This window comes from Rossellomorea sp. KS-H15a (assembly GCF_024195245.1).
GTDB classification, from domain to species: Bacteria; Bacillota; Bacilli; order Bacillales; family Bacillaceae_B; genus Rossellomorea; species Rossellomorea vietnamensis.
In genome coordinates, this window is the sequence record NZ_CP096886.1 from 2,146,028 (window position 1) to 2,261,370 (window position 115,343).

The 115,343-nt window shown below is 42.5% G+C and carries 116 protein-coding genes, 1 pseudogene and 3 riboswitches (2 of these 120 running past the window's edge); of the genes and pseudogenes, 88 read left to right on the top strand and 29 right to left on the bottom strand.

What is annotated here, in order from left to right; translation table 11 throughout:
• Positions 1-184, top strand: the final stretch of a protein-coding gene (locus tag M1J35_RS11010) for a TrkH family potassium uptake protein (protein ID WP_224520401.1). 1,169 nt of this gene lie to the left of the window's left edge; 184 of the gene's 1,353 nt are visible here — the last part of the coding sequence; the start codon falls outside the window, past its left edge; it ends in the stop codon at positions 182-184.
• A 155-nt stretch (positions 185-339) separates the two neighbouring features.
• Positions 340-1,697 (top strand): IS3 family transposase gene (locus M1J35_RS11015; protein ID WP_254651394.1). Its coding sequence is split into 2 segments (ribosomal slippage): positions 340-811 and positions 811-1,697, totalling 1,359 coding nucleotides; the frame shifts between segments, so codons are not numbered across the junction.
• A gap of 448 nt (positions 1,698-2,145) precedes the next feature.
• On the opposite strand, the gene M1J35_RS11020 is transcribed toward M1J35_RS11015, so the two are convergent.
• Positions 2,146-2,670, bottom strand: coding sequence for a hypothetical protein (locus M1J35_RS11020; RefSeq protein ID WP_224520400.1), 525 nt, complete (start codon positions 2,668-2,670; stop codon positions 2,146-2,148).
• A gap of 134 nt (positions 2,671-2,804) precedes the next feature.
• On the opposite strand from M1J35_RS11020, the gene M1J35_RS11025 reads away from it, so the two are divergent.
• Entirely contained in the window at positions 2,805-2,963 is a 159-nt protein-coding gene (locus tag M1J35_RS11025) for a hypothetical protein (protein ID WP_034763624.1), read from the top strand.
• Positions 2,963-3,088 (top strand): hypothetical protein, encoded by a 126-nt coding sequence (locus tag M1J35_RS22695; RefSeq protein WP_256504075.1) that lies wholly within the window; start codon positions 2,963-2,965, stop codon positions 3,086-3,088. Before M1J35_RS11025 ends, M1J35_RS22695 begins: the two co-directional genes overlap by 1 nt.
• A gap of 29 nt (positions 3,089-3,117) precedes the next feature.
• On the opposite strand, the gene M1J35_RS11030 is transcribed toward M1J35_RS22695, so the two are convergent.
• Together M1J35_RS11030 and M1J35_RS11035 are read right to left on the bottom strand one after the other, a co-directional pair.
• A complete protein-coding gene (locus M1J35_RS11030) occupies positions 3,118-4,845 on the bottom strand; it encodes a B12-binding domain-containing radical SAM protein (RefSeq protein WP_254653629.1) in 1,728 nt (575 codons plus the stop codon).
• A 344-nt stretch (positions 4,846-5,189) separates the two neighbouring features.
• Positions 5,190-6,215, bottom strand: a complete 1,026-nt coding sequence (locus tag M1J35_RS11035) for an acyltransferase family protein (RefSeq protein ID WP_224520398.1) — start codon at positions 6,213-6,215, stop codon at positions 5,190-5,192.
• 169 nt (positions 6,216-6,384) lie between these two features.
• Between M1J35_RS11035 and M1J35_RS11040 the strand changes: the two genes are divergently transcribed.
• From M1J35_RS11040 to M1J35_RS11050, 3 genes are all read left to right on the top strand, one after another.
• On the top strand, positions 6,385-8,538 hold the full coding sequence (locus M1J35_RS11040) for a PAS domain S-box protein (protein WP_224520397.1): 2,154 nt from the start codon (positions 6,385-6,387) through the stop codon (positions 8,536-8,538).
• A 14-nt stretch (positions 8,539-8,552) separates the two neighbouring features.
• Entirely contained in the window at positions 8,553-9,008 is a 456-nt protein-coding gene (locus tag M1J35_RS11045) for a methylated-DNA--[protein]-cysteine S-methyltransferase (RefSeq protein WP_224520396.1), read from the top strand.
• A 158-nt stretch (positions 9,009-9,166) separates the two neighbouring features.
• Positions 9,167-9,760, top strand: coding sequence for a DUF2087 domain-containing protein (locus M1J35_RS11050; protein ID WP_254653630.1), 594 nt, complete (start codon positions 9,167-9,169; stop codon positions 9,758-9,760).
• Positions 9,761-9,801: 41 nt separating this feature from the next.
• Here the strand turns inward: M1J35_RS11050 and mtnA are convergent, their stop codons facing one another.
• The 3 genes from mtnA to M1J35_RS11065 all read right to left on the bottom strand — a co-directional run bounded on the left by mtnA (position 9,802) and on the right by M1J35_RS11065 (position 13,204).
• Positions 9,802-10,854: an S-methyl-5-thioribose-1-phosphate isomerase gene (mtnA, locus tag M1J35_RS11055; RefSeq protein ID WP_254653631.1), complete on the bottom strand. Its 1,053-nt coding sequence runs from the start codon at positions 10,852-10,854 to the stop codon at positions 9,802-9,804.
• 15 nt (positions 10,855-10,869) lie between these two features.
• The gene (gene mtnK, locus M1J35_RS11060) at positions 10,870-12,054 is read right to left on the bottom strand and encodes an S-methyl-5-thioribose kinase (RefSeq protein ID WP_254653632.1); all 1,185 of its coding nucleotides are present in this window, start codon (positions 12,052-12,054) and stop codon (positions 10,870-10,872) included.
• Between the two features lie 116 nt (positions 12,055-12,170).
• Positions 12,171-12,326: riboswitch (SAM riboswitch) on the bottom strand.
• A gap of 95 nt (positions 12,327-12,421) precedes the next feature.
• A complete protein-coding gene (locus M1J35_RS11065) occupies positions 12,422-13,204 on the bottom strand; it encodes a carbon-nitrogen family hydrolase (protein WP_254653633.1) in 783 nt (260 codons plus the stop codon).
• 121 nt (positions 13,205-13,325) lie between these two features.
• Here M1J35_RS11065 and M1J35_RS11070 point away from each other — a divergent pair, with 121 nt between their 5' ends.
• From M1J35_RS11070 to M1J35_RS11115, 10 genes are all read left to right on the top strand, one after another.
• Complete coding sequence (locus tag M1J35_RS11070; RefSeq protein ID WP_224520391.1) at positions 13,326-14,510, top strand: pyridoxal phosphate-dependent aminotransferase; 1,185 nt, start codon at positions 13,326-13,328, stop codon at positions 14,508-14,510.
• A 48-nt stretch (positions 14,511-14,558) separates the two neighbouring features.
• Positions 14,559-14,661, top strand: a riboswitch (SAM riboswitch).
• 106 nt (positions 14,662-14,767) lie between these two features.
• The gene (locus tag M1J35_RS11075; protein ID WP_254653634.1) at positions 14,768-15,979 is read left to right on the top strand and encodes a 2,3-diketo-5-methylthiopentyl-1-phosphate enolase; all 1,212 of its coding nucleotides are present in this window, start codon (positions 14,768-14,770) and stop codon (positions 15,977-15,979) included.
• Complete coding sequence (locus M1J35_RS11080; RefSeq protein WP_254653635.1) at positions 15,979-16,638, top strand: 2-hydroxy-3-keto-5-methylthiopentenyl-1-phosphate phosphatase; 660 nt, start codon at positions 15,979-15,981, stop codon at positions 16,636-16,638. Before M1J35_RS11075 ends, M1J35_RS11080 begins: the two co-directional genes overlap by 1 nt.
• On the top strand, positions 16,635-17,282 hold the full coding sequence (locus tag M1J35_RS11085; protein ID WP_254653636.1) for a methylthioribulose 1-phosphate dehydratase: 648 nt from the start codon (positions 16,635-16,637) through the stop codon (positions 17,280-17,282). The genes M1J35_RS11080 and M1J35_RS11085 overlap by 4 nt, the downstream gene beginning before the upstream one ends.
• Positions 17,279-17,791, top strand: a complete 513-nt coding sequence (locus M1J35_RS11090) for a 1,2-dihydroxy-3-keto-5-methylthiopentene dioxygenase (RefSeq protein ID WP_159361788.1) — start codon at positions 17,279-17,281, stop codon at positions 17,789-17,791. The genes M1J35_RS11085 and M1J35_RS11090 overlap by 4 nt, the downstream gene beginning before the upstream one ends.
• A 204-nt stretch (positions 17,792-17,995) precedes the next feature.
• Entirely contained in the window at positions 17,996-18,241 is a 246-nt protein-coding gene (locus M1J35_RS11095) for an aspartyl-phosphate phosphatase Spo0E family protein (protein ID WP_254653637.1), read from the top strand.
• Positions 18,242-18,474: 233 nt separating this feature from the next.
• A complete protein-coding gene (locus tag M1J35_RS11100) occupies positions 18,475-18,933 on the top strand; it encodes a MarR family winged helix-turn-helix transcriptional regulator (RefSeq protein WP_371928730.1) in 459 nt (152 codons plus the stop codon).
• An 849-nt stretch (positions 18,934-19,782) separates the two neighbouring features.
• On the top strand, positions 19,783-21,477 hold the full coding sequence (locus tag M1J35_RS11105; protein ID WP_254653638.1) for a M3 family oligoendopeptidase: 1,695 nt from the start codon (positions 19,783-19,785) through the stop codon (positions 21,475-21,477).
• Positions 21,478-21,601: 124 nt separating this feature from the next.
• Complete coding sequence (locus M1J35_RS11110) at positions 21,602-22,633, top strand: YkvI family membrane protein (protein ID WP_224520385.1); 1,032 nt, start codon at positions 21,602-21,604, stop codon at positions 22,631-22,633.
• A 70-nt stretch (positions 22,634-22,703) separates the two neighbouring features.
• Positions 22,704-22,823, top strand: coding sequence for a DUF6254 family protein (locus M1J35_RS11115; RefSeq protein ID WP_219169248.1), 120 nt, complete (start codon positions 22,704-22,706; stop codon positions 22,821-22,823).
• A 40-nt stretch (positions 22,824-22,863) separates the two neighbouring features.
• Here M1J35_RS11115 and M1J35_RS11120 read toward each other — a convergent pair whose 3' ends face one another.
• Positions 22,864-24,249 carry a DUF2254 domain-containing protein gene (locus M1J35_RS11120; RefSeq protein WP_254653639.1) on the bottom strand — a complete coding sequence of 462 codons (1,386 nt, stop codon included), beginning with the start codon at positions 24,247-24,249 and terminating at the stop codon, positions 22,864-22,866.
• A gap of 133 nt (positions 24,250-24,382) precedes the next feature.
• A complete protein-coding gene (locus M1J35_RS11125) occupies positions 24,383-24,562 on the bottom strand; it encodes a YkvS family protein (protein WP_034756175.1) in 180 nt (59 codons plus the stop codon).
• A gap of 166 nt (positions 24,563-24,728) precedes the next feature.
• Between M1J35_RS11125 and M1J35_RS11130 the strand changes: the two genes are divergently transcribed.
• The 13 genes from M1J35_RS11130 (at position 24,729) to M1J35_RS11190 (ending at position 35,276) form a co-directional block, all read left to right on the top strand.
• Entirely contained in the window at positions 24,729-24,923 is a 195-nt protein-coding gene (locus M1J35_RS11130) for a hypothetical protein (protein ID WP_224520383.1), read from the top strand.
• A gap of 195 nt (positions 24,924-25,118) precedes the next feature.
• Positions 25,119-25,709, top strand: coding sequence for a cell wall hydrolase (locus M1J35_RS11135; protein WP_254653640.1), 591 nt, complete (start codon positions 25,119-25,121; stop codon positions 25,707-25,709).
• A gap of 98 nt (positions 25,710-25,807) precedes the next feature.
• Positions 25,808-25,987 (top strand): aspartyl-phosphate phosphatase Spo0E family protein, encoded by a 180-nt coding sequence (locus M1J35_RS11140; RefSeq protein ID WP_034756166.1) that lies wholly within the window; start codon positions 25,808-25,810, stop codon positions 25,985-25,987.
• Between the two features lie 142 nt (positions 25,988-26,129).
• On the top strand, positions 26,130-26,867 hold the full coding sequence (locus tag M1J35_RS11145; RefSeq protein ID WP_224520380.1) for an SDR family NAD(P)-dependent oxidoreductase: 738 nt from the start codon (positions 26,130-26,132) through the stop codon (positions 26,865-26,867).
• A gap of 148 nt (positions 26,868-27,015) precedes the next feature.
• Positions 27,016-27,954, top strand: coding sequence for an AAA family ATPase (locus M1J35_RS11150; protein WP_254653641.1), 939 nt, complete (start codon positions 27,016-27,018; stop codon positions 27,952-27,954).
• Entirely contained in the window at positions 27,954-29,147 is a 1,194-nt protein-coding gene (locus tag M1J35_RS11155; RefSeq protein WP_254653642.1) for a DUF58 domain-containing protein, read from the top strand. Before M1J35_RS11150 ends, M1J35_RS11155 begins: the two co-directional genes overlap by 1 nt.
• Positions 29,117-30,373, top strand: coding sequence for a hypothetical protein (locus M1J35_RS11160; RefSeq protein ID WP_254653643.1), 1,257 nt, complete (start codon positions 29,117-29,119; stop codon positions 30,371-30,373). Before M1J35_RS11155 ends, M1J35_RS11160 begins: the two co-directional genes overlap by 31 nt.
• Positions 30,374-30,467: 94 nt before the next feature.
• Positions 30,468-31,082: an ABC transporter ATP-binding protein gene (locus M1J35_RS11165; RefSeq protein ID WP_254653644.1), complete on the top strand. Its 615-nt coding sequence runs from the start codon at positions 30,468-30,470 to the stop codon at positions 31,080-31,082.
• An 18-nt stretch (positions 31,083-31,100) separates the two neighbouring features.
• Complete coding sequence (fetB, locus tag M1J35_RS11170; protein WP_254653645.1) at positions 31,101-31,883, top strand: ABC transporter permease; 783 nt, start codon at positions 31,101-31,103, stop codon at positions 31,881-31,883.
• 72 nt (positions 31,884-31,955) lie between these two features.
• Positions 31,956-32,213 (top strand): hypothetical protein, encoded by a 258-nt coding sequence (locus tag M1J35_RS11175; protein WP_061810120.1) that lies wholly within the window; start codon positions 31,956-31,958, stop codon positions 32,211-32,213.
• A gap of 316 nt (positions 32,214-32,529) precedes the next feature.
• Complete coding sequence (locus tag M1J35_RS11180; RefSeq protein WP_034756145.1) at positions 32,530-32,796, top strand: phosphocarrier protein HPr; 267 nt, start codon at positions 32,530-32,532, stop codon at positions 32,794-32,796.
• Positions 32,796-34,517, top strand: a complete 1,722-nt coding sequence (gene ptsP, locus M1J35_RS11185; RefSeq protein ID WP_224520374.1) for a phosphoenolpyruvate--protein phosphotransferase — start codon at positions 32,796-32,798, stop codon at positions 34,515-34,517. Before M1J35_RS11180 ends, ptsP begins: the two co-directional genes overlap by 1 nt.
• A 594-nt stretch (positions 34,518-35,111) precedes the next feature.
• A complete protein-coding gene (locus tag M1J35_RS11190; RefSeq protein WP_254653646.1) occupies positions 35,112-35,276 on the top strand; it encodes a hypothetical protein in 165 nt (54 codons plus the stop codon).
• Between the two features lie 56 nt (positions 35,277-35,332).
• Here M1J35_RS11190 and M1J35_RS11195 read toward each other — a convergent pair whose 3' ends face one another.
• On the bottom strand, positions 35,333-36,484 hold the full coding sequence (locus M1J35_RS11195; protein WP_224520373.1) for an aminotransferase A: 1,152 nt from the start codon (positions 36,482-36,484) through the stop codon (positions 35,333-35,335).
• Positions 36,485-36,615: 131 nt separating this feature from the next.
• On the opposite strand from M1J35_RS11195, the gene corA reads away from it, so the two are divergent.
• From corA to queE, 4 genes are all read left to right on the top strand, one after another.
• The gene (gene corA / locus M1J35_RS11200; RefSeq protein WP_079531658.1) at positions 36,616-37,611 is read left to right on the top strand and encodes a magnesium/cobalt transporter CorA; all 996 of its coding nucleotides are present in this window, start codon (positions 36,616-36,618) and stop codon (positions 37,609-37,611) included.
• A gap of 119 nt (positions 37,612-37,730) precedes the next feature.
• Positions 37,731-37,775: riboswitch (PreQ1 riboswitch) on the top strand.
• Positions 37,776-37,898: 123 nt separating this feature from the next.
• The gene (gene queC / locus M1J35_RS11205; protein ID WP_079531656.1) at positions 37,899-38,564 is read left to right on the top strand and encodes a 7-cyano-7-deazaguanine synthase QueC; all 666 of its coding nucleotides are present in this window, start codon (positions 37,899-37,901) and stop codon (positions 38,562-38,564) included.
• Complete coding sequence (gene queD / locus M1J35_RS11210) at positions 38,561-38,995, top strand: 6-carboxytetrahydropterin synthase QueD (protein WP_254653647.1); 435 nt, start codon at positions 38,561-38,563, stop codon at positions 38,993-38,995. The genes queC and queD overlap by 4 nt, the downstream gene beginning before the upstream one ends.
• Positions 38,992-39,714 carry a 7-carboxy-7-deazaguanine synthase QueE gene (gene queE / locus M1J35_RS11215; protein ID WP_229595324.1) on the top strand — a complete coding sequence of 241 codons (723 nt, stop codon included), beginning with the start codon at positions 38,992-38,994 and terminating at the stop codon, positions 39,712-39,714. The genes queD and queE overlap by 4 nt, the downstream gene beginning before the upstream one ends.
• Before the next feature lie 57 nt (positions 39,715-39,771).
• Here queE and M1J35_RS11220 read toward each other — a convergent pair whose 3' ends face one another.
• Together M1J35_RS11220 and M1J35_RS11225 are read right to left on the bottom strand one after the other, a co-directional pair.
• Positions 39,772-39,960, bottom strand: coding sequence for a hypothetical protein (locus M1J35_RS11220; RefSeq protein ID WP_254653648.1), 189 nt, complete (start codon positions 39,958-39,960; stop codon positions 39,772-39,774).
• A 519-nt stretch (positions 39,961-40,479) separates the two neighbouring features.
• Positions 40,480-40,641 (bottom strand): hypothetical protein, encoded by a 162-nt coding sequence (locus M1J35_RS11225; protein ID WP_254653649.1) that lies wholly within the window; start codon positions 40,639-40,641, stop codon positions 40,480-40,482.
• A gap of 143 nt (positions 40,642-40,784) precedes the next feature.
• On the opposite strand from M1J35_RS11225, the gene M1J35_RS11230 reads away from it, so the two are divergent.
• A complete protein-coding gene (locus tag M1J35_RS11230) occupies positions 40,785-41,705 on the top strand; it encodes a chemotaxis protein (RefSeq protein WP_254653650.1) in 921 nt (306 codons plus the stop codon).
• Positions 41,706-41,782: 77 nt separating this feature from the next.
• On the opposite strand, the gene M1J35_RS11235 is transcribed toward M1J35_RS11230, so the two are convergent.
• On the bottom strand, positions 41,783-42,250 hold the full coding sequence (locus M1J35_RS11235; protein WP_034756123.1) for a YkyB family protein: 468 nt from the start codon (positions 42,248-42,250) through the stop codon (positions 41,783-41,785).
• 243 nt (positions 42,251-42,493) lie between these two features.
• Positions 42,494-42,715: pseudogene (locus M1J35_RS22835) on the bottom strand (hypothetical protein); the annotation flags it as partial.
• 214 nt (positions 42,716-42,929) lie between these two features.
• On the opposite strand from M1J35_RS22835, the gene M1J35_RS11240 reads away from it, so the two are divergent.
• The 6 genes from M1J35_RS11240 to M1J35_RS11265 all read left to right on the top strand — a co-directional run bounded on the left by M1J35_RS11240 (position 42,930) and on the right by M1J35_RS11265 (position 48,726).
• Entirely contained in the window at positions 42,930-45,020 is a 2,091-nt protein-coding gene (locus M1J35_RS11240; protein ID WP_254653651.1) for a sensor domain-containing protein, read from the top strand.
• Between the two features lie 170 nt (positions 45,021-45,190).
• On the top strand, positions 45,191-45,409 hold the full coding sequence (locus M1J35_RS11245; protein ID WP_098440924.1) for a hypothetical protein: 219 nt from the start codon (positions 45,191-45,193) through the stop codon (positions 45,407-45,409).
• Between the two features lie 133 nt (positions 45,410-45,542).
• Complete coding sequence (fadH, locus tag M1J35_RS11250; protein WP_254653652.1) at positions 45,543-46,310, top strand: 2,4-dienoyl-CoA reductase; 768 nt, start codon at positions 45,543-45,545, stop codon at positions 46,308-46,310.
• Between the two features lie 160 nt (positions 46,311-46,470).
• Complete coding sequence (locus M1J35_RS11255) at positions 46,471-47,694, top strand: EAL domain-containing protein (protein ID WP_254653653.1); 1,224 nt, start codon at positions 46,471-46,473, stop codon at positions 47,692-47,694.
• Between the two features lie 73 nt (positions 47,695-47,767).
• Positions 47,768-48,007 (top strand): hypothetical protein, encoded by a 240-nt coding sequence (locus M1J35_RS11260; RefSeq protein WP_224520366.1) that lies wholly within the window; start codon positions 47,768-47,770, stop codon positions 48,005-48,007.
• Positions 48,008-48,219: 212 nt separating this feature from the next.
• Entirely contained in the window at positions 48,220-48,726 is a 507-nt protein-coding gene (locus tag M1J35_RS11265; protein ID WP_224520365.1) for a DUF3993 domain-containing protein, read from the top strand.
• A gap of 66 nt (positions 48,727-48,792) precedes the next feature.
• Here the strand turns inward: M1J35_RS11265 and M1J35_RS11270 are convergent, their stop codons facing one another.
• On the bottom strand, positions 48,793-49,026 hold the full coding sequence (locus M1J35_RS11270; RefSeq protein WP_224520364.1) for a glutaredoxin family protein: 234 nt from the start codon (positions 49,024-49,026) through the stop codon (positions 48,793-48,795).
• Positions 49,023-49,931, bottom strand: coding sequence for an MBL fold metallo-hydrolase (locus tag M1J35_RS11275; RefSeq protein WP_254653654.1), 909 nt, complete (start codon positions 49,929-49,931; stop codon positions 49,023-49,025). Before M1J35_RS11275 ends, M1J35_RS11270 begins: the two co-directional genes overlap by 4 nt.
• Positions 49,932-50,131: 200 nt before the next feature.
• On the opposite strand from M1J35_RS11275, the gene M1J35_RS11280 reads away from it, so the two are divergent.
• Positions 50,132-50,377: a YkuJ family protein gene (locus M1J35_RS11280; RefSeq protein WP_034756109.1), complete on the top strand. Its 246-nt coding sequence runs from the start codon at positions 50,132-50,134 to the stop codon at positions 50,375-50,377.
• Between the two features lie 155 nt (positions 50,378-50,532).
• Positions 50,533-50,973 (top strand): cyclic-di-AMP-binding protein CbpB, encoded by a 441-nt coding sequence (gene cbpB, locus M1J35_RS11285; RefSeq protein ID WP_034756107.1) that lies wholly within the window; start codon positions 50,533-50,535, stop codon positions 50,971-50,973.
• Positions 50,974-51,103: 130 nt separating this feature from the next.
• Here cbpB and M1J35_RS11290 read toward each other — a convergent pair whose 3' ends face one another.
• On the bottom strand, positions 51,104-51,829 hold the full coding sequence (locus M1J35_RS11290; RefSeq protein WP_254653655.1) for a sulfite exporter TauE/SafE family protein: 726 nt from the start codon (positions 51,827-51,829) through the stop codon (positions 51,104-51,106).
• A gap of 110 nt (positions 51,830-51,939) precedes the next feature.
• On the opposite strand from M1J35_RS11290, the gene M1J35_RS11295 reads away from it, so the two are divergent.
• From M1J35_RS11295 to M1J35_RS11345, 11 genes are all read left to right on the top strand, one after another.
• Positions 51,940-52,818 (top strand): transcriptional regulator CcpC, encoded by an 879-nt coding sequence (locus M1J35_RS11295; RefSeq protein ID WP_034756101.1) that lies wholly within the window; start codon positions 51,940-51,942, stop codon positions 52,816-52,818.
• Positions 52,819-52,913: 95 nt separating this feature from the next.
• Positions 52,914-53,621 (top strand): 2,3,4,5-tetrahydropyridine-2,6-dicarboxylate N-acetyltransferase, encoded by a 708-nt coding sequence (gene dapD / locus M1J35_RS11300; RefSeq protein WP_034756098.1) that lies wholly within the window; start codon positions 52,914-52,916, stop codon positions 53,619-53,621.
• 114 nt (positions 53,622-53,735) lie between these two features.
• The gene (locus M1J35_RS11305; protein WP_254653656.1) at positions 53,736-54,854 is read left to right on the top strand and encodes an N-acetyldiaminopimelate deacetylase; all 1,119 of its coding nucleotides are present in this window, start codon (positions 53,736-53,738) and stop codon (positions 54,852-54,854) included.
• 282 nt (positions 54,855-55,136) lie between these two features.
• Positions 55,137-57,488, top strand: a complete 2,352-nt coding sequence (locus tag M1J35_RS11310; RefSeq protein ID WP_254653657.1) for a DUF7408 domain-containing protein — start codon at positions 55,137-55,139, stop codon at positions 57,486-57,488.
• Positions 57,485-58,420 (top strand): ABC transporter ATP-binding protein, encoded by a 936-nt coding sequence (locus M1J35_RS11315; protein WP_254653658.1) that lies wholly within the window; start codon positions 57,485-57,487, stop codon positions 58,418-58,420. Before M1J35_RS11310 ends, M1J35_RS11315 begins: the two co-directional genes overlap by 4 nt.
• Positions 58,417-59,268, top strand: coding sequence for an ABC transporter permease (locus M1J35_RS11320; RefSeq protein WP_254653659.1), 852 nt, complete (start codon positions 58,417-58,419; stop codon positions 59,266-59,268). Before M1J35_RS11315 ends, M1J35_RS11320 begins: the two co-directional genes overlap by 4 nt.
• A 4-nt stretch (positions 59,269-59,272) precedes the next feature.
• On the top strand, positions 59,273-60,760 hold the full coding sequence (locus M1J35_RS11325; protein ID WP_254651272.1) for a hypothetical protein: 1,488 nt from the start codon (positions 59,273-59,275) through the stop codon (positions 60,758-60,760).
• Positions 60,761-60,765: 5 nt separating this feature from the next.
• The gene (locus tag M1J35_RS11330; RefSeq protein WP_254651273.1) at positions 60,766-61,767 is read left to right on the top strand and encodes an AAA family ATPase; all 1,002 of its coding nucleotides are present in this window, start codon (positions 60,766-60,768) and stop codon (positions 61,765-61,767) included.
• Entirely contained in the window at positions 61,764-62,627 is an 864-nt protein-coding gene (locus tag M1J35_RS11335; protein ID WP_254651274.1) for a DUF58 domain-containing protein, read from the top strand. Before M1J35_RS11330 ends, M1J35_RS11335 begins: the two co-directional genes overlap by 4 nt.
• Before the next feature lie 69 nt (positions 62,628-62,696).
• Positions 62,697-64,397 carry a vWA domain-containing protein gene (locus tag M1J35_RS11340; protein WP_254653739.1) on the top strand — a complete coding sequence of 567 codons (1,701 nt, stop codon included), beginning with the start codon at positions 62,697-62,699 and terminating at the stop codon, positions 64,395-64,397.
• On the top strand, positions 64,381-67,155 hold the full coding sequence (locus M1J35_RS11345) for a vWA domain-containing protein (RefSeq protein WP_254651275.1): 2,775 nt from the start codon (positions 64,381-64,383) through the stop codon (positions 67,153-67,155). The genes M1J35_RS11340 and M1J35_RS11345 overlap by 17 nt, the downstream gene beginning before the upstream one ends.
• Positions 67,156-67,191: 36 nt before the next feature.
• On the opposite strand, the gene M1J35_RS11350 is transcribed toward M1J35_RS11345, so the two are convergent.
• Positions 67,192-68,058 carry a mechanosensitive ion channel family protein gene (locus M1J35_RS11350; protein ID WP_254651276.1) on the bottom strand — a complete coding sequence of 289 codons (867 nt, stop codon included), beginning with the start codon at positions 68,056-68,058 and terminating at the stop codon, positions 67,192-67,194.
• 354 nt (positions 68,059-68,412) lie between these two features.
• On the opposite strand from M1J35_RS11350, the gene M1J35_RS11355 reads away from it, so the two are divergent.
• The 7 genes from M1J35_RS11355 to M1J35_RS11385 all read left to right on the top strand — a co-directional run bounded on the left by M1J35_RS11355 (position 68,413) and on the right by M1J35_RS11385 (position 76,696).
• Positions 68,413-68,955, top strand: coding sequence for a peroxiredoxin (locus M1J35_RS11355; RefSeq protein WP_034756074.1), 543 nt, complete (start codon positions 68,413-68,415; stop codon positions 68,953-68,955).
• Positions 68,956-69,034: 79 nt separating this feature from the next.
• Positions 69,035-69,490 (top strand): TlpA family protein disulfide reductase, encoded by a 456-nt coding sequence (locus M1J35_RS11360; protein WP_254651277.1) that lies wholly within the window; start codon positions 69,035-69,037, stop codon positions 69,488-69,490.
• Positions 69,491-69,695: 205 nt separating this feature from the next.
• The gene (locus M1J35_RS11365) at positions 69,696-71,450 is read left to right on the top strand and encodes an ABC transporter ATP-binding protein (RefSeq protein WP_254651278.1); all 1,755 of its coding nucleotides are present in this window, start codon (positions 69,696-69,698) and stop codon (positions 71,448-71,450) included.
• Between the two features lie 10 nt (positions 71,451-71,460).
• Positions 71,461-73,284 (top strand): ABC transporter ATP-binding protein, encoded by a 1,824-nt coding sequence (locus M1J35_RS11370; RefSeq protein ID WP_254651279.1) that lies wholly within the window; start codon positions 71,461-71,463, stop codon positions 73,282-73,284.
• A 238-nt stretch (positions 73,285-73,522) separates the two neighbouring features.
• Positions 73,523-74,860, top strand: a complete 1,338-nt coding sequence (locus tag M1J35_RS11375; protein WP_254651280.1) for a cytochrome ubiquinol oxidase subunit I — start codon at positions 73,523-73,525, stop codon at positions 74,858-74,860.
• 60 nt (positions 74,861-74,920) lie between these two features.
• On the top strand, positions 74,921-75,934 hold the full coding sequence (locus tag M1J35_RS11380; protein ID WP_229595356.1) for a cytochrome d ubiquinol oxidase subunit II: 1,014 nt from the start codon (positions 74,921-74,923) through the stop codon (positions 75,932-75,934).
• Between the two features lie 102 nt (positions 75,935-76,036).
• Complete coding sequence (locus tag M1J35_RS11385) at positions 76,037-76,696, top strand: potassium channel family protein (RefSeq protein WP_034756057.1); 660 nt, start codon at positions 76,037-76,039, stop codon at positions 76,694-76,696.
• Positions 76,697-76,742: 46 nt separating this feature from the next.
• On the opposite strand, the gene rnjA is transcribed toward M1J35_RS11385, so the two are convergent.
• Complete coding sequence (rnjA, locus tag M1J35_RS11390; protein ID WP_079531628.1) at positions 76,743-78,410, bottom strand: ribonuclease J1; 1,668 nt, start codon at positions 78,408-78,410, stop codon at positions 76,743-76,745.
• 3 nt (positions 78,411-78,413) lie between these two features.
• The gene (locus M1J35_RS11395) at positions 78,414-78,620 is read right to left on the bottom strand and encodes a DNA-dependent RNA polymerase subunit epsilon (protein WP_034756052.1); all 207 of its coding nucleotides are present in this window, start codon (positions 78,618-78,620) and stop codon (positions 78,414-78,416) included.
• Between the two features lie 648 nt (positions 78,621-79,268).
• On the opposite strand from M1J35_RS11395, the gene M1J35_RS11400 reads away from it, so the two are divergent.
• The gene (locus M1J35_RS11400; protein ID WP_254653740.1) at positions 79,269-80,042 is read left to right on the top strand and encodes a Cof-type HAD-IIB family hydrolase; all 774 of its coding nucleotides are present in this window, start codon (positions 79,269-79,271) and stop codon (positions 80,040-80,042) included.
• A 51-nt stretch (positions 80,043-80,093) separates the two neighbouring features.
• On the opposite strand, the gene def is transcribed toward M1J35_RS11400, so the two are convergent.
• Positions 80,094-80,648 (bottom strand): peptide deformylase, encoded by a 555-nt coding sequence (def, locus tag M1J35_RS11405; RefSeq protein ID WP_034756047.1) that lies wholly within the window; start codon positions 80,646-80,648, stop codon positions 80,094-80,096.
• A gap of 325 nt (positions 80,649-80,973) precedes the next feature.
• Between def and M1J35_RS11410 the strand changes: the two genes are divergently transcribed.
• The 5 genes from M1J35_RS11410 to lpdA all read left to right on the top strand — a co-directional run bounded on the left by M1J35_RS11410 (position 80,974) and on the right by lpdA (position 87,101).
• Complete coding sequence (locus M1J35_RS11410; protein ID WP_254651281.1) at positions 80,974-81,633, top strand: YkyA family protein; 660 nt, start codon at positions 80,974-80,976, stop codon at positions 81,631-81,633.
• Between the two features lie 465 nt (positions 81,634-82,098).
• Complete coding sequence (gene pdhA, locus M1J35_RS11415; protein WP_034756042.1) at positions 82,099-83,214, top strand: pyruvate dehydrogenase (acetyl-transferring) E1 component subunit alpha; 1,116 nt, start codon at positions 82,099-82,101, stop codon at positions 83,212-83,214.
• A 3-nt stretch (positions 83,215-83,217) separates the two neighbouring features.
• Positions 83,218-84,195, top strand: a complete 978-nt coding sequence (locus tag M1J35_RS11420) for an alpha-ketoacid dehydrogenase subunit beta (protein ID WP_034756039.1) — start codon at positions 83,218-83,220, stop codon at positions 84,193-84,195.
• Between the two features lie 154 nt (positions 84,196-84,349).
• Complete coding sequence (locus M1J35_RS11425; RefSeq protein ID WP_034756037.1) at positions 84,350-85,687, top strand: dihydrolipoamide acetyltransferase family protein; 1,338 nt, start codon at positions 84,350-84,352, stop codon at positions 85,685-85,687.
• 4 nt (positions 85,688-85,691) lie between these two features.
• Positions 85,692-87,101 carry a dihydrolipoyl dehydrogenase gene (gene lpdA, locus M1J35_RS11430; protein ID WP_034756034.1) on the top strand — a complete coding sequence of 470 codons (1,410 nt, stop codon included), beginning with the start codon at positions 85,692-85,694 and terminating at the stop codon, positions 87,099-87,101.
• A 108-nt stretch (positions 87,102-87,209) separates the two neighbouring features.
• Here the strand turns inward: lpdA and M1J35_RS11435 are convergent, their stop codons facing one another.
• The gene (locus tag M1J35_RS11435; protein WP_254651282.1) at positions 87,210-87,602 is read right to left on the bottom strand and encodes a small peptidoglycan-associated lipoprotein; all 393 of its coding nucleotides are present in this window, start codon (positions 87,600-87,602) and stop codon (positions 87,210-87,212) included.
• 290 nt (positions 87,603-87,892) lie between these two features.
• Here M1J35_RS11435 and M1J35_RS11440 point away from each other — a divergent pair, with 290 nt between their 5' ends.
• From M1J35_RS11440 to M1J35_RS11450, 3 genes are all read left to right on the top strand, one after another.
• Positions 87,893-88,141: a hypothetical protein gene (locus M1J35_RS11440; protein ID WP_034756031.1), complete on the top strand. Its 249-nt coding sequence runs from the start codon at positions 87,893-87,895 to the stop codon at positions 88,139-88,141.
• Between the two features lie 65 nt (positions 88,142-88,206).
• Positions 88,207-89,046 carry a polysaccharide deacetylase family protein gene (locus M1J35_RS11445; RefSeq protein WP_224520345.1) on the top strand — a complete coding sequence of 280 codons (840 nt, stop codon included), beginning with the start codon at positions 88,207-88,209 and terminating at the stop codon, positions 89,044-89,046.
• Between the two features lie 231 nt (positions 89,047-89,277).
• Positions 89,278-89,397, top strand: coding sequence for a GapA-binding peptide SR1P (locus tag M1J35_RS11450; RefSeq protein WP_082051137.1), 120 nt, complete (start codon positions 89,278-89,280; stop codon positions 89,395-89,397).
• 100 nt (positions 89,398-89,497) lie between these two features.
• Here the strand turns inward: M1J35_RS11450 and M1J35_RS11455 are convergent, their stop codons facing one another.
• Positions 89,498-90,967, bottom strand: a complete 1,470-nt coding sequence (locus M1J35_RS11455; RefSeq protein WP_224520344.1) for an aminotransferase class I/II-fold pyridoxal phosphate-dependent enzyme — start codon at positions 90,965-90,967, stop codon at positions 89,498-89,500.
• Between the two features lie 490 nt (positions 90,968-91,457).
• Between M1J35_RS11455 and M1J35_RS11460 the strand changes: the two genes are divergently transcribed.
• Both M1J35_RS11460 and M1J35_RS11465 read left to right on the top strand, forming a co-directional pair.
• Positions 91,458-92,414, top strand: a complete 957-nt coding sequence (locus tag M1J35_RS11460) for an NAD(P)H-dependent flavin oxidoreductase (RefSeq protein WP_224520343.1) — start codon at positions 91,458-91,460, stop codon at positions 92,412-92,414.
• A gap of 29 nt (positions 92,415-92,443) precedes the next feature.
• Positions 92,444-92,716 carry a UPF0223 family protein gene (locus tag M1J35_RS11465; protein ID WP_034756022.1) on the top strand — a complete coding sequence of 91 codons (273 nt, stop codon included), beginning with the start codon at positions 92,444-92,446 and terminating at the stop codon, positions 92,714-92,716.
• 60 nt (positions 92,717-92,776) lie between these two features.
• Here M1J35_RS11465 and M1J35_RS11470 read toward each other — a convergent pair whose 3' ends face one another.
• Complete coding sequence (locus M1J35_RS11470) at positions 92,777-93,397, bottom strand: YktB family protein (RefSeq protein ID WP_254651283.1); 621 nt, start codon at positions 93,395-93,397, stop codon at positions 92,777-92,779.
• Between the two features lie 178 nt (positions 93,398-93,575).
• On the opposite strand from M1J35_RS11470, the gene M1J35_RS11475 reads away from it, so the two are divergent.
• Together M1J35_RS11475 and M1J35_RS11480 are read left to right on the top strand one after the other, a co-directional pair.
• A complete protein-coding gene (locus tag M1J35_RS11475) occupies positions 93,576-93,770 on the top strand; it encodes a hypothetical protein (RefSeq protein WP_034756016.1) in 195 nt (64 codons plus the stop codon).
• Positions 93,771-93,992: 222 nt separating this feature from the next.
• Positions 93,993-94,790, top strand: a complete 798-nt coding sequence (locus M1J35_RS11480; protein ID WP_224520341.1) for an inositol monophosphatase family protein — start codon at positions 93,993-93,995, stop codon at positions 94,788-94,790.
• 49 nt (positions 94,791-94,839) lie between these two features.
• Here M1J35_RS11480 and M1J35_RS11485 read toward each other — a convergent pair whose 3' ends face one another.
• A complete protein-coding gene (locus M1J35_RS11485) occupies positions 94,840-95,025 on the bottom strand; it encodes a YlaF family protein (RefSeq protein WP_254651284.1) in 186 nt (61 codons plus the stop codon).
• Positions 95,026-95,313: 288 nt separating this feature from the next.
• Here M1J35_RS11485 and typA point away from each other — a divergent pair, with 288 nt between their 5' ends.
• Together typA and M1J35_RS11495 are read left to right on the top strand one after the other, a co-directional pair.
• On the top strand, positions 95,314-97,152 hold the full coding sequence (gene typA, locus M1J35_RS11490; protein WP_098440889.1) for a translational GTPase TypA: 1,839 nt from the start codon (positions 95,314-95,316) through the stop codon (positions 97,150-97,152).
• 23 nt (positions 97,153-97,175) lie between these two features.
• Complete coding sequence (locus M1J35_RS11495) at positions 97,176-97,484, top strand: YlaH-like family protein (RefSeq protein WP_034755992.1); 309 nt, start codon at positions 97,176-97,178, stop codon at positions 97,482-97,484.
• A gap of 44 nt (positions 97,485-97,528) precedes the next feature.
• Here M1J35_RS11495 and M1J35_RS11500 read toward each other — a convergent pair whose 3' ends face one another.
• Together M1J35_RS11500 and M1J35_RS11505 are read right to left on the bottom strand one after the other, a co-directional pair.
• On the bottom strand, positions 97,529-97,969 hold the full coding sequence (locus M1J35_RS11500) for a hypothetical protein (protein ID WP_254651285.1): 441 nt from the start codon (positions 97,967-97,969) through the stop codon (positions 97,529-97,531).
• A complete protein-coding gene (locus M1J35_RS11505; protein ID WP_224520338.1) occupies positions 97,959-98,159 on the bottom strand; it encodes a YlaI family protein in 201 nt (66 codons plus the stop codon). The genes M1J35_RS11500 and M1J35_RS11505 overlap by 11 nt, the downstream gene beginning before the upstream one ends.
• Before the next feature lie 173 nt (positions 98,160-98,332).
• On the opposite strand from M1J35_RS11505, the gene M1J35_RS11510 reads away from it, so the two are divergent.
• Positions 98,333-98,788, top strand: a complete 456-nt coding sequence (locus M1J35_RS11510) for a pyridoxamine 5'-phosphate oxidase family protein (protein ID WP_224520337.1) — start codon at positions 98,333-98,335, stop codon at positions 98,786-98,788.
• 51 nt (positions 98,789-98,839) lie between these two features.
• Here M1J35_RS11510 and M1J35_RS11515 read toward each other — a convergent pair whose 3' ends face one another.
• Positions 98,840-99,442, bottom strand: coding sequence for a YhcN/YlaJ family sporulation lipoprotein (locus M1J35_RS11515; RefSeq protein WP_034755981.1), 603 nt, complete (start codon positions 99,440-99,442; stop codon positions 98,840-98,842).
• Positions 99,443-99,620: 178 nt separating this feature from the next.
• Here M1J35_RS11515 and M1J35_RS11520 point away from each other — a divergent pair, with 178 nt between their 5' ends.
• A complete protein-coding gene (locus M1J35_RS11520; protein WP_034755978.1) occupies positions 99,621-100,949 on the top strand; it encodes a PhoH family protein in 1,329 nt (442 codons plus the stop codon).
• 74 nt (positions 100,950-101,023) lie between these two features.
• On the opposite strand, the gene M1J35_RS11525 is transcribed toward M1J35_RS11520, so the two are convergent.
• The gene (locus M1J35_RS11525; protein ID WP_254651286.1) at positions 101,024-101,521 is read right to left on the bottom strand and encodes a peptidyl-prolyl cis-trans isomerase; all 498 of its coding nucleotides are present in this window, start codon (positions 101,519-101,521) and stop codon (positions 101,024-101,026) included.
• A 139-nt stretch (positions 101,522-101,660) separates the two neighbouring features.
• Between M1J35_RS11525 and glsA the strand changes: the two genes are divergently transcribed.
• The 4 genes from glsA (at position 101,661) to pyc (ending at position 107,971) form a co-directional block, all read left to right on the top strand.
• Positions 101,661-102,584 (top strand): glutaminase A, encoded by a 924-nt coding sequence (glsA, locus tag M1J35_RS11530; RefSeq protein ID WP_224520335.1) that lies wholly within the window; start codon positions 101,661-101,663, stop codon positions 102,582-102,584.
• A gap of 194 nt (positions 102,585-102,778) precedes the next feature.
• The gene (locus tag M1J35_RS11535) at positions 102,779-103,060 is read left to right on the top strand and encodes an Fpa/YlaN family protein (RefSeq protein ID WP_034755973.1); all 282 of its coding nucleotides are present in this window, start codon (positions 102,779-102,781) and stop codon (positions 103,058-103,060) included.
• A gap of 110 nt (positions 103,061-103,170) precedes the next feature.
• A complete protein-coding gene (locus M1J35_RS11540) occupies positions 103,171-104,388 on the top strand; it encodes an FtsW/RodA/SpoVE family cell cycle protein (RefSeq protein WP_034755970.1) in 1,218 nt (405 codons plus the stop codon).
• Between the two features lie 100 nt (positions 104,389-104,488).
• Positions 104,489-107,971, top strand: coding sequence for a pyruvate carboxylase (pyc, locus tag M1J35_RS11545; RefSeq protein WP_061811141.1), 3,483 nt, complete (start codon positions 104,489-104,491; stop codon positions 107,969-107,971).
• A 40-nt stretch (positions 107,972-108,011) separates the two neighbouring features.
• Here pyc and M1J35_RS11550 read toward each other — a convergent pair whose 3' ends face one another.
• Positions 108,012-108,872, bottom strand: coding sequence for a COX15/CtaA family protein (locus M1J35_RS11550; RefSeq protein ID WP_254653741.1), 861 nt, complete (start codon positions 108,870-108,872; stop codon positions 108,012-108,014).
• Positions 108,873-109,407: 535 nt separating this feature from the next.
• Between M1J35_RS11550 and cyoE the strand changes: the two genes are divergently transcribed.
• The 6 genes from cyoE to ctaG all read left to right on the top strand — a co-directional run.
• A complete protein-coding gene (gene cyoE / locus M1J35_RS11555; RefSeq protein WP_034755961.1) occupies positions 109,408-110,322 on the top strand; it encodes a heme o synthase in 915 nt (304 codons plus the stop codon).
• A 101-nt stretch (positions 110,323-110,423) separates the two neighbouring features.
• Positions 110,424-111,500 (top strand): cytochrome c oxidase subunit II, encoded by a 1,077-nt coding sequence (gene coxB / locus M1J35_RS11560; RefSeq protein WP_034755959.1) that lies wholly within the window; start codon positions 110,424-110,426, stop codon positions 111,498-111,500.
• A 29-nt stretch (positions 111,501-111,529) separates the two neighbouring features.
• Positions 111,530-113,398 carry a cytochrome c oxidase subunit I gene (gene ctaD, locus M1J35_RS11565; protein WP_034755956.1) on the top strand — a complete coding sequence of 623 codons (1,869 nt, stop codon included), beginning with the start codon at positions 111,530-111,532 and terminating at the stop codon, positions 113,396-113,398.
• Positions 113,398-114,027 carry a cytochrome (ubi)quinol oxidase subunit III gene (locus M1J35_RS11570; protein ID WP_061811140.1) on the top strand — a complete coding sequence of 210 codons (630 nt, stop codon included), beginning with the start codon at positions 113,398-113,400 and terminating at the stop codon, positions 114,025-114,027. Before ctaD ends, M1J35_RS11570 begins: the two co-directional genes overlap by 1 nt.
• Before the next feature lie 4 nt (positions 114,028-114,031).
• Positions 114,032-114,364, top strand: coding sequence for a cytochrome c oxidase subunit IVB (ctaF, locus tag M1J35_RS11575; protein WP_034755952.1), 333 nt, complete (start codon positions 114,032-114,034; stop codon positions 114,362-114,364).
• Positions 114,365-114,651: 287 nt separating this feature from the next.
• Positions 114,652-115,343 carry the 5' portion of a cytochrome c oxidase assembly factor CtaG gene (gene ctaG, locus M1J35_RS11580; RefSeq protein WP_229595383.1) on the top strand. Its footprint extends 217 nt past the window's final position, so only the first 692 of its 909 coding nucleotides appear in the window; it begins with the start codon at positions 114,652-114,654; its stop codon lies beyond the right edge, outside the window.

Genomic DNA, 115,343 nt, shown 5'->3' on the forward strand with positions numbered 1-115,343 from the left:
CGCATTCGGAACCACGGGATTATCCATGGGAATCACTTCTGAGCTTTCCTCAATCGGAAAATGCGTCATCATTGTGCTGATGTTCATTGGCCGGGTGGGGATCCTTTCCTTCCTCTTCATGATAGGAGGAAAAGAAAAGACAGCTAAATATCACTATCCAAAAGAGCGGGTCATTATTGGTTAATGAGGCTCTTTGAAAGAAGCTAATGTAGCGAGTAGTGGTTGATTTCCGCTCCAGGTGCTCGCTTTCCGCGGGGCTGGCGGTGAGCCTCCTCGGGCTAAATGAGTTGCCCCCCTATTGTTGGACACCCCAACCAACAATAGGAGGTGCCAGCACGTATGGCCAAGTTTACTCAAGAATCTAAACTGAAAGCTGCTAAACGTTATCTTAATGAACTCGTTAGTTATCGAGATCTTGCCAATCAAGTGGGGGTTGATCAATCTGTTCTGCGCTATTGGGTGATGTTAGTTCGTCACCACGGGGACCAAGCCTTTACCTTTCCCTATACAAACTATCCTTCTGCCTTTAAACTGAGGGTAATTCAATTTATTACGGAGAAGAATTGCTCCATTCGAGAGGCATCAGCCATTTTTCATATCCCAGACCCCTGTATGGTTCGTAGGTGGGTGAAAAAGTGGGAAAGAGCTGGAGAAGATGCCTTCGGATCATTAGAAATGAGGCCTTCTACAATGACATCTAACCATAAGAATAAGAAGATCAAAGATAACTCTTCTAACCAAACGATGGAAGATATGAAAAAAGAACTGGAATACCTACGTATGGAGAATGCGTATTTAAAAAAGCTAAATACCTTAGTTCAGGAAGAACCATCACCAACGAAATCAAAGCGAAAGTAGTATTTGAACTAAGGAACGAATTCCCGGTGACTAGAATGATAAAAGTAGCTAAGCTTCCTAAAAGTACTTACTATCACATCACAAAAAAATTAGACCAACCAGATCCTGATCGTAAATGGAAAAGAAGAATTAATTTCATCTATCATAGACACTCAGGACGTCTTGGGTACCGTCGCATTACGGACGTTCTTCAAGAAAAAGGTCACGATATTAACAAAAAGAAAGTTCTTCGGATCATGAGAGAATTGGGCCTTAAATGCATTGTGCGAATGAAAAAATATAAATCCTACAAAGGGAAAGTTGGCAAAGTGGCTCCCAACATCCTAAATCGTAATTTTAGAGCCGATAAACCTAATCAAAAATGGGTGACAGACGTAACGGAGTTCAAACTGTTCGGTCAAAAGCTCTATCTGTCCCCCATTCTAGACCTATTTAACGGAGAGATCATTACCTATACGCTCCAATCAAGGCCGACATTTGACTTGGTCGAGAAGATGTTAGAACAAGGATTAAAACATGTAAATGAAGACGATGAGCTCTTAATCCATTCAGATCAAGGGTGGCATTATCAAATGGCTCAGTACCGAAGGACACTGAAAAAACATAACATCACCCAAAGTATGTCTCGTAAAGGAAACTGTTACGACAACTCGGTAATGGAGAACTTTTTTGGGATAATGAAGTCTGAGTTCCTTTACTTACAGGAATTTGATAGTATCGAGCACTTTAAAGAAGAACTGAAAGAATACATGTATTACTACAATCACCTGAGAATCAAATCAAGGTTAAAACGAAAAAGTCCGGTAGCTTATCGAGTAAGTACTGAATTAGCTGCTTAGAAATTTAAGTGTCCAACATTATGGGGCCAGTGCAAAAGCCCTGTGGGGTCTCACCTGTCCAGCGTTTCCCGCAGGAGTCGAGCACCTTCCGCTCCAATCAACTTTCGAAGCGTAATTCTTTCACTTTAACATTGTAATGTTGAGATTTCCCTCCACATTGCATACCCTACTCTCATTGAAATAGGTAAAAGCATATTCAATGTATATAGCAGGATCTAGCTATTGATTGGAGTGCAAGACGAAGACTCCTGCGGGATAAGCGGAATAGGTGAGACCCCGGAGGAGCGTCAGCGACGAGGAGGCTCGCCTTCCGCCCGAGGAAAGCGAAGTCTTGCACGGAAATCAATAGCGGTGTAGCAAGCAATCCTAACTAATTTTATAATTGCTCGTCTTTAGAGGAATGGATATAGTATATCCAGCCTCTTTTTTTGTCCAATGAAAGGTACCTTCATTTTAAGGCAGAGTAGGGCACGTGAAAGTGGATCATAAGGATTAGGATGATGGGGATGGAGATGATCCAGCCTAGCAGCGGGTTTTTATGATGGACGATCAGTACTGTGAACATCATCAGATTAAAAAGAAGATCCCAGCCGAAATGCCATCCGTTATGATATGTCATCATGCCAATGAGGTGGGAAAGGCCTTCTGTCAAACCATAGATGCCTGTCCATAATAAGACCCAACCAACCCGTCCCCATAAGCCCGCCGGTAGTCTCCCGATAAAAATGGCAATGGTGATTGTATATTGAATCGCCATTTTGCTCAATGAAATCATGGTGTGATTCAAATGAAGAGAGTCCCCAAAGGGTGTGACAGTACGGAACTCCCACATGGAGTAATCAAATAACAGAAATTGTGAAAGTAAATCCCCGATAATGAAAAATAATAAAGTGGGATAATAGCTGTAAAAATCCTTCCAATTGCCAAACTTCCACCCTAAAAAAGCGTATGCCAATAAAAAAATAAGTATCATGTCCTATCCTCATTCGCCATTTTCCCTTAGTTTCCGGAGTAAATGTTGAATTATTCAGTTGAGTGAATACCTATTTTTAGAAGAATGGAAAAGGGTGAGGTGGGAAAAATAAGGTCAAAGGAGATGAGTTATAAATGAAACGTAAAGCACAGTATGATGCTGCTGAAAAAAATAATCAAACACCACTTAAAAATAAGCAGGAAACTGAATTTTCTGCTGAATTCTCACAAGGTGAGGATCCGGCAAAAGGGAAGAATAGAAATTCAGCAAAAGGTAAAAAAGGGAGAGGCTGATGAAAGACAAAAAACAGTCTTTCCGTGAAGAATTCGGTCAGGAATTTGGAGATGTCAATGCAGCCAAAATAATGGAAGTAACCCGAAAACAATCAAAGACAGAAGAAAAGAAGAAAAAATGTTAAGCGATTCGCTTAACATTTTTTCTTCTTTATCATTGTACAAGTTGACGGTCAAACTCGAATACGGTAGATTGACCGGATGAGGGCTCAAAGTAGGCAAGAACGTACTGATCCTGACCTTCTTTTGAACGGATCGTTTCGAGGAGTGTATGTTTATACAACTCTTTTTCATTTAATTTAAGACTGGCAAATGCATCGCCTGCAATGGTTGGCTGTGCTAAAAGGCTTTGATAAATGGCAGATCGCTCTTCCTTCGTCAGCTCATGGGTCCACCATGGTTTTCTTGGTTTGTATTTTTGATTGTCTAAATAGTCGAGCTTCATGAGACCTTCAATGACTGAAATGTGAAATCTTGTTTCATTGGATAAAAACTCATGTAGTCGTTTGAACAGATCTTCCAACTGATGGCCGATCCTGGACCATCCGCGATTTTCCCAATAGGAACCAAACTGCTGGAAGAAATCAAATGGAGTGTCAAAGCATTCAGTGACCAGATACTCAATCGTTCGATCCATGCGGTGATCGTTCCAATATTTCTCCAATACGTCTTCCACCTGCTTGATCCGAACGATATCGTCGAATGACAATACATTATTCCCCAAGATTTCATAAGGGGAGTGATCCATATACGTATACTGATGATCATTTGCACGAATTCTAAGGCCGGTCCCGCGCAGCATCTTAAGAAATCCTAATTGTAGCTCTTCAGGTCTCATTTCAAACACATCATTGAACGTTTTACGGAATGATTGGTAATCCTCTTCAGGAAGACCAGCGATCAAATCCAGATGCTGATCGATTTTTTTACCCTCTTTCACCATAGTGACGGTTCTAGTGAGCTTTTTATAGTTTTGTTTTCTCATGACCAGATCATTTGTTTCATCGTTGGTTGATTGGATGCCGATCTCAAATCGGAATAGGCCCCGTGGTGCATGTTCATTGAGGAACTCAATCACTTCGGGACGCATGATGTCTGCCGTGATTTCAAATTGAAAGACGGTACCCGGCAAGTGCTCGTCAATAAGGAATTGGAACATTTCCATTGCATAGCTTCGGCTGATATTAAAGGTCCGATCCACAAACTTAATGGTCTTCGCCCCATGTTTCATCAGGAAGCGGATATCTTCTTTTACCTTTTCACGGTCAAAGTAGCGTACACCCACTTCTATAGAAGAAAGACAGAATTGACAGCGGAAAGGGCATCCTCTGCTTGTCTCGATATAAGTCACCCTTTTGCCGAGCTCTTGCAGATCTTCCTGAAAACGGAATGGGGAAGGGACTTCCCTTAAATCAATTTTATTTTGTTGAGGCTTGATGACAGGCTTTCCGCCATCTAAATAAGCCACTCCATGTACCTTCGACCAATCTTTATCACCATCAAGCTGATCCAATAATTGCTTGAAGGATTCCTCTCCTTCGCCTATTACAATGAAATCGATGTCTTCAAGGCGCTCAAGCCAATATGGGACGTCATATGTCACTTCGGGACCTCCGAGGATGATTGTTACATCAGGCATGATTTTTCGAAGGATCTGAATGACTTTGATCGTTTCTTCGATATTCCAGATGTAGCAGCTGAATCCGATGATGTCCGGCTTTTTAGAGAATAAGTCGGTAACGATATTAAGGGTGGGATCCTTTATCGTGTACTCGGAGAGCTCAATTTCGTGTTGGGGTTCGGCATAGGCCTTTAGACAGCGAATAGCTAAATTCGTGTGAATGTATTTTGCATTTAACGTACTTAAGACGACTTTCTTCATTCATATTCTCCTTTATTCTAAGTCCGTTTGACTCTCAGTCATATGACTTTCAGTAACCAAATGAGGATCTGTTTCAAGTTGTTCGTACAACGTAATAAACCAACCTGACTATCATTTTATCTAAGCTTGCGATAAAGCTCAATGTTTGTCTTAAATGAATTTAAATTTATTGTAACTATTAGAAGGAATTTTAGGAAAAGGTGCGAATAATATAAGGTAATATACGTTTTTTGAAAATTGTGTTGAATAATGAACCAGTTGATTCTCGACCAAAAGCGAATAGTTAATCATGAAAAAGGGACTGACCCGTGAATACAATGGGGTCAGCCCTTTCTAGTGAGATTTTATCTTGTTTTCATTTCCCTTTTGGAAAACAGTTTCTGCAGCCTGGTTGATCTAAACTCGATGATAGGTTGTGTGATGCTCGTAAAGAATTTAGTTGAAAATATCATCGTCAGTACGAAGGATACCCCGAGTAACAGTAAAAGACTGGTGTTAGGGTCAATCGTGTCCTTAAGATGGCTTTCACGGAACAACCGAATGAGAAAACCGTGGAGTAAGTACACATAGAGAGTGTTTTTCCCCCACTTGGTGAAAAACTGTCTCTTTGTAGGAACAAATGTGAAAAAGCTGAAGATCATCACGACGTTTAATAAATATACAGCCGCCCTGACACCCATGCTGATGACGTTGTTCCATTCAAAATCTCCGTAAGGTTTGGAACCAAGGAGCCATTTATCTGAGAATTCAGGTACAAAATACATCCCTAAAAATACGATTACAAATAATGAACCTGCCACTAAACGGGCTTTACTCGTTTTAAAATATTCGAAGTGCTCCTTCTCCATGTAGTACCCCATCAGGAATATAGGAAAGAACACAAATGTTCGGGACAGACTTAGATAATTTGAAATAACATCGGCGAACCCTACAAGCAGTCCAAGTGAAAAAGCCACTGTCAAGCCCATTCCAGGTTTGAATTTAAACCATTTGATGAAAGCATAAAGGAGTGCGTTCCAGCAGAAAAGGCTGATAAGGAACCACAATGACCAGTGAGGATTAAGTGGATCCACCTCGAATGTTGATTTTTGATACAGAAAATGATAGTACACCGTATAGATCAGTTGAAACACAATGTAAGGAAGTATCAACTTTTTAGCAAGTTTCTGGATATATCCCTTTTTATAGAATCCTTTCGCGAAGAATCCTGCCACAAGGATGAAGGCCGGCATGTGGAAGGTGTAAATCGTTTTATACAGTGAAAGGATAAAGGGATCGCTTTCGATATAGGATCGGATGACATGTCCAAATACCACTAAAAAGATCAAAATGAATTTGGCATTGTCGAAGTAATAGTCGCGCTGTTTCATATCTTCACCATCTTTTAGAAAAGTTTAATCCTAATTCATTCTTACCCTAGGATACAATGAGCAAAACATGATTTTCATTGTTAATTATCACCAGAAGTACGGGGAGCTATGCGGATTCTGTAAGATTTAAGCCAATGGTCGTCTTTTAATTTAGTAGGGGGATGAGGAAATGACTAATAGTAGTAATGTGAAGGAAGAGCAAAATAGGGATTTATGTCATCCCGTCGATAGGGAAATTTGCTCAGCTTCACCCATGCCGATGCTTGTGATCAATAAAGAGTTGAAAATCGTTTATGCCAACCCCGAAGCATATGAAACCCTGGAGTCAAATGATGAGAATGTTGTAGGGAAGCTCTTCAGCACGTTTTTCTCTTCAGTGCCCGCGCCCATAGTTGCCCATTATAAGGAAGTAATGGAAACGGGAAAAACCTTGGAAGACGAAACCCTGATGAATGTAAATGAGAAGAAAATCATCCACGTCGAACTTTTGCTGAAAAAATCGACCATTTCACCTAATGCATATTTATATTTTAAGGATGTAACGGAACTGAAGGAGAAGGAGCGCAAAGATCATTTAAATGTACACTTACTATCGAACATTTTCCAGAATGCTTCAGAGGGGATCGTGCTATTCGATATTGATGGAAATATCAATGATGTGAATCATGCATTCAGTTTGCAAGTGGGACTCGATAAGGATGAGATCACCAAGAGGAATATCAGTTCCTTCATTCCCGAGAATGCCCATTATAAGGTTGAAAAAATCAAAGAATTGATTTCTCAAAATAAAAAAGCCCGTGGTGAAATTCCAATCAAGAAATCACAAAGTATTTCAATCGTGGAATTTACGACAAGTCCATACGTCCATCATAAACTCCACATGGCCATTCTCAGAGATGTAACGGAAAAAAGGCAGATGGAGATCCAGCTGAAGCGTAATGAGGAATTGTTCAAAGGGTTGTTTGAAGAAGCGATAGATGCCATTGTCTTATGGGATCAGGACGGAAGGGTCCTTAAAGCGAACTCTTCAGCACTGAAGATATTTGAATGCACACTTTCCGAGCTCCTCTCAAAAAAAATCAGGGATTTCGTTTATCCCTTGGAAAGCCAGAAGTTTGATTTGGTCATGGAACAATTATATAGAAGCGGGGCTGTAAGGGATGAGGTGTTGTTCCTCATGCCGAACAATCAGCTCAAACATTTGGAATTCACGTCCAAGCTTCATTCCGTGGATGGTTATAATATGACCATATTCCGTAATGTCAGTGAACGATATCAAATGGAGAAGGAACTGCGTGAGAGTGAGGAAAGGTTCCGGAAGATATTCGAAGGATCATTGGACGGACTGCTTTTGACCAATCACAATTATGTCGTCGTTGATTCGAATCCTGAAGTGAGTAACATCATTAAGTTGGATAAAGATCAGCTCATTGGTAAAGATGTACGTGAGATATTGAATATTGAGCCGGGTGAGGAAGCCTATGAGGATTATCTGCATCAATTGAAGGATGAAGGTCAGGCAACGTTTTTAAAAACGCTGACATCCTCCAAGGACAGGGTTCAATACGTTGAATTATCGTCGAAATACAATTTGCTCTCTAATCTGAATTTAACCATCATCCGGGACATCACAGATCAAATCGAGATGCAGGAACAACTGAGGAAGTCTGACACATTAAGTGTGGTAGGGGAGCTTGCGGCAGGGATCGCGCATGAAATCAGAAACCCGATGACGGCGCTTAAAGGATTCATCCAACTGCTTGAGAACAGCGTCGGAAAGGATCATGAGATGTACTTTAATGTGATCACTTCTGAATTCCAGCGTATTGAGTCAATCATCACGGAGTTTCTCGTGTTGGCCAAACCTCAGGCGATCCAATACCAGGAAACGAATTTAATCAGGATCATGAAGGATACGGTGGAATTGCTGAGTGCACAGGCTGTCATGCATAATGTTCAGTATGAGGAAAGGTATCAGGAAGACCTCCCGACCATAGTAGCTGAACCCAATCAGTTAAAACAGGTATTCATCAATGTCATTAAGAATGCAATTGAAGTCATGTCGGATGGAGGGGTGATTTCCATCAGCATCGGGGAGACCGAGGACGGGTTGATTCATATCGAAATTAAAGACCAGGGAGGCGGAATCTCAAAGGATAAAATCAAGAAGCTCGGCGAACCTTTTTATACAACAAAAGAAAGAGGGACTGGACTTGGGCTTATGGTAAGCTTTAAGATTATTAAAGAACATAAAGGCAGCGTCCAGGTTGAAAGCATCGTTGGAGAAGGAACCGTTTTCCATATCTATCTGCCTAAATCATAAAGGAGTCCTGTAATATGACCATTCATACGATTGTAATCGACAGCCCCATCGGGAATCTAAAGCTTACGGCCGATTCGACTCAATTGCTTTCTGTGCAGTTCGTGGAGGAAGAAGCGTCCATCGAAACGGATCATCCCATTTTGATTAGAGCAAAGGAACAGATACTGGAGTTTTTTAAGGGTGATAGAAGAGCATTTGATCTTCCTTTGAAAATCGAAGGGACCGAGTTCCAAAAAGAAGTATGGAATATCCTCAAGGAAATACCCTATGGCGAAACCTGGTCGTATCAGGATGTAGCACAAGCCATTCAAAGACCGAAAGCAGTCCGGGCTGTGGGGCAGGCGAATAAAGCCAACCGTTTTCCCGTCATCATCCCTTGCCACCGTGTCATTGGGAAAAATAAGACACTCACCGGTTATGCAGGAAAGCAGATAGACAAAAAAGAAACGTTACTCTCATTAGAACAATAACAGGAACAGGCATTTTCCATGTGGAGAATGCCTGTTTTTGGTTTTGGCGACACGAAACGGTCATGCAGGGGAAAATTCTGAAAATAACAGTTGATGATTTGTTCTATTTAGATTATCATCTAATTAGATGATAATCTAAATAGGTAGGAGGTGGAACGGTGCAATTAAGCAAACAGATCGCGTTTCATAAAACGATGGGGGACGCGACCCGCATCAAGATCGTTTATTTATTGGCAGAAGAGAGTTTGCACGTGGGGGCCATAGCAGGAAAGCTTGGACTTACTGCGCCAACGATCTCCCATCATTTGACGAAACTGAAAGAGTGCAACCTTGTTTATTCACGGAAAGAGAAGAACACGGTTTACTACCATTTGAATAAAAAAGTATTAAGTCATCACGGGGACGTTCTGCACAGGTTTGCTCAAGAAGAGAAAGGGGACAGGACAATGTCAGAGAAGTTAGTGAAGGAAAAACAGAAGGTGAAGAACAATTTTCTGGAGAAAAATGGACGGATCAAAAGTATTCCCGCCCAACAAAAGAAAAAACTATTCATTCTTGAACACCTCGTGGAAGGTCTGAAGGTGGGGGAAAAGTATAAGGAAAAAGAGCTGAATGAGTACATTCTACAATTCCATGAAGATTTCGCCACCTTGAGGAGAGAGTTCATCATCCATCAGTTCATGTATCGGGAAAACGGCATTTATGAGGTGAATCCGAAGGAAATGTGGGCATCTACAAAACTAGCAGAATGAAAAATGAAAGAGAAGGGTGAATTCCTTCTCTTTCAATCTATTTATGCCTGATTTATAATCCGTTGAATGCTTTCTTGAAAACGTGGATACAGCACACCTTTTTCGGTGATGATGCCGGTAATCAATTCATGGGAAGTCACATCAAAAGCGGGATTATAAACATGAATGTTTTCGGGTGCGATCATAGAGCCACCCATCATCGTGATTTCGTCTGGCCCTCTTTCTTCAATCGGGATATCGTCACCTGTTCTCGAGGTGAGATCGAATGTAGAAGAAGGAGCAGCCACGTAGAATGGTATATTGTAATGATGGCATAGGATTGCAAGCATGGACGTACCGATTTTGTTCGCGGTATCCCCGTTCGCAGAAATCCGGTCGGCTCCGACAATCACAGCTTCCACACCTTTCTCCTTTATTGTATGAGCGGCCATGCTGTCAGTAATGAGGGTCACGTCGACTCCTGATTGCTGAAGCTCCCAGGCAGTGAGTCGGGCGCCCTGAAGGACAGGGCGTGTCTCACAGGCGAATACTTGGAACCCTATTCCCCTTTCCCTGCCTAGGTGAAAGGGGGCAAGTGCCGTTCCATATTTACCCGTGGCAATGGATCCCGCATTACAGATGGTCATGATCTTCCTCTTGTCATCCAATGCATCCAATGCGTGTTCACCGATCATCCTGCATATTTCCTCATCCTCCGTATGGATCTGAATGGCAGAATGAAGCAGATTGGTCTTGGCTTCATTCACGGATTGTGCATGGGCAAGAACTTGTTCCAACCGATTCAATGCCCAGAACAGATTGACTGCCGTCGGCCTTGAATCAGCGAGGTATTCTTTATCCTTCCTGAAAAGGTGATTGAATTCTGTCAGATTGTCTGTTTCATAATGAGAAGCAGCATGTGCCAATCCATAGGCGGCTGTGATCCCGATCGCCGGGGCGCCTCGCACTTTAAGCGAAACGATGGCTTCATAATAGTCTGTAATGTCCGTTAGCGTCAAATATTCCACAGTGTTCGGCAGCTTTTGTTGATTAAGAATCAGTAAATGATCTTCATGCCACTCGAGTGAAGTTGGAATGGTCGGTGTATGTGTCATGAGTATCTCCTTTAATTATTCAGAATGTGACCGTACTAAAGTCAGAAGCTCTTCAATGGAAAGAATGTGTTTCCGATTTACAATCAATTTCTTTCCGAGGTTGAGGCATGCTCGTTTTGCCTTTAATCTTTGTTCTTTATCTTCGATGCTCTCGAGGTCTTCCACATGTGCAAGACCGATTGTCCTTCTTATACACTCGCATCCTGCAAAACCGATGCTGTCCTGAAAACTCTTCTCCAATACATACTCAAGGTACCCATTCACCTTCGTATAGGCGTCACCACTTTCCTTCCAATGTCTGGAGAAAGTAGCAGAGAAGACGTTCCAAGTATTTTCGATATGGTGGAGGATGAATTCCTTTTCACCTGGATTCGCGATCACTTGGAAAATAAGATTGGCAATAAACTGACCGATATCGAAACCGATCGGCCCATAAAAAGCAAATTCCGGGTCAATGACTTTGGTGTGTTCGTCATCCACAAAGATGCTGCCTGTATGGAGATCTCCATGAAGCAGGGCTTCCCCTTCGGTAAGGAAGCTTTTTTTAAGTTTTGCGACCTCGAGTTTTACAGTGAAATCATCCCATAATTGCTGGACATCCCCGGATAATTCCTCCTCAAACTCATTCGTTTCACTGTTGAAAAAAGGATCCGTGAATACTAGGTCCTCCGTGATTTTGCATAGCTCAGGATTAGAAAATTCTTTCACATATTCTTTTTTCTTAAATGGATGAAGGGCATAATCAGAGGTGAAGTACAGTGTATTTGCAAGAAATGTACCAATGTCGTCTGATAGCTTTGGATACTTATTCCCATTGAGCAGGCCGGTACGTGCGATGGTGAGGTTGCTTAAATCCTCCATCACTGTGACGGCAAGGGATGGATCAGAATGATACACTTCCGGTACGAGATCGCCTACAAATGACCGCTGAAGGTGTAAGGCACCCGCTTCAATCCTTGCCCTTTCGATCGTAAGTGGCCAGCTTTCACCTACAACCTTTGCATAGGGGAGGGCTTGCTTGATGATGATTCCTTTACCTGAATTCCTTTCAACTACATGAAAAACGAGATTAAGGTTCCCATCCCCGATTTCTTCACAAGTTAAAAGTGAACCGTCTTCAAATATTCCTACATTCACGGCTATAGCGATGGCCGACTGTTCCGTTAGTGGTTGGTACGTATTGAGCTTAGTGATTGCCATTTTCGTTCCTCCTTTTAGTGCACCTTATGAAAAATGGGTGTTAGGGAGGCTTTTCCGCAGCATAAGAAAAGCCTCTTTCCATGTTCGAAAGAGGCTTGAAGAGTCATCTTCTTCGCCTCTTATCTCCCAGAAAGATGATCTTTCTGTTGGAATTAGCACCGTGCCTTACTGGATTGATCATCCGGCGCATACAGCGCCCCGTTTTACAACGGTATTATGGTCGGTTGCTGGGCTTCATAGGGCCAAATCCCTCAGCCAGCTCTTGATAAGAGTTGCGTATGTCCTATTTAATTAAAATTCTGAATGTTCATTTGAATTGAATGGTACCATTGAAGTATTTTCCATGTCAACGGTTTTTTAATATCTTCTAATAAAAATTTGGTCTCCGGTCTTGAAAGATCGGAATTTGTTTACGGACCTTTTCTACTTCCTGCAAATTGATTTCAGCAGTGACCAACTGTTCACTTTGGGTTCCTTTTGCAAGGATTTCCCCCCATGGATTGATGATAAGGGAGGAGCCGCCAAATTCATTGTCAGGGTCACTCCCCACACGGTTGCATGCAATCACAAAGCATTGATTTTCAATCGCACGTGCCCTTAAGAGGGTCTCCCAGTGATCCATTCTGGCAGCCGGCCATTCAGCCACCACAAAGACAATCTTCGCTCCCATCATGACATGTTTCCTGAACCATTCAGGGAAACGGATGTCGTAACATATGAGTCCTGCCATCATCGTATCATCAAGAGAGAACGCCCCGTCTTCCTCTCCGGGAAGTAGGTAATGATGTTCATTCATTAGTTTGAATAAGTGAAGCTTTGAATACCGTTTCACCAACTCGCCATATGCATCAGCCACCAATAGTGTATTTCTAACTCCATCTGTTGATTTATTGGCAACAGAGCCTCCTATGATGTGAATGGAATATTTTTTTGACAGGGAAGTCAGGAAGGAGGAAGAATCTTCGGCTCCCTCATCTGCGATCTCATCTATCCGTGTAAGATCATAACCTGTCGTCCAGAGTTCAGGAAGAACGACGACACCGCATCCCTCCTCCTTTGCTTTTTTGACCCACTGTTCCACTCTCATCTTGTTTTCTTCAGGATTCCCAAACACAATATCCATCTGGGCGAGACCCACCTTTTGAATCATTACCTTCACCTCGGTATGTACTTTTTGTCATTTATTCCTTTACATTCTTTATGTTCCGTTATATCATTTGTGACTAGAATTTGAAAGTAATTAATTTTCAAAAAAATGAGTGGGTGAATGTATGAAACACTTTGAAAAAGCAAAACGCTTGGAATCATTACCTGAACAATTTTTCGCTTCCCTTGCAGGAACTGTGAATGCTGTTGTGAATGAGGGGCATGATGTCATTAATTTGGGACAGGGAAATCCAGATCAGCCGACCCCTCCACATATTGTGGAAAAACTAACAGAAGCGGCTCAATCTCCTTCTAACCATAAATATCCTCCATTTCGTGGTTTATCGAGCTTTAAGGAGGCGATTGCAGCTTTCTATTTGCGGGAATACGGTGTGGAGATAGATCCCGAAACCGAAGTAGCGGTTCTCTTTGGAGGAAAAGCAGGTTTGGTGGAGATCCCTCAATGTTTATTGAACCCCGGGGATGGAGTATTTGTCCCGGATCCAGGTTATCCGGATTATGTATCGGGGGTCGCATTGGCAGAAGCCAGTATGATCAAGATGCCGTTGAAAGAGGAGAATGGGTTTCTTCCGGACTATCGTGTCCATTCCCGTGAAGAATGGGAAAGGGCGAAATTAATGTTCCTCAATTACCCCAATAATCCAACGGGTGCTACCGCCACAAAATCCTTTTTCGAGGACACGGTGGAACTTGCTTCAAAGCATGATATTTGTGTGGTGCACGACTTTGCTTACGGGGCGATCGGTTTCGATGGACAGAAGCCTTTGAGCTTTCTTGAGACGGATGGTGCAAAGGATGTCGGGATTGAGATATATACATTATCGAAAACCTATAATATGGCAGGCTGGAGAGTCGGTTTTGCCGTTGGGAATAAGAGTGTCATTGAAGCGATCAATCTCCTCCAGGATCACCTTTACGTAAGCCTGTTCGGCGCGATTCAAGAAGCAGCCACTACGGCTTTACTGAGTTCCCAGGATTGCGTAACGGAACTGGTTGCCACATATGAAGAACGAAGACAACTCCTGATCTCGGGTCTACAGGGAATTGGGTGGGATGTAAAAGCCCCACAAGGTTCCTTCTTTGCCTGGCTTAAGGTGCCGGAAGGGTTCACATCTGTTGAGTTCTCAACCTATTTACTTGAAAAAATCAAAGTGGCCGTTGCTCCTGGTGTAGGATTTGGAGAATATGGAGAAGGGTATGTACGGGTCGGTCTTTTAACGACAAATGAACGGATAAAAGAGGCGATTTCCCGTATAGAAAGTTTAGAATTATTTCACAAAAGGGATTGACATATGCTGAAATTGGTGCAATAATCCAACTGAATTAATATAATGAAATTCTTATCAAGAGCAGGCGGAGGGACCAGCCCGATGAAGCCCGGCAACCGACTTATTTAAGCACGGTGCTAATTCTTGCAGCTATACAGCTGACAGATAAGAAAGAGTGCCGAATGTAAACCTCTTCTTATCTGGAAGAGGTTTTTTTGTTTGCCGGCATGATGAAATCAAGACGCGGAAAAGAGCTTTTACATAGGGAGGTAATATGAATGAGCGAAGTGATTGCAACATATCGACTAAAGGGAAAGAGTGGTTCATACGAGAAAAAGGCAGAAGGGATTGCTTTGGGACTCACGGTCGGATCATGGACGGACCTGCCGCTACTGGAACAGGAACAATTAAGAAAATACAAGGGGAGAGTCGTTTCTGTGGAAGAGAGGGAGGACGAAGGCTCCTGGGGTGAGGTGAAGATTGGGTATCCCGGTCATAATTATTCCAATGATATTCCGGCTATCCTTACAACGGTATTCGGCAAACTTTCTCTCGATGGTGAAGTGAAATTACTGGATCTGGAGTTCTCAGAAGACTTAAAAAAGTCATTTCCCGGTCCACGTTTTGGGATAGAGGGCATCAGGGAATTAACAGGGGTTCATGGTCGACCGCTGTTAATGAGCATATTCAAAGGGGTGATCGGCAGGGATCTCACGTTCCTTGAAAATCAGTTAAGAGCTCAGGCCCTCGGCGGAGTCAATGTCGTAAAAGATGATGAAATATTATTTGATAATTCCTTGACTCCATTTTTTGAAAGAGTGAGATTAGGAAAAAAAGTGTTGCACAATGTCTTTGAAGAAACGGGTAAGAGAACCTTGTATGCCATAAATCTGACAGGGAAAACCTCACAGTTACGGGACAAGGCAAGAAAAGCCAGGGAGCTTGGGGCAGATGCTCTTTTATTCAATGTATTTTCCTACGGTCTCGATGTTCTGCAGGAATTGAGGGAGGACCCTGAGATTTCATTGCCGATCATGGCTCATCCTGCCTTTGCCGGGGCTGTTGCAGCGTCTCCAGTATATGGAGTGAGCTACTCTTTATGGTTGGGTAAATTATTGCGGATGGCCGGGGCTGATTTTTCATTATTTCCATCTCCGTACGGTAGTGTGGCACTAGAGAAGGACAACGTCCTATCCATAAGCCATGAATTAACAAAGAATGACGAACATTTGAAGAGAACATTGCCAGTTCCATCAGCAGGCATACACCCGGCTCTTGTACCCCTTTTGGTAAAAGATTTCGGGACAGATTGTGTCATCAATGCCGGAGGAGGCATTCACGGTCACCCGGACGGTGCAAGTGGGGGAGGAAGGGCATTTGGCCAAGCGATCGATGCTGTTTTAGACGGAAGGTCACTCCAGGAAGCAGCCGAAACCTATGAAGAACTGAAGAAAGCCCTGTCCCTATGGGGAGGGGAGGTAAAGGTGTAATGAGTCTTCCAGTGATATTCTGTGATTTTGATGGGACGATCACAGAAACAGATAATATCATTTCTTTGATGAAAGCCTTTGCCCCACCGGAATGGGAGCCTGTAAAAGAGGACATTTTAAGCCACTCGATCTCGATCAAAGAAGGGGTAAGCAAGTTGTTCTCACTCATTCCTTCTTCAAAGAAAGACGAGATGATTCAGTATTTGATGGAAACAGCGGTTATTCGTGAAGGCTTCAAGGAATTCGTGGACTATACAAAAGTCAATGAGATTCCCCTGTATATTGTGAGTGGGGGAATAGACTTCTTCGTTCACCCGTTACTGAAAGAATTCGGGCCTTTTAAGGCTGTATATTGTAACGAAGCGATCTTTAACGATTCGAACATAACCATTCATTGGCCATATCCATGTGACGTGCACTGTGAAAACAAAGGATGTGGATGCTGTAAGCCTTCCATTCTGAGGGCATTATCCCTGGAAGATCATGAGGTGATTGTAATAGGGGACTCTGTTACAGACATTGAGATGGCGAAGCTTGGCGATACAGTACTCGCAAGGGACTATCTCGCACGTACGTGTGAAGAAAAGGAAATCCCGTATCATCCTTTTGAAACATTTCACGATTGCATAAATGTGATAGAAAAAGGAGTGACAATATGAAGTCGTATCAATCCGAATGGGAAGAGCTCGCTGATATCAAAAGAGAATTGGCGGAGAGGGACTGGTTTATGGGAACCAGTGGGAATCTGGCGATACGAGTGGAATCATCGCCTGTATCTTTCCTGGTTACAGCAAGTGGAAAGGATAAGCGAAAGCACACGAAAGAGGACTTCCTCCTTGTGAATGCACAGGGTGAGGCCTTGGAGGAAACCCAACTGCGTCCCTCAGCCGAAACCCTTCTCCACAGTCACATATTCAATGGGAGTTCAGCGGGATGCAGCTTGCATGTCCATACTGTTGCCAACAATGTGATCAGTGAACTGTATGGGGATGAAGGTGTCATCACATTCAGAAACCAGGAACTGATTAAAGCCTGGGACAAATGGGATGAACATGATTCCCTCTCGATACCCATCATCCATAATCATGCGCATATCCCAACCTTGGCGGATTCCTTCCTTCCTTTCATTAATGGAGATAAAGGGGCCGTACTCATTCGCAATCATGGAATTAGCGTTTGGGGACGTACAGGATTTGAAGCTAAGAAACTATTGGAAGCGTGTGAGTTTCTGTTCCAATATCACCTTACATTATTATCATTAACAACTTCGAAATCTATTTCCAAGGGAGGAGTAAAATTATGACAACGATACACATTCAGGGGAAAAATCAGATCATCGATCACCAGGAAGAGGTAGTAAATTATTTAAATGACCAAGGGGTGATCTACGAACATTGGAACATGGATAAACTGGACGAATCACTGAGGGACCGATTCGCTTTAACCGATGAGGATAAAGAGGCCATTCTCTCCACCTTTAAAGAGGAGATTGAAGATATTTCAGCTCGCAGAGGGTATCAGGCAAGGGATGTGATTTCCCTTTCCGAAAGCACTCCAAATCTTGAAGAGCTATTAAAGAATTTCCAACAGGAGCATCATCATACGGATGATGAAGTCCGATTTATAGTAAGTGGACATGGCGTTTTCGTCATTCAAGGGAAGGACGGGGATTTCTTTGAGGTACACCTGAATCCCGGTGACTTAATTTCCGTGCCTGAAAACATCCGCCACTATTTCACTTTAAGTGATGATAAGCAGGTAGTGGCCGTTCGCATTTTCGTCACCCAGGAAGGTTGGGTACCAATCTATTAATCATCCATCAGGATAGACAAAGAATCTTTTCTTTTGTCTATCCTTTTTTTGCACGTTTGGCGAAAAATGTCTAATTCAGCAATAATACTAGTTATTTTGTCTTGTTTTGCGAATCTATTTACTTTTCTGATAATACTTGCGATAATGCTCAAGTAATGATTTTACTTTAAATAGACTAGGAGCTAAAAAAGGAGTTTAGTAGAAATGGGTCGTTTATTAAAACAGAAGTGGCTATTATTGAAAATCAACCACAAGCGCTCGGAAATGGTATCAATGGGAGTAAACTTAGGATTATGTGCTGAGGAAACAATCAAATGCAGCCAGCAATTGGATCAGCTGTTGAACGACTATGAAAAGTGCACAAACAATGCTGGATCAGAGCCACTGCACGAATCATCAAGCGAATTAGGGCAATACATTAAGAGTTTATTGAAACGCACTGCTTCTTGACCACTCACCAGGAATTCCCTCATCATTCAGACACATGAGAGAAAGAATCTCCGTTCAATTCCACATTCACATCATACGAACAAAACTAATTTGTCGTTATTTCAAAGGTAAAGGACGGTTCGCCAAAAGCGGGCCGTCCTTTGCTTTTTCCTTCTGCAGAAAGACTCTGACAGTTGACAATGACCAGATATATTTGTATAATGTTTTGAAACTGAGATATATTCTTTAAAGGAATGAATGCCATGACCGAGAAACAAGATACAAAACAATCGTTGAAACTTTTCATTGTCCTTTCCAGAGCTTTTAAAGCGTTAAATGAAGAGATAAATAAGAACATTCAAGAAAATGGTCTGAACCCGACAGAATTTGCCGTGTTGGAGCTTCTATATCATAAGGGAGACCAGCCTTTGCAACAAATTGGAGGAAAGATCCTGCTAGCTTCAGGCAGCATCACATATGTAGTCGATAAGCTTGAAAAAAAGGGATATCTTAAACGCGTTGCCTGTCCAAAGGATCGTCGGGTCACTTACGCCCAGATTACTGAAAATGGCCGAGGGTTGATCGATGATATTTTCCCGAACCATGAGAACCGGATACACGAATTGATGTCTGCCTTGTCTCCCGACGAAAAGGAAGAAACCATTCAAATGCTGAAAAAGCTTGGACTATCCATCAAAGATCTTTCATACTAGGCCACATCAATCTGCCCTGTCTATTATAGACGGGGCTTTTATTTTTTAAGGTTGGTACATTTTCAAATTTCTTTACTTTAAAGGCGAGCAATCAAGAAATTAAGATTACTTGATACACCGCTGTTGATTTCCGTGCAAGACTTCGCTTTCCTCGGGCGGAAGGCGAGCCTCCTCGTCGCTGACGCTCCTCCGGGGTCTCACCTATTCCGCTTTTCCCGTAGGAGTCTTCGTCTTGCACTCCAATCAACAGCTAGAACATGCTATCTACTAAATATCCTTTAGCAATAATAAAAGGCCCACTTTGACAAAGTAGTTGCTATTCATACACGGACTATAATTTTCGATAGTTCGGTCAATTGTGAGGTGTCGGACAGAATGGGCCATTCAGAACAGGTAAGAAATAGTATTTACATAATTAGGTGTAATCTGTCGCCGAAACAAGTAGAGGAAGAGTAGGTGTATTCAATGGTATAGCACTCTCGACATGATGTGTTCTTGCGAAACACTTACGCTTGGAAAGTTGATTGAAGCGGAAGGTGCTCGACTCCTGCGGGAAACGCTGGACAGGTGAGACCCCGGAAGGCGAAGCCTGAGGAGGCTCACCGCCAGCCCCGCGGAAAGCGAGCACCTGAAGCGGAAATCAACCACTACTCACTACATCAAAAGCAATAGTACATAAGTAAACAGCATAATATAAATCCGAACAACTTCTATTTTAATACTCAACACTTTAGTTCCAGCTCCTTTTTTAAGGAGATATTAATGAAATCGATCCTTATATCAACAGGAGATTCGGGCTATGAAGTCGAATTATTATAATCGGGATGAATTTAAGAGGAGGAACAAGCTATGAAGTTTGAAGAATATACATATGAAAGACCGAATCTGGAAGAGATTAAGCCGGCATTCGAAAAGGTGCTTCAGAAGTTTAAAGCAGCTTCAAATGTTTCGGAACAGATGGAAGCGATCAAGGAAATCAATGAAATCCGACTGACCATCGACACCATGCAGAATATATGCTATATCAGGCATTCCATCGATACAAATGATAGGTTTTACAAAGAAGAGCAGGAGTACATCGATGATATGATGCCTGAGGTTTCCGGCATGGTGACAGAATATTATCAGGAACTGGTGAATTCCCCATATCGGAAGGAATTGGAAGAGAAGTGGGGAACACAGTTGTTTTCTCTGGCAGAGAGTGAAATCAAAACGTTTTCCCCGGAAATTATCACTCTGCTTCAAAAAGAAAATAAGTTGTCTTCACAGTATACGAAACTGATGGCTTCTGCCAAGATCCCATTTGAAGGAGAAGAGAGAACATTGGCCCAAATGGGTCCCTTTACACAATCTGTAAATCGAGGGACAAGGAAAGAGGCAGCCTTTGCCACCCTTTCTTTCTTTGAAGAAAATCAGGAAGAATTAGATCGTTTATTCGATGAGTTAGTGAAAGTCCGTCATACCATAGCGACGACTTTAGGTTATAAGAATTTTGTTGAGTTAGGATATTATCGCATGACGAGAACGGATTATACACCTGATATGGTAAAAACTTTCCGTGATCAGGTGAAGGAGCATATCGTCCCTCTTTCCACAGAGCTGAAAGAAAGACAGGGGAAGCGGATTGGTATCGACTCCATGAAGTTTTATGATGAAGGATTTAAATTCACATCCGGCAATGCATCCCCTAAAGGAGACCCTCAGTGGATCATTGACAATGGTAAGAAAATGTATGAAGAGTTATCACCTGAGACAAAGGAATTCTTTGATTTCATGATCGAACGCAACCTCATGGATTTGGAGGCGAAGAAGGGGAAAGCGGGAGGAGGATATTGCACATATATTGCTGGGCATGAAGCGCCATATATCTTCTCGAATTTCAATGGGACGTCTGGCGATATCGATGTATTGACTCATGAAGCTGGCCATGCCTTCCAAGTATATTCAAGCCGTGGATTCGATATCCCGGAATACATTTGGCCAACGTACGAAGCCTGCGAGATCCACTCCATGAGCATGGAATTCTTCACGTGGCCATGGATGAACTATTTCTTTAAGGAGGATACGGATAAGTATCAATTCTCTCATTTGAGTGAGGCGCTGCAGTTTCTCCCGTACGGTGTAGCAGTGGATGAATTCCAGCATTTTGTGTATGAGAATCCTGAAGCTACACCTGCTGAACGGAACGCAGCCTGGAGAAAGATCGAGAAAGAGTATCTTCCGCATAAAGACTATGATGGGGTGTCGTATTTGGAAAATGGCGGGTTCTGGCAGCGTCAATCCCATATTTACAATTCACCATTCTACTATATTGATTATACGTTAGCTCAAATCTGTGCTTTTCAATTTTGGAAGAAAATGAATGAGGATCGTGAAGGGGCCTGGAATGACTATGTTGCCCTTTGTAAACTGGGAGGAAGCCGTTCATTCACAGCACTGGTGGAAGCGGCCCATCTAGACTCCCCATTCCAGGAGGCAACGGTCGAAAAAGTAATCAAACCAATCAGGCAGTGGTTAAATGGAATCGATGATACAACCCTATAAATGAATTTGGGCAACAGCATTTTATGCGGTTGTTTTTTTTCGTTAATAAAAGAATTCTGTTCTTTTGCTTCTGATTTTCCATGCTTGTACATAAGGTGAAGTAGAAGGTGTCAGAGGTGATGGGATGAAAAGATTGGCTGGATCGTTTCAGATTGCAGCAGTATATGTAGGAACTGTGATAGGAGCCGGATTTGCCACGGGAAGGGAAATTGTCGAGTTTTTCACCCGGTTTGGTTTTGTCGGGTTTATTGCCATATTACTAAGTGGATATTTATTTATTACGATGGGGACCAAGATCATGCTCAAATCCCATGATATTAAAGCGAAGTCATTCGAGGAATTCAATGAATATCTATTTGGCAAATGGTTTTCAAAGATCATGAATATCGTCATGATGATCATGCTGATCGGAGTTTCAGCCGTCATGCTTTCAGGGGCAGGGGCCGTTTTTCAGGAGCAGCTCCTATTATCCAAACAGTTAGGGATTCTGTTGACCATCGCATTGGGTTTTTTAACGATGATGGTAGGGATGAAAGGCTTATTTGCTGTGAATACGTTTGTCGTTCCTCTTATGATTGTCTTCAATCTGCTCCTGATGGTGTATTCCGTTCGCCATGCGGATTTTATGGAAGCATTCCTCATGATCCCTCATGCGGAAGATGGATGGAAATCGGTCGTCGCCCCATTTTCATATGTTGCCTTCAATCTCGCCATGGCACAGGCTGTTCTCGTTCCAGTTGCAGGAGCAGTGAAAGATAGGGAAACCATTAAATATGGGGGATATCTTGGCGGTTTTTTTCTAACACTTATTTTGATCTCCAGTCATATCACCCTTGTCACGATTCCAAATGTAACCCAGTATCAGATTCCCATGGCCGTGGTGATGAAGTCATTCGTATCAGGTTTCTACTTTATCTATATCCTCATTATTTATGGTGAAATTTTCACTTCCGTCATCGGTGGTGTATTCGGCCTCGAAAAACAGCTCGGAAGCTATTGGAAAGGCTCTTCTTTATGGACTTTTACAGGGATTTTCCTGATGATTTATTCTTTGAGCTTCTTTGAGTACAGTGAACTCTTATCCTATTTGTACCCTCTTTTTGGCTATATGAGTTTGTTATTCATTATCCTTCTGTGGATGAAACCGAATAAATAATGTTCAAAAAGAGTAAAAAATGTGTCTGCAGCTCATGTTAATAGAGAGTAAATCAAAAGGAGTGATAAACATGACACAGTCCAAACATGAAAAAGAAAGACAGTGGAATGTAAGAAAAGAGGAGCAGCATCCTCACGGTAAAGTTTCTTCATTCAAAGAGCTCTCAGAAGGAAAGAAAGAAAAGCAATAAAAGGAAAACGGATGCCAAAGGGCATCCGTTTTTCTTTTGGTTATAAGTCTTTTTTATGATGATAAGAGTCATCGGTTTTGTATTGCTCGGGGAAATATTTATTTCGTACTTCATCCTTGTCCCAATTGTCTTTACCACAAGCTGCTGCCAATTCGTCCAAATGTCTCATGATGTACTGCATATCAAGGTCCTGCAGGCTGTCATAGTCGATGCCTTCAAGTATATAATTCTTGAAGGTCCAGACCAGCCGCTTCGTTTCACTGCTGTTGTTTTCACCAATCATTCTAAGGGAACGGAAGATTTCTGCAATGATGGATACATCTTGTTTACCGTAATGCCTTAATTGATAAAAGCTTTTGTATAAATAATCGACAAAGGTTGGCTGTTCTAATATGATACGCAGCTGGTTTTCATCATCTGTCAAATAAGAGCTTGGAAGCTTATGTTTAGCGAGCTTTGACAGGATGATGCCGATTTCTTCAATGCAGTTCTTAGCCGTATTAGGGTCGTTGATGGCCGGGGAAATGGCCCTTAAGGCTATTTCTACTAGCTTCCGGATCCCGAGTTCAATGTCTTCAATCGGCTCTTTATCAGGACCCAAGACTAGATGGTCCAGGTAGTCTTCTGCGTCAATGTCTTTGTTCGTTGACCAAATTGTCATCACGGGGGTCCCTTCAAGTAAGTATTCGCCAGGTGTCTTCACCATCCGTACAATACTCTTGTCCTTTTTGGCCTTTTTAATCATCCCTTCGATATCAATCTGTTGCAGATATCCGGATGCTTCACTGAACACATTGGTCGGATCCGTTTCTTTAAAGAAAGAGTCATTGAATGTAGATGGTACCTCTTGAATGGCATTTCTTCTATATAGGTAGCTGTTATCAATTTTTTTATTGGTTTTAATGGTGATATTGTGGATTAAATTACTTACTTTCACCCAGTTGGAAACATGATGTACGAAATAAACGAAGACAAATAAACAAATAACGGCCACTATGCCGGCAAAAGCCGAGGAAATATATAATTTCTGACCTGATTCATCCTGAAGGAGGACCAGCAGGGTTATGCAGTAGACCACACCGGATACAAAGATGGCAAGCACCCTCTGAGTCGGGCGGTCATTAATGAAATTCTGTAAGGTCCTCGGAGAATACTGGGATAGAAAAGTCGTGAGGACAACCATGATGGTTGAAAAGGTAATGGTCGTCATTGTCATGATGGATGAGGCAATCGTACTGATGATGGTCATGGATAAATTAAAATTAGAGAACAAAACCTTTGGAAATATCGGATAGTTATGCTGACTTAACCACCAATCAAAATAAAAGGTGACAAGAGAAAGAAGCAAAGAGATCAGCGAAAATAAAAATGGCACAAACCAAAAGCTTTTTTGTGCTTTATTCAATATATGTATATTCAGGTTCATAACAGGGTTCCACCTTACGAGACAGTATGCTATCAGAATAACCTCAAAGCTGCCGCCGTAAACCTTTCTATTTTGGTCCTACATCAAAAAAGGAGGAGGAAGTCCTCCACCTATAAGAAAAATATTTTTAGTATTATGCCTCTACGATCTTATAATTTTTATGATTCACCACTGTTTTTTCTTCTAATTCAAGTTCGCGGTAATTCTTCATATAAGTTAAGTCGACGATTACTGAATTTTCATTCACTTTTTCAACGATTCCTTTTAATCCTTCTCTAAATTCAATGACATTCCCGATTTCTGCTTTTTTCATCAAAAGCCGCTCCTTTTTGGCAAATTTCTACAAACAATTACTAATATTTTGACGCAAAGTCATGAAAAGGTAAAGAGTTTTCTAAAAATTGCATATAAAAATTATGTCTTGAGCTCAGTAGCCTTTTGAAACTACAATAGAAGCAGTGAAGATGGAGGTAGTGGATATGAGTGAAACAGAAATTCTTGAACAGCTGCAATCATTGCGTACAAGAGAAGTAGAGGAAATAATGGTATCGAAGGAAGATTTTCTTGCTTTCCGATCTGTGCTGGTAAAACAGGGAGACTTCAAACAGTTCCGTGGGATCGCTAAACAAGGTGGGAATATCCTCTTTCAATACCTTGATACACCAAGAAGTTAAACGAAGTGGAGGAGATCATCCTCTGCTTTTTTTGTTCGCAAATGGACACCGGGTTCTTGTTGTATATAAAACATTATATGAACGGGTTTCTTCATTTAGTATAGAAGCGTGCACCATTGGTGGTAACCATTACCTGCTGAAATTCTCCCCATTCATTGTTATCTTATGAGGGAACGCTATTTGGGAGGTAGAAATATGATCAAGAAGAGCTTTATGTTAGGAATTGCAGCACTTTCTTTTGTTACGTTCTCTACTCAAACATTTGCTGCAGGGGGAGAACACACTGTAGAAAAGGGTGAGTCCCTTTGGGATATCGGTAAAGAGAAATCCGTATCCGTCATTCAATTAAAGGAAGCAAATAATCTGAAATCCAATGAAATCCAACCGGGTCAAACCATCAAAATACCTGATAATAATGTGACAGCAGAAGATCGGGAGCTGCTTGCAAAGCTTGTACATGCTGAAGCAAAAGGTGAGCCATATGCAGGTAAAGTCGCAGTTGCAACCGTCGTATTGAACAGAGTGGACTCTACTGAGTTCCCTGACACTATCAAACATGTAATCTATCAGGTTTCAAATGGACATTATGCCTTTTCGCCTGTACAAAATGGACAAATCAACCAGGCGCCTTCACAGGAAGCAAGGGACGCGGTCCAGGAAGCCCTGGCATTCAGAGGCCAAGGAAAGGGATCACTCTTTTTCTATAATCCAGTGACATCTACAAGTGACTGGATCACGAGCAGGGACACCTTGCTGACAATTGGAAAACACCGTTTCGCAAAGTAAGGTTGATCGAAAATAATAAATGAGCGTTCGGATATCTTTTTTCTTTCCTCTATGTGGGATTAATAGTAAAATAGAGAAAAGAAATAGAGGTGATGTTGATGAATGGGACAATTGTTGCTCAAATTGAGTTGGTACGGTGGAAAATGATAGAGTCAGGCCTTCGTTTAGGGCTGGACAGTCCCACTACAATCCAACTTAGTAAAGAGCTGGATGCCTTGATCAATATTCATCAGCGAAATGATACAAAAAAAACAACTCAAAATAAAATGATTCAATAAATAGAAAAGGGTTAACCTTTGGTAATCTCTCTTATTTTATAAAGAGAATTCCAACCGGGTTAACCCTTTTCTATTAAAAGAGATTGAACCTTCAGGGCGAAGGGTATCCTTCTATATAAACATTTAATGGGAGATGAAGAGAATGAAGAGCAGAATTGTATGTATTACAGGGGGAGCCAGCGGTATAGGGAAAACCCTGGTTGAAGAATTTGCCAGAGAGGGCGCCATGGTTGAATTTATAGATAAGGACGTGGAAAAGGGGAGAGAACATTCCAACAGGCTTAATGCAGAGGGATATACCACGAGATTCCATGAAGCAGATGTCGGTGTCCACGATGAGGTGAAAGGCGTCTTCAATAAAATAAAAGAAGATCATGGGGTGCTGGACGTTCTGATAAATAATGCAGGCGTCTCCAGATTCATGTCCTTCTGGGATATGGAACCTGACGACTGGAACAGCATTCTATCTTCAAACTTAAGCAGCGTATTTTATTGCAGCCGGGAAGCGGCTTCATTAATGAAGAATCAGGGTGGATGCATCATAAATATGGCCTCAACAAGAGCTACTATGTCTGAACCGGATACTGAAGCCTATTCAGCGACAAAAGGAGGCATTGTCAGCCTCACCCATTCTCTGGCCATTACTTTGAGCGAAGTGGGGATCCGCGTCAATTCCATCAGTCCAGGATGGATTCAAACAGAAGATTATGACACCTTGAGAGACATCGACCATAGTCAGCACCCTTCCGGAAGGGTAGGGAAACCTGGAGATATAGCGAGGGCATGCTTATTCCTTGCCCACCCCGATAATGATTTCATCACAGGTGAAAACATCGTGATTGATGGGGGAATGACAAAGAAGATGATGTATGAACATTAACGGTAATAAAACGAACCGTTCACCTATCCTGGTGAAGTGGTTCGTTTTTTTTATGAAAAAGGGATAATTTAACAACGAGTTATGATAGAATAAAAAAAATAATATATTTAGAAAATTTAATCAATATAGTCAATGAGGGGGAAAAAGAATGAATCGATTGGATTCAATCAAGAGAGAGATGAATAAAGTGCTAGTGGGGAAGGACAAGGAAATCGACCTGTTGTTAATTGCATTACTTCAAGAAGGACACGTTCTATTGGAAAGTGTCCCGGGTACAGGAAAGACTTTGCTCGCCAAAACTTTCAGTCACTGTATCGATGGAGCGTTCAAAAGGATCCAATTCACACCGGATGTGTTACCGAGTGATGTGACTGGTATACAGTTTTTCAATCCGAAAACACAGGAATTCGAATTAAGGACAGGACCCGTGGTCACGAATGTCCTCTTGGCAGATGAGATTAACAGGGCCACTCCGAGAACACAGGCGAGTTTACTCGAAGTAATGGAAGAAAAACAAATCACCATAGACGGGGAAACCGTCCCATTAGAGCCCCCGTTTATCGTGGTCGCCACTCAGAACCCGATTGAATCCCAGCAGGGAACATTTCCACTGCCAGCTGCACAGCTGGACCGATTTTTGTTGAAGATTCCGTTTACGTATCCTGATTTTGAAGAGGAGAGAGGAATATTAAATCGCTTTAAATCATCTGAACCATTAACTACAGTCAACAAAGTGTTAAGTCTTGATGAGTTACAATCATTGACCCGCCAAGTTAAAGAAGTACATATATCCGAGGATATTGAAACATATATTCTTCAAATTACGAGGGGAACAAGGGAACATGAATGGGTGGAGGTAGGTGCAAGCCCACGAGCGAGCCTGGCACTTCTCAAGGCCTCTCAGGCTCAAGCATTCCTTGAAGGCAGGGATTTTGTGAGACCGCAGGATATTGTAGCCGTTGCCCCATATGTTCTCCAACACCGGATCCAATTAACGATCGAGTCTTCCTTAACAAGAACGGCTGAAGAAGTGATCGAGCAAATTGTAGAAATGTCTGTTACTCCTGTAGAAGCGAGGCAAGCTTAGTGAATTGGAAACGTGACATTGTCGAAGATCCCTATATATCCTTGACTCTGGTCCTGCTTGTCATCGTTGGGGCAGCAAGCTTTTATGTACATTCCTATGTAGGGTTGGGTATTTTTTTGTTGATGATCCTCTATTTCAGGGTCCATCAATGGTATCTAATGAAAATTGGTGAAGGCATTAGCATTGGAAGGACCACGAAGAGGATTAGGCTGCATTGCGATGAGGAGCAAAATTGGGAATTTCAACTTCAAAATAAAGGCATGTCCATTTGGGGTGCGACGTTGAAGATCACATTTAAAGATATCGTCATCCCCACTATGCATCCCTACTCGTCAGGGGTGGAGGACAAAATTGAAGTGTCCGTCCCTTTCTCCATCCGTAAAAATGAGGAAGGGAGCATCTCCATACCCGTTAGAGGAAAAAGAAGGGGATTGTGCAAGATTACCAACATGCAGCTGGAAATCCCCCACTTATTCGGAAGTGGTAAAGTACTTTTGGATTTACTCGATAATGTCCCGTCGACCATTATCGTATTTCCTTCAGATTCTCCCGTGAAAATGGCCGAACAAAAGCTTACATGGAAACAGGGGGACGTCCCCATCCAACATTCATTATTTCATGATGTCTTTCATCAGATAGGGACAAGGGATTACATTCAAGGAGACCGCTTTCAGGATGTTCACTGGAAGGCAACTGCCAGAACGGGCAGCCTTCAAACGAAGATCTATGCACCAGCTACTCAAAGAGAGTGGATGATCGCCATCAATCTATCGGACCGCTATGCCATCACCAACCAGCTCGAAGAAATCATTCAATACGCCTCCTATATGATGAGGCTTGCGGTAGAACAAAATATCACTTTCTCCCTTGTCTTAAACGTGAGATCCCAGGGCGGGACCCCTTACTATTATCTTCCGCCCGGAATAGGAAGGGTTCACAGGCAGAGAGGGATGGAAATGCTTTCTACTCTATCGACAGATGAGTTTACAATCCCATTCCATATTGTTCTGAAGCATTTATACCTTAGACAATTGGTTCCTTCTGTATTTATTACTGCAGGGGCACTGGGGGCACGTGAAGAAGTTTTATTGACAAAGATTGAAAAACAGAAAATCCAAGTTTACAAGTTGAATTCAGAACAAAAACAAGGAGTCGTCACATTATGGAATCGTTCGCTGAAAGTTCCTTCTTGATCAAACATAAACAAATGCTTATGGTGAAAATAGGGCTCTATGTCGGAATCGATATTTTATTCGCCCTATTAATGACCACATTCCTTTTTTCCAAAGAAGTACTATTAAGCAGCTACGTACCGGCCCTTTGTATGGTGTTTATCATAATAATGACATTTCTTATAGTAAGCACGTTAAAACCTTGGATCTTTAAACTATTGTTAGGGGCACTCGCTATTTCTCTTGTATTTAGTATCTATTTCTTCTCTGCTGCATGGTGGGTGATGTTGGCTGTCCTTGTTTTTTTACATTGGAGAATCGCGTCTTATACAAAAAGTAATGATACATCCATCGAAGTGAACAGCGGGTCTGTCCTGATCTTTTTATTTATTGCGTCAGTATCATTATTGACAGGTTCTGTAAGAGGATTGGGAAATACGTATATCATTTACAGTCTGTTATTTATCTTATTTTCCATCATCATCATGCTCACGCCGATTCAAAGAATGCTCGGAGATGTGAAAACCGGTCATAAAAAAGTGCTGCTCAAACCAATGGGATTCTGGTTTTTAGTAACATTGGCAGGGGGGCTACTGGCGGTATTCAGCTCTTTGGTTAGTAAAGGGATTTATTGGGTAGCAGAAAAGGGATTTTGGGTATTTTCTTTCTTGGTTGATCCAATTTATGATCAGTTAATAATATTAAGAGACAGGTTCTTAAGTATGAGGCATGCTCAGGAGGGAGAGGGAAGTGAAGTTCAAAATCAGGATTTCTTAGAGGCCCAGAATTATGAACTTAGCCAGGGATTATCATTTTCCTGGGTGAATGAGGTTCTACTGGGGCTATTTATTATAGCCGTCATCATTTATTTGGTGAAGAAACGAAAATCTTCCTTTGACACCTCAAAGGAAGAAGAAAATTCTCCAACCATGATGACTCAAAAGATTGTAACCCTGGACAAGGATCCTGAAATAGAACAATTTTCTTATTCAAAAGCAAGGGACGACATTCGGCTATCGATGGAGAAGCTCGAAGGGGAAGCCCACATATGTGGAGCGGGAAGACAACAGAATGAGAACGTTCAATTATGGTTCAACCGGATCGGCCTCAGTGAATCGGAACGTTTTTTCTCTCTTTATGAACGTATCAGATACGGTCAATCCGTTCCAAGTCAGCAAGAAGTCGATTACTTCACAAGACAGATCGAACATCATATTGGTGAATTGAAACAACGGGAAGATCAATAGAAGAAGCTAGTGCTTACATGAGTCATTTAATGTAAGCATTAGCTTCTTTAAATTTTGTTCGGTGGGGTATGATAGAGATGAGGAGGTATCGTTTATGTTGTATGAATTAAGGGATGTACACTATAAAGATATTTTACATATTAAGGAGATGGATATTTCCGAACACAGGACGACCTGCGTTGTTGGGGAAAGTGGTGCCGGGAAATCTACTTTATTGAAATTGTTGAATAAAATGAATATACCAGCTAGGGGGCAAATCCGTTATAAAGGAAATTCCCTGGAAAGTGTGGATCCGGTGAAGCATCGGAGGGAAGCTGTCATGATTTCCCAGACCCCTCTTCTGTTTGGAGAAACAGTGGAAGAAAATCTTCAGAAGGGGCTTGTTTTTTCAGAAAAGCCACTGGCTAGCCGGGAAGAGCTATTGAAGATGTTGAGCATTGTGAAGCTGGATAAACCACTGGATGCACGTGCAGAACAGTTGTCTGGCGGAGAGCGCCAGCGATTATCTCTCGGCAGGGTGTTGGTAATGAAGCCTGCTGTTTATTTATTGGATGAACCTACGTCGGCTCTTGACGAAGAAACAGAGAGTGAAGTGATGAAAAGTTTTATTACGTGTGCAAATGGGCATGGAGGGACCATCATCATGGTGACCCATTCGACAAATGTGGCCGAAGAGTACGGCGAGGAAATCATTACGATTAGAAAATAGCAGATGGAGGGTTAGACATTGGAAAAAGGAATTATCGATATAGAATTATGGAGATTCATTGCAGCGTATGCCTTTGTCCTTCTCTTGTTATTTATCGTGAAATGGAGAGGGATATCGAGGGAAAAACAAATCATACTCGCTTCTTTCCGGATGACCATTCAATTGATTATCGCTGGATACATCCTTACATATATTTTTGATCACCCAAGCCCTTGGCTAACCTTGAGTATCATAGTCGTAATGGAAGTATTTGCAGTAAGGAATATATTCAAGCAGGTCAAATATGAAATGGATCGAAAGCTGAAAGGCATCGCTGCCATTTCATTATGTGCAGGTACACTGATCAGCTTGTTTTATTTCAATATGGTCGTCATCCATTTCTCCCCATGGTATGAACCAAGATATTTCATTCCGATCGCAGGGATGATTGTGGGGAACGCGATGACGGGCATAACGCTTGGAATCAATACTCTCCTTGGAGGATTGATAGAGCAGAGGGAAAAAGTAGAAGGAGCTTTGATGCTGGGGGCAACCCCTAAAGCAGCCTCTAAGACGTATTTGGATAATGCATTTGATTCTGCCATCCTCCCCACTCTGAATAATATGCTGGGGATGGGTATCATTTTTCTTCCTGGGATGATGACTGGGCAAATTCTTTCAGGAGTAAGCCCCCTGGTGGCCATTGAATATCAGATTGCCATTCTGTTAGGAATTGTCGGAAGCGTTGCATTGACAGTCGTCCTGTTTATTTTATTGGCATATAAGCGACTATTTACAAAGGATGCCCAATTGAACATTTGATAGCTTCCCCGTTCTAATCTAGTTTCCACGGCATATGCTAGAGAGAGAATGATAGGAAGGGGAGAGTTCCATTTGAAATACGAAATCGAGCAGGCACTGAGGGTGAAAAGTCTTGCCATCGATGTGATGGAGGAATTGATGAAGGAAGACAGGAAGTATGAGGTCCAGGAATTAAAGCAGCTGTCTGAGTTGTTCTCCCGATGTATTTGCGACTTGGTGAATGTATACTCCAATATCTCAGAAGATCATGAAATGACCTTGAAAGGAACGGTCATCAAAGCAAAGATCGGCTATAACCTCATGAAGGCAGAAACAGTAGAAAAAGAATAGTATGGTAACCCGAAGAATGACTCATACTAAAGACTCCGTATCAGGTGGATATGGGGTCTTTACTGCGTTTTCTTCTTTAGGGTTTACAATAAATCATCAAATTTTACATAATTAGGTTCATAACAGTGGCAAATTAATGAAATACTAAAAAAATCAAGCTTTACAATTGTGTATATCCTCATTGCATGCTATTCTTTTTTATTGAACAGCTTTATAGGAATATTGGATTAATCACTAGAAATAGTTGACGTTTTCTTTATAATCCATTACTTTTATGAAGCAACTAAAAACAAGATAATTGAAGGAGTCGATTCACATGGCACAAAAAACATTTACAGTTACAGCTGAAACAGGAATTCATGCTCGTCCGGCAACTCTATTGGTTCAAACGGCAAGCAAATTCGACAGCGATGTACATCTAGAATACAAAGAAAAGAAAGTAAACTTAAAATCGATCATGGGTGTTATGTCTTTAGGTGTTGGTAAAGGTGCAGAAATCACAATCATTACTGAAGGTAGTGACGAGGAAGAAGCGTTAAACAGCTTACAGGAAACATTGAACAAAGAAGGTTTAGCTGAGTAATGTCCAGTCTCTTAAAAGGTATTGCGGCATCAAATGGTATTGCCATAGCAAAAGCGTATCGCCTGGTCGAACCTGACCTGAGCTTTGAGAAGAAAAGCGTAGACAATGCTGAACAGGAAGTTTCACGCTTCCAGAATGCCATTGCGACATCTAAATCAGAGCTTGAAGCGATCCGTGATAAAGCGAGAGTTGATTTAGGGGAAGACAAAGCTCAAATCTTTGAAGCGCATCTTCTTGTCTTAAGCGATCCAGAACTACTGACACCTATCGAAGACAAAGTAAAATCAGAAAATGTAAACGCTGAATCCGCACTTAAAGAAACAGCGGATATGTTCGTATCCATGTTTGAATCCATGGATAACGAGTATATGAAGGAACGTGCGGCGGATATCCGTGACGTGACGAAACGTGTCCTTTCACACCTATTGGGCGTGCAGATTGCAAACCCAAGCATGGTAACAGAAGAAGTGATTGTGATTGCAGAGGATCTAACTCCTTCTGACACGGCACAATTAAACCGTGAATTCGTTAAAGGATTCACAACGGATATCGGTGGAAGAACATCACATTCGGCCATTATGGCCCGTTCAATGGAGATCCCGGCTGTAGTGGGGACGAAATCCATTACTTCCTCTGTTGAAAATGGTGATATGATCATCGTTGACGGATTAAATGGAGAAGTACATATTAATCCGACTCCGGAAGTCATCGAAGAGTACAAGAAAGAGCATGCCCGTTATGAAGAACAAAAGGCTGAATGGGCGAAGCTCGTGAATGAACCGACGGTATCCAAAGATGGGGAGCATGTTGAACTTGCTGCCAATATCGGGACACCTAAGGATCTTGAAGGCGTTAAGAATCACGGTGGAGAAGGTGTAGGACTGTATCGTACAGAATTCCTATACATGGGTCGTGACGAATTACCGTCAGAAGATGAGCAATACGAAGCATATAAGGCTGTATTAGAAGGAATGGAAGGGAAACCTGTGGTGGTTCGTACCCTTGACATCGGTGGGGATAAAGAGCTTCCTTACTTAAATCTGCCGAAAGAAATGAACCCTTTCCTTGGGTATCGTGCGATCCGTCTATGTTTAGATGAGCAAGATATCTTCCGTACGCAACTTAGAGCGTTATTGAAGGCAAGTCCATTTGGAAACTTGAAAATCATGTTCCCGATGATTTCAAATCTTCAAGAGTTCAGAGAAGCGAAAGCGATCCTGGAAGAAGAGAAGAAAGCCCTACTTGAAAATGGGACAACGGTAGCTGATCACATTGAAGTGGGAATCATGGTGGAAATTCCTTCAACTGCCGTCATGGCGGATGTATTTGCCAAGGAAGTTGATTTCTTCTCGATCGGGACAAACGACCTGATTCAGTACACAATGGCTGCCGACCGTATGAACGAGCGCGTTTCCTACTTATATCAACCGTATAACCCTGCCATTTTACGTCTTGTGAAAATGGTCATCGATGCGGCTCATAAGGAAGGAAAATGGGCAGGTATGTGTGGAGAAATGGCTGGAGATGAGATTGCCGTACCGATCTTACTTGGATTAGGTTTGGATGAGTTCTCAATGAGTGCAACATCCATTTTGAAGGCACGTTCTCAAATTCGTCAGTTGAACCGCGCTGAAATGAAAGAACTGGCTGAACAGGCACTACAACTAGACACCAATGATGCGGTCATTTCTGCAGTGAAAAAAGCCACATCAATGGAATAAATATAGGTTTAAAAGGTGGAAATGGGGGTATTATATCTGAGAAGAATAAGGCACACACCCTTTGGGCCTTTTTATTCTCATTTCCCCCTTTCTTGTGGATTGAAGGAGCGCTTGGTTCTTTCAATCCCTTTTTTTCTTTTCAAAAGGGATTATACAAAATGATTACCATTCTGCAAGTCATGGTCAAACTTCAATATCAGAATTCCCTTGTTTATTATACTGTATGAAAGCGCTTTTTTAAAGTGTTTTACTAAAATAACTTTTTTGGGTACCTGGGTTGTTTGAAGGCCCATAAATAGACATTTTTTGTTCAGTGGAGCGGCGCATCGGTGAATGAAAAATTTTTTATAAAAAAAGTAGAAAGATGGTTTATCATCTTTAAAAGCGGGTATTCTATTACTAAGCATGAAATTGGAGATTAATTTCTCACTAACACCCCCTTTTCCTTTTTTTATTGAACTAACTCAGTTAACTGCGTTAGTTCTTTTTTTTGGATATTTGTCCGTTGAATAGGACTTCAAATGAAGATGAATAATAAACATATGCTGATCGATTAAGCGGTTCAGCAGTATATATTAAAGGGGGAAATAAACGATGGCTAAAAGAACTAAGAAAAATGATCCGCAACAGAAAAATAAAAAAGGCTTTGATTCTTCAAAGATCAATGCTGAATTTGCCCATGAAATAGGGAGTGCAGCAACAAATAAAATCCACAACGACAAAGCGAAAAAAGAAAAAGCACCTAAAAACAATGGTTAATATAAAGGGTAATGAACAAAGAGGGACGGACCTTGATGCAAGGTCCGTCCCTCTTGTTAAGATTGAATAAAGGATTGAAGACGGTCGAGTCCTTCTGTCAGTTGATCCATGGAACAGGCATAAGAAAGACGGAAGTACCCTTCTCCAAGTGGTGAAAAGGCATCGCCAGGGACGACAGCCACCTTTTTTTCCTGTGCCAGGGCAAGGGAGAAATCAAATGAGCTTAACAGGACGTTATCGGGTATTTTCACGAAAAAGTAAAAGGCACCGTGGGGTTTGACGATTCCCTCAAATCCCATATCAACAAGCCTGTCGTATACATAATCCCTTCGTTTCTTATACTCTACCTTCATATCCAGGGCATCGTCTTTCCCGGCTGTCAAAGCTTCATAAGCCGCTTTTTGGGAGATGGACGAAGCGCAGGACACATTATATTGGTGCACCTTCAGAAGGTGCCTCGAAATGGCTTCAGGAGCGAAGATCAGCCCGATCCTCCAACCTGTCATACTATGTGACTTTGATAATCCATTCACGATGATCGTTTGCTCTCTTAAATACTCTGCAATGGAATGATGTGAACCATCAAAGGTAAGTTCACTATATATTTCATCAGCCAATACAAAAATGTCCCGGCTCTTGAGTAATTCGGCAATTTCTTTCAGCTCTTCCTTTGATAAGCTGACCCCTGTTGGATTCGAGGGGTATGGGAGGATGATGCATTTGGTTGAAGGGGTCAGGCTGTCCTTGATCAATGCTGCATCTAATTTAAACTCATTTTGGGTAATGTCGATATGGACCGGATTGGCACCACATAGTTTGATGATGGGTTCATACCCAGGATATACGGGCCCTGGAAGAAGGCAGTCGTCATCCTGACAAAGGATCGTACGGAGAATCACATCGATTCCCTGGGACGCACCATTTGTGACAATGACTTCTGTTGCAGGGTCATATTCTATATCGTATTTTTCTTTGACGAATGAAGCAGCCGCTTCACGTAATTCGATATATCCTGCATTATGGGTATAAGACGTGAAACCTCCATCAATGGCTGCTTTTCCTGCATCTTTAATATGTTGGGGCGTTGGGAAGTCAGGCTGACCGATTGTCAGGGAAATCATATCGTCGATGTCTGATACCATGTTGAAAAATCGTCGTATACCAGAAATTTGTATGTCCCTGACCCTGGGGTTAATATGCTGTTCCAATATGTACACCTACTTTGATCGTTTGATTCATATTTTAACATTAAATTGAATGGTAACGCAGGGGTTTTGTTTGAATGGAGGAGAAATAGGGAAAGGATAAAAAATGAAAAAAGACAGTTAGGGAGAGCCATATGATCCGAACAAGTATAATCATGGAAAACGGGGAGATCCAAAGTGATGTTCCCTTATCAAGAATTAAGGAAAAAGATGTAAAATGGTACTGGGTGGATTTCTCTGAGCCTTCAAGCAAGGACATCAGATTGCTGAAGCTGTATTTTCGATTTCATCCTCTTGCGATTGAGGATTGCCTGGATGATTTCAGTCAACGTCCCAAGCTTGATTTTTATGATCAATACATCTTTGTGCTCATGCACGGAATCAATACACAAACCCTTGATTCCCATGAGGTGAATATGTTTGTGAATTCAAGGTTTATCGTTACGTTCCATAAAGAACCTGTCAGTCAGTTAAATCAAATATGGGAAGAGATGAAAGAAGAAGGTGGCCAGCTGAGCCCGTTCAAAATCATGCATAGAATCGTCGACCGGCTCGTGGATGATTATTTTCCCCTCGTGTATAAGATAGAAGACCGCCTTAATACGATTGAAGACAACACGAATGAAGAAGCCGATAGTGATCTGATGGATGAATTATTTGATATCCGACACGATATGTCAAAGCTGCGTCGCACCCTCGTGCCGATGAGGGATCTATTGTATCGCATCAGTAATTCGGGCAGATTGAATGCCTTGAAGGAAGAGCAGCTATACTTCAATGACGTCTATGATCATTTAATAAAGCTGGTGGAAATGCTTGAATCTTATCGGGAATTCTCATCGGATATACGTGATAATTATTTATCGATCAATTCAGATAAAATGAACAACATTATGATGACATTGACTGTCATCACGACGATTTTCATGCCACTTACCTTTATTGCAGGTTTATATGGGATGAACTTTGTCAACATGCCTGAACTCGATGAGCCCAATGGGTATTTCATTGTCCTGGGAATCATGGGACTCATAGCACTGATCATGTTTGGGTTCTTCTTGAAAATAGGCTGGCTGCGTTTCGGCTCGAAAAAAAGAAGGAAAAGGAGAAGGCTTCTCCGGTTAAAATAGTAATGCCCCTTTAGCTTCCCGATATTTTCGAATAAATTGTACGTGAAATGTAGATTTTTTTGTGGAAAAACGTTATATTGGTTGAGGACAATAGAAGAAGAATTGGGCGTAAGTATGATACCCGAGAGGTTCTAGCACAACCCTCTATAAAAAACTAAGGAAAACGGCATCCTTAGGTGTCGTTATTTTTTTGTTAGTGGCAAACGTAAGCCTATATTATAGAGTCTGACAGAATCTCTTTCTTCTTTTCATGGCAGAAGCCTGTAGAAGAGAAAGGAGAACCTTTTATGAACACAGAGAAAGCGTTAGTCGTATTCAGCGGAGGTCAAGATAGTACAACGTGTTTGTTTTGGGCAAAGAAAGCATTTAATGAAGTAGAAGCAGTGACGTTCAATTATGGTCAGAGACATGTTGCAGAGCTTGACTGTGCGAAAGAGATTGCTGAAGATCTGAATGTACCACACCATATTTTAGATATGAGTTTGTTAAACCAACTGGCCCCGAGTGCCCTTACAAGAACGGATGAAGAAATTACCCAACTTGAGGGGGAATTGCCTTCCACATTTGTTCCTGGGCGAAATTTATTATTCCTATCATTTGCGGGCATTTTAGCCAAGCAAATCGGTGCGAAACATATTGTAACGGGTGTATGTGAAACGGATTTCAGCGGGTATCCGGACTGCAGGGATATCTTTGTGAAATCTTTGAATGTATCCCTCAATCTTTCTATGGATGCACAGTTTGTCATTCATACCCCCCTTATGTGGATCAATAAAGCCCAAACGTGGGAGATGGCCGACGACTTAGGAGCATTTCAATATATTCAGGAAAATACCCTCACATGTTATAACGGTTTGAAAGGGAGCGGGTGCGGGGAATGCCCTGCTTGTGAACTGAGACAAAGGGGATTGGATGAATATACGAGTGGCAATAAAGGAGGAAAGGGATCATGATTCAACAGATATACCCTGTTCCCGATCATCCCTATGAATATGAATTAAATAAAGATATGCATTTTGCTGCTGCACATTATATTCCCCATGTGGAGGCAGGAAGCTGCCAGGAAGTTCATGGTCATACGTACTTTGCCAACATTACGATTGGTGGAGATCAACTTGATGATTCAGGATTCCTCATTAACTTCCAACATATAAAAAAACTCATCCATAAACGATTTGATCATACGATGATCAATGAGGATGAACGGTTTTCTTCAGAAAGAGGGACGGAATTCCCAACGACGGAAGTAGTGGCGAAAGTCATGTGGGAGATCATCCAGAATCATTTAGACACGCTTCCCCACCGACCACAGTGTCTTCAAGTGTTCTTAAGGGAAACCCCTACCAGCTATTGTATATACAGACCTAAGAGGAAACGCTCATGAAGAAAATTCCCGTACTGGAAGTATTCGGGCCAACCATTCAAGGGGAAGGGATGGTCATCGGCCAGAAAACGATGTTCGTCAGAACGGCAGGATGTGATTACAGCTGTGCCTGGTGTGACTCAGCCTTTACATGGGACGGATCCGCCAAAGAGGATATCATGCTCATGACGGCAGAAGATATTTGGAATCGATTGCTGGAAGCGGGTGGGGACAGATTTTCCCATGTAACGATTTCAGGTGGGAATCCTGCCCTGTTGGCAAGCTTAAAGGAACTTATTGATATCTTAAAGGAAAATGGTATTGAATCTGCCCTTGAAACACAGGGAAGCCGTTGGCAGGATTGGTTTTATGATATCAGTGATTTGACCATATCCCCAAAGCCGCCAAGTTCCGGCATGGAGACGGACTTTGAGAAACTTGATGAAATTGTTGATCGATTAAGTGAGAATCGTTCACAGTTCAGTTTAAAAGTCGTGGTATTTGATGATCTCGATTTAGAATATGCCACACGCATTCATCACCGTTATCCCGGTGTACCATTTTATATCCAAACGGGCAATCCTGCCGTTGCAGAAGGTGACACAGCCAAGCTTGTGTCGGATTTGCTGTTGGATTATGAAACGCTCATAGACAAAGTGTGTGAAAGAAAAGATTTAAATCATGTTCGTGTGCTCCCGCAGCTCCATACATTGGTATGGGGGAACAAGCGAGGGGTGTAGGAAGAAAAGCGATTGATGGACTCCCATTCAATCGCTTTTTCTATTGGGGTGATCCACTTAAACACGGGGGTCTTCATCTGCCTGATTCCGGCGCTTTTGCCCTTCAATATACGAAAGTTCATCCGGTTCATCCTTGCCTTCTGCATTCTTCCCGAGAGCAATCAAAGGGAAATTATTCTGTGCAGGCAGAATATGATCAGTAATATCATCAAAATCAGGCAAGCCCCTGCCATCACGATCCGTCATAACAACACCTCCTCTCCTTAGTATGGATTAGGAATTCAATTCTAGTCTTCTTTACCTTTACTGCTTATAACGATGCGTGTGCTGGTTGATTTCCACTTCAGGTGCTCGCTTTCCGCGGGGCGTGAGTTGAGCCTCCTCGGCAGCAAGTGGTGTCCTACCCTTGTCCAGCTTCAGCGGCTATCCCCTCGAGGTCATAAGCTAAATGGTCCAAGAAGGCAAAAAACGCCTTCCCGGCCCATTCATCTTATGCTTGTCCGGGCTGAGCAAGCCGCCTCCGCTTTTCGTTGTTTCCCGCAGGAGTCGAGCACCTTACGCTTCAATCAACTTTAAGGTTGAGTTTCCAACGAAAAGTAATTTACATACTAACAATCAGTTAGCATTTGTAATTTGAAATGTAATTCTTGTAGTATCTGTTCTAATCACAAGCCGAATTTTATAGGTGAATTCCAACTAAAAAACCAAAAGAAAAGTTGAACTAACTATTTTCACAATACATAATATTAATGAATTATTTAGTGTTCAATTGTAGAGGGAAGAGTGGATTGCAGCGGAAGGCACTTGACTCCTGCGGGAAGTAGAGGAAAGGTCGAGACCCCGCAGGGCAAATGCCCGAGGAGGCTTGACTTCCTCCCCGCCGGAAAGCAAGTGCCTGGAGCGGAAAGGAACGGTCACTGTATTCACTATCATCTCCTCTTGGATAGACCAAATCAATAAACATCTTTATCTACCGTCATCTAACAGTTATCCCCCTAGCCGACTTTTTTCTTTACCGCATGTAAAGAAGTTCCTGGTTTGTTCGATATAAGTAGGGAAGGCAATTATGTATGGAAGGACGAAAACCATTGAATCAATCAAACGGAATACTTCTCGAAAGCGGTACAAATGAACTTGAAATCGTTGAATTCGAGGTTCAAAACAATAAATTTGGAATTAATGTCATTAAAGTGAAGGAAATCATCCAGCCGACTGCGGTGACACCGATTCCCCACGCACACCCGCATGTAAAGGGAATTGTTCAATTAAGAGGTGAAGTACTGCCGGTCGTAGACATGGCGAGGGTACTTGGGGCGGAAGAAGAGGAAACACCGAAATCAAAATACATTGTTGCTGAATTCAATCAGCAGAAGGTCATCTTTCATGTCCATAACGTCACTCAAATCCATCGCATTTCCTGGAATCAAATCGAGAAACCTTCAGAAATGTATTCTGGAGTCCATTCGGGGATAATCGGGGTGATCAAGCGGGAAGAAAGCATGATTCTTCTTTTGGATTTTGAGAGCATCATGCTCGAGATAAATCCTGAAACAGGAATCCGCGTTGATCAAGTGAAGAAATTAGGTCCAAGAGAGAGAAGGAACAAGAGAATTGTGGCAGCTGAGGATTCCCCATTACTTAGGAAGCTGTTGAACGACACACTGAGAGAAGCAGGGTATGAGGATGTAGAGTTCTTTGAAAATGGAGCCGATGCCTTTCAATACTTAGAATCCATTGTGGATGGAAATCAGGACGTGAAAGAAAGCGTACATCTTGTACTGACGGACATTGAAATGCCTCAGATGGATGGGCATCATTTAACAAAAAGAATCAAAAATCATCCAAAGCTCAATACCCTCCCGGTCATAATATTCTCATCTCTTATTACAAATGATTTAAAGCATAAAGGCGAGATGGTAGGGGCGGAAGACCAGATCAGCAAACCGGAAATCGCTGAGCTCATTTTAAAGATCGATCAGTACATTCTGTAATCCAACTAAAAAGGGTTCTGACAAGTGTCAAAACCCTTTAGAGGATACATGCGTTACTGTGCTAAAATCAGTGGGTATTAAAAGAAGCTGTCGCCCAATTTTTTGAATACAGGCTTTTGATATTGATTTTTTCCTGGTTTCCGTATCTGATCGGTATGATCTGACATTCCTGTATACTGTTCCAGAATTCCTTTTGCCTGTTGTAATCCCATTTTACATTTCGGGTTACGCAGGCTTTGATCGAGTGATCCCAAATGTGGAAGCTCTTTGAAATCTTCCTTGGAAGGAGGGAGATGGAACGTATATTCTCCGCAATCGATCAAGACATCAGATTGTTGCTGACTGTTCTTTGGATTTTTAGAGAAGTGAAGTCCCACTTTTTTGGCCTTACCTTCCCTGATCATTTTCATTAACGCTCGTTTTTTTAATGAATATAAGTATTTTGGGTTACCTGCTGTTTTCGCATGGCGATTCACAGTGAAAATAGCTTGAGAGAGGGTAATGACAGATGTGGAAGAAGGGGTGGATTTACTAGTGTTTCTCAAGTTATTGGCTCCTTTCTAGTGTATTCCTCTCTATTATACCCCCTTTCCCTATGATTGGAAAGGGTACCGAGGGGAGTTTATTGGTAAAGGTCAGAGGAGCTGCGATGGGGAATGCGGTGAGGCAGTACAATAAAGGCTCTACCTAAACAATGGAAGGTTAGGCGAGCCTTACGATTATCGTCCGGGATATATATTAATATTCTCAGTAAAGTTATTCGGTGAAGCTTGAAAACTGTTGACACCATAGGGTTGTGGGTAGCCGCCGGGATAAGGATACCCTCCGTAAGGCGGATAAGGCGGATAGCACGCAGGACCATAGCATGGTCTGTTGAAAAGCAAAGGACTGATGGCCAATCCTGCTAAACCTCCTGCTAAGAATGGTAATCCAAAGAATGGGAAGAAACGCTGATCGCCCCCTCTGTAAGGCGGATAGCTTCGATGTGGGTAATATGCATATTGGTACATAATTAAAGAAAACCTCCTCTCTCTAATTATTCTATGGTTTATGATCAACCTGTGCGCCTGTCCCGGATATAATGGGCTTAAGAGGGGGATATAACGTTTCTCAACTAGTAGGAATATTCCTACAAGAATTTAGGAAAACCATGGCTGAACTAGTAAAATGGAATCAGGATATATGATACAGATAAAAACATCAGCATAAAAGGATGACGAATCCATGAAATGGACAGACGATACCATCATCAGTCAAGATAAGAAGAACCTCGATACCGTCTTGAAGGAATTCATTTTAGACCATATCCACGATATGATCTTCATTATGAAGGTAGAAGAAGGTAACATTTTCAGGTACGCCTATGTCAATGAGTCTGCTAAAAGGTATACATCCATCCAACAGGAGGATATGGGGCGCTTATTGGAAGATGTGATGCCTTTGGATATGGCACTAGACTTACAGAAGAGATATACGGAATTAGTGGAGACGGGTGAGTGCATGACCTATCAGGACACATTTCAAGCCATAGATGGAAATCATGTAGTGAATGAGTCCATTTTGACACCAATCATGAATGAATATGGACAAGCAGAGTATGTCGTGTCCATTACACGGGATATTACATCTTCAATTGAAGAAAAGAGGAAATTGAAGAAAGCCAAGGAACGATACAAATCCATCATAGAACATAATCTGGATGCGATTTTTATTTTAGACTCACAAGGAGTCATTAAGGATTTGAATAGAGCAGGGTGTTTACTTTCTGGCTATTCAAAAGAGGCTCTCATCAACATGAATATCTTTGAATTAATGAAGGCTCAGAATCGTATGGAATTGCGTGATGCTCTTTTCCAAACATTATCGGGGGCTCCGTCTTCCATTGATTATTGTCTTCTTGTAAATGAAAAGGGCGATGAAAGAATCACTCAATTGAAAATGGTCCCCATCGTGGTAGATCAAAAGTGTGACGGATGTTATATTATCGTGAAAGATATTACCAAGCATCATGAACAAAATGAAATGATCCATTATATGGCCCTTCATGATCAACTGACGGGAATATGGAACAGGAAGGCTCTTGATGATCATATCCCCATGATCATTCACAATATGGAAGAACGAGGGGTAGAACTATCCCTTCTATACCTGGATTTGGACCGGTTTAAATTTGTGAATGACACATTGGGTTTAAAGGGTGGCGACCGTTTTCTGAAAAGGATCACAGAGCGCCTGATCACTCTCACCAATGAGGATTGCCTACTGTACAGGCAAGGTGGAGATGAATTTATCTTCCTCTTGAAAAACAGCAGCTTTAAAGTGACAAAGACAAAAGCAGAAGAGATCCTGACATTATTTATCGCCCCTTTTACAATCGACAATCAGGAATTTTATATATCGCCTTCCATTGGTATCAGTTGTTATCCTGCAGACGGCTATGATTCCAATTCCCTCATTCAAAAAGCCGCCCAGGCTCTCTTTGAAGTGAAAGAAAAAGGAAGGGCACATTATCGGTTTTACCAAACTCATATGAAATCAAGTTTTCCAAACTATATCATTATGGAATCCCATTTGAGAAAAGCGATAGAAAAAGGCGAGTTGTATGTCCATTATCAGCCACAAGTCAATTTATCGACTGGAGCCATCGACAGCTTCGAAGCTTTGATTCGCTGGAATAATCGTAAATTTGGCTTCGTGTCACCTGCCCAATTCATTCCGCTTGCAGAAGAAACAGGACTGATTCACCAAATCGGAGAGTGGGTGTTGGAGCAGGTTTGTGTCCAGCTGCAAAAATGGAGGGGCAAGGGGTACAGGTCGGTGCGGGTGGCCATCAACATTTCCCCGAAGCAATTTCTCCAAGAGCAATTGGTGGAAACCATCGATTTCTATTTATCCACGTACATGATTCCCGCTAGCTGCATAGAAATTGAAATTACGGAGGGAGCCATGCAGGATACTCAGCAGACCTTGAAAATGCTAAAGAAACTGAAAGATCTTGGAGTGTTTATATCTGTGGACGACTTTGGTACGGGTTACTCTTCCCTGCATTATTTAAAACGATTTCCCATCGATGTATTAAAGATCGACCAATCGTTTGTCAAGGAGATTGGGATGAATCATAAGGACTCAGCCATTACGACTACGATCATCCATCTTGCCCACAGTCTGGGTCTGGAAGTCATCGCAGAGGGAGTGGAGCGCGAGGGTCAAGTCGATTTTTTGAAGAAGGCAAATTGTCAGAAGGCTCAAGGTTACTTTTTTAGTAAACCGATAGGTCCGAAAGAAATTGAGCAGCAGCAATTCGTCCTCATGTAAATACATCGTTCGGTTGTGCATGTGACACAGAGGATCACCTCAAATGTTTGACAGAGTAATTCCTATGACTTATTTTAAAGTGAGGAGAGTAATAGGTTCATAGAAGGACAAGGGAAGGATACTTTTCCGAATGAATCACGGTTCCTAATGCTTTATGAAGGAGAGGGATTATGAAAAAGACAAAACGTATGGAAGTCCTCTTTCTCCCTACCGAAAGAGGAACGATTAGAGTGTATGTATACGGCTTTAAATCTCCTCGATCTTTAGGTCAGGTAGTTGTTTCATATAATGATGTTTCAGTTGAAGCAAAAGGATATAAGCGAAATAAAACAATTATTAAGGCGCTTGCCCAGTTACACGAGCTCATCGTGAATAATCCGGATGGTTAATACGGCAGACTGATTTTTAAGAAAATGATATTTTCTTAAAAATCAGTCTTTTTTTGAGGTAAACATGGCTGTATCGTATGGTTGTATGGTAAAATATGAGTGAGTATTCATTCATTACTAGGGGGAGTTACATATGGGAGAAGAACAAGTTGTCATCGTAACAGGCGGTTCGAATGGTATGGGGAAGTATATGGCAAAGCACTTCGTGGAAACAGGGGCAAGTGTCGTTGTCACGGGGAGAAATGAGGAGAGGCTTCAATCGGTGAAGGAGGAGTTCTCTTCTCTCAAAGGAAAAATCGAAGTATTCCAAATGGACGTAAGGGAGCAGGAACATGTGAAGGCCATGGTTGAGTTTACGGCAGAAAAATTCGGCAAAATCGATGTTCTGATCAATAATGCAGCCGGAAACTTTATATGTCCTGTTGAGAAGCTCACTCCAAATGGGTGGAAGTCCGTTATTGACATCGTTTTGAATGGAACATTCTTATGTTCACATGCTGTCGGGAACTATTGGATCGAAAATGATCAAAAGGGATCCATCATCAATATGGTGGCAACATATGCTTGGAATGCCGGAGCAGGTGTCGCTCATTCGGCAGCGGCAAAAGCCGGGGTTTTATCATTGACAAGAACCTTGGCCGTTGAGTGGGGTCATAAGTATGGTATCCGCACGAATGCGATTGCCCCGGGACCGATCGAACGGACCGGAGGAGCTGAGAAGCTGTGGATCTCGGAAGAAGCTGCCAAAAGGACCATCGACAGTGTACCATTAAAACGCTTGGGTACACCCGAGGAAATTGCAGGACTTGCCTTTTTCCTCGCATCTGAAAAAGCTGCCTATATAAATGGAGAATGCATCACGATGGATGGTGGTCAATGGCTGAACCCATTTCCATTTTGATCTACCCCCTTCATAAAAAGCGCTAATCCTAAAGAAGCTTTCCCCATTCTTGTTCAAGTGACAGGAAAGGGAAAGCTTTTTGGGTTTTTCTTTTTTAATTCATCAGAATAGTTGTGTTATAATTATGCAAAAAAACATGAGCGATGGCGGGGGAGTGCGAATGGACGCATTAGAGATACTATTCAATATAGAAAAAGTGGTTCCGTACTTTCAACCTATCTTCAGTGCAGATGAACATAAGATCATCGGGTACGAGGTATTTGGAAGAATGAATATGGGGAATGATGGGGTCGAAAGCCTTGGCCCATTCTTCGGTGACGATGAGATACCTGATGAATATAAAATGGAAGTGGATGAACGTGTCACACGTCTTGCACTGGAAAAGTTTTTAGCAGAGAAACAAGAGGGGTACATATTCTTGAACCGGAATGCCAGGTTACTTATGCTGGATCATGGAGAGTCCTTCCTTGAGCTTCTCCTGGAATATGAAAAGATGGGGTTGGACTTAAGCCGGACAGTAATCGAATTGTCAGAAAAGACGTTTGTAGGCGATTTTGATCAATTGGTCCATCTTCTCCTTTATTACAAAACATATGGAATAAAGATTGCCATCGATAATATCGGTGGTAACAGCGGTCAATTGGACCGGCTATCACAGTATTCGCCGGATATACTGAAAGTGGATTTATATCAACTTCGTAACGATGCCGGGAATAAAGTGTATAAAGATATTTTATACAGCTTATCGATGCTTGCCAGAAAAATCGGGGCATCCCTGTTGTTCGAAAATATCGAAATCAACTACCAGCTCCAGTTTGCCTGGCTGAATGGGGGCAGGTATTACCAGGGCTTTTATCTAAAGCATCCTTCCGACTCCTTTCTCGAACCGGATCTGTTAAAAGAAAAGCTGAAAGAAAAATGCCAGGACTATATCCGATATGAAAAGAAGCATCTGGAAGCAGGCTATGAATTCGCTGATGTCCTTCATAAAGAAATCAGTCAAAAACTGATGACTCTAAAGAAACAAACGGTGGAATTTGATGAATTGCTTTTTGAGGTGGCGAGGCATTTTACGGATAAATGTTTTCGGGTTTACATTTGCGATGAGAATGGGTTTCAAGTTACGAGTAACGTCGTGAAATCCGATCAAGTTTGGACGATTGAACCAAGGTACAAAGGAAAAAATTGGAGCTGGCGCCCGTACTTCCTGGAAAATATCATCCGGATGAGAATCGATAAAAAAGGTTTGCTTTCTGATATTTACAGTGACATTGATTCTGGAGAATCCATCCGTACGTATTCCTACCCGTTCGGAAATGGACTGTATCTTTTCATGGATCTCTCGTATGAATTTTTATTTGAAGAAGACGGTTTGCTTTTTTAACATGCATTTCTTGAATAGCCACCTCTTGTTGGGACAAATTATTCTAAAGGACATTTTGTAAGGAGGGGCTATTTTGAGTATATTTATGATTGTGCTTGCGTTGATTGTTTTGGCGCTTGCTGGTTATTCACTTGTGTATACTTTTAAACTTGCGGGGCAGGAGAAGCGGTTGAAGGGGGACTTTGATACGGACATTCCCGACGTCGTTAAGGAGCACCCGTTCATCCGTAATCCCGTGTTTTTATCCATACTGGTTGGGACCATTCTGATTACGTTATTCATTATCTATTGGTCGATACGTTATTTATCATAATCATTGAAGGATGCTGCATGAACATCATGGGGCATCCTTTTTTGGTTAAATGTTCCACCAAAAATCGTGTTTGAGTGCCACTGACAGGGGGAATTTTACAATCAAACCAAAAAATATGTCAGTCATTGTTGTGATTTAACGACAAAATGGTATCCCATCGACATTTTTCCATTGCTACAATCATTTCATCTATAAAAAAGGAGTGAATATACATGGGGAAGAAAAAATTATCGCTATTATTTTTCATTTTAGTTCTTGTAACAGCCGCCTGTGGGCAAGCGGGGCAAATACAGGCATCCGGGTTCACGAAGGACAATGCCTTATCCCTTGTTAAGGAAGCTTTCCAAACTCAAGTATCCTTGAGTGAAAAACCACAATCGAAGAATCAAATCGAGGAGAAACTCTCACAGTATCTTACACATAGTCTTACAGAAGGTTTTATGAGTGAAAACGTATATGAGGTAGATGGTGGGTACATCACATTCGGCTCTGATTTCGCCTCGCACTACGTACCATATTTCCATTATGATGATAGCACAAGGGCACAATACATAGATGGGAAATGGTATGTCTGGGAAGAAAGAACAGAAGATGAGGAGGGGCCGGTTTCCAGCATAAACGGCATCGAAGCCGTGGTGTTGAGTGAAGAAGAAGGAACTTGGAAGGTTTCCTCGATTACGTATGAATTACCGGAATCCGTTCAACCAACACACGAATAGGTTAAGGTGGCCCGGAGATGCTTTGAGGATGAAAGCATCTCCGGGCCACCTTTTTAGTAGAGGGGATTATTTGTTTAAGGCAGCAGACAGGGCTTCCAGGTTGAAGCCTGAAATAACTTCCGAATCAATGGTGACGGTGGGAGTGGAGTAAGACTTCAATTGATTGATAAGATAGTTTCTTGCTTGCTCGTCATTTTTTATATTGACTTCTTTATAGTTCACATGATGTTCTTTCAAGAACATTTTGACCACTTCGCAGGGTGGGCATTCGGGTTGTGAATATAGTATGACTTCCTTCATGATGAACGGTCTCCTTTTTGTTTTATGAAATAATCTACGATTCCCATTGCAGAAACGTTCATATCCAACTCCAACAATGAGAAAATAGGGTTCTTTGGATCGATCCCTTTTTGCACCAATTCCCTTCTTGTCAGGTCAATCAGTGCTGAGGTGATAGTCCTTACATTCTCCTCCATTGTAACATGGGAAGAATACTGTTCCTCACTCTTTTTTAGAAAAAGACCCAACCACTTTTCTACTTCTGAAAGGGCAAAGGATACTTCTTTGCTTACCCCGTAATGGCCAAAATACACCCGTTCGAGATGAAGGCTTCTATACAGGCGAATGGAAGTCTTCATTTTTTCAGGATCAAATTGATTGGGAGAGGTGGAAGGGAAATAAAAACGCTTCGATCCTATGGTGTATTGAATTCCACATGTATCGCCGGTGAACATCCCCTTTGAAGCGGAATCAAAGATACTGAGATGATGTTCTGCATGTCCCGGGGTATGATAGAACGTCAGCGTACACGTATCACTGAGATGGAGCTTTTCTCCATGCTCCATCACCATGATCCTCTCTTCGGGAATCGGTACAATCGGGTCGAATAGTTCATCGAATTTTTCACCATAAACCGCTCTCGCTCCCGAAATTAAACGGGTGGGATCAATGAGATGACGCCTTCCTTTCGGGTGGACGATAATCCTCGCATTCGGGCACTCTTTTAGAAAAAGACCTGCACCTCCAGCATGATCAAGATGGATATGGGTTAAAATTATGTATTGAATATCTTCAAGATTAATGTTTAACTTAGAGAGACCTTTTTTTAGATGAGGGATTGAAGGACTGGCGGATGTTTCGATTATGGTCAGCGCCTCTTCGTTTATAATATAACTGCCTGTGCGTTCCTTTAAGGATAAATCCATTAGGTCAACTAATGATATACGGGAATCTATACGGTAAATACTCATCGAATCAATCCTTTCAGTGAGAGAAGATAGTAGTCACCTTTCATTATAAAGGAATTTATGCAGAAAAAGGACAAAACATTAGATTTCACAGGATAGAATCTGGTACAATGCAAAAGCTATGACCAAGAATTAGAACAGGAAAGGAGAGAGTGATTATGTCTCAGCTTCTTGGAATTATACAAAGATTAAAATCATTACAAGAACAAGGTGAACAAGGGGAAACTCAACAACGATTTTTTGAATACAATGGTAAGAAAATCTGTGAGGTGAAGTATCTTCCCAAGCAGGATACATTCGAAATTGAAGTCATGAATGAAAAAGGAAACAGCTTTCCTTTTGATAACATAGACATTACAGCCATTGAAATTTTCGAACTTCTACAGGAAGCCCAACAAGATTAAAACAAGCAAAAGGTAACCATATGGTTATCTTTTTTAGTCTTTAAACCAATCGTTTTAACATACATTTTTCTTCCAGTATGTTAAAATGGGAGGTGTCAGTTTCTTTTGTCTGTAAGCGTCAAGCAAATTCTTATTGATTAAATGAGGGGTTATACATGATTTCATTGAGTAGCAAGGAGTTATTAGAAACGAATATTAAGGATTTCATTATTCCTTCTGAGAAGGTAGCTCACGTTCAAGTGGGAAATTCCCTGGAACATGCGCTACTATTACTCACAAAGAGCGGTTACTCAGCCATCCCTGTCCTTGACCCAACATTCCGTTTTCAGGGGTTGATCAGTTCAAGTTTAATTACCGATTCGATTCTCGGTCTCGAACGTTTTGAGTTTGAAAAACTTGAAGAGAAAAAGGTAGAGGAAGTCATGACGACAGATTTTCCGATCATCTCTTTACAAGCAGATTTCAAAAAGGCTTTGGAATTATTAGTCGACCACCCATTTTTATGCGTGGTTTCCGACGATGGCTATTTTGAAGGGATCATGACAAGAAGAGTTGTATTAAAGCAACTTCAACGACAGCTGTTTAAAAGGGATTAAACCCCTTAAGGCAGTTACATACAGGAAAAATGGTAGAGGATGGCACACTTGTCATCCTCTTTATTCTTTCATTAAGTAAGATAAAAGAGTTTCGGATCGCTTCACTTTTTTAGCACTTCCATGGACCTTCTTAAAAGAACAGATTCTTGCCAAGCTGCACAATCAGAATGAATGTCAAAATGTTTAATAGTATATTGAGATGTTTTATAGAAAGCCTTGATGCCAGTCTTACTGCCAACTGAGCACCTATGAGGGCCCCAAAGGCAAACGGAACGGCTGCACCCCATTCGACGTGACCATTTTGAAAATAGACTGTGAATGCCCCTAAACAACTGACAAAGGTTTGAAAACGGGTAAGGGCCACTGATTTTATATAAGACAGACCATGAAATAAATGTGTGAACATAAGCATCGTTGCCTGCCCCGGTCCGAACAATCCGTCGTACGTACTGATAACATACAGAAGCCCGTAGACCCTGTACTGTTTCTTTGTCCTTTCCTTTGGCTGGAATCCCTTCAGCAGGCTTAATGCCAGGGCAAAGAGAAGGAAGAAGAAAGCCATCCATTCAAGGAGGGAAGGGGATATTTCATCCGACAGAAAGGCCCCCGACAGCCCGCCGGCGAGTGCGATGGGAAGGATGGGTAAAGATTCCTTCCATGTGATTTTCCGGTCCCGCACCAGGTAAATGAAACTCGAAAATGAACTGATGATATTCGAAAATTTAGCCGTTGCAATCGCGGTATGAATCGGTAACCCCAAAAGGAGCATGACGGGCATACCGATCAGACCGCCGCTTCCGGCAAGCGTTCCGATAAGAGCGACAATCAAACCAGTGAAAAACAATATCACTTCCATTCGTACCACACCTCTTTTCTATCTACTCTCAGTGTATTCGACTTCAGCTAATAATGAAATTTTATAAAAGTTAAGATATAATATAAGAAAAACTTATGTAGGTGAACACAATGGCATTTTCGGAATATCAGCTGCTCCATGTACTTGCCCAGGAAATGAATATGAGGAAAGCTGCTGAACGGTTATTTGTATCTCAGCCTGCATTGTCCCAGAGACTGCAGACGATTGAAAAGGAATGGGGGACGAAATTATTTATCCGATCCCAAAAAGGCCTTTCACTGACACCGGCCGGAGAACTTGTCGTGAATCTTGCAGATGAGATGCTGCAGAAGGAAGAGAGTGTGAGGGAACGGATTCAGGCCCTTGAGTCTGAAGTGCACGGAACGTTGAAAATCGCCTGTGCCTCGATTGTAGGGCAAAATTGGCTTCCGAAGGTTCTTAAGCGTTTTGTGGAGACCTATCCACATGCCAAGATTTCTTTGATGACCGGATGGAGCAGTGAAATTCTTAAAGCCATCTATGAAGACGAAGTGCATATCGGGATCATCCGGGGCACTCCGGACTGGAAAGGGCCGAAACACCATTTATTTCAGGATACACTGTACTTGGTCGATAGAGAGATCCAGTCCATCGATGAAGTCATGAAAACGGATCGTCCCTTTATCCAGTTTAAAAGTGATTCGAATTATTATCAGGAAATTCAAGATTGGTGGCATCGTCAATTCCAGACCACACCGAAGCGGACGATCGTGGTGGACCAAATTGAAACATGTAAGCAGATGACTCTAAACGGGATCGGCTACGCCATACTGCCAGCCATCACGTTGGACGGCATGGAAGAAAATATTTATAAAATCCCCCTCATCGATGAGCACGATTCACTCATCCACCGTGATACTTGGTTACTTGGTTACGAGTCTGCCTTCCAATTACGACAGGTGGAAGCATTTCTCGAAGTTGTAAACGGATTCATCCATGAAAACTCATAGGATTCAACAATATGGGTTGTCTTCCACCCTTTAATCTGATAAAGTAATTCAAGAAACGAATTCTGAATTTATACATAATTACGGAGGGAATTTTCATGAACATGATGGATGCAAACGAAATTATTTCTTTTATTCAAAATAGTACTAAATCGACTCCAGTAAAGGTTTATGTGAAAGGTGATCTGGATGGGATCAACTTCGGTTCTGCCCAAACGTTCCTTCAAGGGACATCAGGGGTTGTTTTCGGAGAGTGGAGTGAGCTTTCTACTATTCTTGAAGAGAATAAAGATAAAATTGAAGACTATGTAGTGGAAAATGATCGCCGAAATTCTGCGATTCCTCTTCTGGACCTTAAAGGCGTAAAAGCCCGTATCGAACCGGGTGCCGTTATTCGCGACCAGGTCGAAATCGGTGACAATGCTGTCATCATGATGGGGGCCATGATCAATATTGGTTCTGTAGTAGGAGCAGGAACCATGATTGATATGAATGTTGTACTCGGTGGACGTGCAACGGTAGGTAAGAATTGTCATATCGGAGCAGGTGCTGTGCTTGCAGGAGTCATTGAACCGCCATCTGCTAAGCCCGTGGTTATTGAAGACGATGTCGTCATTGGTGCCAATGCCGTGGTCCTCGAAGGTGTAACGGTCGGTAAAGGGGCTGTTGTGGCAGCCGGAGCGATTGTCGTGGACGATGTTGCTCCATACACGGTTGTTGCCGGTACCCCTGCGAAGAAGTTGAAAGATATCGATGACAAAACAAAATCAAAGACAGAAATCAAACAAGAATTACGTCAACTGTAATCCATTCGATCATAGAACATAGAAGAAAGAACGGACGGTCATCGTCTGTTCTTTTCTTGTAGATTCCAGTTTTCACCATCCATCATTCTAGTTTTCCCTTAAAGGAGGATACCCATGTCGACAGTAGACTTTAAGGCAATCAGGAGAGATCTTCATCAAATTCCTGAACTTGGGTTTCAAGAGTTTAAAACGCAAGCATACTTACTGAATTATATGAGCACACTCCCTGCAGACCGATTAGAGATCAAGACTTGGAAAACGGGCCTTTTTGTTAAGGTTCACGGTACCAGGCCAACGAGGATGATCGGGTACCGTGGGGATATTGACGGACTGCCGATCCAGGAGGAAACGGAGCTTGAATTCCCTTCTTCACATGAAGGGAAGATGCATGCCTGTGGACATGATTTTCACATGACGATCGAGTTGGGGATCCTCACCTATTTTGTTCACCACCCAATCGAAGATGACCTTCTCTTCATTTTTCAGCCGGCAGAGGAAGGGCCGGGTGGCGCAGAGCCGATGCTCCAAAGTGAAATCATGAAGGAATGGAAGCCGGATTGTATATTTGCCCTGCACATTGCCCCGGAATACGAAGTGGGGACGGTTGCCGTAAAAGAGGGGCTGCTGTTTGCCAATACGTCTGAACTATTCATAGACTTTAAAGGGAAGGGTGGACATGCCGCCTACCCGCATCATACAAAGGATATGATTGTCGCGGCTTCCTCCTTTGTCACCCAAATGCAGTCGATCGTCTCAAGGAACGTTGATCCTTTAGACAGTGCGGTCATCACAGTCGGAAAAATGGAAAGTGGTACAGTCCAGAATATCATTGCAGAAACGGCACGATTGGAAGGGACCATTCGTACCCTCTCACTACAGTCGATGCAGAGTGTGAAAGAGCGGCTGGAAGCATTGATCGAAGGAATGAGAATCAGTTATGACTGTGAAATCGAAGTGAGTTATGGCAGCATGTACCGGCAGGTCTTTAATGATTCCAAGTGGACAAATCACTTTATGTCTTTCCTGCGTGAAACCAACCGGGAACTTGTTATCTGCAAAGAAGCGATGACCGGGGAAGACTTCGGTTATATGCTTGAGGAAATACCCGGCTTTATGTTCTGGCTCGGTGTCGACTCCCCATACGGCCTCCATCATTCTAAATTAAACCCGAACGAAGATGCCATTGACTTTGCCATCACTCTTCTAACGGATTATATTGGTTCATTAAAATAATCTCTCTTAATCACGGGACGTATCCAGGATACGTTCCGTGATTTTTTTTGCTTTTGACCGGCACAAACGAAAATACTTTTCATTCATTTCAAAAACAGTCTTGCGAATATGTGAAAATAGTGTAAAATTACACTTGTAGAAGTTGGGTAATTAAGGAAAAAATAAAAAAGAAACTTTTCCTTTTACATTTCGTCTATGTTTTAGAGAGAAAGAGAAAAAGGAAGGGGAATGCATGTGAATAGGTGGGGGAAAGTATTATTCGTTGTGTGCTTAGGAATATTGATGTTCCTGTTCATAGAGGACACAACACTGGCAAAAGGACAAATAAAAATTTCAGTAGAAGAAGGAATTGTCGGAAAAGTAAAGGAGGGCAGGGGATTTCCTCTTAAAGTCACAGTAGAAAATACAGGTTCCGATTTTAAAGGAGACCTTTTGTTTGATTATGCGCCATCCTATCAAACAGGGGGAGCGAGGGCATTATCCATTGATGTTCCTGCCAACTCCGAACGTACATACTCATTTTCCATTCCAGGTTTCAATGATGAAATCAGACATAATTCAAATCTTCAAACCATCCATTTGTTCGAGGGCTCATGGGAAAATGGGAAAGAAGTGACATTCAAGGGGGATAAACGCTTAACACCTAATTTCATTTATACCAATAATACAACCATTGGATTATTAAGTGAGAATCCTGATCGATTGAAAGGGATCAAGGGCTCGACCATGGGAGGGAACAGGGTAGAGGCGTTGACACTTTCAAAGGATACATTTCCTGAGGAACAGGGCGGTCTTCACATGTTTGATTATATCGTCTTAGACGAATTCAACGTAACGGGACTCAGTCAGGAACAACAGGGGGTTCTGAAGAGCTGGGTTGATAATGGAGGGGTCCTATTTATCGGTGCTGCCCCTCATCTGGCAGATACACTTGGGTCAGTAGCTGACATGGCTCCACTTTCACAACAGAAAGAAACGACACTTTCCGATACGTCATCCTTTAATGTAAAGAAGAATATCAAGGCTTCATTCAGCTCCTTATCCGTCTTTGAGGGTGAAGTGAAGCAAGAAGCGGAAGTAGTGGCCGAACAAGGGGGGGTCCCTTTAGTCGTAATGAGCGCAAGAGGTCTTGGGGAAGTGTGGCAAACGTCTTTTTCATTGGGTGATCCTGCTTTGAACGAATGGGAAGACTATGATGAGTGGTTTGCAAACATGCTTTCTAAAACAGAGCCCTATTTCTTATTGGGCCAGAACAATGGTGACCAAAGTTTTCTTGAGAGAATTTATTATGAAGTGGCAGATAGTAACGAACTCTTCCCATCGACAAATTTTAAAGTAAGCACATTAGTTATCATCCTGATACTATACTTGGTCATTATCGTGCCGCTCCTTTATTTCTTATTAAGGAAAATGGATAAACGTGAACAGGCATGGTGGATCATCCCTGCCATATCGATCCTTGTCTCGTCGGGAATATTTATTACAGGAGCTAAAGACAGAATCTCAAAGCCTCATTTGAATCAAATGAACATCTTGAAAGTGGAGGATGATGGGAGTGTCCATGGGATTTCAGCCTTCACAGCCCTTTCCAACACAGGGGGGGACTACGACTTTGTTTCAGACAGGAATCATCTGGAGCTTACACCGGCAAGGATGAGAAATAATCCGGGTGGAGGCAATCAGTATAAATTCGCCGTTGAAGAACTGAACAAAGATCAAAGAACGATCACGTTCAGGGATGTCGAGTACTGGTCGACGAGAACCGTTTTGGGCACCGGTGAAAAAGAGGATCTGGGGAAATTCATCCCGGAATTAAATATGAAGGATAAGACGATTTCGGGTACGATTCAAAATGATTTCCCTTACGATTTCACCGATGTATATATTTGGTCCGGATCCCGGATTTACCGGGTGGGTGAAGTGAAGGCAGGGGAAACACTTAGTGTCGATAAGAAGCTTTCGACCGACTATCTATCATCGCCGATCGGTAATCCCAATATGGCGGCACCGTTCCCGAATCAACAAAGCATGAAACAGCAAAAGAAGGAACGCTTGGAAAACTTCGCATCACAAATGATTTCTTCCGATAATGAAACGAATTCACCCGTCATTTTTGGATATACGGAAGCTGAGATATTCGATATGAGCATTAAAAATAAAAAATCAAAATCGGATAATTTCTCGTTGCTTTATCAGCATTTTCCTTCTTTAGGCACTTATAAGGGAGCCTTTACTCTTCGGAGTGAACAGCTTGACCCAGATGTCAAGCCTGTAGATGGGCAAATCATCGAGCATTATTCCCATAATGGTGCAGATGAAATGGGGCTTGAAGATGGAACGTATGAAATGACCATTCAACTTCCTAAACAAATCGATTTATCAAAGATCTCTCTTCATTCTTTAAATATGACGCTTCATACGGGAGGGGTCCTAAAGTTCTCACTTGTAGAGCCCTATACCGGCGAAAAGTTTCCTCTTGAAGAGACATCTGCAGGAGCGATAGAAGTGAATGAGAATATGAACAACTATTTGAATGGCAATGGGGAAATCGTTTTTGAGTTTGAAAAGCGCTCTCAAGGGGATCCTTTCGTTCGTCTTCCTGCCATTGTATTGAAAGGGGAGGTACAACCATGATCGAAATCCACAACTTATCGAAACGTTATGGGTCATTTCTGGCCCTGGACGACCTGAATTTATCCATTGATAAAGGGACCGTATTTGGGTTTGTCGGTCAGAACGGAGCAGGCAAGTCCACGACATTTTCCATACTGGCCACTCTTTTGGCTCCTACGACCGGAACGGCCACAGTGAATGGATTCAATATTAGTAAAGAGCCTAAATTGGTCCGGAGACAAATTGGATATATGCCCGACTTCTTCGGTGTGTATGATCAATTGAAAGCGGAAGAGTATCTTGATTTCTATGGTGCAAGCTATAAAATCCCGGCTGATCAGAGAAAAAAGCTCATCCCTCAGCTGTTGGAATTGGTGAATCTTACACATAAGAAAGATTCCTATGTGGACCTGTTGTCGAGGGGGATGAAGCAGCGACTGTGTTTAGCCAGGTGCCTCATCCATGATCCGGAGGTTCTCATACTCGATGAACCGGCTTCGGGACTGGATCCGAGGGCAAGAATCGAGATGAGGGAAATATTGAAGGAATTGAAGAAAATGGGTAAAACGATCTTGATCTCGTCCCATATCCTTCCTGAGCTCGCAGAAATGTGTGACGAAATCGGGGTCATCGATAATGGAAGGCTTGTGGCCCACGGTTCTGTTGCGGATATCCAATTTCAACTTCAGGCAGATAAGTTGATCGTAGTGAAGGTGAGGGGATTAGTAGAAAGTGCCGTTGCATTTTTTGAAGATGATCCGTTTGTGTCGAAGATCGAAGTGAATGAAGAGAACAGAACTCTTCAATTTCTCTATAAAGGGGATGAGACCGGACAAACAGAATTACTCAAAAAAGCCATTCTAAATGACATTCCCATCTTGAGTTTCAGAGAAACAGAGACGAACCTCGAGGATGTCTTTATGGAAATCACGAAAGGAGTGACCCTTTCATGAAACAATTACTCATCAATCCCATGCTGAATAAAGAATTCAAGCTTCGATTCCGTTCATTTAAAGCGTTCATCGGAATGTTATGCTACTTGCTTGCCGTAGGGATCGTGGTGATCGGCTTCATTTATATGCAAACCAGGTTTTCAAATACGGGCTATTTTCGCCCGGAAGAGAGCAGGGTAATGTTTATGATTCTCTCATTCTTGCAGCTTGCTCTCGTACTATTCATCACCCCGGGTTTAACGGGAGGCGTGATCAGCGGTGAAAGAGAGAAACAGACGTTAAGCATGCTGCTGACGACAGAACAAAGCTCCATGAGCATCATCCTGAGCAAGCTCGTTTCATCCGTTTCTTATTTGTTATTACTTGTGATATCAAGCTTGCCCTTATACAGCTTTGTTTTCTTATTCGGAGGCGTATCTCCTTCCGATTTACTCACTGTGTTTGGATACAGTTTGTTTCTCGTCTTTACATTTGGTTCGATCGGCGTGTTTTATTCAACGGTCATAAGGAAAACGATTGTGTCCATGGTAACGACCTATGCGACGGTTCTATTTCTGGTCGGGGGGACGTTGTTTCTCTTCATGCTTTCCATGGCAATCGGTAACGGACCTTATCAGAATCAGACCACTCCGGTTCCGTATCTCATCGCCATGTTCAATCCTGCGATTGTCATCATGGGGCATTTTGAACCGATGGCGATTGATGAAATTTATTCACGCAGTGGGATCACGTTCCCGCTCTGGATCTCATTCCTGATGATCTATTCAATACTTGCCGTGATTTCCCTGTCTTTAAGCATTATGAAGCTGAGACCGAGCATGAAGGTGAAAAGCACAAATAAAGGGTGAGAATATGGACGCGAATTTTCTTCAATTACTGAACCAATTAAGAAAAAAGCTCTTGATCAGGCAAATTTGGTATGTCTTCCAGCTCCTGCTTGTTTTCGCAGGGGCATTTGCCCTGTGCTTGATCACTTTGGCATCAGTCATCATCATCCCCTATTGGGATAAAATGCTTTGGATCGGGATTCTTTTCATTGTCGTATCCGGAGTGGTGATATCTTTTCCCAGAAGGGTAACCTTGAAGGAAAGTGCCCTGTTTTATGATCGATTCGTTGAGGATGATTGGGTCACAGCCGCTTATAGCAGTCTTCACAATGGTCATGTATTATCCCCGCTGATCATCCGGGACGCACTGGTCAAGATGAGAGAAACCCCTCCAGATATGAACATGTACCGCAGAAGCATCCAGCCAAGGTTGATGATTTCTACCATGCTCCTTGTTTTCTTATCCCTGCTGATTTTCACTCAACGGGATGCCACTTTTCAAGAAGCGAAACGATTGGAGAAGGAAAAGGAGATCATTGCCCAATCAAACAGCAGAATAACCAAACAGGCAAATAAGAAAGAGAATGCCTCTATCAAAGAAAGGCTGTTAAAAGAAAACGAACAGCTTAAAGAAAAGAAGGCAGCGACAGAACGTTATGAAGAAATAAACAAAAAAGTCAAAGAACTGTCCCTTCAAAAGAAAACGATGGAAAAACAGAAGGCTAAGCTGCAGGAAGTGAAGAAAGAGTTGAATGGATTGGATTTCCCCGATATAAAAGAAGCCATTCAAGAGACTGACAGTGATAAACTTCAGCAAAAGGTTAATCAACTATCAGAGGAACAGAAAAGTCAGTTGCTTGAGGTGATGGAAAAGCAGGGGATTGCCTCCTTAGAAGAATTGGCGAATGTATTGAAGGAATCGGAGGGGTCCAACCAACTAAATGAAATAGCCAACCTTCAGGAAGAGATGCAGAAGGAAGCCGACCTTTTAGGTAAAGCAATCGGGAAGAGCAGGACAACTGATCAAGGACAGGCAGCTCAAAAAACGCCATCCAAACAGAAGGGAGAGGCGGCTTCATCCACACAACCCAACAGCCGTTCTGAAGCAAATAAACAGAATGCTTCTTCTACTAAAGGGAGCGGGGCTACAAGCTCTTCCGGACAAAATGGCCAAGGAGCAGGAACGGGTTCAGGTACCGGGAAAGGCAGCAGCGGCAAAGGAAACGGGACCGGGGCAGGCTTTGGACAAGGGGACAGGGAATGGCTCTCCGTTCCTGAAAAAACAGGCGGGGAAAGTCGTATAGAACTTGATGCGGGAAAATTGGGTGATGGGAAGAAGGGAGATCAGTTCCAGGCCAATGGGCCGGTTCAAAAAGGGTCTCTGAGGCCATATGAAGAAGTGTATCAACAGTACTATTCCTCGTATCGGAGCGGAACAGATCGAGCCACCATCCCTAAAGATCTAGAGCATATCATCGAATCGTATTTTAGTGAGATTGATCCAGGAGAGTGAAAAGGATGAACATAGAAGAAAAGGAGCAACAGTTTAAGGAAGCATCAAAGAAGATAGAGGAAGTAAAAGCAGAGGTTCAGAGATTCATTGTAGGACAAGGGGATATTGTAGAAGCGGTGCTTTGGACCATCCTGGCGGGAGGACATACTCTCCTTGAAGGACTGCCGGGGGTAGGGAAAACCATGCTCGTAAGGTCTCTTTCCGATGTGATGGATCTCAGTTTCTCCCGCATACAATTCACCCCCGACCTGATGCCTACGGATATAACTGGCACCATGGTCATGAAACAAGCCCGTGATGATGACCATCCTTTTACCTTTCATGAAGGTCCATTGTTCCATCACCTGGTATTGGCCGATGAGATTAATCGTTCAACGCCCAAAACCCAAAGTGCCTTACTCGAGGCCATGGCCGAGCATACGGTGACCGTGGTCGGGGAAACGATGACGTTAGAGAAGCCCTTTTTTGTCCTGGCAACTCAGAATCCCATCGACCTTGAAGGGACGTACCCTCTACCCGAAGCACAGGTCGACCGTTTTATGAGTAAAGTACTCGTTTCCTATCCTTCTAAACAAGAATTGAAACAAATCATCAAGAGAACAACGGGAACCGAGAAAGTCTTTCTTGAGAAAAAGCTAAGTCAACGGGAGCTCCTGACGATTCAGGCCCTTGTGAAAGAAATTGTCGTAACAGATGAAATGATTGATTTCGCCATCGACCTCATTGATGCCACGCATCCGGCCAGCGAGAAAACAACCGGAGGAATCAAACAATATGTCGAGTATGGGAGTGGACCCAGAGGGCTGCAGAACGTCATATTAATGGCAAAGGCCCGAGCGTTGACACATGGCAGATACCATGTGTCAACAGGAGACATCAAACAGGTGGCCCCTCTCGTTCTGAGACACCGGATCATCCTCAATTTCGAAGGTGAAGCCACGAATGTGCATACCGATGACCTTATACGGGAATTAATTGATTTTGTTCAAAAGGGTGATCATCTATGAACTTTCACAGCCAGTTTTTAGCTCAGCTCAAAAGGCACAGGATCAACGGTGCCAGCTTGAAGATGGGTCACCATAAAGGCTCCCGCCTGGCAACCTACCAGGGCAGTTCCCTTGAATTTTCCGATTATCAACTCTACGAACTTGGTGACGATGTCAGGCAAATCGATTGGAATGTGTATGCAAGGACCGAAAAAGTCTATATTAAGAGGTATTTGGATGAGAGGGAATGTAAGATTCACATTTATCTTGATTGCACCAACTCCATGGTAACAGAAGATAGAAAATGGAATAGAGCAAAAGAATTGGCAGGAGCACTTTCCTTCCTCGCCCTGTCAAATGACGACCGACTCACCCTGCATTGTGTAGGGGCCAGAAAGACTTTCATGAAGAAAGGGCCCCGGGACGCAAAAAGCATTCTCTTTGATATTGGACAGCTTTCACCTGAAAGTCCCGGAGTCACCTCGTTTTATGGGGAAATGATAAAAGGCGTCAGGAACAATCGCTCGATTTCCTTTATCATCTCGGACGGTATGGAACCTATTTCTAGGATTGAGGATGCCCTTAGAAGACTGTCTATAAAAAAGGAAATGACCTATTTCATTCAACTGTTGCACGAGGACGAGCTTTCGCCATCTTATGAGGGTGATGTGAAATTGATTGATAGTGAAAAGCATCAGGAAGTGAATGTAACATTGAACCGCAATGTGGTGGATCAATATCAGAAGCGTTTAGTGGAACACAACACAATGATTGAGTCATTGTGCAAGAAGTGGGGATTCGGCTATAACCGGACAAACTGTCTGACCCCATTGAACACAGTATTCTTTAAGGATTTCAAAGAAAATGGATGGATTCGCTGAGGTGATGGTATGGGAATAGGAAATCCGGTCTTTTTTTTCTTTTCAATTTTCATAGCAGCCGTCATTTTAATGTACTTTTTCCGAAAGCAGTACCGGGCTCTTATTGTGCCTTCCAATCTATTATGGGAGGAGGTCATGAAAGAATGGCAGGCATCACCATGGTTTCATCGATTACAGAGAAATCTCCTTTTACTCCTGCAGGTGCTCATACTATCCTTGTTGATGTTCGCCCTTGTCAAACCATATACTACCGAGGATTTGAAGAAAAAAGATCATGTCATCATTATATTGGATACCTCTGCCACCATGAATGCCTCACAGGACGGGGTATCCCACTTTGAACTGGCTAAAAGGGACATTCACTCACTGATAAAAGAAAGTGAGGGTGACATCACTATCTTGGCCGTGGGGAATTCCATTTCCACCGTTGTTTCAGAAGAATCAAACGATCAAGTGGTATTCAACCGACTGGAGAATATTTCGGTAACAAATGATCATGAAGATATGAAGAAAGCTCTTCGATTGGGTGAGGCACTTGGGAAAGGCTCGTCATCGGTCATTCATGTCTATTCTGACTCGTTATTAAAAGCCGATTATAAGGAAGAAACAATACATACACCGATCAAGGTTCATAACTTCATACCCCATCCGAAGAATGTTTCTCTTACAAGCTTCGGAGTGGAAAAATCGGGGACGGCCTATAAGGGAGTCGCCGTCGTTGAAAATCAAAGCGACGAGTTACAATCAGGGACGATCACCATATACGATGATAAAAAAGAAGTCATATCTAATCGACTCAAGATCGGTGCAGGGAAGGAAGCCGTCATTCCCCTGGATGAATTACCTTCAAGCCTGGTATTAAAGGCTAAAATCGACTTTCAGGATGATTATAAGGGAGACGACATCCTTACCAGTGTTCAGGCAACATCAAAACCTGCCGTCCTTGTGCTGGGGGAGATCAATCCTTTCCTGCTAAAGGGTTTTCAATCACTTGGCGTAAATGTGAAGACAATTGAAGAAAACCAGATGAAAACAGGTAATGAAATCATTGTGACAACGAAGAAGAAATGGAAAGAGCTATCGGTCGCCAACCCCGCCCTGATCATCCCTGGGCCATCGGACACGTCCACTGCTCTTACAACTGATGTGGAAGTGAATGGCGATGACCCGCTTTTAAAGCATGTTGACTTTGAAAAAGTATTTGTTGAAAAAGCAGGTTCCATCGGGTTAAAAGAATTGAATACCGCCGCCCAGAGTGGTTCCGTACCGCTTATTCAGAAAGGTGAAATGAACGGGGCGAAAATGGTGGTCCTGAACCTTCATCTAACTGACACAGACTTTCCACTGCACCCGGGATTTCCGCTCTTTCTTCACAATGCCTATCAATATCTATCAGAAGATGGAGGATTCATCGGGTATCTTCAGCCGGGAGAAGAAAGGACTGTTCCACTTGCCACAGGGGATTGGGATATCTACTCGGGCGATGATGAATTTATTAAGAAATCGGACCGGGGGGACTGGTTTAAAGCTCCTCTGACCCCAGGGGTTTATCAAGCGGTACAAGGAGACGTGACGAAGTATTTTAGCGTCGTACTTGACGACAGAGAAAAGAAGCCGGGAGGCGAGGCATTTTCATTGGAACCAACAGAAGATAAGGGAGAAGAAGAGAGAAAAACCATTCCCCATAACCTTTCTTCCTGGTTTCTGGTGTTGGAGATCCTGATCTTATTTATAGAGTGGGAGGTGTACAGGCGTGGGAATCGAGTTTGAAGAAGTACTCTGGCTATTGCTCCTGATTCCACTTGGGTTGGTTCTCTTTCTCTTTGCGAAACAGGGGATGAATCGGAAGGAAAGAAGGCTCATCCTGGCATTAAGAGGATGCGCCATGGTCCTGTTGATCTTTGCCCTTGCCAATCCGTCCCTTGTTTTACCCGAAAAGGCAAAGCCGGTCATCTTCTTGGCAGATCGCTCCGCTTCTGTATCCCTGCAAGAAGACCGTATCCTTGATTTGATCAACCGGGGTGTGCATTCCAAACATGAACGGGACCGATACGGTATTGTTTCATTTGGTGAAAATGCGGCAATCGAACAGACGGTTTCAGATGAGAGGGAGAATCCTGAGCTTGTGGGGGAAATTAAGGAAGGAAATACAAATCTTCAGGAAGGGTTGGAATACTCATCGAATCTCCTCCCCCGTGGCGGGAGGATCATCGCCATGACAGACGGGAAGGAAACGATGGGGGGAGGGGAGGATCTCATTTCTTTATTAAAAGGAAAGAAGATCGAGGTTGACTGGATGCCCATCGCCTCCGATACGAAGGAAGATGTTTCCATAACTGATGTGTCTGCTCCATCTGTCCAATATAAAGGAGAAGAAACAACTCTCAATGTCAATACATACAGCACGACCAAAAAAGAGATTGAAATGCGCATTACTTTGAATGATCAATTGATCATTAAGGAAAACCTTCAGGTGCAAGAAGGCAACAACGAGTTTCAGTTTAAGCATGTAGTCGATCAATCCGGATTACTCGTGTATAAGGCAGAAGTGTTCTCTAAGGGAGATTTGAGTCCGGAAAACAATGCACTCTACCACCTGGCACGCTCAGAAGGAGCCGCAAAAGTCATGCTGGTGGAAAACGCCGGCGGGGAAAGTGCATTGGCACCATTACTAAACTCAGCCGGGTTTACCGTCGATGTATATAAACCGGAACAACTGCCCGGCAAGCTGACATCCTATCTGCAATATCAAAGCATCTTGTTTGATAATGTAGCTGCCACAAGCATCCCTGAAGAAAAAATGCTCCTAATGGAAAAAAATGTAAAAGAGTTTGGGAGAGGATTCATTATGTTCGGTGGTAGTGACAGCTTTGCCCTTGGGGGATACTTTAAGACACCGATCGAACGAATACTTCCCGTCGATATGGATGTGAAGGGGAAGAAGGAACTACCTTCCCTTGGGCTGGTGATCGTTCTGGATCGCTCCGGCAGCATGGACGGGCAAAAGCTGGCCCTTGCAAAAGAAGCAGCAGCCAGGACCGTTTCCCTCCTAAGAGATAAAGATACGCTGGGTGTCATTGCCTTCGATGACCGGCCATGGGATATCGTCAAAACGAAGCCGCTTACTAATCGTAAAAAAGCAGAAGAAAAGATTCGTTCCATTTCGCCAGGAGGCGGGACAGAAATCTACAGCTCCCTTCAGCAGGCTTATGCGAGTCTTGAGAATCTACCATTAAAAAGAAAGCATATTATTCTTTTGACAGACGGACAATCAGCCACCTCAGGGAGTTACCAGACACTTGTAGAAGACGGCCATGATAAACAAATCACCTTATCCACCGTTTCAATAGGAGAAGGGGCTGACAGAGGCTTGCTGAACGATCTGAGTCAGTGGGGAAAAGGAAGATTCTATGATGTCACCGATGCCAGCGTGATACCGAGCATCTTGACTAGAGAGACGGTGATCACGACAAGGACCTATATAGAAGATCAACCATTTTATCCAAGGATTACATCATCGGATTGGTCGCCCCTATTTAAAGACGGTGTTCCTCAGATGAATGCTTATATTGCGACCTCCCTGAAAGGGACTGCCCGCATGGAAATGGAGAGCGGAAAGAACGATCCGGTACTGGCTACCTGGAGATATGGTCTTGGTCGATCATTCGCCTTTACGTCGGACACGAGTGGGAAATGGACGGGTGATTTTGCTCGTTGGCAGGGGTGGCCGGCATTTCTCAATGAACTGGTCACACGCTCGTTTCCTGAGCTTCGTTCGAATCCTTACTCCATCGATGTGAAGGAAGAAAACGAAAATACCCGTCTAAAGTTGTCATCGTCCGAAGGGGACATCTCACCACTTGAGGTGACGGTCCTGTCTGAAGATGGAAAAATGATTCCCGCAACAACCAGGATAAAGGCACCGGGGGATTATGAGGTCGTATTTGAAGAACATTTATCGCCCGGTCTGTACAATATGAATATTGCCAAAAGGGGGGAGGATGGTGAAAGCACATTTCAGACGGGTTTCTCAGTCCCTTATTCGAAAGAGTATTCTTTCAAGGGAGGATACCAGTCACTTGATACAATCGTAGAGGAGACGGGCGGAAGGAAGACTTCTTCCGTGAAAGGGGCATTCAGGGACCTGCATGAACCCTCGTTTACAGAACGGTCCATTCAAACCATTCTCATTACAGCAGGCTTCCTTTTATTCTTTTGTGAGATTTTTATAAGAAGATTCGGGGTTGGACCGATCATGATGGTGGTTGATCTGATTAAACCACGGAGGACGCCGCAAGAGATGAAGGAGGAAACAAGCATCGAACAGCTTGGCAGAAAAGTCAACAAGGAGCGCTGGAATGATGAGCGGAAGAGAACTGACCGTCAGCCAACCTTGGAAGTGACCAAAGAAGATAGGGAATCCGTCAAAAAGGTGAAACGGGAAAAGAAAACAGCGGAACCTGAAGTAAATGGTGATGACGCGCGACTGAAACGTCTTCTTGAGGCAAAAAAGAGAAGGGAGAAATAAAGAAAGAGAAGGCAGCGCCTTCTCTTTTCCGTTACATCAGTCTTCTTTTTTCTCGATATAAACCTGGTGAGGATAAGGAATTTCGATCCCATTCTGATCGAGGGCTTCCTTCAATGCTTTACGAAGCTTTCGTTCCACACCCCATTGCTCCATGTTCTTTGTTTTGCATAATACCCTGAGTACGACATCAGAAGCACCCAGTGTCTGAACACCTAGCACATTCGGGCCATCGACTATGTTATCATCTTCCTGTGCAATGGTATCGCATACTTGCTGAAGTACGACCATTGCCTTATCGATGTCATCATCATAAGAAATACCGATATCGACAAGGGCCCTCATGTTTCCACGTGAATGATTGCTGACACTCGTGATTTCCCTGTTCGGCACATAGTGAAGGGTCCCATCAAAGCCGCGGATATGAGTCGTCCTTAAACCGACCTCTTCCACAATTCCTGAGAAGCTGCCCGTTGTCACATAATCGCCAACGTCAACCTGCTTCTCAAGAAGAATGAAAAAGCCGGTGACCACGTCACTTACTAACCCCTGGGCCCCGAAACCGACGGCAAGTCCGACAATACCGGCTCCTGCAAGAATCGCGGTCACCTGGATACCGAAGATTTGCATGATCGTTACGAAGAAAACGAATATCAGGATATAGCCGACAATATTTTTTGAAAGACTTTGTAATGTCTGAGCACGACCAACTGATACATCATTTCTCTTTCGATATTTTTCAAAGATCCTTTCAATCACTTTGTTCGCCGCACCTTTTACAATGATAAAAGCGATCCAAATCGCTAAAATTTGCAGTGCCCCTATTCCGATCGTCACTAATAGACCGCCCCAATTAAAATTGGATAGTCGATCACTTAAAGCGTTTAAACCAATTATGTAATCCAAACCAAAACATCCTTTCCTATTAAATAATGACCATACTAGTATACACAATACCCCATAGGTTATGTCAAAGGAGATCCCCCTAAAAAGCATACTGGTTTATTCCCAGGTGGATAATGAATAAACTTAATCCTGGCAGATCTTTCATGCAAGTAGAGACTAAATGACATTTGTTTTGGGCAAAACAACTAAGGGATGATGGAAACAAATTATAATTATTATAATATTGAATTAATTATAATTGACTAAAAAAATCCAATCCTATATAATGATATTTGTGAGTTGAAATGGACAGGCTTATAAAGCCATTCTTTCACAGACATTATTTCATCAAACACTCATTGGAGGGATTTATTCATGGCAGAACGCATGGTTGGTAAACAGGCTCCACGTTTTGAAATGGACGCTGTAATGCCAAACAAAGAATTCGGTAAAGTTTCTTTAGAGGAAAATATGAAAAACGATAAGTGGACAGTATTGTTCTTCTATCCAATGGACTTCACATTTGTATGTCCGACGGAAATCACAGCAATGTCAGACCGTTACGATGAGTTTGAAGACTTAGATGCAGAAATCATTGGTGTCTCTACAGACACTATCCATACACATTTAGCATGGATCAACACCGATCGCAATGCAAATGGAATCGGTGAACTGAAATATCCACTTGCGGCAGATACAAACCATTTTGTATCCCGTGAATATGGTGTTCTGATTGAAGAAGAAGGTGTGGCTCTTCGTGGCCTATACATCATCAACCCTGAGGGAGAACTTCAGTACCAGGCTGTATTCCACAACAATATCGGCCGTGACGTGGAAGAAACATTACGTGTACTTCAAGCGCTTCAAACCGGCGGACTTTGCCCTGCGAACTGGAAGCCAGGTCAAAAAACTTTATAATTGTCAAATGAATAATGGCCTAACCGTTTGTTAGGTCTTTTTTTTTACTCATAAACAGAAATTAAAGGAGGCAATTGGAATGAAACTGCGTGAACCTATGCCGGCACTCTCCGGCGCTACTGAATGGTTGAACGGAGAAGTGACAAAGAATGATCTTGTTGGAGATAAACCGACCCTGATCCACTTCTGGTCGATTTCTTGTCACCTCTGTAAAGAAGCCATGCCCCAAGTCAATGAATTCCGTGACCGATACAGTGATAAACTGAACGTAATGGCTGTTCATATGCCCCGTTCAGAGGAGGATTTAAATCTGGACGAAATCAAAAAGGTGGCTGCGGAGCACGATATCACTCACCCGATTTTTGTGGACAGTGAGCATAAATTGACAGATGCATTTGAAAATCAATACGTCCCTGCTTATTATGTATTTGATAAAGACGGGAATCTCCGTCACTTCCAGGCAGGAGGAAGCGGCATGAAGATGCTTGAAAAGCGTGTGAACCGTGTCCTGGATGAAATGAATAAAAGCGAGTAGGGATCAAACGTAATATGGAGAAGAGATCGGTCAAAAGACCGATCTTTTTTTGTGGTTTCATTTTTACAATATAGATGAATAGTAAGATTTGAAGGAGAATTCACAAAAAGGAAAAAATTCTAAAAAAAGGGTAGATAATTATTTCGAAAGCCGATATATTTAGTAGTACGTTGTTTTTTAATGGAACACGGAGGGGAGAGAAAATATGGATACATTTAAAAAATTAAAAGCCTTTTACTGGCCTTATAAAAGGCATTTTATCATTTCAATGATTTTCTTGATTTTTGTTACAGGCATTACAGTGATATATCCAATGATCTTACAAATTACTATTGACGATGTCTTTATCCAAGGGGAATATAAGTGGATTCCGTACCTTGCATTCGGATTTATCGGCATCATGGTCGTGAAAGGGATCGCCACATTCATCCAACAGTATAATGGGGACCTTTTTGGGATCACATCGGTCTACCGACTGAGGAACGAATTGTATGAAAAGCTTCAATTCCTTCCATTCAGTTATTATGATAACGCCAAAACAGGGGACTTGATGTCACGCTTGACGGCGGATGTAGAAGCTTTCCGCTTTTTCTTATCATTTGGTTTCTCGGAATTACTACGCTTCTTCCTGCTGGTGACGGTCAGTTTTGGGGTGATGTTCTACTATTCACCTTCATTGACTTTTGTCACACTGGTTTCCCTGCCTTTTCTGGCCATTGCCGTATACAAATTCGATAAGGCGGTCCACCCTGCCTTCCGCGGTATCCGCAAGTCCTTCGGAAAGCTGAACACGAATGTCCAAGAAAATATCTCCGGGATCAATACGGTGAAATCACTGTCCCGGGAAGAGTTTCAAATCAATAAATTCAACCGGTCCAATGGTGATTATAAAGACAAGTATCTTTTCACCTCGGACATTTGGGCAAAATACTTTCCACTCATGGAGTTCTTAGGGAATGTGAGTGTCGTGACACTCCTTGCATACGGTGGATATCTCGTCATGAATGGAAATTTACAACCAGGTGAGCTTGTCGCCTTTTACAGCCTGGTCTGGTATATCATCTGGCCGATCATGAACCTTGGATTCACAATCAACCTTTTTTCACAATCCAAGGCATCGGGAGAGAGATTACTCGAGATTTTGGAAGTGGATGAAAAGATAAAGGATCATAGTGGTGTCATCCATGTTGATCGATTGAAAGGCGAAGTGGAATTCAAGGATGTATCATTGAATTACACGGTGCATGACGAAGCAGCCCTTGAGGGTATATCCTTTAAGGCAGAACCCGGTAAGGTCATTGGTCTGATCGGAGGCACAGGATCAGGAAAAACGAGTATCACCCAGCTGATCACACGTTTCTATGAACCGAATAAAGGCGAGATCCTCATTGATGGAAGGGATGTAAAAGATTACTCGCTAAAATCACTCCGTCAAAATATTGGATTCGTCCTCCAGGAGTCATTCCTATTCTCCTCCACCATCAAAGCCAATATCTCATATGGTCGACCGGAAGCATCTATGGAAGAAATCATTGAAGCAGCAAAACGTGCCGAGGCACATGATTTCATCTCCGAATTGCCTGATGGGTATGACACAAGATTGGGTGAAAGGGGATTAGGTCTTTCAGGCGGTCAGAAACAACGGATCGCCATAGCTCGCGCGATCTGCACGGACCCGTCGATCCTCATTCTCGATGATGCTACAAGTGCCGTGGACATGGAAACGGAATTCAGAATCCAAAGAGCGCTGAAAGAAGTCATGTCCGATCGTACGACCTTCATCATCGCACACCGGATTTCTTCGCTTAAGCATGCCGACGAAATCATCGTCCTTGAGAACGGCAGAGTGGTTGAAAGAGGGGTCCATGATTTCTTATTGAAAAATAATGGACCCTATCAGCGAATTTATGACATTCAATACCAAGACCAGAAAAAAATATTACAAACTCAGGAAGGGTAGGTGAAAGAGATTGAGCGAAAAAAAGAAAGTGAATAAAACCATTCTGAGCAGGTTCCATTACTCAACTGATCAAGTGATCGATAAGCCATTCAACTGGGAACAGCTCTATCGGCTACTGACATATTTAAAACCATATTCAAAAAAACTGTTGCCCTTGTCTATCATTACCGTTTTGATCACAACGGCTGTCCGCCTGATCATCCCGATCCTGATCGGGGTATACACACTCGATAAAGCAATCAGGCAAAAAGATGAAAATCTTCTCTTTACCCTTGTGGGAGTCATAGCGGGACTGTATGTTTTGAATTATATAGCCAACGTCCTCAGGATCAAATGGATGAATCAATTGGGTCAGGGGGTCATATATGACCTGAGAAAACATTTATTCAGTCATGTTCAATGGCTTTCCCATCGTTTCTTTGATCAGCGTTCAGCAGGCTCGATCCTTGTCCGGATCATGAATGACATCAACTCCCTGCAGGAGCTCTTCACGAACGGTGTCATCAATCTATTGATGGATATCATTCTGCTCATCGGAATCATCGTGATACTCTTTACGTTAAGTCCGGAACTGACGCTTGCCGTCATGGTCATTTTGCCTATCATGTTCTTCATCTCTACAAGCCTGCGCAAAAAAATACGCAAATCCTGGCAGGTGGTAAGGCTCAAGCAATCAAAACTTAACTCCCATTTGAATGAAAGCATCCAGGGGATCAGGGTGACACAATCCTTCACCCAGGAAAAGGAAAATATGGCCTTCTTTGATGGGGTAAACACAGAGACCTTCGATAGCTGGAGAACGGCCACAAAGAAAAATGCCATGTTCCGACCACTGGTGGAATTAACGAATGCCATCGGAACTGCCGTCCTGATTTGGTTTGGGGCTCACCTCATTCAAAATGGATCCCTGGAGCTTGGTGAATTCGTCTCATTCGCATTCTATCTCGGCATGTTCTGGGAACCAATTTCAAGACTAGGGCAGGTGTATAATCAGCTGTTGATCGGGATGGCTTCATCCGAGCGAATCTTTGAATTCCTCGATGAACAACCGATCGTAAACGAAAAGAAAAATGCCTTGAATCTGACCGATATCAAGGGAAGAATCCAATTCGAACATGTTGAATTCTCTTATGATGATAAACGTAAAGCACTCAGGGACATCAATCTGGAAATGAAAGCCGGGCAAACCGTTGCACTCGTCGGACATACAGGTTCTGGTAAGACGACGATCGCGAATCTCATCAGCCGATTTTACGACCCGACAAATGGCGTGGTAAAGATTGATGGAGTAGATTTACGGGATGCATCTGTTTCAAGCTTACGCAGTCAAATCAGCATCGTCCTGCAGGATACATTCATCTTCTCTGGAACGATCATGGATAATATCCGGTTCGGACGCCCGGGTGCATCCGATGAAGAGGTCTTGAAGGCAGCCGAAGCCATCGGGGCAAACGAGTTCATCGAAAAGTTATCCAACGGTTACGAAACGGAAGTCGAGGAACGGGGGAATGTGTTATCTGTAGGTGAAAGACAACTATTGTCCTTCGCACGTGCCCTTTTGGCAAATCCTCGCATCATCATACTGGATGAAGCGACAGCATCGATCGATACAGAAACAGAAGTTAAGATCCAAAATGCATTGAAGAAATTACTGAACGGTCGTACCGCGATCATCATCGCCCACCGCCTTTCCACAATCCGTGAGTCCGACAATATTTTTGTCCTTGAAAATGGCAGAATCAAAGAGTCTGGAAATCACGACGAATTGATGGAACAGGAAGGAGACTATTTTGAACTGGTGAAGTCACAGTTCAGGATGTTGGACGCGATGTAATGTGAAGTATTGAGGACCCCGCACTGGTGTGTGGGGTTTTTTTGTGGAATGGTGGTGAAACGGCTTCGTACACATGTCGGAGAAACTAAAAAACAAAAATCTTTGTGAAAAACGTCACAAAATATTCATTGTTCAATACTTCACAAACTCACCTACAGGTTTTATAATGAACAATAAGTGATAAACAGTAGGAAAGAGCTGTTTACGATAAAAAGTAATTCGGTAGGGGGAGTAAAGAATGGTTTTGGATAGTGTGGTTTTAAGCAGGATGCTCACGTCGACAACCCTTGCATTCCATATTATTTTTGCAACGATTGGGGTAGGGGTTCCGGTTATGATATCCATAGCTGAGTTCATGGGGATCAAACGAAATGATCCTCATTACCTTTTGCTGGCACGAAGATGGGCAAGGGGATTTACGATTACGGTGGCTGTCGGGGTGGTGACCGGAACGGCGATAGGGCTTCAGCTGTCCTTGTTATGGCCATCATTTATGCAGGTCGCCGGACAGGTGATTGCCCTGCCTTTATTCATGGAGACATTTGCGTTTTTCTTTGAGGCCATCTTCTTGGGGATTTATCTTTATACGTGGGATCGATTCAAGAATAAATGGATTCATTGGCTTCTGACGATACCGGTGATGATCGGTTCTTCGGCTTCAGCACTCTTCATTACGACGGTGAACGCGTTTATGAATACTCCACAGGGATTCGAATTGGAAAATGGAAAGGCGATCAATATCGATCCGATTGCAGCGATGCTGAATCCCGCAACACCAACCAAAGTGTTTCACGTGCTGACGACGGCGTACTTAACATCTGCCCTCATACTGGCAGCTATCACAGCATTTGCGATCCTCCGTAAAAAAGGAGGGGACTACCATAAGAAAGCCCTTCGTTTAACGATGGTATCTGCGTTGATTTTCGCTTTTGGCTCTGCTCTCGCAGGGGATTTGTCGGCTAAGTTCCTGGCTGAATATCAGCCTGAGAAACTTGCGGCTGCAGAGTGGCATTTTGAGTCGGAAGAGAATGCTGATTTAATCGTTTTCGGGACGCTTGATGAAAACAATGAAGTCCATAATGAGATACGATTACCAGGTTTCCTGAGCTTCCTGGCGGGAAGTTCGTTTGATACAGAGGTCATCGGCTTGAATGAATTTCCGGAAGACGAACGGCCGCCTTTATGGGTCCATTATCTGTTTGATTTGATGGTGTCCATCGGGTTTTACAGTATCTTCATTGCCGGGGCATTCATCTTATTCTGGAAGTGGAAAAAAAGGAATGAATGGAATAAAGGATTGCTATGGGGGATTGTTGCGAGTGGACCGCTTGCGATGCTTGCCATCGAATTTGGCTGGATTTACGCTGAGGTCGGACGGCAGCCATGGATTTTGCGTGGTTATATGAAGGTGGCGGAAGCGGCAACAAAGGCAGACGGGGTTGGATTGACGTTCGCGCTATTTGTGGGTCTCTATATACTCCTCGGCATCCTCTGTGTCTTTGTATTGATTAAAATGTTTAAAAATAAGCCGGCAGAAGCTGAATTGGAACAACGCTTTCCTAAAAAAGCGAGTTAGCATGATGAGGCTCCTTATAAAGAAGGAGCCGATTGATTTTGTTAAGGGGGAGGAATGAATATGAGTTTGGAAATCGTGGGGATCACCGTCCTGTGGATTTTCCTATATGGTTATCTGATAGTGGCTTCGATTGATTTTGGAGCCGGCTTCTTCGCCTTTTACGGTAGGATGAAAGGGAAAGAGCATACGTTAAATGTGTTGATCAGTCGATATCTTTCTCCTGTGTGGGAAGTAACGAACGTCTTTTTTGTCTTCTTTTTTGTCGGTTTGGTCGGTTTTTTCCCTGACGCGGCCTATTACTACGGGACGGCATTATTGCTTCCGGGGAGTATCGCGATTATATTGCTTGCCATCAGGGGAAGTTTTTATGCTTTCGGAAACTATGGTTCCAAAGACAATATCGTTTACCTGTTTTTATACGGGGCAACAGGGTTACTGATCCCTGCTTCCCTGTCTACGGCATTGACCATTTCTGAAGGAGGCTTTTTGGAAGAGCAGGGTGATAAGGTCGTATTCCTGGCCCGTGAATTGTTTACCAGTCCTTATTCATGGAGCGTGGTTGTCCTGTCCATCGTATCGGTCTTATTCATCAGTGCCACATTCCTGACCTATTATGCCAATCGTGCGGGGGATTTGGATTCAAGAGAAGAACTGAGAAAGTTTTCACTATTCTGGAGCCCGCCGACGATTTTAGCGAGTTTACTGGTTTTCGTATCTTTAAGAGAACACAATCCCGAGCATTTCAATAGCGCCATCGAGATCTGGTGGATGTTCGGATTATCCCTTGTCTGCTTTCTTGGCGCTTCATTTTTTATCTATAGGAGAAGGAATTTTGGCCTGGCATTCACTCTGGTCATGCTGCAATTCTTCTTTGCATTCTTTGGCTACGGGGCGTCACATTTACCATATATCCTGAAACCTTTTATCACGATTGAAACGAGTGTCACGAATCCAACGATGGGGATGGCACTGGTCGTAGTCTTTATCGCAGGACTGTTATTGCTGATTCCCTCACTTTATCTCTTGATGAGACTTTTCTTATTTGATGCGGATTATGTTAAGGGGAACAAGTGACGAGTTGGAACTTGAATGAAATACAAAAAAGGAAAGGGAGAAATGTCATTTTCTCCTTTTTTTTATGCTAAAATATAGATTATAGAGACTGCGGGGGGATACATGGTGAAAAAAGAGTTTGTAGTTATTGGCTTGGGCCGATTTGGCGGCAGTATCGTACGATCATTGACGGATCAAGGCATGGAGGTCATGGCCATCGATCAGGATGAGGACAAGGTGAATGAATTTTCTTCCATTGCTTCACATGCGGTTGTTGCGGATTCAACCGATGAATCCGTATTGAAGAGCCTGGGGATCCGTAATTTCGATCATGTCATTGTCGCGATTGGAGATGATATCCAGTCCAGTGTACTAACGACATTGATGTTAAAGGAAATCGGCGTCAAGAAAATTACCGTGAAAGCACAAAATGATTATCATGAAAAGGTCCTTCGTAAAATTGGGGCGAACCAGGTCGTTCATCCGGAGAGGGATATGGGAAGAAGGATTGCTCACAATATCATTTCAAATAATGTACTGGATTATCTGGAGTTGTCAGATGAACATTCAATCGTGGAGATTGTGGCGAGTGAACGTCTGAGTGGAAACTCCCTTATCGATTTGGATATCCGTGCTCAATTCGGAATCAACATCGTGGCGATAAAGCGGGAAAAAGATATCATCGTTTCCCCACAAGCCGATGAACAGATCCGGGTTGGGGACATCCTTATTGTCATCGGTGCCGATACGGATATTAACCGGTTTGAGAAAAAGGTACTATAAGACGAAATAAGAGGCTGACCCATTTGGGTCAGCCTCTTATTCGTTATTATACTTCCATGATGATCGGTAGGATCATCGGGCGACGTTTCGTTTTTTCATATAAGAATGGAGCAAGTGTATCTGTGATTTCATTCTTGATTTCTGACCATTGGGACGTTCTTCTTTCAAGCACTTTGTTCAAGTGTTTAGAAATGAGCGTTTGCGCTTCATTGATAAGGTCGCCTGATTCACGCATGTAGACGAATCCTCTTGAAATCAGGTCCGGGCCGGAAGCGATCTTGAAATCTTTCATGTCGATGCTGACAACGACAATCACAAGACCTTCTTCTGATAGGATGCGGCGGTCACGAAGGACGATATTACCGATGTCACCGATTCCGCTTCCATCGATATAGACATTTCCAGAAGGGATCTTCCCTGCTACCTGTGCGGAGTCATTGCTTAGTGCAAGGACTTCACCGTTATCCATGATGAAGCAGTTTTCCGGTTGGACGCCACAATCGACACCAAGCTGAGCGTGCATCTTCTGCATACGGAACTCACCGTGTATCGGCATAAAGAAGGTTGGATTCATCAGGCGAAGCATCAGCTTCATCTCTTGCTGTCCACCGTGACCGGATGTATGAATATCACTTAATGGTCCATGGATGACTTCTGCACCGGCACGATATAAAAGGTTGATCGTACGGTTGACACTGATTGTGTTCCCCGGAATTGGTGAAGAAGAGAAGACAACGGTGTCACCAGGCTGAATCTGGATTTGACGGTGGGTACCGTTTGCAATCCTTGATAATGCTGCCATCGGCTCACCTTGGGAACCTGTACATAGAATAGCCACTTCATTCGCTGGAAGGCGATTGATCTGGTTATGTTCAATGAATGTATCCTTAGGAGCGTTGATATATCCTAATTCTTGTCCAATCGTGATGGCTGCTTCCATACTTCTTCCGAAAACAGCAACCTTTCTGTTATGGAACACTGCTGCTTCGACCACTTGTTGAAGACGGTGAATATTCGAAGCGAATGTAGCAAAGATGACCCTTCCGTCCACTTTACGGAAAATATCATTGATGCTTTCCCCGACTTTACGTTCCGACATCGTGAAGTTTGGAACTTCAGCATTGGTACTGTCAGACAGTAGGCATAGAACGCCTTCTTTTCCGATCTCAGCCATTTTGGTTAAGTTCGCGGGCTCACCAACCGGCGTGAAATCGAATTTGAAGTCACCTGTATGAACAACATTTCCAGGTGGTGTTTTGACAACGATACCGTAAGAATCCGGGATACTGTGTGTCGTTCTGAAGAAGGTTACAGATGTTTTGCGGAATTTCACAACATCATCTTCCTGGATGACATTTAATTTCGCATTGCGTAATAACCCGTGTTCTTCCAGCTTATTCTTAATAAGACCAAGGGCAAGTTTCCCACCGTATATTGGGATGTTTAACTCTCGAAGTAAATAAGGGATTCCACCGATATGGTCTTCGTGTCCGTGAGTGACGAAGAGTCCCTTGATTTTATCTGCATTCTTCACGAGATACGTGTAATCAGGGATTACGTAATCGATACCGAGCAGTTCGTCCTCAGGGAATTTGATTCCTGCATCGATCAGGATAATTTCGTCTTGGAATTGTACGCCGTATGTGTTTTTACCGATTTCACCTAAACCGCCAAGGGCAAATACAGCGGTTTGGTCATTCTTTACAAATTTCATTAATTATTGCTCCATCTCGAAAGAATGGTGGTTTTTTTCATACTCTAAAAAAGCGCCCTCAAGCTTTTGTACGAATTCGATGTTATACGGTTTGTCTTTTAAATTCAGGCGTACTTCACGTTCTGATTCTGCTTCCATGTAAAGAGATTGAGTGCATTCGCGAACAGGCACTTCTGCTTTACTTTCTTGATAAAATACTTTAAAAATCATTTTTCTCTCTCCTTATCCGTTTTCAAAAAATCTAACTTTCATCTATGATAAAAAAGTTATCAACTACATTAACATTAACTTATATAATAGCCTATCATTCCTATAGGAACGAATCATTCAGTTATGTATGTATTAAATTATATAGGATTTTTCCGTGTAAATAAAGCTTTTGAATAATCCTGTACTAAATCATGACAATAGAAGAGGGACCAATGCCAATGGAGGAAAAGCTCACTAGTGGCGTCAGTCCCTTATTCATTGTGCAATTGTATGTCAGTATATCCGATTGTCATGGATTCTAATAGTGTTTCCCCAAAAATCATTTCACGAGAAACAGAGGGATTATGCAATCGTCTTTTTTCTAAGCAATTCTTTCCACTGTTTTAAAAGCTTTTTCCTGAGCTTCTTTAACATGGTGGATCACTCCTTATTAATAGTTTACCGAGATTTACCTTTGAAGTAAAGGAACAATAATACGGACGTCTCTGTTGTGTTACTTATATTGTACGGAATTTATGGAATCTCTTACATGGTTAAGTTTGGTAAATGGTTCTGTCTGACTGTCTTCATTGACATTTTCCGTGTAAAGGATTACCTTATACAACGGGTAAAATAGAATCGCAATTGAATATTGAGAAAAGGAGAACGATCATGTCTAAAATAGTTTTCTTTGATATAGACGGCACGCTGCTTGATCACGATAAAAAACTGCCACAGGCCACAAAAGAAGCCATTCGGACACTGCAGGCAAACGGAACGTATGTTGCGATTGCGACTGGGAGGGCCCCATTTATGTATGAAAGTTTAAGAGAGGAATTGGGAATCGAGTCCTTCGTATCGTTTAATGGGCAGTATGTGGTTTTTGAGAATGAAGTGATCTACACGAATCCTCTGCAAGTTGAAATGTTGGAGGAATTATTGGAGGATACGTATACAAAGGAACATCCTGTCGTTCATTTGAATCATGAAACGATGAAAGCGAATCATAAGCACCATGACTATATCGAGAAGAGTATGAACAGCCTGAAATTTCCCCACCCGGGATATGCCCCGGACTTTTATAAAGGAAGGGACATCTATCAATCCCTGCTATTCTGCACAAAGGAAGAAGAGAATTTATACCGGGAGAAATATAGGGATTTCACGTTCATCCGCTGGCACCAATTCTCCATGGACATTCTTCCGAAAGGTGGTTCAAAAGCAGAGGGAATCAAAAAGATGATCGCCAAACTTGGGTTCAACATGGAAGATGTCTATGCTTTCGGGGACGGACTGAATGATATCGAGATGATTCAATCCGTCGGCACCGGTGTTGCAATGGGCAATGCCGTGCAGGAAGTCCAAAAACACGCAAATCTAATTACAAAGCACGTGGACGATGATGGAATCTACCACGGATTGAAGGAACTCGAATTGATCTAGGGCATGCCAAAAAAGACTCCCACAGATATCTGTGGGAGTCTTTCTTTGGGTTTATCGTTCGATGGCAAGGGCATCAGGGATCGGCTCAAAAGGATTAGCAGGATTGATATGGTCATAGAACATGATCCCATTCAGGTGATCGATCTCGTGCTGGAACACAATGGCCGGGAGACCTTTGAGGCGAAGTTTTACTTCATTGCCGTCCACATCCCAGCCTCTTACAGTCACTCTGGCATATCGGGGTACGAAGCCCGGTACGTTCCGATCGACGGATAAACAACCTTCCCCGGAAGTTAAATAGGCTTTTTCTATGGAGTGGCTGATGATTTTCGGATTGAATAATGCGTAGCTGTATAATTTCCCCTGATTGTCTGTAACGTTGACGGCAAGCATCCGTTTTGAAACATTGATCTGGGGCGCTGCAAGGCCGATACCTGGTCTCAATCCATATTTGGCAGCCGTTTCAGGATCTTGGCTGTTTATTACATATTCCAATAAGCTTCTCAGGATTTCCCGGTCTTCTTCGGATGGCGGGATGGGCACTTCCTTAGCTACCATGGTTAATGTGGGGTGACCCTCACGGATGATGTCATTCATCGTAATCATTGTTTTTCCTCCTAGGATACATAGAGATAGAAACAGCTGGCCCCGTCAGGACACAAAAAAGACAGGGCCATCCAAATTGATCCCTTCTCTACTTTACGTATTAAGATTCTCTATTATGTATGGTACTAGTTTATCATTTTCCTTTGAAAAAGTTAATGAATGAGATTCGATATTAACAGGAATACCCGGCGGCAAATAGACATAATGATTTTAATAGGGAGAATAGTCCAATCGACATTTTTTTCCACAGTTGTAAATCCCTATTGTCAAAAGATGTAGACATAGATATAGTAGAAGGTGGTAAATAGTTAAGGGGGATCTAGTTGTGTCGAAATTTCGTTTTGCTTTCATTTTAGGAGCCGTTATTTTTGTATTAATGGGGTGTGTCGGTGGTTCTACACCTGAGGAAGATGTGTATAAGGTTCTTGAAGAAACCGTGGCCAAAGAAAGTCAATATGAGAAAGTTCAGAAGCCTCTTCAAGAGTTGGAAGAAAAGGAACAAGAAATCTATACGAAAATCATGGATCTTGGAATGAAAGAGTTTGACCAGATTGTAAAGCTTTCCGATGAAGCTCTGGACAACATCGATAAGAGAAAAGAGAATATTGAAAAAGAACGTGAGTCCATGAGTGCAGCAAAGAAAGAGTTTGCTAAAGCAGACGAATACATTGATGAGTTAGAAAGTGATGATCTTAAAAAAGATGCGAAAAAGCTGAAAAAAACGATGGAAGAACGTTATAAGCTGCATGAAAAGCTTACAACTTCTTACTTAGAGGCCCTTTCTCTTGATAAAGAACTATATAATATGTTCAAAAAGAAAGACCTTACGATGGAAGAGCTTGAGAAGCAAATTTCCTCTATTAACGAACAATACGAAAAGATAGTGAAGTTTAATGGGGACTATAATACAAAAACAGAGGAATTCAATAAACTTAAACAAGAATTTTACTCAAAGGCAGAACTTGATGTCAAAGAGTCCGAATAAACAGGTACATATAAGATGAAGGGAGGCGTAAAGTCCACCTTCATCTTTTTTATGATTTAAAGCTGTTCGATGACTTCTTACTCTATAACAGATGAGTCATAAGGATATGTTTATATATAACAGAGTGTTTCCAAGTATTAATACAGTTTTGAAAATTTATGGTAGATCGTTACAAAAAGATTGGAAAGAAACAAGAATTTATAATACTTTGTCGTTGACTAACTGATTTTTAATATTGTAAACTAGGATAGGTATTCATGAATTGTATTAGTCGATAAAGATTTTTGACTGGTACAGATAAACTCGAATGTAATTTCGGGTTTTCTTTCTTGGTATTTGTGGAAAACTACTTATAGTGTGTGTTTTTCCACAGGTACTGTGGTAGGTCATACTGAATTTGGGTAATCTAAACTATGTATGTAAAAAAACCAAAATAAATGTATAAAGAAAGGATAGGTGACTTCGATGGCTTCTAAATCAAAGAAGGCACAATTCGATGCAGTTAAGACGCTCGAACAAATTGAAGACAAGTTTGAAATGTTTCAAATTTTGAACGAAGAAGGCGAAGTAGTGAACGAAGATGCTATGCCTGAGATCTCTGATGAGGATCTACAGGAGTTAATGCGTCGCATGGTTTACACTCGTATTCTAGATCAAAGATCAATCTCACTGAACCGTCAGGGACGATTAGGTTTCTATGCACCAACAGCTGGACAGGAGGCATCTCAGATTGCTTCTCACTTCGCACTTGAGAAGGAAGACTGGATCCTTCCTGGATACCGTGATGTTCCACAAATCATCTGGCACGGTCTTCCACTTGCGAAAGCATTCTTATTCTCACGAGGACATTTCCAAGGTAACCAGGCTCCAGAAGGTGTAAATGTATTATCACCACAAATCATCATCGGTGCTCAATACATTCAAACTGCCGGTGTGGCACTTGGCCTTAAAAAACGTGGTAAGAAAGCAGTTGCCATTACGTATACAGGAGACGGTGGATCTTCACAAGGTGATTTCTATGAAGGAATCAACTTTGCAGGTTCTTATGCAGCTCCTGCGATCTTCGTCGTACAAAACAACCAATTTGCAATCTCTACTCCTCGCGACAAGCAAACAGCAGGACGCACGATCGCTCAAAAAGCGGTTGCTGCAGGTATCCCTGGTATCTTAGTCGATGGTATGGATCCTTTAGCGGTTTATTCTGCCACTCTAGAAGCGCGTAACCGTGCAGTGAATGGGGAAGGTCCTTCACTGATCGAAACACTTTGCTACCGCTATGGTCCACATACAATGGCTGGTGATGATCCAACTCGTTACCGTACATCAGAAATGGATACAGATTGGGAAAAGAAAGATCCTTTGGTACGTTTCCGTAAATTCCTTGAAGGTAAAGGGTTATGGAGTGAAGAGAAAGAAAACGAAGTGATCGAAGAAGCAAAAGAAGATATCAAAAAAGCGATCAAGGAAGCAGATTCAGCTCCAAAACAAAAAGTGACTGACTTCATCAACAACATGTATGAAGAACTTCCTTATAATCTAAAAGAACAATTAGAAATCTACAAAGAAAAGGAGTCGAAATAAGCCATGGCGCAAATGACAATGATTCAAGCGATCACTGATGCACTGCGCACAGAACTACGCAACAACGAAGACGTATTAGTTTTTGGTGAAGACGTAGGTCTAAACGGTGGTGTATTCCGTGCAACGGAAGGGCTTCAGAAAGAATTCGGTGAAGACCGCGTATTCGATACTCCACTAGCAGAATCAGGAATCGGTGGTTTAGCAATCGGTTTAGCATTAGAAGGGTACCGTCCAGTACCTGAAATCCAGTTCTTCGGTTTCGTATACGAAGTAATGGATTCAGTAAGCGGACAAATGGCACGTATGCGTTACCGTTCAGGTGGTACGTATACATCACCTATCACAATCCGTTCCCCATTTGGTGGTGGAGTACATACTCCAGAACTTCATGCGGACAGCTTAGAAGGTTTGATGGCTCAACAACCAGGTCTTAAAGTGGTTATCCCATCAACTCCATACGACGCTAAAGGTCTATTGATTTCATCCATCCGTGATAATGACCCTGTCATTTTCTTAGAGCATATGAAATTATACCGTTCATTCCGTCAAGAGGTTCCTGAAGAGGAATACACAATTGAACTTGGTAAAGCAGATGTAAAACGTGAAGGTACAGACCTTACGATCATCTCTTACGGAGCTATGGTACACGAATCATTGAAAGCTGCAGATGAGCTTGAAAAAGAAGGTCACTCAGTTGAAGTAATCGATCTTCGTACTGTAAGTCCACTGGACATTGACACGATCATGGCATCTGTTGAAAAAACAAACCGTGCCATCGTGGTTCAAGAAGCTCAAAAACAAGCGGGTATCGCAGCGAATGTAGTGGCTGAAATCAATGACCGTGCGATCCTTAGCCTGGAAGCTCCGGTTCTTCGTGTAGCGGCGCCAGATACAGTATTCTCTTTCTCTCAAGCAGAGCCTATCTGGTTACCAAACCACAAAGACGTCATCGAAACGGCGAAAAAAGTACTTAATTTCTAATGGGAAGGAGCTGAGAAGCTCCTCCATTGATAGATAAGTGAAAACAGAAGGGCATGCCACCCTTCTCTTTTCCAATTATAGATATAAGAAATAGAGACAGAAATAACCAAACATTCATCTATATATTCATTATTCAATACAGGAGGTCGAGTCCATGTCATTCGAATTCAAATTACCAGACATTGGTGAAGGTATTCATGAAGGTGAAATCGTCAAGTGGTTTGTAAAGCCAGGCGATAAAGTGGAAGAAGACGATGTACTATGTGAAGTGCAAAACGATAAAGCTGTTGTTGAGATTCCTTCTCCGGTAGCAGGAACGGTTGAGGAACTTCTTGTTGACGAAGGTACTGTAGCAGTTGTGGGCGATACTCTTATCAAGTTCGATGCACCTGGTTATGAGGACCTGCAATTCAAAGGTGGAGAAGAAGATAAGAAAGAAGAAAAAGCCGAAGAGAAGACGGAAGGTCAAGTTCAAGCAACTGCAGAACAAGGCCAGGACGTAAAGAAAGAAGCTTCTCCAGAAGCTGCTGAAGAGAAATCCGATGCAGAAGTTGACCCTAATAAGCGAGTGATCGCTATGCCTTCAGTACGTAAGTACGCAAGGGAAAACGGGGTTGAAATCCGTCAAGTATCAGGTTCAGGTAAAAATGGACGTGTCGTGAAGGAAGATATCGATGCATTCCTAAGTGGAGACAGCAAGCCTGCTTCTACCCAGGAAGAAGCGAAAACGGAAGAAAAAGCTCCAGCATCAGAATCTAAACCGTCTGCACCTAAAGCTCCTGAGGGTGAATACCCAGAAACACGTGAGAAAATGAGTGGAATGCGTAAAGCGATTGCGAAAGCAATGGTGAACTCAAAACATACAGCTCCTCACGTAACGTTGATGGACGAAATCGATGTAACGAAACTTTGGGCCCACCGCAAGAAGTTCAAAGAAGTTGCAGCTGAAAAAGGTGTGAAATTGACTTTCCTACCTTACATCGTCAAAGCATTGACAAGTGCATTACGCGAGTATCCAGCTCTGAACACATCGATTGATGATGCAACAAGCGAAATCGTACAAAAACATTATTACAATATCGGTATCGCGGCTGATACGGATAAAGGTCTATTAGTACCGGTTGTAAAAAATGCAGACCGTAAGTCCATGTTCTCCATTTCAAATGAAATCAATGAACTGGCTGGAAAAGCACGTGATGGTAAACTTTCAGGCGATGAAATGAAAGGTGCATCTTGCACAATCACGAATATCGGTTCTGCCGGCGGACAATGGTTCACTCCGGTCATCAACCATCCAGAGGTTGCCATCCTTGGTGTTGGACGCATTGCAGAAAAACCTGTGGTTAAAAATGGTGAAATTGTAGCGGCACCTGTGTTAGCATTATCATTGAGCTTCGATCACCGCATGATTGACGGAGCTACTGCTCAACATGCACTTAACCATATCAAGCGTTTGTTGAACGATCCAGAATTATTATTAATGGAGGCGTAATACAATGGTAGTAGGAGATTTCCCAATTGAAACAGATACAATCGTAGTCGGTTCAGGTCCCGGAGGATATGTAGCTGCAATCCGTGCAGCTCAACTTGGACAAAAAGTGACAATCATCGAAAAAGAAAACATGGGTGGAGTATGCTTGAATGTTGGCTGTATCCCATCCAAAGCTCTTATCACAGCAGGTCACCGTTTCCATCAGGCGCAACACTCTGATGATATGGGGATCGTAGCTGAAAACGTAAAAGTGAATTTCGATAAAGTTCAAGAATGGAAAGCTGGAGTCGTTAAGAAATTAACAGGCGGTGTTGAAGGACTTCTTAAAGGGAATAAAGCTGAAATCGTTCGCGGTGAAGCTTACCTGGTAGATGCCAATACACTACGTGTCATGGACGACAACTCGGCTCAAACATACAAGTTCAATAACTTGATCCTTGCAACTGGTTCACGTCCGATTGAAATCCCAAGCTTCAAATTCTCTAAGCGCGTGCTTGATTCTACTGGCGCACTTGCATTAGAAGAAATTCCAAGCAAGCTTGTTGTCATCGGTGGAGGGTATATCGGAACCGAGCTTGGTACTGCTTATGCCAATCTTGGATCTGAAGTAACGATCTTGGAAGGTGCCGACGATATCCTTAGCGGATTCGAAAAGCAAATGACATCTGTCGTGAAAAAAGAACTTAAGAAAAAAGGCGTTGAAGTTGTAACGAAAGCTATGGCTAAAGGCGTTGAAGAAAGTGACAGCGGCGTCGTTGTGAAATATGAAGTGAAGGGCGAAGAGAAATCGGTTGAAGCTGATTATGTTCTAGTAACGGTTGGCCGTCGTCCAAACACAGATGAAATTGGTCTTGAAGAAGTTGGAATCGAGATGACAGACCGCGGAGTTATCAAAATCGATAAACAATGCCGTACGAACATCCCGAACATCTTTGCGATCGGTGATATCGTTGATGGACCACCACTTGCTCACAAAGCTTCGTACGAAGGTAAGATCGCTGCAGAGGTTATCTCAGGAGAGCCAGCAGAAATCGATTACCTTGGTATCCCTGCTGTCTGCTTCACAGATCCTGAACTTGCAACAGTAGGTTATTCAGAAGCAGAAGCGAAAGAAGAAGGCATTGAAGTAACTGCTGCTAAATTCCCATTTGCAGCAAATGGGCGTGCTTTAGCTCTTAATGCAAGTGATGGCTTTATGAAGCTTGTCACTCGTAAAGAAGACGGTTTAATTATCGGTGCTCAAATTGTTGGTTCTGGTGCATCTGACATGATTGCTGAATTAGGACTTGCAATTGAATCCGGAATGACAGCTGAAGATGTTGCCATGACGATTCATGCTCACCCGACTTTAGGTGAAATTTCCATGGAAGCAGCAGAAGTTGCAATGGGAAGCCCGATTCACATTATCAAATAATAGGCATGACAAAAGGATGATCCCTATGATGGGATCATCCTTTTTATTATGGAAAAGAAAAGGATCGAAGCCTACAAGGCTTCGCCCCCCCGATGATTATTTCATGCATTATTGTCCCCAGGTTTGAATGGCTCTGGAAACAGGCTTGATTATATTCTCTTTAGAATTGGGCCCCTCCACTTTACATACGATCTGATTGTCCTCTACCACAACGATGGCAGGAGAAGCGGGTGGAGTATCAGCGATATCATTTGTCGTCTTCGTGTTTAAACTGACAACCTTTAGTTGCTTAAAGTGATCCGGGTATCGTTTTTTAAGCTCAATGATGGCATCGTAGTATGGTATTTCCCTCGAAACATTTCTTTCATCCGTAAAAAAAATCACCTGTTTTTCTATAAATTGATCCTGTGCCAAAACCACTTTATTGGATGAGATGTCATCACACGAAGTCAAAATCAGCATAGTGGAAGTAAGTATCGCAAAAGCTAATATATGTTTCATACATCATCCTCTTTTCTTAAACGATGCTATGAACGTGGAGTTATAAATTTATAAATGAATTACTCTTTATCGTATCTTACGTCACATTTTATCATAGGGAAAAATGAAAAAGCGCCAAGTCATAAAAATGTTACAAAATTGAAAAGTCATACATAATGAAAGTCATCTCAAAAGAATATACTATGTTAATACCATGCTTTTGGTTGAAAAAGATATATAAGAGCCATCCGAGAGTTTTTATTATAGTGGGGCGGGTAAATGTAAATAAATCTATAAAAGGATGTTTTATCATGAAATCGTACATCGCTTTTTTGGTCCAAATGATTTTATGGAGCGTGTTTTCAATAGCTGAATGGATTTCTGAAAAAGATCATATAGAATATAAATGGATTATGTTTGTCCTGTTTTTTTACCTTGCATTTATGGCTGCAAGGAAGATCGTTCAATCAAGAAGGCTTACGCTGTTCATTACTTCATTCAGTCTGTCATGCTTTTTTGTTTTTAAAATGGCGTTTGAAAATATATTGGAAATATTTTAATTCTTTCCCAGATTCCCTTTAGAATATGTTAAAATATTCAAAGTGAATACGGAAAGGTGAGAGACATGAAAAAGATTTTAGCATCCGGATTAACCCTCCTGCTCCTGACTGCTTGTGGAAGTGAACAAACGGGGTCCAGCCATGAAGCGGAAAAATCCAACCAGACTGAAGTGAAAGAAGTGGATCAGACGCAAAGTGAAGGCCCGGAAACTGAAGTATCAGAAAGTGAAACACACGAGAAGGAAGAACCTGCTAAAGAAGTGGTGCAGACCAAGGATTACAAGATAAATGAGGCTAATTGGAGCATCGAACCAATCGATAAAGCCAATCCTAAAGTGGTCCTCCTGACGATTGACGATGCACCCGACCAACATGCACTTCAAATGGCTAAAGACCTAAAAGAGTTGAAAGCACCAGCCATTTTCTTTGTGAACGGTCATTTCCTTGATACGCCTGAGGAAAAAGAAACGTTAAAAAAGATTCATGATCTTGGATTTATGATCGGGAACCATACATATAGTCACAGTAGTTTGAGAGATCTTTCTCCGGAAGAGCAAAAAGAGGAAATCGTATCTGTCAGTGACCTTGTGGAATCCATCACAGGGGAGAGGCCTCAATTCTTCAGGGCTCCTTTCGGCCAGAATACGGACTACAGTCGCGAGCTTGCAGCTGAAGAAAAGATGTCCTTGATGAATTGGACTTATGGATATGACTGGGAAAAGCAATATCAAACGAAAGCAGCCATTACAGATATCATGATAAACAGTCCATATTTGAATGACGGAGCGAATCTCCTCATGCATGATCGTACATGGACGAGTGAAGCGTTGAAGGACATTGTGAACGGCCTTCGTTCGAAGGGATATGAAACCCTCGATCCACACAGGATTAAAACAATAGAATAGTTATAAAAGATGCATGGATGAATCACTTCATTTATGCATCTTTTTTTATTGAACCCTACATATTCCAGAAAGCCCTTACATACACTCTTATGATTAAAAGTATGATTGATTGTGAGGATAAAAACTTAAATATGTTATACAATTTAGGCTTGATATTTTAAATGTGTTATATTATTATAGAAGCAGATAAGATAAAGCGTTTACAAAACCACTTAAAGGAGAGGAAAAAAGATGGGAACAATTGTATGTCAATCATGCCTAGGTACTATTGAGCATTATGAAGATGAGAAGGTTTCTGTTTTATTCTCTAACTGTTGTGACTGCAACGACGATAAAGAATTAGACGATTAATGCCTGCTAAGGGGAGCGGGTATGAATAGCGTCTTAAAGGGGTTCTTATAAATAAAGAATAAAAAGGATGAAGAAGGGTCCCCCTTCTTCATCCTTTTTTTCATCGAATGGCCCGATGCTCTTTGATGACTCTTAAATGTCGTAAATCATAGTCTTCAGGCCCTTGTACTGGAAGTCCTGCTTCTATATTGGTTTTGATATAATGGATGTTTTCCTGAGTGATGATCTCCCCTGGAATGAATATTGGGATACCAGGAGGGTAGACCATGATGAACTCAGCGATGGTCCTTCCAACGGAATCATCAATCGGAATGACTTCCGTATCAGCATAAAAAGCGTCCCTCGGTGTAATGGATAGAACAGGAATGTCAGGCAGCATCACTTTAACAGGGGTCATCTCGCCTTGTTTCTTAAGGCTCGTAACCAGTTCTTTTAAAGCAGTGACCAATTGGTTTCCTTCATATTCAGTATCACCAGGTGTGATGATGCACAGGATATTATACAGGTCGGACATTTCAACCTCGATATTATGAGCTTCTCTTAACCACTTTTCCGCATCGAACCCGCTGATTCCAAGGTCCTTCACGGATATAATCAGCTTGGTCGGATCATACGCATAGGTGGCTTTCGTTCCAAGGATTTCTTCCCCTACACAGTATAAACCTTCAATCTCGTTGATTTGCCTTCTCATATTCTGTGAGAGTTCGATCGTTTTGGTGATGAGCTCCCGTCCTTCAGTGGCAAGTCGTTTTCTTGCAACATCAAGGGATGCAAGGAGTAAGTATGACGTGGAAGTCGTCGTCAGCATGCTTAAGATGGTCTGCACACGCTTAGCAGAGACAAGTCCTTCTTTCATATTGAGGACTGAGCTTTGAGTCATGGATCCCCCGAGCTTATGAACACTCGTAGCTGCTAAGTCAGCACCTGCCTGCATGGCTGACAGGGGAAGTTCATCATGGAAGTGTATATGAACCCCATGAGCTTCATCGACGAGTACCGGAACATGATAAGAATGGGCAATTTCCACGATTTTCTTTAGGTCTGCGGAAATCCCGAAATAGGTCGGATTGATGACCAATACACCTTTGGCATCAGGGTTTTGTTCCAAAGCTTTTGCAACGGCGTCTGTCGTGATGCCGTGTGAGATCCCAAGGTCCTCATCAATATCCGGATGGATAAAGATAGGAGTGGCCCCTGAGAAAACAATTGCAGACATAACGGATTTATGCACGTTTCTTGGAACAATGATCTTGTCTCCAGGTCCGCACACACTCATGACCATCGTCATGATCGCTCCGCTCGTCCCCTGAACAGAGAAGAAAGTATGGTCGGCACCGAATGCCTCGGCAGCCAAATCCTGAGCTTCCTTGATCATGCCTTTAGGTTGGTGCAGATCATCTAAAGGACCGATATTAATCAAATCAATGGATAGCGCATTTTCTCCTATGAATTCCTTAAAGGCAGGATCCATCCCTGCACCTTTCTTGTGACCTGGAATATGAAACTGGACGGGATTTTTTTTACTATGTTCAATTAAGCCGGTAAACAACGGCGTTTCATTTTGAGACAATTCATTCAACACCTCTTTATATTCTTCATGGCACAATCAACCAACATGCATGCTAAAGATATCATTATATAGGAATCTAACCTTCATTTCATACATTCTTACGATATTTTCAACAAACAAAAGAATTATAGCACTTAAGAAAATCTTTGCATAGTGACATACGCCCATGAAGATGTATTTTTTTTCATAGCACAAACAATAGAAGTCATACTCCTGATTTTTGGCTCATTTCCGCCCTGTGTAGAGTGACAGCCAGACCAAGCTCGCTTGGTCTGGCTGTCACTCTACACAGGACGACCTTTCAGCAAAGCTGAAAGGCGGGTGAAACGGACGTTTCACCCGAATGAGCCAAAAATCTACCTAACTTATCAATTAAATACATACAACCCTCTCATCTAAGACTGACCTTATCTCTTATAAATATACAACACACGAAAGAAAGGATTTCACTACCTCCATCCAGAATAAATGAATGCATGGAGGGATTCAAATGAAATGGAAAACGAGGGTTACAGATTTATTGAACATTCAATATCCGATCATACAAGGGGGCCTTGCCCACCTGGCATATGCAGAACTGGCTGCGGCAGTGTCGAATGCAGGCGGCCTTGGCCAAATCACTGCCATGTCACTCGATGACCCTGAGCAGCTTCGTCAAGAAATCAAAAAGGTAAGATCACTAACAGATCAACCCTTCGGAGTGAACTTTGCCATCGGTCAGCATGGACGCCCATTCAGCAGGTTTGTTGATATTGCCATAGAAGAAAAAGTGCCGGTCATCTCCGTTACAGGGGGAAACCCGACTCCCCTGTTTCAACAAATCGAAGGGGAAGATATGGTGAAGCTTGTATTGGTCGCATCAAAAAGACAGGCCCTGAAGGCTGAAGAACTCGGGGCGGATGCCGTCATGGTCGTTGGACAAGAAGGGGGAGGACATCTGGGTAAGGATGACATCGGGACATTCGTCTTGATTCCACGTGTGGTGGATGCTGTATCCATCCCTGTCATCGCCTCGGGAGGTATTGGGGACGGCCGTGGTTTGATGGCAGCCCTCAGCTTCGGCGCAGAAGGAGTCGAGATGGGGACAAGATTCATAGCGACAAAAGAGTGCGTCCACGCCTCAGACGTGTATAAACGTGCCTTGATTGAAGGGGAAGAGAGTGGTACAGTAGTCATTAAACGATCTTTAGGTGCCCCGGCCAGAGCGATATCAAATGCCTGGACAAATCAAATCCTGGCTGCTGAAACATCGAATCCGGGATATGAAGGATTAAAGTCATACATAAGCGGCGAGGCGAATAAACGATATATTTACGATGGTGAAGTAGACGAAGGCTTTGCGTGGGCAGGACAGGTGATGGGATTGATCCAGGACATCCCGTCGGTTAAAGATCTCATTGGGCGAATGATTTCACAAGGTGAAAACATTCGTGAAAAGTGGAGTTAATACATTCATCAAAGGAGTTGCAGTGCAAAATGGAATATCAATACCCCTTCGATATAGACTGGTCCACGGAGGAAGTCATCGACGTCATTGCCTTTTTCGAAGCGATTGAAAAGGCATATGAAAAAGGTGTTTCAAGAGAGGACCTGATGAATCGATATAAGCGATTTAAAGAAATCGTCCCTGGTAAAGCAGAAGAGAAAAGGATCTGTAATGAATTTGAAGAATCCAGTGGCTATTCATCCTACCATGTGGTGAAAAAAATGAAAGAGCAGCAGGACGCTGCCAAAATATCGATGAATTAAAGGAACGACTGCCGTAAACGGCAGTCGTTCTTTCTGCATTATTCCCTACAGTTATATGGTTTAGTTCATTTTATAAAGGGGTAAAAGTGTTTCAAAGGCACTTTCAACTTCCTGGATCAATTCATCTCCGGTCATCTTAATGGCAGAGTCACGATCCAGATGAAGTCCGCATAGAAGTTCAGCTTTCTTTACATTTTGAACTCTTTCAGTTAAAGCAAGGAATTCATCTTGTGACAAAGAGGAGAAGGATGCAGCATCCGGCTTAGTATGATCTCCAGACCAAACAAAGTGACCGGGAATCAATGACCTTATCTTATCTGCATTTTCTTCAGCTTTCTTACCGAATTCAACTTTATTTGGAGCTTCATAGATCATTGCAAACCAAATAAATACATGGGTTTCCCATAACCCGATTTGGAAATGAGGATGTTTTTTGTAACCGCGTTTGCTGTTTGCAAAAGCAACCCACGTGTCCTCTGGAGGATTCACTGAGCGTCTTGCATGTTTCGCCACATGGTAAAACATCTCATCACCTGTCAGGGCACTAAGAGCGGGTGCGAAATGTTCACCCAGGTAGGTAAGCTTTGGCCTGATCTGTTCTGCGATGGCCGTCATCCGGTCGTCGAGACCATCAATCTTAAAAACATTAAAATCATCTTTAGTGAAACCGTTAAATGTCATGTTGTAACCTCCTTATTTCCACCAATATCTTACCATAAAGAGGTACAGGCTTGTAGCAAATGAATTATCTATAGGTGTCTGCACATTTTAGTTACAAGATGAGAGGATATTTCATAACATGTAGTAAATATTATCAGAACAATCAGATAAATCGAAAACTCGGAAGGGGTGTATGGCCATGAAACAAGTAATGAACACTTCTAAAAAACGTGATGTCCAACAGCAAAGAATGAACGTATTGAGACTTGAAATGGATTATGAATTAGCCGTATTGTTCGAAGCAATCCAAACGAAGAATACAGAAACCCAGACCAAGTCCAAGCAGAAACTTATGAGCATCAGGGAAGAACTAATGAAAATGAAGGCTTTATAGAGCAAATAACATTCAATGGTTTAAAGTATGCTGATAACAAAATCTACTTTTGAACGCGAGCTCATAGTGGTTGGAGAGTTCGCTTTTTTATGGGTAAATGACCTTACTTGGTGAAGCCTATTTTCTTGAATGAATCGAACCTAGGAGTTAAGATTATCTGAAAAGACCATATTAGTAAGGACTACACTGATTTTCGCTAAGCATATTGGAGGCTAAAAATACATGACAAATTGGACCGAACTAGATCAAAATGTTAGAACATGGATACATGAAGCCGGTGAGAGGATACGTCAGTCATTTAAAACCGAACTGAATATTAAAACGAAATCGAACCGAAATGACTTGGTCACCGATATGGATGAAGCGACTGAGCGATACTTTACAGAAAACATACGAACCAATTACCCCGATCATCAAATTTTGGGAGAAGAAGGATATGGTGATGATTTCAAAGAGTTATCCGGAATAACATGGATCATCGACCCAATCGATGGAACGATGAATTTTGTCCATCAGCAGAGAAACTTTGCCATTTCTATCGGAATTTACGATGGAAATGAGGGGAAGTTAGGATACATATATGATGTCGTGCATGACGAGCTTTACTTTGCGAATAAAGGCAAAGGTGTCTTTATGAATGATGTGAAGCTTCCGCAGCTTGATCCCGTTCCTGTGGAAGATGCGATTGTTGCATTGAATGCACTGTGGGTGACAAAGAACAAGCGTATTGATTCCTCCATTCTGGCTCCACTCGTGCAGGATGTGAGAGGGACCCGGTCCTATGGTTCAGCAGCTATGGAGCTTGCTTATGTGGCTTCAGGGAGGCTGGATGCATACTTAACAATGCGCCTTGCACCGTGGGATTTCGCAGCCGGAAAGATTATGATCGAAGAGCTTGGTGGGGTGGTGACTGACCTTGATGGTAACCCATTGAATCCATTAAACAAGAGTTCTGTCTTCGTCGGGAAGCCTGGTCTGCATGAAACCATTTTGACTGACTATCTGCATAGAAATAAATAAATGAAAAAAGAGTGGTGGCCGTTGGATGGCCGCCACTCCTTTTTTTGTACTACAATCTTCCTTCTTCTCTGTATTTCTTCTTGGTCTTAAAACCAAATCCCATCACAATGAATAAACAAACGATACTTACAGCTGCAAGCAATATATTTTGCAAACTGATTGAAATGGCTATGCCCATCAGTGAAACGGCCGCTAATATCGAAAAAAGTACAAAGATCCATTTTATATTTGCCATCCTGTAACCCCCATTATTGATAAACGATGATTCGTTTCTTTACTGATTGTCGACGCAGCTTCTTATGCTGCCCTTATTAAATTTTACCTATCAATTCAATAAATCGCAATGGGTTTCGGGGACAAAGAAGCAGAACATGCGAGTCGGTAAGGAAACTTTTAGCAAGAATGAATAGGGGGGATGAAATATTTATTAGGGCTTTTGTCAATGCTGTGATATAATGGTCTAGTTGAACTGAAAAATATTATCTTTACACTATAAAGAAATCCAATATTCAGGAGTGGAAATATGAAATTAAGAAATGACCTAAGAAATATTGCTATTATTGCTCACGTTGACCACGGCAAAACGACATTAGTTGATGAGCTTTTAAAGCAATCTGGAATCTTCCGCGAAAACGAAACTGTTTCGGAACGTGCGATGGATTCAAATGATTTAGAGAGAGAACGCGGTATTACGATCCTTGCGAAAAATACGGCGATTCAATATAAAGATTCCCGAATCAATATCCTTGATACACCAGGGCATGCTGACTTCGGTGGAGAAGTAGAACGTATCATGAAAATGGTAGATGGTGTATTACTGGTAGTAGATGCGTATGAAGGTTGTATGCCACAGACTCGCTTCGTTCTCAAGAAAGCACTGGAACAGAACCTTACACCAATCGTTGTTGTAAACAAAATCGACAAACCTTCAGCACGTCCTGAAGAAGTCATCGATGAAGTATTGGAGTTATTCATAGAACTGGATGCAAATGATGAGCAGCTTGAATTCCCGGTTGTTTATGCTTCTGCAATCAACGGTACAGCTAGTACAGATCCGGATCCGGAAAAACAGGATGAAAACATGCAGTGTTTATATGATTCAATCATTGAGCACATTCCTGCACCGGTCGACAACTCTGAAGATCCACTTCAATTCCAGGTTGCACTTCTTGATTACAATGATTACGTAGGGCGTATCGGAATCGGTCGTGTGTTCAGAGGAACGATGAAAGTGGGCCAACAGGTAGCACTTATGAAGCTTGACGGCACTGTTAAACAATTCCGTGTAACAAAGATCTTTGGTTTCTTCGGATTAAAACGTGAAGAAATCCAAGAGGCAAAAGCGGGGGATTTAATCGCTGTTTCCGGAATGGAAGATATCAACGTCGGTGAAACGGTTTGTCCGGTTGAACATCAGGATCAACTTCCGGTCCTTCGTATTGACGAGCCGACACTTCAAATGACGTTCCTAGTGAACAACAGTCCATTTGCTGGTAGAGAAGGTAAATTCGTTACGTCAAGAAAAATCGAAGAGCGTTTACTGGCTCAGCTTCAAACAGATGTAAGCTTACGTGTTGAACCAACCGATTCACCTGATGCATGGACGGTTTCGGGACGTGGAGAGCTTCACCTTTCCATCCTGATCGAAAACATGCGTCGTGAAGGGTACGAGTTACAAGTATCAAAACCACAGGTTATCATCAAAGAAGTCGATGGCGTGAAGAGCGAGCCTGTAGAACGTGTTCAAATCGATATCCCAGAAGAATATATGGGAGGCGTAATCGAATCACTTGGTCAGCGTAAAGGTGAAATGCTGGATATGGTGAACAACGGTAACGGCCAGGTCCGTTTAATGTTTATGGTTCCTGCACGTGGACTAATCGGTTATTCTACGGAGTTTATGACTCTTACTCGTGGATATGGTATCATCAACCATACATTCGAAGGCTATCAACCACTGCAAAAAGGCCGCGTAGGCGGACGTCGTCAAGGTGTGCTTGTTTCCATGGAGACAGGTAAAGCGTCACAATACGGTATCATGCAGGTGGAAGACCGCGGAATCATCTTCGTTGAGTCCGGTACAGAAATTTATGGCGGTATGATTGTCGGGGAACATACGAGAGAAAATGATATCACTGTTAATATCACAAAGCTGAAACAGGCGACTAACGTACGTTCTGCAAATAAAGATCAAACTGTTACGATTAAAAAGGCAAGAATCATGACACTAGAAGAGTCTCTTGAATACCTGAACGATGACGAGTATTGTGAAGTAACACCTGAATCGATCCGTCTTCGCAAAAAAATTCTTGATAAGAATGAACGTGAAAGAGCAGAAAAGAAAAATAAGGTTACTCAATAAACGAAGTGAAGGGGGAGTAGGAAATGGATGTAACAGAACGTTTGTCCTTTTTCGCATCCCTTTACCGGGTTGACCAGAACGCGGAAATGGGTATGTGGTTGCTTTATATAACCATAGTTGGGCTCTCAATCTTAGTTTATAAGCTGGGTTTTGCGAAAAAGCTGCCAGTCATGAAATCGATCCTGATTTATACTTTTCTCATACTCGGATGTACGGTGCTGACGTTTCTCGGCATTTTCCTTCCGGTTGCTGAAGGGTTGGTCGTTGCGGCTTTAATCTTAGTAATTTACAAGATCCGCCTGACGAATGAAAAGAAAAAAGGCACGTTTTAAGCAAAAAAAGCTGTAGTCCATACATTTAGGACTACAGCTTTTTTCTATTTGTGATTCGCCTTCGTGAAAAACTGATAGAGTGGCTGCAGGCTTAATCCATACAGTAGATGGCCAATCGTCCAAAAGGTGATGGCCATTCCATCGAATAAACCGGGTACATCCTGTACGGCGAGATAAGAAAGGGGGAAGTATAGAAAGACAGTGGGGAAGGTAAGCAGCAGGGAAAGGATCCAGGCTCCCCTCTCAGATACATTCAGCTTCTCCATCAGAAACACAAATACCAAACCGATCCCGCAGGAAACGAGTAAATGGAATGAGAACTCCAGCCACTCAGGCAATGTAGATGCAAACATTGGAATGAAGTCAACATTCAATAATAATACATATACTTTAATACCGGTAAGTCCCTGTATCCACTTGAGGAATAGTCCTAACATTGTGCCTGAGATTATTCCGACAGCGAAACCTATTTGTTTAAAAGTCATCTTCGACTAAAGGAGAACGATAAAAACGGAAATTCCCCGTCGAAACACGTTCTTCTGTCTTCTCTTTAATGCGGTCATGGCATTTCTCACACAAATACGTATGAATGGGTCTGTTACGCAGTTTTTTCGCCTGCAGGGAATAGTCGTCAATATTTTCAATTACTTCGCATAAAGCACATTTTACTCTCATTTTGTACACCTCTACTTGTTCTAATCATAACTCTGGTCATTTCAGTATATCATGTAGTGAGGTCGAACGCTTTATTTTACATTCTATTATGTCTTTTACAATCGGGTTTGGTATAGTAGAATCAAGATAATCACATGTAGACGTAGAGACAAAACGTCACCAGGGGGGATTGTATGGCTAATCAAGTAGAACCCGGCTTAATTCCTGCATTGTTTGATGAACTGCAATCAGAGCGATTCGTGACACTTGCTACCGTTGATCATGAAACAGGTGGCCCCAATGTCAGTGCAATATCGTGGGTTTTTGCCGAAGACGAACAGACTTTACTATTTGCCGTGGATCAACGCTCAAGAATTGTCAAGAATATTAAAGGGAATCCGCTGGTTGTGGTGAACTTAATTGCGAATGAATCAACCTATTCCATTGGCGGAAAAGCTTCAGTACATCAAGAGAAACTTTCCGGAGTGCCTTTAAAGCTTACCCTTTTTCAACTTGTCATCAATGAAGTGAGAGATGTCATGTTCTATGGATCGAAAATTTCCACAGAGCCTGTATATGAGAAGACATATGATAAAACGGCTGCAGACCGTTTGGACCGTCAAGTAATTGAAGCCATGAAAAAAGCTTAGCATCCTAAGCTTTTTCATGGCTTTTTCTCAATTTTAAATAAGGTTGTCCAATCAATCGATTTTATCGTATGTTTGATCTTCTTGTTTTTTTCTAAGCTGTTTTTCTTTTGCGTTATTCATTTTTTTCTTAGGTTCGTTCGGGGCATTTTCGGGATTTGTCTGCTTTAAAGATTTAGGGATCTCCGGCATCAATCTGCCCGATATATCTGACAATTCATTCATGATGCCCTGAACCGGTTCGCCTCGTTGGATATCTTTACTGATTTCCTTTAATCGGGCATAAAGATCCGGATCGGCGATGACCATGGCCTCTGCCCCATATGGATCATTTTGAAGGGCTTCAGCGACAGAATATTTAATGGATCCGACTTGGGAACGCTCGACGTCCGAATCGATATCGATCCCTACAAATGCGTATTTACCGATGACTACAGCCGTTGCATCTTTCACATCCGGTACACTTGTGGTCAAATCCACGAGGTGCTTCGAGATTTGTTGTCCTGTCTTGCGTTGGACCTGTTGAATATTGCTATCCTGGACAGTGATGGGTTTATTATGTTTACTGTTTGCATCATTGTTATACCCGACCTCATTTTTGTTGGCGCAAGCTCCAAGGATGATGGTGACCATTAAGAGAGAGATGAGCTTAAACATGTGAATACCTCCCGATTTAGAATCAATATCTTTTCTTATTGTGTAATTTTCTTCTATCTTTATACGTTTATTCATATATTTTAAGAAACGGGCCGTCCTATTTGAGTAGCTGGGAATAACCGGAACATCATTGGCTACATACAATAGTAATAAGAAATCAGGAGCAGGAGGCATCGATTTGAATAAAATTTATGTATTAGATACCAATGTCTTATTACAAGATCCACAAGCCATCTTTTCTTTCCAGGATAATGAGGTGGTTATACCTGCAGTCGTTTTAGAAGAAGTGGACTCCAAAAAGCGTTATATGGATGAGATCGGCAGAAACGCAAGACATGTATCGAAACTGATAGATAATTTACGGCAGGAAGGAAAGCTCCATGAAAAAATCCCCCTATATACAGGTGGATCATTACGGATTGAACTAAATCACCGCTCCTTTCAGCAGCTTCAAGATATATTTGTTGAAAAAACAAACGATAATCGGATCATTGCCGTAGCAAAGAATCTTTCACTCGAAGAAGAAGCAAAAAAGGATGGGAAATCGGTTATCCTTGTCAGTAAAGATACCCTTGTCAGGGTCAAGGCGGATGCTTTGGGTTTACAGGCAGAAGACTTCCTGAGTGACAGGGTCATTGAAGTGAATGATATTTATACCGGATTCATCGAATTATATACCGAGAGAGAATTCCTAAATAAATTTTATGAAAAAGGGGAACTGACCCTTACGGAGATAACGAAACAACGATTTTATTCCCATCAATTCCTCATTATGAAAGATGCCCTGGGAAGTTCTGCGTCGGCCCTCGGAATGGTTGATTCCACCGGACTCAAGGTGAAGAAACTGGTCTATGATCAAGAACATATGTGGGGGATTAAGGCGAGGAATGTCCAACAAACGATGGCGACGGAGTTATTATTACGTGATGATATTTCGTTAGTGACCATGATCGGGAAAGCCGGGACCGGTAAAACGCTTCTGGCACTGGCAGCCGGACTTTTGCAAACGGAAGACTTTAATAAATTCAACAAATTACTCGTTGCCCGCCCAATCGTTCCGGTTGGCAAAGATATAGGCTATCTTCCTGGTGAAAAGCAAGAAAAGTTAAGACCTTGGATGCAGCCGATTTATGATAATCTCGAATACCTGTTCAATACAAAAAAGCCGGGTGAACTGGATGATATCCTTGCCGGGATGGGGTCCATCGAGGTGGAAGCATTGACGTATATACGAGGTAGAAGCATTCCAGATCAATATATCATCATAGATGAAGCTCAGAACCTGACGAAGCATGAGGTAAAAACGATTCTGACACGTGTCGGGGAACGGAGCAAAATTGTGTTGATGGGAGATCCGGCTCAAATCGATCACCCTTATCTTGATGAATATAATAATGGACTGACATATGTAGTTGAGAAATTCAAAGATCAAAAATTAGCCGGACATGTGAAGCTCATGAAGGGTGAAAGGTCGGGATTGGCACAGCTTGCGGCGGATATATTGTAAGCATTTAGAATCAGACAATGATAACGTATGAAAAAACCGGTTCAGATGTTACTGAACCGGTTTTCATACGTTTATTATTCCACTCGAAATGCCCTGACATCTGTAATCGGGTTGTCCCTGTTCGAACCATCTGTAAAATAAATGTGAACGGGTCCGTTTTCCCTGAGTGGCTTGCCTTCTTTAGAAAATCCGATCAACAGCTGGTCAGCCTCTTTTATATCCAAAGTGTGATCCCCGTTTTCGGTTTCAATCACAATGGAAGCCCCTTCAGGAAGTGGCTCTGCATTTTTTAAAAAAGGTGAAAAAGGAATGGCAAATGTTCCGTTAAGAATCTTTTCTTTCTCATATCTCTTCTCGGTTTTCAAAGTGGGCGGATAGGTCGCACCTTCCTGTATCTCCCTGGACCAGTGCTTGGAAACCGCTTTTGTATACTCCTCCAACTCATCCACTTTTTCTGTTGTATCATCAAAATATGTAGTTAAATCCACTTTTCGATCATCAAATATCCAAACTCCCGCATCCATTGTAATGGGGAATTTCACTTTCCCTTTTATCGGTATGATACTTTCCACTACTGATTCCTCCTCTCGCTGATAGTATCAGTATATATGTTAAATGCGGGTTTGTCACATTCTGATGAAAGCATTTTCAGCGTTTTCAATGAATGAAAATAGGGAAATGATAAGTAGGATAAAAGGAGATGTTGGATATATGATAAACACTCAGGAATGGTTGGAAGGATTAGTTGAAAGGGCGAGACCCTTTTCATCCGAAGGAAGGGTTGCAGAGTACATACCCGCACTTAAGGATCAAAACCCCCATGATCTTGCAATAAGCATTTACACTCTGGATAATAACTCCTGTTATGCGGGGGATCATTTGAAGAAATTCACTCTCCAAAGCATCTCAAAGGTCATCACCCTTGCACTCGTACTAATGGACTACGGGGAAGAGTACGTTTTTTCAAAGGTTGGAATGGAACCTACAGGAGATCCATTCAACTCCATAGCGAAGCTTGAAACCCACAAGCCGTCAAAACCCCTTAATCCGATGATCAATGCGGGGGCACTGGCTGTAACGAACATGATCAAGGGAAACACCGGAATGGAGAAATGGCATCGCTTAATCGAGTTCATCAATCATATGACAGGCGAAACGGTCTCATATAATGAAGATGTGGCCTATTCAGAACTCCAAACGGCCAATCTGAACCGATCCCTTTGCTACTTTATGAAGCAGCATGGGGTGATCACGGGGAATGTCGAGGATCTACTCGTCCTTTACACGAAGCAATGCGCCGTGGAGATGAACTGTGTGGATCTTGCCAAGATGGGGGCGGTATTCGCCAATGACGGGATCGATCCGGAGAGCGGCCGGGAATTGATTACGAGGGATGTGGCGAGGGTATGTAAAACCTTCATGGTGACATGCGGGATGTATAATACCTCCGGGGAGTTTGCCATTAAGGTGGGGATCCCCGCTAAAAGTGGCGTATCAGGCGGCATCATGGGATCGGTTCCCGGTAAATGCGGAATAGGAATCTTCGGACCGGCACTCGATGATGTTGGAAATAGCATTGCAGGGCTGAAGCTTCTCGAAATGCTCAGTGATGAGCACTCATGGAGTATATTTTAACCTGCAATAATGGTTCATCCCTCCAGCAAAAGAGCGCGACTTACGTGATGAAATACCCCCATTTACCAGATGAAAAATGTTCGAAATTCTGTCATTGAATCCCGGGAAAAACACTTATTTTTCTTGCAATTTATCGGGTTTAACGATAAAATTTTAAGACAGGAAGGTTATTTGTTCGGAATGGGGGGATCACTGTGGCGTCAGAAATGACAATCAATCATCGGGAAAAAGCCTATGAACTATTAAAGGCCGACGCAGAAAAGATATTACAACTTATTAAAGTGCAAATGGATAATTTAACGATGCCCCAATGTCCTCTATATGAGGAAGTATTGGATACCCAAATGTTCGGATTATCTCGTGAAATAGAATTTGCGGTCCGTTTAGGGCTTGTAGATGATCAAGATGGAAAAGATCTGATTGATTCTTTGGAAAGACAACTTTCTGCCCTTCATGAAGCATCTACAAAAAAGTAAAATAGTCATGACAACTCAAACAATACATAGATCTGTTGTTTGAGTTTTTTTGTTAAGGAAAGATGATTTGAAAGATGAAAATGATATAAGAGAAAAAGGATTGAAATGTCATGATTAAAAAAATAGCAAAATCCTACGATTATTCCTTAATCGCTGTATATGTATTTCTTTGTTTATTTGGCCTCGTCATGATTTATAGTGCCAGTATGGTCATGGCAGTGGAACGGTTTGGCTGGGATAGCGACCACTTTTATAAAAGGCAGATGATCAATATCATCATCGGCTTTATTGCCTTTACGGCAGCAGCGTGGTTTCCGTATAAAGCCTTTCAAGTAAGTAAGATCATCAAAGGCCTGATGATTGTGATCATCGGTTTATTACTTGCGGTACATATTTTTGGGTATGAGGTGAATAACGCTAAAAGTTGGATCAACTTAGGGTTCATGCCCATCCAGCCATCAGAATTTGCGAAACTTGCCGTCATCATTTACCTTGGTTCCGTTTATTCCAAGAAGCAGGCATACATAGATGACTTCAATAAAGGTCTTGCACCTCCATTACTGTTTCTTGGCTTCATATGCTTCCTAGTATTCCTGGAACCTGACTTCGGTACGGCAGCAATCATTTTTGCCATCGGTGCCATCGTCATTTCCTGTTCGGGCATCAGTTATAAAACATTTTTCAAGCTTGCAGGGCTTGGAGTAGGATTTTTAATTGTCCTCTCCCCGGTCATATACCTGGCAAGGGGCTTCATTTTCACAAAGGAAAGGCTTAGCAGGATTGAAGCCTATCTTTCCCCGTTTAAATATGCACAGGGTGAAGGGTACCATTTGGTGAATTCTTACCTTGCAATCGGGTCCGGGGGAGTGAAAGGTCTCGGATTAGGACAAAGCGTCCAAAAACTTGGCTATTTACCCGAGCCCCAAACGGATTTCATCATGGCCATCATTGCTGAGGAGTTAGGGGTATTCGGGGTAAGCTTTGTCATCCTCGGCCTTTCCTATATTGTCCTCAGGGGAATTTATACAGGCGTGAAATGTCAGGATCCGTTTGGAACGATGCTTGCAATCGGGATCTCCTGCATGATCGGCATTCAGGCTTTCATCAATCTTGGAGGGGTATCCGGCTTAATACCGATCACTGGGGTCCCACTCCCGTTCATCAGTTACGGTGGATCGTCCCTCTTAGTGCTATCTTTGTCGATGGGTGTCCTCGTAAATGTGTCGATGTTTGTAAAATTTGAAGAAAAATATAAAACAAAGAAGGAAAATGACTATCCTTCGGAGAATAAGGATAATAGCAAAAAAATATATGGTGTAAAAATGTAGGTCACTTTGATAGAGTATCTAAAACTCTAAGTCTAGGGTCTGCCCCCTAAGATACTTCTTTATTATCTTTGGGGTCAGCCCTTTTTTCATAGACTTCAATATGGGGAATTTCAATCATGAACAGCCAAAAGGAGAGAGTGTATTGAAACGAATTAAAAAAGTACTGGTAGCAAACCGCGGAGAGATTGCCATCCGTGTATTCCGAGCATGTACGGAACTTAATATTAGAACCGTAGCGATCTATAGTAAAGAAGATTCAGGATCATATCATCGCTATAAAGCAGATGAAGCCTATCTGATAGGTGAGGGGAAAAAGCCTATTGATGCCTATCTCGATATAGAAGGGATCATCCGAATTGCAAAGAATGCAGATGTGGACGCCATCCACCCTGGATATGGCTTCCTGTCTGAAAATATCCATTTTGCAAGAAGGTGTGAAGAAGAAGGAATCACCTTTGTAGGGCCTCATTCTGAGCACTTGAATATGTTTGGTGACAAAGTGAAGGCACGCCATCAGGCACAGCTTGCGAATATTCCGGTCATTCCGGGTACTGATGGACCTGTAGATACACTGGAAGAAGTCATCAGCTTCGGGAAGGAAAACGGATTCCCTATCATCATCAAAGCCTCATTGGGTGGCGGTGGACGGGGAATGCGCATCGTCCGCAATCTTGAAAGCCTAAAAGAAGCCTATGAGCGGGCTAAATCAGAAGCGAAGGCAGCCTTTGGCAATGATGAAATTTATGTAGAGAAATTTGTTGAAAATCCGAAGCACATTGAAGTCCAGATTCTTGGAGATCATGATGGTAACATCGTCCATCTGTATGAGCGTGATTGTTCCATTCAAAGACGCCATCAGAAGGTAGTGGAAATTGCGCCTTCCGTATCGTTGAGCGATCGCTTGAGGGAAGATATCTGCGCGGCAGCCGTCCGGTTAATGGATAATGTCAAGTACGTGAATGCCGGGACCGTTGAATTCCTTGTAGCAAATGATCAATTCTACTTCATCGAAGTAAATCCACGGGTTCAAGTGGAACACACCATTACGGAAATGGTGACGGGAGTGGATATTGTACAATCACAATTGATGATTGCCGAAGGATATGCCCTGCACAGCGATAAGCTTGGTATCCCTCTTCAGGATGACATCAGGACAAATGGATTTGCCATTCAATCCCGTGTGACAACGGAAGACCCATTGAACAACTTTATGCCTGATACCGGGAAAATCATGGCTTACCGCTCAGGTGGTGGCTTCGGGGTCCGTCTCGATGCCGGGAATGGATTCCAGGGTGCGGTCATTACACCTTATTACGATTCCCTTCTCGTGAAGCTTTCCACGTGGGCCCTTACATTCGAACAAGCTGCGTCCAAAATGGTCAGAAATCTTCAAGAATTTAGAATTCGGGGAATCAAGACGAATATCCCGTTTTTAGAAAATGTCGTCAAGCATGAAAACTTCATTACGGGACAGTATGATACCTCGTTTATCGACACGACTCCTGAACTATTCATTTTCCCGATAAGGAAAGACCGTGGTACGAAAATGCTTTCGTATATCGGGAACGTCACCGTGAATGGATTCCCGGGAGTAGAGAAAAAGAAAAAACCTGTCTTCCAAAAACCGCGGGTACCGGCTCTTGATGTAAAGAAAGAGTTTCAACCCGGAACGAAACAAATCCTTGATCAGCATGGGGCGGACGGTCTGGTGAATTGGGTCAAAGAACAGAATTCAGTCCTCCTCACCGATACAACATTCCGTGATGCCCATCAATCATTGCTGGCGACGCGTGTCAGAACAAATGATCTGAAACAAATTGCAGCACCGACATCTCAGTTGCTGCCTGATATGTTCTCCTATGAAATGTGGGGTGGAGCGACATTCGATGTGGCTTACCGCTTTCTTAAGGAAGACCCATGGAATCGATTGTTGACTTTGAGGGAGCGCATTCCTAATGTACTATTCCAAATGCTCCTTAGAGCATCCAATGCGGTAGGGTATAAGAACTATCCGGATAATGTAATCAGGGAATTCGTCGAGAAATCAGCATTTGCCGGTATCGACGTCTTCAGGATTTTTGACAGCCTAAACTGGATCAAGGGAATGGAAGTGGCGATTGACGCCGTGAGACAAAGCGGGAAAATCGCAGAAGCGGCCATATGCTATACCGGTGATATCGATGACCCAACACGGACAAAATATGATATCGATTACTATAAAAACATGGCCAAAGAGCTCGAAGCGAGTGGGGCACATATTCTGGCCATCAAGGATATGGCGGGGCTGTTGAAGCCGCAGTCAGCCTACCGGTTGATTTCCGAACTGAAGGATACAGTGAGCCTGCCGATTCATCTGCATACACACGATACAAGCGGGAACGGGATCTACACATACGCAAGAGCCGTCGAAGCGGGTGTCGACATCGTCGATACGGCCCTTAGCACCATGTCCGGATTGACGTCCCAGCCTAGTGCCAATACGTTGTATTATGCGTTAAAAGGGACTGAAAGAGAACCGAATGTTAACATTGATTCCCTGGAAACCCTGTCTCACTATTGGGAAGACGTCCGGAAGTATTATACAGACTTTGAAAGCGGGATGATGTCACCGCATTCAGAAGTATACAAACACGAGATGCCAGGGGGGCAGTACAGCAACCTTCAGCAGCAGGCAAAAGCAGTTGGGCTCGGTCATCGCTGGGAAGAAGTCAAAGACATGTATGCAAGGGTCAATCATCTCTTCGGGGACATCGTCAAGGTGACTCCTTCTTCTAAAGTGGTCGGAGACATGGCTTTGTTTATGGTTCAAAACGATTTATCAGAAACAGACGTGCTCGAAAAAGGGGAGAAAATCGATTTTCCTGATTCAGTGGTTGAATTATTTGAAGGATCACTGGGTCAACCTCACGGAGGCTTTCCGAAAGAATTGCAGAGCGTGATCTTGAAAGGGCGCAACCCATTAACGGTGCGACCTGGAGAACTGCTGGATGATGTGGACTTCACAGCCCTGAAAGAAAAACTCTTTGAAGACCTCGAGCGTCCTGTCACGAGTTTTGATGCCCTTGGATATGCCCTCTATCCGAAAGTATTCATGGAATACGCACGAACAATGGATCAATTCGGGGACATCTCGGTCCTTGATACCCCTACATTCTTATTTGGGATGAGGCTGGGTGAAGAAATTGAAGTGGAAATCGAAACAGGGAAGACGCTCATCGTGAAGCTTGTCTCGATTGGACAGGCTCAGGCAGATGGTACACGTATCGTTTACTTCGAACTTAATGGCCAGGCCCGTGAAGTGGTCATTAAGGACGAAAGCATTAAATCCACTGTGGCGGCCAAAATGAAGGCTGATGCGAAAAATGAAAATCATATCGGTGCTTCTATGCCGGGAACGGTTATAAGGGTCATTGCAGAAAAAGGGGAAACGGTTGAAAAGGGAGATCATTTAATGATCACTGAAGCCATGAAGATGGAAACGACCGTACAGGCGCCTTTTGCAGGAACAGTTAAAGATATCTATGTGCAAAATGGGGATGCCATAAGCCCTGGGGATTTATTGATTGAAGTGAATAAAGCATAATGAAAAAGGATTCCGGTACCTGTACCGGAATCCTTTTTTTCTATTGCTTCCGTTTACTTCTTGAAGCAAGAAGATTGAAGTAACACAATAATCCAAACAGACACGAAATGATCAAAGCATGCATTAAGGCAATCGCCAGGTTCAGTCTTGTGAACACTACGAGTGCACCACTCATTACTTGAAGACAAACCAGGGTAAAGGTGATGATCCAGCCCCAGTAGATCACTTTCTGATGCTTATGCTCTTTAATAGCAATGTAAGTGATATAGGCAATCCATAAGAAGATGAAGCCTGCTGCTGCCCTGTGACCCATTTGGATCCATTCGTACAGGTTAGTGGGGAGACTTGGGGAGGAGTTGACACATAATGGCCAATCCTTGCACACCAGGCTGGACTCCGTATGCCTTACGAGGGCGCCGGTATAAACAACAAGATAACTATAAATCGTCACCCCGACCGTATGAAATCTCATCCGTCTGTCGATGACCAATGAATTCGCATCAAATTTCTGGTCGACTTCAAAAATCAGCAGTGTCAATAATAATATGGAAGCAAAAGAGATGAGGGAAATTCCGAAATGGATGGCCAGGACGAAATCCGATTGCCCCCATAATACAGCTGCAGCACCGATTAGTCCCTGCAATACAAGAAAGAAGAAAGAAAGGGCTGCAAGGAATTTTGTTTCCCGTTTATAACCGATTGACCTCCATGACCAGATCGATAAAGCCAGAACCAATAACCCCACACCGCCTGATACAACACGATGTGCTAATTCTATAACAAGCTCAAATGTAATATCACTTGGAATGAACTGTCCGTTACAAAGGGGCCAAGATCGCCCGCAGCCCATGCCGGATTCCGTCTTCGTCACCAGGGCTCCACCTAACAGCACGAATAACATACCCAGGGTAGTCAGAACGGCAAGCCACTTTAATCCTTTGTGAACACCTTTTTGCAATCTATTCACCTTCTTAATTAAAAGACTCTACACACTTTCTATAAATAAATATAGTAGAAAAATATATATGCCTCTACGATATTACATAATAGGTGTGAAAAACTCAACCGATAAAATGTTACAGAATTATGAGCATTTATCTAGGGAGAATAGTGAATAGTAGTAGTAGGGAAGGACTAATTTGCGTAAAAACAAAATCTGTAAGCGCTTAGCTGTGTTTTATGGTATGATGGGATTAAAATGTTTGTAGAAATATGAAGAAACTTCTGCGTCTTCCTTTCTTCACAATTTCTTCACATAATTGTCTAATTCTCCCCCAAAAAGGAAAAAATATATGGTTTAATATAATATTGATAGCATATATACTATTTCTTATCTGTGGATGTTTTTACAGATGAATATAGAAATAGTTAATCATTTCCTATATAGTATAGAGGTGGCAACAAACCTCTTGCCTTTTATAGAGAGGAGAGAGAAAATGTCTAACAGTCGAATCATGACAGACGTTGAAAAAGCAGATGTGACAGCTTCAACTGCTTGGAAGGATTTTTTAGCGCTCATTAAAATTGGGATCGTTAATTCCAATTTAATTACAACCTTTACAGGTATGTGGTTAGCCTTTTATTTTACGAATACACACTTTCTAAATTCCCTGGATATCATGTTTCTTACGTTGATAGGTTCTTCCCTGATTATTGCGGGGTCCTGCTCCATTAACAATGTATATGACCGGGACATCGATCATCTGATGGAAAGAACGAAGGAACGGCCAACCGTAACAGGCAAAATCAATGGACCAAAGGCATTGTCCCTTGGGTTAATCATGATTGCGGTCGGTCTGATCATGTTATTCATGACAACCGTCACTGCGGGTGTCATTGGGTTGATCGGGGTATTTAGTTACGTTGTATTATATACAATGTGGTCAAAAAGAAAATATGTAAGCAACACAATTGTTGGAAGTATCTCAGGTGCGGTTCCGCCGCTGATCGGCTGGGCAGCTGTAGATGCAAACCTCGATGTAGTCGCCTGGGTCCTGTTCCTGATGATGTTTATCTGGCAGCCTCCTCATTTCTACGCGTTAGCGATGAAAAGAGTGGAAGAATATAGAGCAGCTAGTATACCGATGCTTCCAGTAGTGAAAGGATTCGCTACAACGAAGCACCATATCGTAGCATGGGTTGCAGCCCTTTTACCCCTTCCTTTCTTCTTGATGGATCTCGGAATGTTCTTCTTTATTCTGGCAACGGCCTTTAACATCGGCTGGCTGGCACTTGGTCTGGCAGGGTATAAAATGAAAGACGATATTAAGTGGTCAAAGCTTATGTTTGTCTATTCATTAAATTACTTGACTATCTTGTTCGTAGCGATGGTCATCGTTACGGTACTTTAAGATTAGCGGGAATTCTTTCTGTTAAGAAATCCAAATAGATATTTTTATGGGTCCTTGTTTTATTCAAAGTACATTACATGAAAGAGGGGTTTGATTAAGCTATGAAAGCAAGGCTATCTAAGTGGCGCTTATTTTCAGTTGTAGCAATGTTAGCGCTAGTTCTATCTGGCTGTGGAGAGCCATTTCTCTCCACACTGCAGCCAGCTGGTGAAGTAGCACAGACACAATATGATTTGATGATACTTGCTACATTAATTATGGTATTGGTCATCATTGTAGTCATGGTTGTCTATATGGTTGCGATCGTTCGTTTCCGTAGAAAGAAAGGGGATACAAAAATCCCTAAGCAGGTAGAGGGGAGTCACACACTTGAAATTGTGTGGACCGTTATCCCGATCATCCTACTTCTTATCCTTGCTGTTCCGACTGTAACCGCAACGTTCCAGTTAGCGGATACAAAGGCGATGGATAAGAAGGATGCAGACGGAAATCGTGAGGCATTGGTCGTAAATGTACGTGCCAACCTTTACTGGTGGGAGTTCGAGTATCCTGATGAAAAGATCATTACATCTCAAGACTTAGTTGTCCCGACTGACCAGAAGGTATATTTCAATGTGACAGCTTCGGATGTAAAACACTCATTCTGGATTCCAGCAGCAGGAGGAAAGATTGATACAAACGTAGATGGTGTGAATAAATTCTTCCTTGAGTTTGACGGGAAAAAGGCCGAAGAAGCAGGCGGATTATTCTATGGTAAATGTGCCGAGTTATGTGGTCCTTCCCACGCTTTAATGGACTTTAAAGTTAAAGCGCTTCCTAAAGAAGAATTTACAGCATGGGTTGAAGATATGAAAAATGCAGGAGAACCGAAACCGACTTCTGATTTAGCCCAACAAGGACAAGAAATCTTCAACAAGAAATGCTTAAGCTGTCACGCGGTATCTCCACAGGATGGAAGACCTGAATCTGCTCGACTTGCTCCTAACTTATCCAATTTCGGTGAGCGTTCACGTATCGCTGGCGTGTTGGATCACAATAAAGAAGAGTTGAAAAATTGGATCTCAGATCCTGAGCAGTACAAACCAGGTAATAAAATGACAGGTACATATGGTAACCTGCAGGAAGATGAAATTGATGCACTTGCAGAGTATTTAATGGGCTTAAAGGTTCAAGATTAATTGGGGATTAGTAAAAGGGAGGTTTAATCGTGAGTAGCTATTCACAGAAAAAAGGCTTCGGCGCGACTGTATGGGACTACATGACAACAGTGGACCATAAAAAGATCGCCATCCTTTACCTAATGGCAGGGGGATTCTTCTTCCTTGTCGGTGGTTTAGAAGCTCTTATCATTCGTATACAACTTGCCGTTCCTAACAACGACTTTGTTAGCGCTGGTTTATACAACGAATTATTAACGATGCACGGTACGACGATGATATTCCTGGCTGCCATGCCGCTGATATTTGCATTTATGAATGCTGTTGTACCACTACAGATCGGTGCCCGTGACGTTGCGTTTCCTTTCGTAAACTCATTAGGGTTCTGGTTATTCTTCCTAGGGGGAGTATTCCTGAATCTTTCATGGTTCATGGGAGGGGCTCCAGATGCAGGATGGACATCTTATGCATCTCTTTCCCTGGCATCACCGGGTCATGGAATCGACTTCTATGTATTGGGGTTACAGATTGCCGGTGCGGGGACATTGATAGGTGGTATCAACTTCCTTGTAACGATCATTAATATGCGTGCTCCAGGAATGACATATATGCGTATGCCACTTTTCACCTGGACAGTATTTGTTACATCGGCACTTATCTTATTCGCATTTCCTGCCTTGACAGTAGGTTTGTTCTTAATGTTATTCGATCGTATGTTCGGAGCGAATTTCTTCGATGTAGCAAATGGAGGGAATACGATTATCTGGGAACACTTTTTCTGGATTTTCGGTCACCCTGAGGTATACATCCTTGTACTGCCTGCGTTCGGGATTTTCTCAGAGATCATTCCACACTTCTCTAGAAAACGCTTATTCGGTTACTCATCCATGGTATTTGCGACCGTGTTGATCGGTTTCCTAGGATTCATGGTTTGGGCCCACCACATGTTCACGGTTGGTTTAGGACCTATCGCGAATGCAATATTCGCGGTTGCTACAATGGCAATTGCCGTTCCGACGGGTATCAAGATCTTTAACTGGCTCCTTACTATGTGGGGAGGAAGTCTTAGATTCACAACTCCTATGCTATATGCTGTAGCATTCATCCCTACTTTCGTAGCGGGTGGGGTAACGGGAATCATGCTGGCTTCTGCCGCGGCAGATTACCAGTTCCATGATACGTATTTCGTTGTTGCCCACTTCCACTATGTTATCGTAGGTGGGGTAGTATTTGCTTTATTGGCAGGTACTCATTATTACTGGCCAAAAATGTTTGGAACCATGTTGAACGATTTCTTAGGAAAGATCGCGTTTTGGTTATTCTTTATCGGCTTCCATCTGACGTTCTTCATCCAGCATTTCCTTGGACTGATGGGAATGCCGCGACGTGTTTGGACATTCTTGCCTGGTCAAGGATTCGAAACGGCTAACTTAATCAGCTCCATCGGTGCAGGGTTCATGGGTGTAGCTGTAATCGTTTATGTCATCAATATCATTTCAACACAAGTTAAAGGTGTAAAAGTATCCAACGACCCTTGGGGAGACGGACGTACCATTGAATGGGCAATCCCGTCACCACCACCGTTCTATAACTTTAAACAAACACCTCTTATCCGTGGGTTGGACGCGTATTGGTTAGAGAAAATGGAAGGGAATAAAGGGTTGACTCCAGCTGAACCTATCGGTGATATCCATATGCCTAATAATTCCATTTTACCTTTCTTTATCTCACTGGGATTATTCATTGCGGCATTTGGTGCCATGTATCACGTAGATGATAAAGCATGGGCACTGCCTGTTCTCATCATCGGTATGCTTATCACATTGGGATCCATGTTCCTTCGTTCTGTTGTAGATGACCACGGTTATCATGTGCATAAAGAAGATTTAATGGATGACGATAAAGGGGGTAAGGCATAATGCAAGCTGAAGAAAAATTCACGCCAAAGACCTGGCCGGCCTCCCCTGAAAAGGCGACCCTTGAGGGGAAAAATAAATTTATGGGCTTCTGGTTTTTCCTTGGTGGAGAAACGGTCCTTTTCGGCTCTCTTTTTGCAACGTATTTAGCTCTTAAAAACAGAGTTCCTAGTGATAGCCATGCTCTCACTACTGATCTTTTTGATTTACCGCTTTCCTTTTTAGCAACGATGCTGCTTTTAACAAGCTCGCTGACAAGTGTCTATGCGATGTATCATATGAAAAACTTTAATTTCCAGAGGATGCAGGCCTGGTTATTGATCACTGTGCTTTTAGGTGCAGGCTTCCTTGGATTAGAGATTTATGAGTTTAATCATTACGTACACGAATATGGGCATACTTTTACTAGTAGTGCCTTTGGTTCAGCCTTTTACACACTTGTAGGATTCCACGGGGGGCACGTTGCATTCGGTCTTCTATGGATCGTCAGCTTGATGCTTCGCAATGCGAAACGTGGTTTGAATCTGTACAATGCTCCGAAGTTCTACTTAGCTTCACTATACTGGCACTTCATCGACGTTGTATGGGTATTTATCTTTACAGTAGTATACTTAATGGGAATGGTGGGATAAACTGATGGCGAATCAACAATCAACTTCAGGTAACCCAAGTGTAGATTACGAGTACCGTCGTAAGAAGAATGCAGAAGACATGAAAATGCAGTTAACATCCTTCATGTTAATGATTTTCTTAACATTGGTGGCATTTATCGCTGTAGCAGGGGATTTCGATAAGTACTTTGTTGTACCATTCATTCTCCTACTGGCAGTCGTTCAGCTGGTGTTTCAACTGTATTACTTCATGCATATGAGTCATAAGGGTCATGAAGCTCCTTCATTGTTCCTGTATTCTGGTGCACTTGTTGCATTTATCACAGTGTTAACATTTTTAACAATTGTATGGATCTAAAGAAAAGTCAGCCGTTTGGCTGGCTTTTTTTGTGCTTGTCGGGGCTGTTCAAGGCGCCTCTGCTTTTAGATTGTCCAGCTCCGCCTCCTTGTCCCTCGAGGTCATAAGCTAAATGGTCCAAGAAGGCAAAGAACGCCTTCCCGGCCCATTCATCTTATGCTTGTCGGGCCAACCCAGTCGGCTCCGCTTTTCGATTTGTTCAAGAACTTGTCATGACCTCGCATTGAAGTGGGGGAGGGTTGTCAGTATAATGGGGGTAGGTGTTAATTGTGAAATGAGGTGAGAAGATGCCTTTGGGTATTTTTGGATTTATGGCGTTATGGAGCCCGTTTTTTCTTCTGACGCTGGTGTTTATGACGGTACTCTATTTTTTGATTACGATAAAGTGGAGGGACAGCTTCAGGGATAGCAGGAAGCTGACTGGGAAGGAAGCAGCGTTTTTCCTTGTTTCGATGGTTTTATTATATGCCATCAAGGGTTCGCCTGTTGAGGTTCTGAGCGGGATATTGTTTTCTGCCCATATGACACAGATGGCCTTTTTATATCTTGTCTTTACTCCATTATTGATTTTGGGAATACCGGATTGGGTTTGGAAGGCAACGATTGAATTGCCGGTCGTGAAACAGATATTCAGCTTTATGACCAAGCCGCTGATTTCCTTATTGTCATTCAATCTGGTTTTTTCGATATACCATATCCCGTTAATTTTTGATAACGTACGGACGGATGTCACTCTACACGCTTTGACCACGTTTATATTATTCATTCTTGCCGTATTTATGTGGTGGCCACTGATTAATCCGGTAGATGAAGATATTGAATTAAGTGGTTTAAAACGAATCGGGTATATCTTGGGAAGCGCCGTGTTATTGACCCCGGCATGCGGATTGATCATCTTCGCCGAAAACCCGATGTATGCGACTTATTATGATCCAAACGAATGGCTTCAAGCGTTATCTCTATGTGTACCTGTGAATAC

Excerpts from the sequence above, each read along its gene's own strand:
- M1J35_RS11020 (WP_224520400.1), bottom strand. The coding sequence starts at position 2,670 with ATGATACTTATTTTTTTATTGGCATACGCTTTTTTAGGGTGGAAGTTT.
- M1J35_RS11025 (WP_034763624.1), top strand. The coding sequence starts at position 2,805 with ATGAAACGTAAAGCACAGTATGATGCTGCTGAAAAAAATAATCAAACA.
- M1J35_RS22695 (WP_256504075.1), top strand. The coding sequence starts at position 2,963 with ATGAAAGACAAAAAACAGTCTTTCCGTGAAGAATTCGGTCAGGAATTT.
- M1J35_RS11030 (WP_254653629.1), bottom strand. The coding sequence starts at position 4,845 with ATGAAGAAAGTCGTCTTAAGTACGTTAAATGCAAAATACATTCACACG.
- M1J35_RS11035 (WP_224520398.1), bottom strand. The coding sequence starts at position 6,215 with ATGAAACAGCGCGACTATTACTTCGACAATGCCAAATTCATTTTGATC.
- M1J35_RS11040 (WP_224520397.1), top strand. The coding sequence starts at position 6,385 with ATGACTAATAGTAGTAATGTGAAGGAAGAGCAAAATAGGGATTTATGT.
- M1J35_RS11045 (WP_224520396.1), top strand. The coding sequence starts at position 8,553 with ATGACCATTCATACGATTGTAATCGACAGCCCCATCGGGAATCTAAAG.
- mtnA (WP_254653631.1), bottom strand. The coding sequence starts at position 10,854 with ATGACACATACACCGACCATTCCAACTTCACTCGAGTGGCATGAAGAT.
- mtnK (WP_254653632.1), bottom strand. The coding sequence starts at position 12,054 with ATGGCAATCACTAAGCTCAATACGTACCAACCACTAACGGAACAGTCG.
- M1J35_RS11065 (WP_254653633.1), bottom strand. The coding sequence starts at position 13,204 with ATGATTCAAAAGGTGGGTCTCGCCCAGATGGATATTGTGTTTGGGAAT.
- M1J35_RS11070 (WP_224520391.1), top strand. The coding sequence starts at position 13,326 with ATGAAACACTTTGAAAAAGCAAAACGCTTGGAATCATTACCTGAACAA.
- M1J35_RS11075 (WP_254653634.1), top strand. The coding sequence starts at position 14,768 with ATGAGCGAAGTGATTGCAACATATCGACTAAAGGGAAAGAGTGGTTCA.
- M1J35_RS11080 (WP_254653635.1), top strand. The coding sequence starts at position 15,979 with ATGAGTCTTCCAGTGATATTCTGTGATTTTGATGGGACGATCACAGAA.
- M1J35_RS11085 (WP_254653636.1), top strand. The coding sequence starts at position 16,635 with ATGAAGTCGTATCAATCCGAATGGGAAGAGCTCGCTGATATCAAAAGA.
- M1J35_RS11090 (WP_159361788.1), top strand. The coding sequence starts at position 17,279 with ATGACAACGATACACATTCAGGGGAAAAATCAGATCATCGATCACCAG.
- M1J35_RS11095 (WP_254653637.1), top strand. The coding sequence starts at position 17,996 with ATGGGTCGTTTATTAAAACAGAAGTGGCTATTATTGAAAATCAACCAC.
- M1J35_RS11100 (WP_371928730.1), top strand. The coding sequence starts at position 18,475 with ATGAATGCCATGACCGAGAAACAAGATACAAAACAATCGTTGAAACTT.
- M1J35_RS11105 (WP_254653638.1), top strand. The coding sequence starts at position 19,783 with ATGAAGTTTGAAGAATATACATATGAAAGACCGAATCTGGAAGAGATT.
- M1J35_RS11110 (WP_224520385.1), top strand. The coding sequence starts at position 21,602 with ATGAAAAGATTGGCTGGATCGTTTCAGATTGCAGCAGTATATGTAGGA.
- M1J35_RS11115 (WP_219169248.1), top strand. The coding sequence starts at position 22,704 with ATGACACAGTCCAAACATGAAAAAGAAAGACAGTGGAATGTAAGAAAA.
- M1J35_RS11120 (WP_254653639.1), bottom strand. The coding sequence starts at position 24,249 with ATGAACCTGAATATACATATATTGAATAAAGCACAAAAAAGCTTTTGG.
- M1J35_RS11125 (WP_034756175.1), bottom strand. The coding sequence starts at position 24,562 with ATGAAAAAAGCAGAAATCGGGAATGTCATTGAATTTAGAGAAGGATTA.
- M1J35_RS11130 (WP_224520383.1), top strand. The coding sequence starts at position 24,729 with ATGAGTGAAACAGAAATTCTTGAACAGCTGCAATCATTGCGTACAAGA.
- M1J35_RS11135 (WP_254653640.1), top strand. The coding sequence starts at position 25,119 with ATGATCAAGAAGAGCTTTATGTTAGGAATTGCAGCACTTTCTTTTGTT.
- M1J35_RS11140 (WP_034756166.1), top strand. The coding sequence starts at position 25,808 with ATGAATGGGACAATTGTTGCTCAAATTGAGTTGGTACGGTGGAAAATG.
- M1J35_RS11145 (WP_224520380.1), top strand. The coding sequence starts at position 26,130 with ATGAAGAGCAGAATTGTATGTATTACAGGGGGAGCCAGCGGTATAGGG.
- M1J35_RS11150 (WP_254653641.1), top strand. The coding sequence starts at position 27,016 with ATGAATCGATTGGATTCAATCAAGAGAGAGATGAATAAAGTGCTAGTG.
- M1J35_RS11160 (WP_254653643.1), top strand. The coding sequence starts at position 29,117 with ATGGAATCGTTCGCTGAAAGTTCCTTCTTGATCAAACATAAACAAATG.
- M1J35_RS11165 (WP_254653644.1), top strand. The coding sequence starts at position 30,468 with ATGTTGTATGAATTAAGGGATGTACACTATAAAGATATTTTACATATT.
- M1J35_RS11180 (WP_034756145.1), top strand. The coding sequence starts at position 32,530 with ATGGCACAAAAAACATTTACAGTTACAGCTGAAACAGGAATTCATGCT.
- ptsP (WP_224520374.1), top strand. The coding sequence starts at position 32,796 with ATGTCCAGTCTCTTAAAAGGTATTGCGGCATCAAATGGTATTGCCATA.
- M1J35_RS11190 (WP_254653646.1), top strand. The coding sequence starts at position 35,112 with ATGGCTAAAAGAACTAAGAAAAATGATCCGCAACAGAAAAATAAAAAA.
- corA (WP_079531658.1), top strand. The coding sequence starts at position 36,616 with ATGATCCGAACAAGTATAATCATGGAAAACGGGGAGATCCAAAGTGAT.
- queC (WP_079531656.1), top strand. The coding sequence starts at position 37,899 with ATGAACACAGAGAAAGCGTTAGTCGTATTCAGCGGAGGTCAAGATAGT.
- queD (WP_254653647.1), top strand. The coding sequence starts at position 38,561 with ATGATTCAACAGATATACCCTGTTCCCGATCATCCCTATGAATATGAA.
- queE (WP_229595324.1), top strand. The coding sequence starts at position 38,992 with ATGAAGAAAATTCCCGTACTGGAAGTATTCGGGCCAACCATTCAAGGG.
- M1J35_RS11220 (WP_254653648.1), bottom strand. The coding sequence starts at position 39,960 with ATGACGGATCGTGATGGCAGGGGCTTGCCTGATTTTGATGATATTACT.
- M1J35_RS11230 (WP_254653650.1), top strand. The coding sequence starts at position 40,785 with ATGGAAGGACGAAAACCATTGAATCAATCAAACGGAATACTTCTCGAA.
- M1J35_RS11240 (WP_254653651.1), top strand. The coding sequence starts at position 42,930 with ATGAAATGGACAGACGATACCATCATCAGTCAAGATAAGAAGAACCTC.
- M1J35_RS11245 (WP_098440924.1), top strand. The coding sequence starts at position 45,191 with ATGAAAAAGACAAAACGTATGGAAGTCCTCTTTCTCCCTACCGAAAGA.
- fadH (WP_254653652.1), top strand. The coding sequence starts at position 45,543 with ATGGGAGAAGAACAAGTTGTCATCGTAACAGGCGGTTCGAATGGTATG.
- M1J35_RS11255 (WP_254653653.1), top strand. The coding sequence starts at position 46,471 with ATGGACGCATTAGAGATACTATTCAATATAGAAAAAGTGGTTCCGTAC.
- M1J35_RS11265 (WP_224520365.1), top strand. The coding sequence starts at position 48,220 with ATGGGGAAGAAAAAATTATCGCTATTATTTTTCATTTTAGTTCTTGTA.
- M1J35_RS11270 (WP_224520364.1), bottom strand. The coding sequence starts at position 49,026 with ATGAAGGAAGTCATACTATATTCACAACCCGAATGCCCACCCTGCGAA.
- M1J35_RS11275 (WP_254653654.1), bottom strand. The coding sequence starts at position 49,931 with ATGGATTTATCCTTAAAGGAACGCACAGGCAGTTATATTATAAACGAA.
- M1J35_RS11280 (WP_034756109.1), top strand. The coding sequence starts at position 50,132 with ATGTCTCAGCTTCTTGGAATTATACAAAGATTAAAATCATTACAAGAA.
- cbpB (WP_034756107.1), top strand. The coding sequence starts at position 50,533 with ATGATTTCATTGAGTAGCAAGGAGTTATTAGAAACGAATATTAAGGAT.
- M1J35_RS11290 (WP_254653655.1), bottom strand. The coding sequence starts at position 51,829 with ATGGAAGTGATATTGTTTTTCACTGGTTTGATTGTCGCTCTTATCGGA.
- M1J35_RS11295 (WP_034756101.1), top strand. The coding sequence starts at position 51,940 with ATGGCATTTTCGGAATATCAGCTGCTCCATGTACTTGCCCAGGAAATG.
- dapD (WP_034756098.1), top strand. The coding sequence starts at position 52,914 with ATGAACATGATGGATGCAAACGAAATTATTTCTTTTATTCAAAATAGT.
- M1J35_RS11305 (WP_254653656.1), top strand. The coding sequence starts at position 53,736 with ATGTCGACAGTAGACTTTAAGGCAATCAGGAGAGATCTTCATCAAATT.
- M1J35_RS11310 (WP_254653657.1), top strand. The coding sequence starts at position 55,137 with ATGTTCCTGTTCATAGAGGACACAACACTGGCAAAAGGACAAATAAAA.
- M1J35_RS11315 (WP_254653658.1), top strand. The coding sequence starts at position 57,485 with ATGATCGAAATCCACAACTTATCGAAACGTTATGGGTCATTTCTGGCC.
- M1J35_RS11320 (WP_254653659.1), top strand. The coding sequence starts at position 58,417 with ATGAAACAATTACTCATCAATCCCATGCTGAATAAAGAATTCAAGCTT.
- M1J35_RS11325 (WP_254651272.1), top strand. The coding sequence starts at position 59,273 with ATGGACGCGAATTTTCTTCAATTACTGAACCAATTAAGAAAAAAGCTC.
- M1J35_RS11330 (WP_254651273.1), top strand. The coding sequence starts at position 60,766 with ATGAACATAGAAGAAAAGGAGCAACAGTTTAAGGAAGCATCAAAGAAG.
- M1J35_RS11335 (WP_254651274.1), top strand. The coding sequence starts at position 61,764 with ATGAACTTTCACAGCCAGTTTTTAGCTCAGCTCAAAAGGCACAGGATC.
- M1J35_RS11340 (WP_254653739.1), top strand. The coding sequence starts at position 62,697 with ATGTACTTTTTCCGAAAGCAGTACCGGGCTCTTATTGTGCCTTCCAAT.
- M1J35_RS11355 (WP_034756074.1), top strand. The coding sequence starts at position 68,413 with ATGGCAGAACGCATGGTTGGTAAACAGGCTCCACGTTTTGAAATGGAC.
- M1J35_RS11360 (WP_254651277.1), top strand. The coding sequence starts at position 69,035 with ATGAAACTGCGTGAACCTATGCCGGCACTCTCCGGCGCTACTGAATGG.
- M1J35_RS11365 (WP_254651278.1), top strand. The coding sequence starts at position 69,696 with ATGGATACATTTAAAAAATTAAAAGCCTTTTACTGGCCTTATAAAAGG.
- M1J35_RS11375 (WP_254651280.1), top strand. The coding sequence starts at position 73,523 with ATGGTTTTGGATAGTGTGGTTTTAAGCAGGATGCTCACGTCGACAACC.
- M1J35_RS11380 (WP_229595356.1), top strand. The coding sequence starts at position 74,921 with ATGAGTTTGGAAATCGTGGGGATCACCGTCCTGTGGATTTTCCTATAT.
- M1J35_RS11385 (WP_034756057.1), top strand. The coding sequence starts at position 76,037 with ATGGTGAAAAAAGAGTTTGTAGTTATTGGCTTGGGCCGATTTGGCGGC.
- rnjA (WP_079531628.1), bottom strand. The coding sequence starts at position 78,410 with ATGAAATTTGTAAAGAATGACCAAACCGCTGTATTTGCCCTTGGCGGT.
- M1J35_RS11395 (WP_034756052.1), bottom strand. The coding sequence starts at position 78,620 with ATGATTTTTAAAGTATTTTATCAAGAAAGTAAAGCAGAAGTGCCTGTT.
- def (WP_034756047.1), bottom strand. The coding sequence starts at position 80,648 with ATGATTACGATGAATGACATCATCCGTGAGGGTCACCCCACATTAACC.
- pdhA (WP_034756042.1), top strand. The coding sequence starts at position 82,099 with ATGGCTTCTAAATCAAAGAAGGCACAATTCGATGCAGTTAAGACGCTC.
- M1J35_RS11420 (WP_034756039.1), top strand. The coding sequence starts at position 83,218 with ATGGCGCAAATGACAATGATTCAAGCGATCACTGATGCACTGCGCACA.
- M1J35_RS11425 (WP_034756037.1), top strand. The coding sequence starts at position 84,350 with ATGTCATTCGAATTCAAATTACCAGACATTGGTGAAGGTATTCATGAA.
- lpdA (WP_034756034.1), top strand. The coding sequence starts at position 85,692 with ATGGTAGTAGGAGATTTCCCAATTGAAACAGATACAATCGTAGTCGGT.
- M1J35_RS11435 (WP_254651282.1), bottom strand. The coding sequence starts at position 87,602 with ATGAAACATATATTAGCTTTTGCGATACTTACTTCCACTATGCTGATT.
- M1J35_RS11440 (WP_034756031.1), top strand. The coding sequence starts at position 87,893 with ATGAAATCGTACATCGCTTTTTTGGTCCAAATGATTTTATGGAGCGTG.
- M1J35_RS11445 (WP_224520345.1), top strand. The coding sequence starts at position 88,207 with ATGAAAAAGATTTTAGCATCCGGATTAACCCTCCTGCTCCTGACTGCT.
- M1J35_RS11450 (WP_082051137.1), top strand. The coding sequence starts at position 89,278 with ATGGGAACAATTGTATGTCAATCATGCCTAGGTACTATTGAGCATTAT.
- M1J35_RS11460 (WP_224520343.1), top strand. The coding sequence starts at position 91,458 with ATGAAATGGAAAACGAGGGTTACAGATTTATTGAACATTCAATATCCG.
- M1J35_RS11465 (WP_034756022.1), top strand. The coding sequence starts at position 92,444 with ATGGAATATCAATACCCCTTCGATATAGACTGGTCCACGGAGGAAGTC.
- M1J35_RS11470 (WP_254651283.1), bottom strand. The coding sequence starts at position 93,397 with ATGACATTTAACGGTTTCACTAAAGATGATTTTAATGTTTTTAAGATT.
- M1J35_RS11475 (WP_034756016.1), top strand. The coding sequence starts at position 93,576 with ATGAAACAAGTAATGAACACTTCTAAAAAACGTGATGTCCAACAGCAA.
- M1J35_RS11480 (WP_224520341.1), top strand. The coding sequence starts at position 93,993 with ATGACAAATTGGACCGAACTAGATCAAAATGTTAGAACATGGATACAT.
- M1J35_RS11485 (WP_254651284.1), bottom strand. The coding sequence starts at position 95,025 with ATGGCAAATATAAAATGGATCTTTGTACTTTTTTCGATATTAGCGGCC.
- typA (WP_098440889.1), top strand. The coding sequence starts at position 95,314 with ATGAAATTAAGAAATGACCTAAGAAATATTGCTATTATTGCTCACGTT.
- M1J35_RS11495 (WP_034755992.1), top strand. The coding sequence starts at position 97,176 with ATGGATGTAACAGAACGTTTGTCCTTTTTCGCATCCCTTTACCGGGTT.
- M1J35_RS11500 (WP_254651285.1), bottom strand. The coding sequence starts at position 97,969 with ATGACTTTTAAACAAATAGGTTTCGCTGTCGGAATAATCTCAGGCACA.
- M1J35_RS11505 (WP_224520338.1), bottom strand. The coding sequence starts at position 98,159 with ATGAGAGTAAAATGTGCTTTATGCGAAGTAATTGAAAATATTGACGAC.
- M1J35_RS11510 (WP_224520337.1), top strand. The coding sequence starts at position 98,333 with ATGGCTAATCAAGTAGAACCCGGCTTAATTCCTGCATTGTTTGATGAA.
- M1J35_RS11515 (WP_034755981.1), bottom strand. The coding sequence starts at position 99,442 with ATGTTTAAGCTCATCTCTCTCTTAATGGTCACCATCATCCTTGGAGCT.
- glsA (WP_224520335.1), top strand. The coding sequence starts at position 101,661 with ATGATAAACACTCAGGAATGGTTGGAAGGATTAGTTGAAAGGGCGAGA.
- M1J35_RS11540 (WP_034755970.1), top strand. The coding sequence starts at position 103,171 with ATGATTAAAAAAATAGCAAAATCCTACGATTATTCCTTAATCGCTGTA.
- pyc (WP_061811141.1), top strand. The coding sequence starts at position 104,489 with ATGGGGAATTTCAATCATGAACAGCCAAAAGGAGAGAGTGTATTGAAA.
- M1J35_RS11550 (WP_254653741.1), bottom strand. The coding sequence starts at position 108,872 with ATGTTATTCGTGCTGTTAGGTGGAGCCCTGGTGACGAAGACGGAATCC.
- cyoE (WP_034755961.1), top strand. The coding sequence starts at position 109,408 with ATGTCTAACAGTCGAATCATGACAGACGTTGAAAAAGCAGATGTGACA.
- coxB (WP_034755959.1), top strand. The coding sequence starts at position 110,424 with ATGAAAGCAAGGCTATCTAAGTGGCGCTTATTTTCAGTTGTAGCAATG.
- M1J35_RS11570 (WP_061811140.1), top strand. The coding sequence starts at position 113,398 with ATGCAAGCTGAAGAAAAATTCACGCCAAAGACCTGGCCGGCCTCCCCT.
- ctaF (WP_034755952.1), top strand. The coding sequence starts at position 114,032 with ATGGCGAATCAACAATCAACTTCAGGTAACCCAAGTGTAGATTACGAG.